The sequence below is a fragment of the Shewanella canadensis genome (assembly GCF_003966225.1).
GTDB classification, from domain to species: domain Bacteria; phylum Pseudomonadota; class Gammaproteobacteria; order Enterobacterales; family Shewanellaceae; genus Shewanella; species Shewanella canadensis.
In genome coordinates, this window is the sequence record NZ_RXNU01000012.1 from 1 (window position 1) to 115,343 (window position 115,343).

General features: G+C 45.7%; 85 protein-coding genes (1 of these 85 running past the window's edge). 52 read left to right on the top strand and 33 right to left on the bottom strand.

All coding sequences use genetic code 11. The features are described from left to right. Positions 1-150: 150 nt before the first annotated feature. Entirely contained in the window at positions 151-2,184 is a 2,034-nt protein-coding gene (locus EKG38_RS18270) for a putative bifunctional diguanylate cyclase/phosphodiesterase (RefSeq protein ID WP_126521748.1), read from the bottom strand. 198 nt (positions 2,185-2,382) lie between these two features. Here EKG38_RS18270 and pnp point away from each other — a divergent pair, with 198 nt between their 5' ends. From pnp to deoD, 11 genes are all read left to right on the top strand, one after another. After that, positions 2,383-4,488, top strand: coding sequence for a polyribonucleotide nucleotidyltransferase (gene pnp / locus EKG38_RS18275; RefSeq protein ID WP_126521750.1), 2,106 nt, complete (start codon positions 2,383-2,385; stop codon positions 4,486-4,488). 431 nt (positions 4,489-4,919) lie between these two features. Continuing rightward, on the top strand, positions 4,920-5,828 hold the full coding sequence (gene nlpI, locus EKG38_RS18285; RefSeq protein WP_126521752.1) for a lipoprotein NlpI: 909 nt from the start codon (positions 4,920-4,922) through the stop codon (positions 5,826-5,828). 286 nt (positions 5,829-6,114) lie between these two features. Next, a complete protein-coding gene (prfC, locus tag EKG38_RS18290) occupies positions 6,115-7,695 on the top strand; it encodes a peptide chain release factor 3 (protein WP_126521754.1) in 1,581 nt (526 codons plus the stop codon). A 196-nt stretch (positions 7,696-7,891) separates the two neighbouring features. Next, positions 7,892-8,068, top strand: coding sequence for a DUF5363 family protein (locus tag EKG38_RS25505; RefSeq protein ID WP_500691054.1), 177 nt, complete (start codon positions 7,892-7,894; stop codon positions 8,066-8,068). A gap of 73 nt (positions 8,069-8,141) precedes the next feature. Next, entirely contained in the window at positions 8,142-8,906 is a 765-nt protein-coding gene (locus EKG38_RS18295; protein WP_126521944.1) for a TatD family hydrolase, read from the top strand. A 177-nt stretch (positions 8,907-9,083) separates the two neighbouring features. Beyond that, the gene (locus EKG38_RS18300; protein ID WP_126521756.1) at positions 9,084-10,343 is read left to right on the top strand and encodes a NupC/NupG family nucleoside CNT transporter; all 1,260 of its coding nucleotides are present in this window, start codon (positions 9,084-9,086) and stop codon (positions 10,341-10,343) included. Positions 10,344-10,724: 381 nt separating this feature from the next. Then, entirely contained in the window at positions 10,725-11,558 is an 834-nt protein-coding gene (locus EKG38_RS18305) for a nucleoside-specific channel-forming Tsx family protein (RefSeq protein WP_126521947.1), read from the top strand. Positions 11,559-12,010: 452 nt separating this feature from the next. Further along, positions 12,011-12,784: a deoxyribose-phosphate aldolase gene (gene deoC, locus EKG38_RS18310; RefSeq protein ID WP_126521758.1), complete on the top strand. Its 774-nt coding sequence runs from the start codon at positions 12,011-12,013 to the stop codon at positions 12,782-12,784. Positions 12,785-12,968: 184 nt separating this feature from the next. Further along, positions 12,969-14,300, top strand: a complete 1,332-nt coding sequence (deoA, locus tag EKG38_RS18315; protein ID WP_126521759.1) for a thymidine phosphorylase — start codon at positions 12,969-12,971, stop codon at positions 14,298-14,300. Between the two features lie 13 nt (positions 14,301-14,313). Beyond that, entirely contained in the window at positions 14,314-15,531 is a 1,218-nt protein-coding gene (locus EKG38_RS18320) for a phosphopentomutase (RefSeq protein ID WP_126521760.1), read from the top strand. Between the two features lie 148 nt (positions 15,532-15,679). Continuing rightward, complete coding sequence (gene deoD, locus EKG38_RS18325) at positions 15,680-16,390, top strand: purine-nucleoside phosphorylase (RefSeq protein ID WP_126521762.1); 711 nt, start codon at positions 15,680-15,682, stop codon at positions 16,388-16,390. A gap of 123 nt (positions 16,391-16,513) precedes the next feature. Here deoD and EKG38_RS18330 read toward each other — a convergent pair whose 3' ends face one another. After that, on the bottom strand, positions 16,514-17,260 hold the full coding sequence (locus tag EKG38_RS18330) for a YtjB family periplasmic protein (RefSeq protein ID WP_126521764.1): 747 nt from the start codon (positions 17,258-17,260) through the stop codon (positions 16,514-16,516). Between the two features lie 77 nt (positions 17,261-17,337). Here EKG38_RS18330 and serB point away from each other — a divergent pair, with 77 nt between their 5' ends. Both serB and EKG38_RS18340 read left to right on the top strand, forming a co-directional pair. After that, positions 17,338-18,342 carry a phosphoserine phosphatase SerB gene (gene serB, locus EKG38_RS18335; RefSeq protein WP_126521766.1) on the top strand — a complete coding sequence of 335 codons (1,005 nt, stop codon included), beginning with the start codon at positions 17,338-17,340 and terminating at the stop codon, positions 18,340-18,342. A 232-nt stretch (positions 18,343-18,574) separates the two neighbouring features. Beyond that, entirely contained in the window at positions 18,575-19,519 is a 945-nt protein-coding gene (locus EKG38_RS18340) for an alpha/beta fold hydrolase (RefSeq protein WP_126521768.1), read from the top strand. A 25-nt stretch (positions 19,520-19,544) separates the two neighbouring features. On the opposite strand, the gene EKG38_RS18345 is transcribed toward EKG38_RS18340, so the two are convergent. Next, positions 19,545-21,959, bottom strand: a complete 2,415-nt coding sequence (locus EKG38_RS18345) for a PilZ domain-containing protein (RefSeq protein ID WP_126521770.1) — start codon at positions 21,957-21,959, stop codon at positions 19,545-19,547. A gap of 280 nt (positions 21,960-22,239) precedes the next feature. Between EKG38_RS18345 and radA the strand changes: the two genes are divergently transcribed. Continuing rightward, the gene (radA, locus tag EKG38_RS18350; RefSeq protein ID WP_126521772.1) at positions 22,240-23,613 is read left to right on the top strand and encodes a DNA repair protein RadA; all 1,374 of its coding nucleotides are present in this window, start codon (positions 22,240-22,242) and stop codon (positions 23,611-23,613) included. An 814-nt stretch (positions 23,614-24,427) separates the two neighbouring features. Beyond that, complete coding sequence (locus tag EKG38_RS18355) at positions 24,428-26,602, top strand: Ig-like domain-containing protein (protein WP_126521774.1); 2,175 nt, start codon at positions 24,428-24,430, stop codon at positions 26,600-26,602. 355 nt (positions 26,603-26,957) lie between these two features. Here EKG38_RS18355 and EKG38_RS18360 read toward each other — a convergent pair whose 3' ends face one another. Continuing rightward, positions 26,958-27,329, bottom strand: coding sequence for a PilZ domain-containing protein (locus EKG38_RS18360; RefSeq protein ID WP_126521776.1), 372 nt, complete (start codon positions 27,327-27,329; stop codon positions 26,958-26,960). Between the two features lie 241 nt (positions 27,330-27,570). On the opposite strand from EKG38_RS18360, the gene torR reads away from it, so the two are divergent. After that, positions 27,571-28,281, top strand: coding sequence for a two-component system response regulator TorR (gene torR, locus EKG38_RS18365; RefSeq protein WP_126521949.1), 711 nt, complete (start codon positions 27,571-27,573; stop codon positions 28,279-28,281). A 260-nt stretch (positions 28,282-28,541) separates the two neighbouring features. On the opposite strand, the gene torT is transcribed toward torR, so the two are convergent. Continuing rightward, the gene (torT, locus tag EKG38_RS18370) at positions 28,542-29,669 is read right to left on the bottom strand and encodes a TMAO reductase system periplasmic protein TorT (protein WP_126521778.1); all 1,128 of its coding nucleotides are present in this window, start codon (positions 29,667-29,669) and stop codon (positions 28,542-28,544) included. Between the two features lie 150 nt (positions 29,670-29,819). Here torT and torS point away from each other — a divergent pair, with 150 nt between their 5' ends. Both torS and EKG38_RS18380 read left to right on the top strand, forming a co-directional pair. Continuing rightward, positions 29,820-32,849: a TMAO reductase system sensor histidine kinase/response regulator TorS gene (gene torS, locus EKG38_RS18375; RefSeq protein WP_126521780.1), complete on the top strand. Its 3,030-nt coding sequence runs from the start codon at positions 29,820-29,822 to the stop codon at positions 32,847-32,849. A gap of 131 nt (positions 32,850-32,980) precedes the next feature. After that, entirely contained in the window at positions 32,981-34,240 is a 1,260-nt protein-coding gene (locus tag EKG38_RS18380) for a DEAD/DEAH box helicase (protein ID WP_126521782.1), read from the top strand. A 205-nt stretch (positions 34,241-34,445) separates the two neighbouring features. Here the strand turns inward: EKG38_RS18380 and EKG38_RS18385 are convergent, their stop codons facing one another. Continuing rightward, on the bottom strand, positions 34,446-36,059 hold the full coding sequence (locus EKG38_RS18385; protein WP_126521784.1) for an ethylbenzene dehydrogenase-related protein: 1,614 nt from the start codon (positions 36,057-36,059) through the stop codon (positions 34,446-34,448). A 360-nt stretch (positions 36,060-36,419) separates the two neighbouring features. Here EKG38_RS18385 and EKG38_RS18390 point away from each other — a divergent pair, with 360 nt between their 5' ends. Beyond that, positions 36,420-36,671, top strand: a complete 252-nt coding sequence (locus EKG38_RS18390) for a DUF3624 domain-containing protein (protein ID WP_126521951.1) — start codon at positions 36,420-36,422, stop codon at positions 36,669-36,671. A 102-nt stretch (positions 36,672-36,773) separates the two neighbouring features. On the opposite strand, the gene torD is transcribed toward EKG38_RS18390, so the two are convergent. The 4 genes from torD to torE form a co-directional block, all read right to left on the bottom strand. Then, entirely contained in the window at positions 36,774-37,421 is a 648-nt protein-coding gene (gene torD, locus EKG38_RS18395) for a molecular chaperone TorD (protein WP_126521786.1), read from the bottom strand. Then, positions 37,418-39,910: a trimethylamine-N-oxide reductase TorA gene (gene torA / locus EKG38_RS18400; protein WP_126521788.1), complete on the bottom strand. Its 2,493-nt coding sequence runs from the start codon at positions 39,908-39,910 to the stop codon at positions 37,418-37,420. The genes torD and torA overlap by 4 nt, the downstream gene beginning before the upstream one ends. A 109-nt stretch (positions 39,911-40,019) precedes the next feature. Then, positions 40,020-41,198: a pentaheme c-type cytochrome TorC gene (torC, locus tag EKG38_RS18405; protein ID WP_126521790.1), complete on the bottom strand. Its 1,179-nt coding sequence runs from the start codon at positions 41,196-41,198 to the stop codon at positions 40,020-40,022. A gap of 55 nt (positions 41,199-41,253) precedes the next feature. Then, complete coding sequence (gene torE, locus EKG38_RS18410) at positions 41,254-41,424, bottom strand: trimethylamine N-oxide reductase system protein TorE (protein WP_126521792.1); 171 nt, start codon at positions 41,422-41,424, stop codon at positions 41,254-41,256. Positions 41,425-42,009: 585 nt separating this feature from the next. On the opposite strand from torE, the gene EKG38_RS18415 reads away from it, so the two are divergent. Next, positions 42,010-43,452 carry an NCS2 family permease gene (locus EKG38_RS18415; RefSeq protein ID WP_246033213.1) on the top strand — a complete coding sequence of 481 codons (1,443 nt, stop codon included), beginning with the start codon at positions 42,010-42,012 and terminating at the stop codon, positions 43,450-43,452. 29 nt (positions 43,453-43,481) lie between these two features. Here the strand turns inward: EKG38_RS18415 and EKG38_RS18420 are convergent, their stop codons facing one another. The 3 genes from EKG38_RS18420 to EKG38_RS18430 form a co-directional block, all read right to left on the bottom strand. After that, entirely contained in the window at positions 43,482-43,886 is a 405-nt protein-coding gene (locus EKG38_RS18420; protein WP_126521794.1) for a CBS domain-containing protein, read from the bottom strand. 97 nt (positions 43,887-43,983) lie between these two features. Continuing rightward, on the bottom strand, positions 43,984-47,670 hold the full coding sequence (locus tag EKG38_RS18425) for a two-component regulator propeller domain-containing protein (RefSeq protein WP_246033214.1): 3,687 nt from the start codon (positions 47,668-47,670) through the stop codon (positions 43,984-43,986). Between the two features lie 202 nt (positions 47,671-47,872). Continuing rightward, on the bottom strand, positions 47,873-49,228 hold the full coding sequence (locus EKG38_RS18430; RefSeq protein WP_126521798.1) for a YjiH family protein: 1,356 nt from the start codon (positions 49,226-49,228) through the stop codon (positions 47,873-47,875). A 598-nt stretch (positions 49,229-49,826) separates the two neighbouring features. Between EKG38_RS18430 and EKG38_RS18435 the strand changes: the two genes are divergently transcribed. Then, complete coding sequence (locus EKG38_RS18435) at positions 49,827-50,534, top strand: hypothetical protein (RefSeq protein WP_126521800.1); 708 nt, start codon at positions 49,827-49,829, stop codon at positions 50,532-50,534. Between the two features lie 50 nt (positions 50,535-50,584). Here EKG38_RS18435 and EKG38_RS18440 read toward each other — a convergent pair whose 3' ends face one another. Together EKG38_RS18440 and ubiU are read right to left on the bottom strand one after the other, a co-directional pair. After that, entirely contained in the window at positions 50,585-51,445 is an 861-nt protein-coding gene (locus EKG38_RS18440; protein WP_126521802.1) for a U32 family peptidase, read from the bottom strand. A 31-nt stretch (positions 51,446-51,476) separates the two neighbouring features. Continuing rightward, on the bottom strand, positions 51,477-52,478 hold the full coding sequence (gene ubiU, locus EKG38_RS18445) for a ubiquinone anaerobic biosynthesis protein UbiU (protein WP_126521804.1): 1,002 nt from the start codon (positions 52,476-52,478) through the stop codon (positions 51,477-51,479). A 174-nt stretch (positions 52,479-52,652) separates the two neighbouring features. Here ubiU and ubiT point away from each other — a divergent pair, with 174 nt between their 5' ends. The 4 genes from ubiT to EKG38_RS18465 all read left to right on the top strand — a co-directional run bounded on the left by ubiT (position 52,653) and on the right by EKG38_RS18465 (position 58,748). Continuing rightward, on the top strand, positions 52,653-53,165 hold the full coding sequence (gene ubiT / locus EKG38_RS18450; RefSeq protein ID WP_126521806.1) for a ubiquinone anaerobic biosynthesis accessory factor UbiT: 513 nt from the start codon (positions 52,653-52,655) through the stop codon (positions 53,163-53,165). Between the two features lie 72 nt (positions 53,166-53,237). After that, positions 53,238-55,016, top strand: a complete 1,779-nt coding sequence (locus tag EKG38_RS18455) for a hydrogenase maturation protein (protein WP_126521808.1) — start codon at positions 53,238-53,240, stop codon at positions 55,014-55,016. A gap of 270 nt (positions 55,017-55,286) precedes the next feature. Beyond that, entirely contained in the window at positions 55,287-57,089 is a 1,803-nt protein-coding gene (locus EKG38_RS18460) for an acyl-CoA dehydrogenase family protein (RefSeq protein ID WP_246033215.1), read from the top strand. A gap of 405 nt (positions 57,090-57,494) precedes the next feature. Next, positions 57,495-58,748, top strand: a complete 1,254-nt coding sequence (locus tag EKG38_RS18465; RefSeq protein ID WP_126521957.1) for a GGDEF domain-containing response regulator — start codon at positions 57,495-57,497, stop codon at positions 58,746-58,748. A gap of 86 nt (positions 58,749-58,834) precedes the next feature. Here the strand turns inward: EKG38_RS18465 and EKG38_RS18470 are convergent, their stop codons facing one another. Beyond that, on the bottom strand, positions 58,835-59,194 hold the full coding sequence (locus EKG38_RS18470) for a hypothetical protein (protein ID WP_126521810.1): 360 nt from the start codon (positions 59,192-59,194) through the stop codon (positions 58,835-58,837). A gap of 773 nt (positions 59,195-59,967) precedes the next feature. Here EKG38_RS18470 and EKG38_RS18475 point away from each other — a divergent pair. Then, a complete protein-coding gene (locus EKG38_RS18475; protein WP_126521811.1) occupies positions 59,968-63,135 on the top strand; it encodes a bifunctional diguanylate cyclase/phosphodiesterase in 3,168 nt (1,055 codons plus the stop codon). A 166-nt stretch (positions 63,136-63,301) separates the two neighbouring features. Here the strand turns inward: EKG38_RS18475 and EKG38_RS18480 are convergent, their stop codons facing one another. Both EKG38_RS18480 and trhP read right to left on the bottom strand, forming a co-directional pair. Next, entirely contained in the window at positions 63,302-63,559 is a 258-nt protein-coding gene (locus tag EKG38_RS18480; protein ID WP_126521813.1) for a YfhL family 4Fe-4S dicluster ferredoxin, read from the bottom strand. A 26-nt stretch (positions 63,560-63,585) separates the two neighbouring features. Next, positions 63,586-64,971, bottom strand: coding sequence for a prephenate-dependent tRNA uridine(34) hydroxylase TrhP (gene trhP / locus EKG38_RS18485; protein ID WP_126521815.1), 1,386 nt, complete (start codon positions 64,969-64,971; stop codon positions 63,586-63,588). Positions 64,972-65,271: 300 nt separating this feature from the next. Here trhP and EKG38_RS18490 point away from each other — a divergent pair, with 300 nt between their 5' ends. Beyond that, complete coding sequence (locus EKG38_RS18490; RefSeq protein ID WP_126521817.1) at positions 65,272-66,114, top strand: HDOD domain-containing protein; 843 nt, start codon at positions 65,272-65,274, stop codon at positions 66,112-66,114. Between the two features lie 65 nt (positions 66,115-66,179). Continuing rightward, a complete protein-coding gene (locus tag EKG38_RS18495; protein ID WP_126521819.1) occupies positions 66,180-67,676 on the top strand; it encodes a putative bifunctional diguanylate cyclase/phosphodiesterase in 1,497 nt (498 codons plus the stop codon). Between the two features lie 288 nt (positions 67,677-67,964). On the opposite strand, the gene EKG38_RS18505 is transcribed toward EKG38_RS18495, so the two are convergent. Beyond that, positions 67,965-68,411 carry a thioesterase family protein gene (locus EKG38_RS18505; protein WP_185826902.1) on the bottom strand — a complete coding sequence of 149 codons (447 nt, stop codon included), beginning with the start codon at positions 68,409-68,411 and terminating at the stop codon, positions 67,965-67,967. A gap of 149 nt (positions 68,412-68,560) precedes the next feature. After that, the gene (locus EKG38_RS18510) at positions 68,561-69,370 is read right to left on the bottom strand and encodes a substrate-binding periplasmic protein (protein WP_246033216.1); all 810 of its coding nucleotides are present in this window, start codon (positions 69,368-69,370) and stop codon (positions 68,561-68,563) included. Between the two features lie 287 nt (positions 69,371-69,657). On the opposite strand from EKG38_RS18510, the gene EKG38_RS18515 reads away from it, so the two are divergent. Both EKG38_RS18515 and EKG38_RS18520 read left to right on the top strand, forming a co-directional pair. Next, the gene (locus EKG38_RS18515; RefSeq protein ID WP_126521821.1) at positions 69,658-72,720 is read left to right on the top strand and encodes an EAL domain-containing protein; all 3,063 of its coding nucleotides are present in this window, start codon (positions 69,658-69,660) and stop codon (positions 72,718-72,720) included. A gap of 52 nt (positions 72,721-72,772) precedes the next feature. Continuing rightward, positions 72,773-74,062, top strand: a complete 1,290-nt coding sequence (locus tag EKG38_RS18520; protein ID WP_126521823.1) for a DEAD/DEAH box helicase — start codon at positions 72,773-72,775, stop codon at positions 74,060-74,062. Positions 74,063-74,143: 81 nt separating this feature from the next. Here the strand turns inward: EKG38_RS18520 and EKG38_RS18525 are convergent, their stop codons facing one another. Further along, positions 74,144-75,535 (bottom strand): endonuclease/exonuclease/phosphatase family protein, encoded by a 1,392-nt coding sequence (locus EKG38_RS18525; RefSeq protein ID WP_126521825.1) that lies wholly within the window; start codon positions 75,533-75,535, stop codon positions 74,144-74,146. A 312-nt stretch (positions 75,536-75,847) separates the two neighbouring features. Between EKG38_RS18525 and EKG38_RS18530 the strand changes: the two genes are divergently transcribed. The 3 genes from EKG38_RS18530 (at position 75,848) to EKG38_RS18540 (ending at position 79,592) form a co-directional block, all read left to right on the top strand. Next, on the top strand, positions 75,848-76,903 hold the full coding sequence (locus EKG38_RS18530; RefSeq protein ID WP_126521827.1) for a CobW family GTP-binding protein: 1,056 nt from the start codon (positions 75,848-75,850) through the stop codon (positions 76,901-76,903). Positions 76,904-76,955: 52 nt separating this feature from the next. Continuing rightward, on the top strand, positions 76,956-78,302 hold the full coding sequence (locus EKG38_RS18535; RefSeq protein WP_126521829.1) for an MATE family efflux transporter: 1,347 nt from the start codon (positions 76,956-76,958) through the stop codon (positions 78,300-78,302). 210 nt (positions 78,303-78,512) lie between these two features. Continuing rightward, a complete protein-coding gene (locus EKG38_RS18540; protein WP_126521831.1) occupies positions 78,513-79,592 on the top strand; it encodes a TonB family protein in 1,080 nt (359 codons plus the stop codon). A gap of 70 nt (positions 79,593-79,662) precedes the next feature. Here EKG38_RS18540 and nadK read toward each other — a convergent pair whose 3' ends face one another. Further along, the gene (gene nadK, locus EKG38_RS18545) at positions 79,663-80,541 is read right to left on the bottom strand and encodes an NAD(+) kinase (protein WP_126521833.1); all 879 of its coding nucleotides are present in this window, start codon (positions 80,539-80,541) and stop codon (positions 79,663-79,665) included. A gap of 93 nt (positions 80,542-80,634) precedes the next feature. Between nadK and grpE the strand changes: the two genes are divergently transcribed. Further along, complete coding sequence (grpE, locus tag EKG38_RS18550) at positions 80,635-81,264, top strand: nucleotide exchange factor GrpE (RefSeq protein ID WP_126521835.1); 630 nt, start codon at positions 80,635-80,637, stop codon at positions 81,262-81,264. Between the two features lie 119 nt (positions 81,265-81,383). On the opposite strand, the gene dxs is transcribed toward grpE, so the two are convergent. The 3 genes from dxs to xseB are packed head-to-tail and all read right to left on the bottom strand — an operon-like array spanning position 81,384 to position 84,391. Continuing rightward, positions 81,384-83,249, bottom strand: a complete 1,866-nt coding sequence (gene dxs / locus EKG38_RS18555; RefSeq protein WP_126521837.1) for a 1-deoxy-D-xylulose-5-phosphate synthase — start codon at positions 83,247-83,249, stop codon at positions 81,384-81,386. 20 nt (positions 83,250-83,269) lie between these two features. Beyond that, on the bottom strand, positions 83,270-84,151 hold the full coding sequence (gene ispA / locus EKG38_RS18560) for a (2E,6E)-farnesyl diphosphate synthase (protein ID WP_126521839.1): 882 nt from the start codon (positions 84,149-84,151) through the stop codon (positions 83,270-83,272). Beyond that, the gene (gene xseB / locus EKG38_RS18565) at positions 84,152-84,391 is read right to left on the bottom strand and encodes an exodeoxyribonuclease VII small subunit (RefSeq protein ID WP_126505709.1); all 240 of its coding nucleotides are present in this window, start codon (positions 84,389-84,391) and stop codon (positions 84,152-84,154) included. 434 nt (positions 84,392-84,825) lie between these two features. On the opposite strand from xseB, the gene pomA reads away from it, so the two are divergent. The 3 genes from pomA (at position 84,826) to thiI (ending at position 88,226) form a co-directional block, all read left to right on the top strand. Then, on the top strand, positions 84,826-85,593 hold the full coding sequence (gene pomA, locus EKG38_RS18570) for a flagellar motor protein PomA (RefSeq protein ID WP_126521841.1): 768 nt from the start codon (positions 84,826-84,828) through the stop codon (positions 85,591-85,593). 4 nt (positions 85,594-85,597) lie between these two features. Further along, entirely contained in the window at positions 85,598-86,575 is a 978-nt protein-coding gene (locus tag EKG38_RS18575) for a flagellar motor protein MotB (RefSeq protein ID WP_126521843.1), read from the top strand. 196 nt (positions 86,576-86,771) lie between these two features. Further along, a complete protein-coding gene (thiI, locus tag EKG38_RS18580; RefSeq protein WP_126521845.1) occupies positions 86,772-88,226 on the top strand; it encodes a tRNA uracil 4-sulfurtransferase ThiI in 1,455 nt (484 codons plus the stop codon). A 269-nt stretch (positions 88,227-88,495) separates the two neighbouring features. Here the strand turns inward: thiI and EKG38_RS18585 are convergent, their stop codons facing one another. Next, a complete protein-coding gene (locus tag EKG38_RS18585) occupies positions 88,496-88,723 on the bottom strand; it encodes a hypothetical protein (RefSeq protein ID WP_126521847.1) in 228 nt (75 codons plus the stop codon). 181 nt (positions 88,724-88,904) lie between these two features. Between EKG38_RS18585 and EKG38_RS18590 the strand changes: the two genes are divergently transcribed. From EKG38_RS18590 to rlmM, 4 genes are all read left to right on the top strand, one after another. Further along, the gene (locus EKG38_RS18590; RefSeq protein WP_126521849.1) at positions 88,905-89,816 is read left to right on the top strand and encodes a transcriptional regulator GcvA; all 912 of its coding nucleotides are present in this window, start codon (positions 88,905-88,907) and stop codon (positions 89,814-89,816) included. Next, positions 89,797-90,471 carry an alpha/beta fold hydrolase gene (locus tag EKG38_RS18595; RefSeq protein WP_126521851.1) on the top strand — a complete coding sequence of 225 codons (675 nt, stop codon included), beginning with the start codon at positions 89,797-89,799 and terminating at the stop codon, positions 90,469-90,471. The genes EKG38_RS18590 and EKG38_RS18595 overlap by 20 nt, the downstream gene beginning before the upstream one ends. After that, the gene (locus EKG38_RS18600; RefSeq protein ID WP_126521853.1) at positions 90,464-90,853 is read left to right on the top strand and encodes a DUF423 domain-containing protein; all 390 of its coding nucleotides are present in this window, start codon (positions 90,464-90,466) and stop codon (positions 90,851-90,853) included. Before EKG38_RS18595 ends, EKG38_RS18600 begins: the two co-directional genes overlap by 8 nt. 118 nt (positions 90,854-90,971) lie before the next feature. Beyond that, a complete protein-coding gene (gene rlmM, locus EKG38_RS18605; RefSeq protein ID WP_126521855.1) occupies positions 90,972-92,054 on the top strand; it encodes a 23S rRNA (cytidine(2498)-2'-O)-methyltransferase RlmM in 1,083 nt (360 codons plus the stop codon). 247 nt (positions 92,055-92,301) lie between these two features. On the opposite strand, the gene EKG38_RS18610 is transcribed toward rlmM, so the two are convergent. Continuing rightward, positions 92,302-93,309 (bottom strand): isocitrate dehydrogenase, encoded by a 1,008-nt coding sequence (locus EKG38_RS18610; RefSeq protein WP_126521857.1) that lies wholly within the window; start codon positions 93,307-93,309, stop codon positions 92,302-92,304. Positions 93,310-93,588: 279 nt separating this feature from the next. Here EKG38_RS18610 and EKG38_RS18615 point away from each other — a divergent pair, with 279 nt between their 5' ends. From EKG38_RS18615 to EKG38_RS25375, 6 genes are all read left to right on the top strand, one after another. Then, the gene (locus tag EKG38_RS18615) at positions 93,589-96,414 is read left to right on the top strand and encodes an alpha/beta hydrolase family protein (protein ID WP_185826903.1); all 2,826 of its coding nucleotides are present in this window, start codon (positions 93,589-93,591) and stop codon (positions 96,412-96,414) included. A 131-nt stretch (positions 96,415-96,545) separates the two neighbouring features. Further along, positions 96,546-97,205, top strand: coding sequence for a MarC family protein (locus EKG38_RS18620; protein WP_126521861.1), 660 nt, complete (start codon positions 96,546-96,548; stop codon positions 97,203-97,205). A gap of 127 nt (positions 97,206-97,332) precedes the next feature. Beyond that, entirely contained in the window at positions 97,333-97,812 is a 480-nt protein-coding gene (locus EKG38_RS18625) for a methyltransferase family protein (RefSeq protein ID WP_126521863.1), read from the top strand. Positions 97,813-97,815: 3 nt separating this feature from the next. Continuing rightward, positions 97,816-98,415 carry a GNAT family N-acetyltransferase gene (locus tag EKG38_RS18630; RefSeq protein ID WP_126521864.1) on the top strand — a complete coding sequence of 200 codons (600 nt, stop codon included), beginning with the start codon at positions 97,816-97,818 and terminating at the stop codon, positions 98,413-98,415. Positions 98,416-98,804: 389 nt separating this feature from the next. Then, positions 98,805-100,739 carry a radical SAM protein gene (locus EKG38_RS18635; protein WP_126521866.1) on the top strand — a complete coding sequence of 645 codons (1,935 nt, stop codon included), beginning with the start codon at positions 98,805-98,807 and terminating at the stop codon, positions 100,737-100,739. A 451-nt stretch (positions 100,740-101,190) separates the two neighbouring features. Then, positions 101,191-101,325 carry a hypothetical protein gene (locus tag EKG38_RS25375; RefSeq protein WP_281277007.1) on the top strand — a complete coding sequence of 45 codons (135 nt, stop codon included), beginning with the start codon at positions 101,191-101,193 and terminating at the stop codon, positions 101,323-101,325. A gap of 29 nt (positions 101,326-101,354) precedes the next feature. Here the strand turns inward: EKG38_RS25375 and EKG38_RS18640 are convergent, their stop codons facing one another. From EKG38_RS18640 to EKG38_RS18660, 5 genes are all read right to left on the bottom strand, one after another. Continuing rightward, positions 101,355-101,768, bottom strand: coding sequence for a DUF3192 domain-containing protein (locus tag EKG38_RS18640; protein ID WP_126521867.1), 414 nt, complete (start codon positions 101,766-101,768; stop codon positions 101,355-101,357). 180 nt (positions 101,769-101,948) lie between these two features. Further along, positions 101,949-102,716 (bottom strand): flap endonuclease Xni, encoded by a 768-nt coding sequence (gene xni / locus EKG38_RS18645; RefSeq protein ID WP_126521868.1) that lies wholly within the window; start codon positions 102,714-102,716, stop codon positions 101,949-101,951. Between the two features lie 111 nt (positions 102,717-102,827). Next, the gene (gene ppnN, locus EKG38_RS18650) at positions 102,828-104,180 is read right to left on the bottom strand and encodes a nucleotide 5'-monophosphate nucleosidase PpnN (protein ID WP_126521870.1); all 1,353 of its coding nucleotides are present in this window, start codon (positions 104,178-104,180) and stop codon (positions 102,828-102,830) included. A 109-nt stretch (positions 104,181-104,289) separates the two neighbouring features. Next, on the bottom strand, positions 104,290-105,846 hold the full coding sequence (locus EKG38_RS18655) for a GGDEF domain-containing protein (protein WP_126521872.1): 1,557 nt from the start codon (positions 105,844-105,846) through the stop codon (positions 104,290-104,292). Between the two features lie 141 nt (positions 105,847-105,987). Then, a complete protein-coding gene (locus EKG38_RS18660; protein WP_126521874.1) occupies positions 105,988-108,144 on the bottom strand; it encodes a tetratricopeptide repeat protein in 2,157 nt (718 codons plus the stop codon). Positions 108,145-108,374: 230 nt separating this feature from the next. Here EKG38_RS18660 and EKG38_RS18665 point away from each other — a divergent pair, with 230 nt between their 5' ends. Next, a complete protein-coding gene (locus EKG38_RS18665; protein ID WP_126521876.1) occupies positions 108,375-110,171 on the top strand; it encodes a M61 family metallopeptidase in 1,797 nt (598 codons plus the stop codon). A gap of 65 nt (positions 110,172-110,236) precedes the next feature. Here EKG38_RS18665 and rdgC read toward each other — a convergent pair whose 3' ends face one another. Beyond that, a complete protein-coding gene (gene rdgC, locus EKG38_RS18670) occupies positions 110,237-111,148 on the bottom strand; it encodes a recombination-associated protein RdgC (RefSeq protein WP_126521878.1) in 912 nt (303 codons plus the stop codon). A 291-nt stretch (positions 111,149-111,439) separates the two neighbouring features. Here rdgC and EKG38_RS18675 point away from each other — a divergent pair, with 291 nt between their 5' ends. The 4 genes from EKG38_RS18675 to EKG38_RS18690 all read left to right on the top strand — a co-directional run. Next, complete coding sequence (locus tag EKG38_RS18675; RefSeq protein WP_126521880.1) at positions 111,440-112,399, top strand: porin; 960 nt, start codon at positions 111,440-111,442, stop codon at positions 112,397-112,399. Between the two features lie 268 nt (positions 112,400-112,667). Further along, positions 112,668-113,357 carry a phosphate regulon transcriptional regulator PhoB gene (phoB, locus tag EKG38_RS18680; protein ID WP_126521882.1) on the top strand — a complete coding sequence of 230 codons (690 nt, stop codon included), beginning with the start codon at positions 112,668-112,670 and terminating at the stop codon, positions 113,355-113,357. A gap of 101 nt (positions 113,358-113,458) precedes the next feature. Continuing rightward, positions 113,459-114,784, top strand: coding sequence for a phosphate regulon sensor histidine kinase PhoR (phoR, locus tag EKG38_RS18685; protein ID WP_126521884.1), 1,326 nt, complete (start codon positions 113,459-113,461; stop codon positions 114,782-114,784). A gap of 349 nt (positions 114,785-115,133) precedes the next feature. Next, positions 115,134-115,343 carry the 5' end (the start) of a PstS family phosphate ABC transporter substrate-binding protein gene (locus tag EKG38_RS18690; protein WP_126521886.1) on the top strand. Its footprint extends 762 nt past the window's final position, so only the first 210 of its 972 coding nucleotides appear in the window; it begins with the start codon at positions 115,134-115,136; the stop codon falls past the right edge of the window.

The following is a 115,343-nucleotide window of genomic DNA, read 5'->3' on the forward strand; positions in this document are numbered from 1 at the left end:
CAATGTCGGTTCTATATCGATGATTATTATAATATAGTGAGAAGACATGGGACTCTAGATGGAGTGAGTCCCACTGTATTTGAATCTAGAATTTAAACCCCGTGTCCACTTTGCCGGGGTCATATCACCCTCGACCCTCGACCCTCGACCCTATATATGGCTGATACTCGCAGTTTGAGGTTTAATATAGCTATCTTCAAACTCTTTTTGTGTCACTGGTTTGCTGAAATAAAACCCTTGGCCTATCTGGCATTTATTACTGTTTAACCAATCTAACTGCTCTCGAGTTTCAATTCCCTCGGCAACGATGTTCAAGTTTAGCTGTTGACCTAACATCAAAATGGTCGACGCGATCGCACTCTCATTCGGAAGGTCGGTGACGAAACAGCGGTCAATTTTCATCGTAGTGATGGGCAGGTGTCTCAGATAGGAGAGTGAAGAGTAACCCGTTCCAAAATCATCCACTGCGATACCAAACCCAGCTGATTTAAGCTGCTGAAGTTTCGATATGGCAAGCTCAATATCATTCATCAGCGAGGTTTCTGTTATCTCAATTTCAAGAAGATCGGGACTAATTTGATACCTGAGTGCTAATTGTTTGATATCGGGCACTAAGCTGACATCGGCAAATTGCTGAGATGCAACGTTGACCGCGATGGGTAAAGCGAAGTTATATTCCTTTTTCCATTTTCTGATCGTTTTACAGGCTTCTTCGATGACCCATCGCCCGATAGGAATAATAATCCCTGTCTCTTCAGCCACGGGAATAAAGGACATAGGACTGATTAAACGGCCATCTTTCTGCCATCTGATGAGGGCTTCACAGGCGACAACCTTGCCGGTTTTAATATCGAACTTAGGCTGATAATGAAGTACAAACTCTCCATTTTTCAGTGCGTCATGCAGCGAGGCTTCGGTACGGAGTCTTACCGCCGCACGTTCAGTCATCTGCTGTTTGAAAAACGCCCATTGATTAGATCCTGCAGCCTTAGCGCTGTACATAGCGATATCGGCATGACGAATAAGATCTTCTGCGCTCATTCCATCGTCAGGATAGATGGATATACCTACTGATGCGGCAGGATGGATAGTATGCTCATTGAGCTGCATGGGAGTATTGAGCTGGAGCAGAAGTTTGTCGACAAAGTCCGCTGCTTGATCCGGAGTGCGGAGCTCGTCGGCTAAGATAACAAATTCATCCCCACCGAGTCTGGCTACGGTCCCGTTATCCCCGACTACGCGTTCGAGTACCCGGGCAATCCGTGCTAAAAACTGGTCACCAATCGCATGTCCGAGTGAGTCATTGATATTTTTGAATCTATCGAGATCGATAAAGAGCATACAGAATTGATGTTTATGAACACGCGCTCTTTGAATCGTGACTGCAATCGTTTCCAGTAATAAAGTTCGATTTGGCAGGCCGGTTAATGGATCTCGGGTCGCCATTTTTCTGAGCTTACTCTGTGTCTGACCAAATTGAATAAGGATCTGATTAAACTTGGATGTTACCAACCCTAATTCATCATCAGTATGTGATTTAGCCATGGGGAGTAAGTTTTCATCGGGAGATTCAGGATCAATTTTGTCGATCGCTTCACTGATCTCAGCAATCGGTTTAGTTAAAAAACGATGAAAGACAATGGAGAGTACTAATGTGATAAGTAGTGCTCGAGCTAAAGTGGCGATCAAGCTGAATTTGAGTTGTGAAAAAAGTGAATCTGTCAGCCCTTGGGTATCGTAAAAAACTGTTAATGTGCCAATAAGCTGCTGTTTCTCGGTGCCTTCAAAATAAAAAGGTCGATAAAGAGAACGAGAGATCTCTTTCAGGTCACCAAAGAGTTTGTTGCTGAGGTCTTCAAAGATATTTGGATATGACCTCTTACTTAAGACCGAAACAAACATTGAGCCATCATCGAGCTCTATTACAGCCGAACCTACGTGTTCAACTTTTAGCACACCCTCTAAAGTTTGTTTGGCAAGATTGTCATCGAGTGCCCATACGGCATTGGCCGCAGGTTGCTCCACCGAATCGAGTAATTCTGTTTGTGAGTCTTTAAGACCATCTCGTGCAGACACTCCTACTAATGCAATTTCGACGATAAAAATCGCAATCGCAAAGAATAATGCGGAAAAAACGACAAGACTCGTCTGTTTCCATGTAAGAGATTTAAAGCCTGCATTCATTTGACCATCCTTATATACCAGTGAACTGATACCAAAAATTCAGGTTTTACGGCTATTCCAAAAGGAATTTTTCCAGATACTACTCACTTTAGAGAAAAGTTTCTGCTTTGTCATCACTATGTGCTCTTTATCTATTGATTAGAGATGAAGTATACTTGCCTGCGAAATTAAGGTAATTAAAATTAAGGAATGGTTCACGTGAATCCAATCGTAAAGAGTTTTGAATATGGTCAGCACACAGTCACGCTAGAGACTGGGGTTATTGCACGTCAAGCCGATGCCGCCGTTTTGGCAAGTATGGGTGATACCACAGTATTGGTTACTGTTGTTGGGAAGAAATTTGAAGAGCCAGGTCGTGACTTTTTCCCACTAACTGTTAATTACCAGGAAAAGACTTACGCTGCGGGTAAGATCCCAGGTGGTTTTTTCAAGCGTGAAGGCCGTCCATCTGAAAGCGAAACATTGATTGCCCGCCTTATTGACCGTCCAATCCGTCCACTATTCCCAAATGGCTTCAAGAATGAAGTTCAGGTAATTATCACAGTAGTTTCTGTCGATCCTGAAATCAATCCTGATGTTATTTCGATGATTGGTACTTCAGCTGCATTGGCTATATCTGGTCTGCCTTTCAATGGTCCACTAGGTGTGGCACGTGTTGGTTATACTGACGGCGAATATGTTCTTAACCCGAATGTCAGTCAACTTGTTGATAGTGATCTTGACCTGATTGTTGCCGGTACTCAAGGTGCTGTCTTGATGGTTGAGTCTGAAGCGGCTGCACTTCCAGAGGAAGTGATGCTAGGTGGTGTGGTTTATGGCCATGACCAACAGCAAGTTGTTATCAGTGCCATTAACGAGCTAAAAGCTGAAGCAAGCAAGCCTGCATGGGATTGGACTGCTCCAGTTCAAGACGCAGACCTTGTTGCTAAAATTAAAGATTTAGCCGAGGCCGAGATGGCCGCTGCTTACCAAATTGAAGTTAAGCAAGATCGTTACACTCAAGTTGGCGTTGTAAAATCTGCTGCTAAAGAAGCATTATTGGCTGAAAACCCAGAAGCTGATTTGCGCGAAATCGACGGCCTTCTTGGTAGCTTAGAGAAGAAAGTCGTTCGTAGCCGCATCATTGCTGGTAACCCACGTATCGATGGTCGTGAACCTGATATGGTTCGTGGCTTGAATGTGATGGCTGGTGTACTGCCACGTACCCACGGTAGTGCTTTGTTTACTCGTGGTGAAACTCAAGCACTAGTGACTTGTACTCTAGGTACAGAGCGTGATGCTCAGAAAGTTGATAGCATCATGGGCGAGTACACTAACCGCTTTATGCTGCACTATAACTTCCCTCCATATTCTGTTGGTGAAACAGGTTTTGTTGGTTCACCTAAGCGTCGCGAAATCGGTCACGGTAAGCTAGCATGGCGCGGTATCAATGCCGTTATGCCTTCTGCAGAAGAGTTCCCATACAGCGTTCGTGTTGTATCTGAAATCACTGAATCTAACGGTTCAAGCTCTATGGCTTCTGTTTGTGGTACTTCACTTGCTCTTATGGATGCGGGTGTACCAATTAAGACATCTGTTGCCGGTATCGCTATGGGTCTGGTTAAAGAAGGTGACGATTTCGTCGTTCTTTCTGACATCTTGGGTGATGAAGATCATCTTGGTGACATGGACTTTAAAGTTGCTGGTACTCGTGATGGTATTACTGCACTGCAGATGGATATCAAGATTGAAGGTATCAATAAAGAGATCATGCAGATCGCACTGCAGCAAGCCTATGGCGCACGTGTTCATATCCTGAATGTTATGGACCAGGCTATCGGTGAGCACCGTGATGATATCTCTGATCATGCTCCACGTATCACAACGCTTAAGATTAACCCTGAGAAGATCCGTGACGTGATTGGTAAAGGTGGTGCAACTATCCGCGCACTTACCGAAGAAACTGGTACAACTATCGAACTTGAAGATGATGGTACTGTTAAGATCGCATCGGCAAACGGTGATGCAACGAAAGAAGCAATCCGTCGTATCGAAGAGATCACAGCAGAAGTTGAAGTCGGTACTATCTACAACGGTAAAGTTGTTCGTATCGTTGATTTCGGTGCGTTCGTTACTATTCTTCCGGGTAAAGATGGTTTGGTTCATATCTCTCAGATCGCTGAAGAGCGTGTTGCTAACGTTTCTGATTACCTACAGACTGGTCAAGAAGTCAAAGTTAAGGTGATGGAAGTCGATCGCCAGGGCCGTGTACGTCTTTCTATGAAAGAAGCTGCGCCTAAAGCTGAAGCTGCACCAGCCGAGTAAACCTATCTTGTAAAGATATGTTGAATATGAAAAGGAGACCTTAGGGTCTCCTTTTTTATGCCTGAATTTCTTGATACCAATCGGTATAAGAAAGTGATCTACTCAGAGTGTTTTTTGGCAAACTAATTCAAGGCGAATGAGTGAGGGAATGGTGCTCCCTTCTGAAGTCATTCAACGCAGAAGTAGGCAGCCAAAAAAACTCCTGAAAGGCGAGTTTTAACGGATCCGATGCAGCGTTAACGAGCTTAAACGTAGAACAACTATGCTTTTCACTCGTTGCCTTGCCTCAGAAGCGCTAAATTCTCGCTGAGCGAGCACATCTTTATACCGATTGGTATAAACTGATTGATGAAATAATTAAATCCTTGATAGCCGTAGTGATAGGGGATTGCTATGATTACAAGCACTGGTGAACTCAAAGGGTTAAATGGATGATTCAAAAGATGCGGACAGTCGCAGTAGTGGTTTTAGCTGGTATGAGTATTTTGCTAACAGGATGTGTCTCAACTCAGTCTGGCGTGAATGAGCAGGGCAAGGTCATGGTTGAACCTGTGATGCCTGATTATAAGCTTGAAATCACCTTAGCTAAATTAAATGAAATTTTGTCATCCGCCGAGTTAACCGATGAGCAAAGAGCCAGGTTTCACTATGACCGCGGCGTTATCTATGACAGCGTCGGGCTGCGTATCTTGAGTCGAATAGATTTTCATCAGGCGCTGAAATTACAACCTAACCTTGCCGATGCTTACAACTTTATTGGAATTTATTATACCCAGGAAGGAGAATTTGAAAGCGCTTATGAAGCATTCGATGCGGTTTTAGAGCTCTCTCCCGATTACGATTACGCCTTTCTTAACCGTGGTATCGCTCTGTATTATGGTGAACGTAACGCGCTTGCCGTATCAGATATGGAGTCTTTCTACTCTCAGGACCAAAAAGATGGTTATCGTGCACTCTGGCTCTACCTGACCGAAAGTGAGATAAGCGTTGAACAGGCTAAAATAAGACTCGAATATAACCGAACTCAACTGACACCAAATGCCTGGTCTAATGAATTGGTTGATTTCTATCTAGGGAACAAGAGTCGGGAACAGGTTTTTGCGGCTGCTAAAGAGGGGCTTTCTCACCCCAATGAGTACGCCGAACGACTTTGTGAAGCCTATTTCTATATCGCCAAAATTTCCCAGCAGCAGGGAAACTACAATGATGCGGCAAATTATTTCAGGCTCGCTTTAGCGACCAATATCTACGATTTTGTAGAACATAGATACGCCAGGATAGAGCTTGCTAAAATTAATGCCAAACTCTATGCCGAAGAGTCAGCCAAGAACCCTCATTAAGACCTATCTATAGTGCAATGAAACCATGCAATCTTTTATTCAGGTTGCATGGTCATTCAGATCTTTCCCTTATTGGGAGCATAACTTTCTTTAAACCCAGACTCTACAATTTCGCTATGATTTGAGAGCCCCTATGCTAGCTTTCACGCACAGTGAGGCATTCAGAATGAAATATTTTTTGTATTCGCCCACTCAGCAGGTTTAATCTAGCTGTCACTGTCTAGCCAAGTCTTAGTCTAACCGCTATAATTGCCGCCTTTTAGAACACCAGAATCTGCAGGTTATCATGTCAGGCAATAAAGTTGAGGTCGACAAGCGTCGTACTTTCGCCATTATCTCTCACCCCGATGCGGGTAAGACCACCATTACCGAGAAGGTACTTTTATTTGGCAACGCGCTGCAGAAGGCTGGTACTGTAAAAGGTAAGAAGTCCGGGCAACATGCCAAATCTGACTGGATGGAGATGGAGAAAGATCGTGGTATTTCGATCACAACCTCTGTGATGCAGTTCCCCTATAGCGGTGCGCTCGTTAACCTTCTCGATACTCCGGGTCACGAAGATTTCTCTGAGGATACTTATCGTACTCTTACTGCTGTTGACTCATGTTTAATGGTGATTGACTCGGCGAAAGGTGTTGAGCAGCGTACGATTAAACTGATGGAAGTAACACGACTTCGTGATACGCCTATCATCACCTTCATGAACAAACTCGATCGTGATATACGTGATCCATTAGAGTTGATGGATGAGGTTGAGAAGGTATTGAATATTGCTTGTGCCCCTATTACCTGGCCAATTGGTTGTGGTAAAGAGTTCAAGGGGGTTTACCATCTTCTACGTGATGAAGTGATCCTCTATCAGAGTGGTCAGGGACACACGATTCAGGATTCGACAATCATCAAGGGGTTAGATAACCCTGAGCTGGATGCCGCTATCGGCACTTACGCCGAAGAGGTGCGAGAGGAGCTGGAGTTAGTTCTTGGCGCATCGAACGAGTTCGACCTTGAGCTGTTTCTTGCTGGTGAGTTGACTCCCGTTTACTTCGGCACCGCCTTAGGTAACTTTGGTGTGGATCATATTCTCGATGGTATCGTTGAGTGGGCACCTAAACCACAGGCACGCGAAACCGAAGTCAGAGAAGTGCAGCCGGAAGATGAAAAATTCAGTGGTTTTGTATTTAAGATCCAAGCCAACATGGATCCTAAACACAGAGACAGAGTGGCATTTATGCGCATCTGTTCTGGACGTTACGAACAAGGCATGAAGATGCATCACGTTCGTCTGGGTAAAGATGTGAACGTCAGCGATGCTTTGACCTTTATGGCAGGCGATCGACACCGTGCCGAAGTTGCCTACCCGGGTGACATCATAGGTCTACACAATCACGGTACTATGCGTATCGGTGATACCTTTACTCAGGGTGAAAAGCTGCGTTTTACCGGTATACCAAACTTCGCACCTGAAATGTTCCGTCGTATACGTTTGAAAGACCCTTTGAAACAGAAGCAGTTGCTGAAAGGACTGGTTCAGCTTTCCGAAGAGGGAGCGGTTCAGGTCTTCAGGCCTATAGATACTAACGACTTGATCGTTGGTGCCGTCGGTATACTCCAGTTTGAGGTCGTTGTTGGCCGCTTAAAATCTGAGTATAAGGTTGAAGCAATCTACGAAGCTATCAGCGTTTCGACTGCCCGTTGGGTGTATTGTGATGATGAAAGGAAACTTGAAGAGTTCAGACGTAAGTGCAGCACCAACTTAGCACTCGATGGTGGTGATAACTTGACTTACATTGCGCCTACTATGGTTAACCTGAATCTCTCCATGGAACGCTATCCGGATATTAAGTTCGCGAAGACGCGTGAAAACTAAAATTAATTGCCAGACTCAATTTTACAGATAGTTTCTAAAATCAGTTTTTAGAATTAGCTTTTAAAATTTGTCCCTCTGTTTAGCGTGTTAAAGCCCCATTCGAAAGATTGGGGCTTTTTTATATAATTTTTTAATTACTTTAGGTACGAAGTCGTGAGCAAAGGCTATTATCATTAATAATTTCGGGAGGGGAATAATGAACTGGATTGTTAGATTGTGGAGCGGTTATATCAACTGGTGTGACCGTATGGGGCTCACACCTGAAAATCGACGTAGCTGCGCTCCCAGGCTCTCAGACCCAGAGTTGAGTGACGATAGTGCTAGCGGGTGCCGAGGTTCGAACACTGCTAATAAGACCAAAGGGGAGTCATAGCGTGCCAACTCCTACTTCACATCTAAAGAATAGTTCACCTCAAGTTAATGGCTTATCACCAACAAAGCTGAGAATGATTGACAGCCACGCCCACCTGGACTTTCCTGAGTTCGATATCGACCGTGAACAGGTGTTCGATGCAATGAGAAGCGCTGGAATAGAGTCCGCCATCATTCCCGGCGTATCGCCTGAGCGTTGGGATAATCAAATCGCAGTAGCAAGGCAATTTAACTGCCCTTATGCGCTGGGCATCCACCCCTGGTGTTGTCAATCTGATTCGATAACGTTATTCAATGATCTAAAAGATACCATCTCAAGGTACAATCATGATGAAAAACTGGTTGCCATCGGTGAGTGTGGCTTAGATAAGTTACGAAAAAGTAATTGGCAGGCACAGTTAATACAGTTCGAACGTCAACTGGAACTGGCAAAAGAGCTGGAATTGCCTATTATTTTACATGTTGTTAAAGCTCACAACGAGATGCTGGCGCTGTTGAAACGGTATGCTCTGCCTAAGGCTGGCGTCATACATGGCTTTTATGGTGGCGCTGAGCTTGCTAACGAGTATATTCGACTGGGCTACAAGTTGGGTATAGGTGGGTTGATTTTGAACGATAGGGCCTTAAAACTTAAAAGTTGCATTGCAAGCATTTCTTTAGATTCTATCCTTATCGAGACAGATTCTCCCTCTATGGCGCCTGATAATTGGCCTGAAACACGCAATACACCGCTTGTTTTGCACTCAATCGTGAAAGAAATAGCAAATTTACAGAAAAAAACTAGTGTTCTAATTTCAGAACATGCTTTTCTCAATGCGGTGCAACTCTTTGACCTTTAATTTATTTTTAAATAAACAGGTGCTAATCGCATCGGAAGTTGTGAGTAAATCGCTGAAATTAAAGTTCAAAAATTTGATCGGAACGACCCTTTTCGCTACTTGGTCGGGTATAATCGGTCTCGAAAAAGGTTGGTTAACAACATAATTAAAAAGTATTAACAAATAGGGTGATGGTTAATGGATATTTTAATGAGTTTGGTAGGGGTGGTCACCCTACTTGCGATAGCGTTCGCGTTATCGAATAATAGAAAAGCAATTAACAAGCGTACCGTTTTTGGTGCATTAGCAATTCAGGCCGCTTTCGGTGGTTTCGTTTTGTATGTCCCAGTCGGTAAAGATATTCTAAAGGGTATTTCAGATGGCGTGTCTAGCGTTATTGGTTATGCTCAAAACGGTATCGGTTTCTTGTTCGGTGATTTGGCTAACTTTAAAGTTGGTTTCATTTTCGCCATCAACGTTTTACCAGTCATTGTTTTCTTCTCTTCTCTTATTGCTGTTCTTTATTATCTTGGCGTTATGCAGTGGATTATCCGTATTATCGGTGGTGCACTACAGAAAGCTCTTGGTACAAGCCGTACAGAGTCTATGTCAGCAACGGCAAACATCTTCGTTGGTCAAACTGAAGCGCCACTAGTTGTACGTCCGTTTATCGCGACTATGACTAACTCTGAGCTATTTGCCATCATGGTAGGTGGTTTAGCGTCTATTGCTGGTTCAGTAATGGCCGGTTATGCGCAGATGGGTGTACCAATCGAATATCTAGTTGCCGCTTCATTCATGGCAGCACCAGGTGGTCTATTAATGGCTAAACTGATGCACCCTGAAACTGAAGAAGCCAAGAACGATATGGAAGATCTTCCAGAAGACCCTGATAAGCCAGCTAACGTTATCGACGCTGCTGCTGCAGGTGCTTCATCTGGTATGCATCTAGCCCTTAACGTTGGTGCAATGCTTCTAGCGTTCGTTGGTTTGATTGCTATGATGAATGGCATCATCGGTGGTGTTGGCGGATGGTTCGGTATGGAAGGTCTAACTCTTGAATTAATTCTTGGTTATATCTTTATGCCTCTTGCATTCCTTATCGGTGTACCTTGGAGCGAAGCACTCGTTGCAGGTTCTTTCATTGGTCAGAAGATTGTGGTTAACGAATTCGTTGCCTACCTGAACTTCGCTCCATACATGAAAGACATCGCTGATGGCGGTATGGTTGTTGCTGAAACAGGTCTAGCTATGACAGATAGAACAAAAGCGATTATCTCTTTTGCTCTTTGTGGCTTCGCTAACTTGTCTTCAATCGCGATTCTTCTCGGTGGTCTAGGTGCTATGGCACCAACTCGTCGCCACGACTTAGCTAAGCTAGGTATGCGTGCAGTAGCTGCAGGTTCACTTGCTAACTTGATGAGTGCGACACTAGCGGGTCTCTTCCTGGCTCTATAACACAAATGTTATAAACGTTAGGTAATCCAGGGGGGTGCCCCTGAACTATGACTCTGCTCAACAGAGCAGAGTCTAAGTTAACACAGCCATTTTTCAGATTTAAATTTGTAAAACATATAGCTAATCTTTAACAGATTAATGATTAGCTGTGTGAGGACAAACACAATTTCAATTTTAGTTTATGTTTAAAATTCGATACGAAATTGTGTGATAGAAATTTTGTGATAATTGTTATTTGATTCGATGTTAAAACTTAGTGTTCTCAATTTTACATCAATACAGTTGTGCTTTGGCACAAAGTAAGTAAAATGCGGCACGATAAAAAGAAACGCTGACTCTTTCTCAAAAGAGCGGCACACCATAAAATAAATGGGGTTGATGATGAAAAACGTTAAAACTTTAGCACTAGCAGCAGCAGCTGTAGCAGTCATGTCTGCACCAACGTTCGCTGCTGACCGTGGTGACGATATCCGCGCTGGCGATTACAGCTGGATGCAGTTCAACGCAATGTACGCGTTTGACGAGCTTCCTTCTTCTGGTGAGAGCGGACACGATTACCTAGAAATGGAATTTGGCGGCCGCGCTGGTGTTGTTGACCTATACGGTTATGTCGATGTATTCAACTTAGCAAGTGGTGATTCAGGCGATAAGGCTGAAGGTACAGCTAACAAGATGTTCATGAAGTTTGCTCCACGCTTCTCTATCGATGCAATCACTGGTTGGGACCTTTCAGCTGGTCCAATCCAGGAAGTTTACATCTCTACTCTATTCAACTGGGGTGGCGGTGTGATCGGTGAAGATGTAAACAATGTTTCCGTAGGTATCGGTGCTGATGTTATGGTTCCATGGTTAGGTAAAACTGGCATGAACCTTTACGGTTACTACGACATTAATGCTAAAGATTGGAACGGTTACCAATTCTCTATGAACTGGTTCAAGCCTTTCTACTTCCTAGAGAACGGCAGCTTCGTTTCTTTCCAGGGTTATGTTGATTACCAGTTCGGTGCTGATGAAGTTATAGCTGATAGTGGCACCACAACATTTACTTCTAGCGGTGGCGCTGCATACTTCGGTGTTCACTGGCATTCAGACAACTACGCACTGGGTTATGGTCTGAAGGGATACAATGACGTCTACCTTCTTAAAGATGGCGGTACATTTGGTCTAGAAACTACTGGTTTCGCACATTACCTGACTGCTACTTACAAGTTCTAAGAGTTACTTTTAGAAGTTAGTAAGCATCTGTTAGAGCCGTGCAATGCACGGCTCTAAATTTAATTTTTACTTAAGCATGAGCTATATTTACATAGTCTGTTTAATTAAAAGTTAATCTGTAAAATATAAAGCTAAAAGATAAAGTTTTACGCGCTAAAATGGATTTTTCGCGGAAAGGCAGAAACCATGCATTTCAGTTTCCCCTTCCCGGTCTTCAAGGATTCAAGTCGTGACCTAGTGTCAGGATTGCAGTTATCGAACTTTGAACTATGAACATTCAAATTCAATAACTACACTGAATACCTGAATAAACAGATATCACCAATGGTGATATCTAAGGCGACGCCCGAAGGCCCGGCCATAAAAATAATCAAAAAATGCCACTTCCAGGCGCTGCCTTACGTAGATTTCTATTTCATCTTATTATTTGAATTACGTTTCGGAGAGCTATTATGAGCGATTTAAAAAAAGCAGCACAAAAAGCCATTGAATTGATGGATCTGACCACCTTGAACGATGATGATACCGATCAGAAGGTGATTGAACTTTGTCATAAGGCTAAGACGCCTGCCGGCAACACTGCTGCAATCTGTATCTATCCTCGCTTCATTCCAATCGCACGCAAGACACTGAACGAGATGGGCTGCGAAAGCATCCGCATCGCGACTGTGACTAACTTCCCTCACGGTAACGATGATATCGCTATCGCGGTACTAGAGACTCGTGCTGCCGTTGCTTACGGTGCAGATGAAGTCGATGTGGTTTTCCCATACCGTGCACTGATGGCTGGTAACGAGACTGTTGGTTTCGAGCTGGTTAAAGCCTGTAAAGAAGCGTGTGGCGAAGGTGTACTGCTTAAGGTGATCATCGAGTCTGGCGTACTGCAAGACCCTGCACTTATTCGTAAGGCTTCTGAGTTATGTATCGATGCAGGTGCTGACTTCATTAAGACTTCTACCGGTAAAGTTCCGGTTAATGCAACCATCGAAGCTGCTGAAATCATGATGACAGTGATCAGCGAAAAGAACACCAAAGTCGGCTTCAAGCCTGCTGGCGGCGTTCGTGATGCCGCTGCTGCCGGTGAGTTCTTAGGACTTGCTGCACGTCTCTTAGGTGATGAGTGGGCGACGCCACGTACCTTCCGTTTTGGCGCGTCTAGCTTGCTAATAAACCTTCTGCATACCTTGGAACTAGGTGATGCTGCTAAGGGCCCTCAAGGTTACTAAATAGTGTTGCCCTATTTTACTATTGGAAAATAGGGCCATCTTTTTTAGTTAAGTGTGATCTAAATCTATTTGGAAACACCAAAACTTGGTTAATATGTTTTGTAATTAAATTACGTTTTTTGGTGTTTCATTAAAGAGATTGTAACTATTTACTGAAAACTAGTTACACTCTGGAGGCAGTACCATGTTTCTAGCTCAAGAGATTATTCGTAAGAAGCGCAATGCTGAGGCGTTGTCAAAAGAAGAGATTCAATTTTTCGTTAAAGGTATTACCGATAACACGGTTTCAGAAGGTCAGATAGCAGCGCTGGGTATGGCGGTCTATTTTAATGACATGAACATGGATGAGCGTATTGCGTTAACGACATCTATGCGTGACTCGGGTACCGTTCTAAACTGGAAATCACTGGACCTTGATGGTCCTATCATCGATAAGCACAGCACTGGTGGTGTTGGTGATGTTATCAGCTTGATGCTTGGCCCTATGGCTGCAGCATGTGGCGGATATGTTCCGATGATCTCAGGCCGTGGCCTTGGTCATACCGGTGGAACGTTAGATAAGTTTGATGCAATTCCCGGTTACCAAACCGAGCCAGATAGTGCATTGTTCAGAAAGGTAGTTAAAGAAGCCGGTGTCGCCATTATTGGTCAGACGGGTGACTTGGTTCCTGCCGATAAGCGCTTCTACTCGATTCGTGACAATACCGCGACCGTTGAGTCAATCTCACTCATTACTGCTTCAATTCTCTCAAAGAAACTGGCTGCTGGCCTCGATGCTCTTGCTATGGACGTTAAAGTCGGTAGTGGCGCGTTTATGCCTACCTATGAGGCATCAGAAGAGTTAGCACGTAGTATCACCGCCGTTGCAAACGGTGCGGGTACTAAGACTACCGCTCTGCTTACCGATATGAACCAGGTTCTGGCTTCATGTGCGGGTAATGCTGTTGAAGTTAAAGAAGCGGTCGATTTCTTAACGGGTGCATACCGTAACCCTCGTCTCTATGAAGTGACCATGGGTTTATGTGCAGAGATGCTGCAGTTAGGTGGTATCGCTTCGAGCGAAGCTGAAGCGAGAGAGAAGCTAAATCGCGTTCTCGATAACGGTAAAGCGGCTGAGATATTTGGTCGTATGATCTCTGGTCTTGGCGGACCTGCAGATTTCATCGAGAACACGGGTCTGTATTTGCCAGAATCTAAGATTATCCGTCCAGTCTATGCTGATCAAACAGGTTTCGCTTCGTCGATGGATACTCGTGAGCTCGGTCTTGCGGTTGTTACCTTAGGTGGTGGCCGTCGTAAGCCAGGTGACGCACTCGATTACAGTGTTGGTCTGACTAAAGTTTGTGCTCTAGGTGATGAAATTTCTGCTGATAAGCCAATCGCCTTCATTCATGCGCAAACAGAGAATGCGTTTGCTGAAGCTGAAGCTGCGGTTAAGAAAGCCATACACGTAGGCGAGACGAAACCAGAAAAGACTCCTGAAATATATCGCTATATTCGTGAGTCAGATCTGTAACGGAGCATTAAGTATGAAACGTACATATATTATGATGTTGGACTCATTTGGTATCGGAGCTGCGGCAGATGCTGAAGCGTTCGGTGATACCGGGTCTGATACCTTTGGTCATATCGCACAAGCGTGCGCCGAAGGAAAAGCAAACGAAGGTCGTGAAGGCCCGTTAAAACTACCTAATCTCGCACGTCTGGGCCTTGCCTTGGCATCGAAAGAGAGCACGGGCCAACTTCCAGCTGGTTTCAGTGACGATGTTGAGATCATTGGTGCCTATGGCCATGCCGATGAACTCAGTACCGGTAAAGATACGCCGAGTGGACACTGGGAGTTAGCGGGTGTACCTGTTCTGTATGAATGGGGATACTTTAGCGACCATACCAACTCTTTCCCGAAAGAGCTGACGGATAAAATTTTAGCGAGAGCCGGCTTGTCAGATTACTTAGGTAACTGCCATGCATCGGGTACTGCGATTCTGGAAGAACTCGGTAACGAGCACATGACCAGTGGCTTGCCAATTTTCTACACTTCGGCAGACTCTGTATTCCAGGTGGCATGTCACGAAGAGACTTTCGGACTAGAGAACCTCTATACTTTGTGTCAGATCGTTCGTGAAGAGCTTGAGCCATATAATATTGGACGTGTTATTGCCCGTCCTTTCGTTGGCACAGGCCCTAGCGACTTTGCCCGCACGGGTAACAGACGTGACTACGCGGTTGAGCCGCCAGCGAAGACGGTACTCGATAAACTCAAAGATTCCGGTGGTGAAGTGGTGAGTGTCGGTAAGATTGCCGATATCTATGCACATTGCGGTATTACTAAGAAAGTGAAAGGCACAGGCCTAGAAGCCTTGTTTGATGCGACACTCGAAGAGATCAAACTTGCTGGTGATAACACGATAGTGTTTACTAACTTCGTTGATTTCGATTCTCACTTTGGTCATAGACGTGATGTTGCCGGTTATGCGAGAAGCCTTGAGTATTTCGATTCTCGCCTGCCTGAACTGATGGCGCTGATGGGCGAAGACGATCTCTTACTGCTAACAGCTGACCATGGTTGTGATCCGACTTGGCCTGGTACTGACCATACTCGTGAACGTGTGCCTGTATTGGCATACGGAGCAGGACTAGAAGCTGGCTCATTAGGCCGCCGTAAGAGTTTTGCCGACATGGGTCAATCCATAGCAAGTTACTTTAAACTTGAGCCTATGGAATATGGCGAGTCGTTTATTAAGTAAATATTAATAGCGATAAGATACAATCTTATCGCTGGTTTTAGTTTGCAAGTAAAAATTTTGGCGGTTAGATGATGGCCGCCACATACAAAGGCTTAGGTCTGCTTACTTTTAGTAACGCTTAAGTTTCATTATATAAGGGGTTATATAGATGGCTACACCGCATATCAACGCACCAGAAGGCGCATTCGCTGATACAGTTCTATTTCCAGGCGATCCACTACGTGCTAAGTACATTGCTGAGACTTTCCTGGAGAACGTTGAGCTAGTTACTGATGTACGTAACATGTTCGGCTATACCGGTACTTATAAAGGGACTCGTATCTCTGTTATGGGTTCAGGCATGGGTATTCCTTCATGCTCTATCTACGCGACTGAGTTGATTAAAGACTACGGTGTTAAGAACCTGATCCGTGTCGGTACTTGTGGTGCGGTTAGCACTGACGTTAAAGTTCGTGACGTTCTAATCGGAATGGGTGCTTGTACCGATTCTCAAGTGAACCGTCTACGTTTTAAAGGTCAAGACTTTGCTGCTATCGCTGATTACGGCCTACTTAGCGCCGTTGTTAAAGCTGCTGAAGCTAAAGGTACTAAATTCCGTGTTGGTAACATGTTCTCTGCCGATCTTTTCTACACTCCAGATCCAGAAATGTTCGACGTTATGGAAAAGATGGACATCTTAGGTGTCGAAATGGAAGCTGCCGGTCTTTACGGTGTTGCAGCTGAGTTCGGTGCTAAAGCATTGTGTGTTTGTACTGTATCTGATCATATCCGTACCGGTGAAAAGACCTCTTCTGATGAGCGTCAAACTACCTTCAACGAAATGATCGAAATGACACTGGAAGCTGCAATTACACTTTAATGATTAACTCACTATTCTTTTAGTGATTTAAATCGGGTGTAACAGCTAAGTGTTAATCTAAAAGGGCTCTTGCGAGCCCTTTTTTGTTGCTTGTTATTTTGATACTGGTCGAAAAATACCGACCTATTCTGTTTTTTCAATGTCTTCGCTTGTTTCGGTGTTCTCGCCAATCACCTTATCTTTATCCGCTTGCTTCTTTTGACTCTTAGCCAGTGCCTTCCTGAGCTTTTCCTGCTCTTTCTTCCTTAACTTTCCAGGCTTCTGTCTCAACTTTGCCCGTGTTTTACGGCGGTCGAAATCTGCTCTCTTGAAGGAGAGTGAGCGGGATAACAGCATGCCGATTAAGCCTGCGATGATCAACATCATCTGTTGCTGTTCCATATTGATCTGGTGAGCCTCTTTAATCTCGTTAAAGAATAATCTGGGCTCTAGCCTGACCTCGATAAAACCTAAGTTAATGTCGTCTTGCGTTACCGCCTCAACATAGGGGGGGTAACGTTCCAGCAGTTTATTGAGCTCATCAGAGTCAGGCTCAAGTTCCTCATCGGTGACACTCTGTGCAAATGATAGCCTCTGCCCATCCTCACTGAAAATACTGGCCGACATCACTTTAGGGTCTTCCACTAAGGCGCTGGCGAGCCATTGCAACTGTTCATCATTTTGCAATTGGAGAGCCGGTGCCGCCCCGTAGGCCGTCTGCTGAACGAGTAATCTTGCCATCTTTTGCGTTTGGGACTTTAGAAGCTGCTGCCCTTGTAGTAGGCTAGTTTCCCATAACTGAATCAGACCCACAGCGAGTGTCAGCGCTATGGCCATCTGCAGTAGTCTGCTAATTCTATGGCTCTTTTTCAGTCCTTTAAGAAAAAACACTTTATACCTGAATTTATTTGGGTTTACCTAATCATAATTGATTATGGCCTTACCCGGTAGTTGGAGATGCGTTACTAATGGAAAGTCTGAGCCACACTTCACTGTTTTCATGGTTAATTAATGAAGAGACAGCCAGTTATCAATTTCATAGCCAGACCCAGATCCAAACCCTGTCACGCCATGTCGAGTGCCAGGCTCCGCAAGGAGGAGCCAGGCTCAGACTCATCTATGCAACGCGAGATGTTGAGGCTGAGATAGCCAGGGCGATTTCTCAGTCGACCTTACCGTTCAGTTTAGCGGTAATCGACAGGAGCAGCGGGCTTAACTGCATCGAACTGTGCAGTGATGAGCCACTTACCCAGACACATCTGCAGTTGTTCTCCTCCCTCGAGAAGGTTGAAGCTTTTTCAATGGCTGCAGAGCCGCCGACCCTCAATAGCCCGGGTTTATTGGTGATGGATATGGACTCGACCGCTATCGAGATCGAATGTATCGATGAGCTGGCAGCCATGGCTGGGGTAGGTGAAGCCGTTGCCGAAGTTACAGAGCGGGCGATGCTAGGGGAGCTCGACTTTGAGGAGAGTCTGAGGGGCAGGGTATCTCAGCTAACCGGGGCCGATGAATCCATTATTCAAACCTTGTGCGATAAACTGCCTTTAATGCCCGGGTTAACCGAGATGGTGAGTGAGTTGCAGTCTCATGATTGGCGTGTGGTTGTCGCATCGGGTGGTTTTACCCCTTTTGTCGGGCACCTTAAGGAGTTATTAAACCTCGATGCCGCCTATGCTAATAAGCTGGATATCGAGGGGGGGAAGCTGGCCGGCACCGTTTCCGGGCAAGTAGTCGATGCGCAATTTAAAGCCGATACCGTGCAACGATGTGCCAAGCTGTGGGATATCCCTCAAGGACAGAGATTAGCCATAGGTGACGGTGCTAACGATATCCCCATGATAGAGGCGGCCGATTATGGTATCGCCTATCATGCTAAGCCTAAACTTAAGCTGTCTGCCGATGTGTCTATCAGTCAGCTGGATTTAAGAGTGCTGCCGTATCTGTTACTGCTAAACTCAATCTCTTCCTAGAATAGCAATCCCTATTATATCGATTGGTATAAGGTCATATGGCTGCTTGGCGCAGCTTTATGGTCCACCGTTTAGGCGTTATTTTTTATGTTTAAAACGGCACTTATCTTTCTGAACTTAATCCTGTTATTTCATGTCTCGTGTTTAACCTTTTGTCAGTTGAGTAATTACTCTTGTTTTTCCTATACTGACTCAGTAAGTTAATCTCTAAATTAGAAAAAGTGATTCACTCGTGGCCATAAAACAAGACTCGCATTTTATCCCATACCTCGGCGGTAGACTCCATTTGAGGCAAATTCGCTCGAGTGATACAGACATCAAAGATATGTCAAAACCACCAATCCTGATGCTTCATGGTGCCATGTCCAATGGACGTGTCTTCTACAGTGAAACCGGAAGGGGACTGGCGTGCTTTTTAGCCGAAGCTGGATTTGTTGTCTATGCGCTCGATACACAGGGACGCGGACTGAGTACGCCAAAATTGCAACGCGGCTTTACAGGCGGCCAGGGGGAGGTTATTCGTGACCAGCTGCCTTTGATCCATCACTATATTCTCGGGTTACACCCTAAAGTATCTAAGGTTCATTGGTGCGGCCATTCGTGGGGCGGCGTGCTTATGGCCAGCGCGATTAGCCGATTCCCCTTGTTTCAGGACAGTGTGGCCTCACTGCTTACTTTTGGCAGCAAGCGTAGGATTAAAATCAGATCGCTTAAGAAGTGGATGATGGTCGATCTGGGGTGGAACAAGTTGGCCCAAGCTATAGCATGGAGTCATGGCTATCTGGCTGCCGACAAATGGCGAATGGGAATGGACAATGAGAGTCGTCAGTCACTCGCTCAAAGCATCGATTGGGTGAGGGGAGATTGGATAGATCACGATGACGGTTTCGATTACGCAAGGGCCGCCAGAGGTGTCGCCGAGCAGGGAAAGTGGCCCAAGTCCTGGTTTATTGCGGGCTCAGGGGATCATGTCTTAGGAAACCCCGCCGATGTGCAACGCATGGTTAAGGAGTGTCAGCTTAAGGATGTGAACTATACCCTGTTATCAAAGGCTAAGGGTTATAAACATGATTATGGCCATGCCGATATGTTGACCCATAAAGATGCCGTGGACGACCATTTTGTTCAGGTGCGGCAGTGGTACCTGAACAGCCACACCTCTACCAGACACCGTTGATTCGTTAGCTGGATCCTGAAAGAGTTTAGGCCGAAACCTCAAGTTGCTGCTCAGGGTATTCATAAAGGTCGGGGTATCTCAGCTGAACCTCTTCGGTAATATCCAGCAGCTCGCCAACTCCGATGATCCGCCATAACAGCTCCTCTAATTTCTTAGATTTATGGGGGGCGTGTGCGTTGATATATTCGAGCTCCCGACGAATATAGTTAAGATCTGGTTTTCCCGATGCTCCACGATAGACTCTTAGTGCCATAAAACGTCCCAGATTATTACTCTGGTTGATGAAGTGCTGTCTGGCATTGTTATCACCAATCTCCGTTGGTGGAAGACACTTTACCCTGACCTGACCCTGAGATTGTCTCGATACCTGAAGATAGACTTCAAAGTACTCTAAACCGTTTTGGGGCTTCATGGCTCTGATAGGATCGATGAATTCTCTCTTCAAGCGACCATCTTTAAGCAGAGACTCTAAGTTGTACTCTAAGTGTTCGGAAGCTGACGCGGCGAAGAGATCCATGATGACATTCTTATGGGTGCCGATCCCCAGAGTCGAAAGCTGTGCCGACTTGGCTGTTTTTTCGATAAAGAAAGGCACCGAATCTAAATGGCGCATAAACAGGTTTTTTAAACCGTCAGCCAACTCTTTGGTTTCACTGTGGGCCTCGGTGACCTTTTCCAGTTTCTCCTCGTTATGGATGATGAGTTTATTTAAAAACTCAACTCCGGCATGGGGGGTATGCCCCATTGCCGCTGCCAGGTGAATGGTGACGTTATTCTTTCTGGTTCTTATCAATCGATAAGCGAGATGATTGAGTTTAGTTTTCCCAGCAAGCGGCTGTAATTTCGGGAAGCTCAACAGTAGTGGTGCTGTTTTATTAAATTGAACCGGACTTTCTAGGGTCAGCTGCAGTCCTTTACTCGATATGTCATGGGTGAAGCCTGTCGCCGTAAGTTTGCCCTGGTTTATGGTTACCTGAGTTTTGAATGCGAAGCGCGCCTCATTTCTTCTCTCGCTAAATTGAAGTGAAAGCAGTTTTATCGGGTTGACGGTGACTTTCTGTTGGCCAAATATCTTCAGTTCGTTGACTTTTTTATCACTCTTACAATCCCAGGCCTGATAATCGATCTGGGCGTGTTCGGCTGTGAGGTTTATCAGTTGTAATACATGAGTGAATCGCTTGAGTTGTGCCTCGGTTAGTGCCGAATAGCCACTATCATCACCGGGAAGTATGCTGGCTTTGTAGCATTGGCTATGGTCTACCTTGTGATGCGCTAACTTAAAGACTTTCCATGAAGCTTTGGTGGCGCCAAAGCTGAGAAACAGCGGCAATAGTTTTTTGCTTTTAAGTTCGGCTAATGTTGCCGAGTAAAAAAAGACGCAACCTTGAGTCTGAAAGGTGAAGCAGAAGAACAGGCTGTGATCTTTATTATCAGGCTCACTGAGTAGTGCGTCTAATCTCCGGCTCGACAACATGCCCGAGAGTTGACTGATATCCTTCTCATCGCGGAAGAAATATTGCAGCAGCTGGTTGTCACGACTGAGGAGCTTATGAGTGATCTTATACTGACCATCATCGGATTCGACAAACAGGGGAAGGTGCGGGAGATGAGGGAGATAGTGTCGCTCAAAACCCAGACCGGTCGCAGCCACTAAAACGTCATTGATATCGACCTTATAGCGGTACTTGTAGCCTTTAATCAGATTAGACAGCATTTTTGCCAGCTCTTCGGTTCCGCTGACACGTTTGAGACGCATCCAGCAATACTCTGAGCTGGACTGTGTATCGACTATCTCGTAATCGACCCCTTTTTGTAGGTCTTCATAATAATACTCTTCGCTCAGCTCCAGCAGTTTGACTCTTATCGGTTTATCGAGATCGAAATTATGTGCCAGCGGTAGTCTTATCCGAGCACCGCCAACCGATAGGTCGACAGTGATCCCCGGTATTTCAACTCTTCCCGATTGTAGTGTCGAGATCCGAATACTGTAATTCATCCTCTCTTCACTGCGATTAAAGTAATTACCTAAGACGACGCCCTTTGCGATAAATGGGGTGAGTTGGCCGTTTTCTTGACTGTTTTCACTGCTACGCTGTTTTAGCTTACGCTGTTTATGTGCTTCGATGACCTGCTCATAAACCCCTAAGGTATATTGGTCTCGATAAAGCGCCATAGATTGCATAAAGCTCTCTTTAGCGGGGCCATCGAGATAATGATGCTGATTGTTGTGGATCACCTCTTCACAAGGGAGTTCAGACTTGTCTCTGAGATCTATGATACGGCTGCAAGGCGAAGAGATTCGATTGAGTTCCATCTTCAGCAAGAAGCGGGTGGAATTTGATTCATCTGCTGTCAGCTGCTGAAATAGCTCCTGAAAATCGGGCTCCATTATCAGGGGCTTGAGCTGCTCAATTAAGGCGCTATGTTCGTCTAAACTCATCTACTCGCTTCTTTTTATGGGATCTATTCTATCTTGGGCTGCAGTTACCTAGCTGATAGTATTATGTCGGCAGGTAAGGGCACTACTTGATAGCTAACTTCCATAACCATCATATTATAAGTCATTATTATTAGACACTATCATTTAGCTTTCGGGTTAGTGATTTCAACTTATCTAGGGAGGAATTTAGCTGCAAAGGAAAAGTAGCTTTCTCAAGCTCATATCTTACGTCATAATCGACCTTTCGGTAATCGATATCTATCTTTCTAATAAAAGAGCTATGGCTAAAAATAAAACAGCATATGTGTGTAATGAATGTGGTCAGGACTTTCCCAGGTGGCAAGGCCAATGCAGTGCATGTCATGAATGGAATACCATCACCGAAGTTCGCTTAGGTTCGAATAAGTCAGCCGGTGCTTCGGTGTCGGGTTATGCCGGTGCGGTTGGCGGTGGTTCAAAGAAGCTCAATGAAATTAAGGAAGTTGACGCCGAAAAGATGCTAACTGGCATAGGTGAGCTCGACCGCGTTCTGTGCGGCGGCTTAACTACCGGCTCGGTGAATATTATCTCCGGCGACCCGGGGGCGGGTAAGACCACCATATTATCCGATCTCGTCTCTCGCATGTCACAACTGATGCCATCACTCTACTGTACTGCCGAAGAGTCGCTGTCACAGTTTAAAAATCGTGTGAACCGTCTCAAGCTGAACTGCAATGAAGATAATCTATACCTGATGGCGGAAACGAGTGTCGAAGCCATCATTGCCGAACTCGAAGCGAAGCAGGTTAAGTTTGCGGTTATCGACTCGATTCAGGCGGTGGTTACCGACTTAGCCAATGGCAGCCCGGGTTCTCCCTCGCAAGTAAAAAGCAGCGCCCAGGCACTGACACAATACTGCAAGCAGAATAACGTCACCATGTTCCTTGTGGCGCATGTAAACAAGAATAATGAAACCGCCGGCCCACAGACCTTGATTCATATTGTCGACTGTCTCACCCACCTGGAGTGTAACGACGGTCAGGTGCGTACACTCAGAGCCAATAAGAACCGCTTCGGTGATGTCGACACCGTTGGTATCTTCAGGATGACTGAGCGTGGCATGCTCAGCGTCGATAACCCCAGCGAAATTTTTCTTTCCGGCTCGACCACCGAGTCTGCCGGCGCGGCGATCACCTGTATTCGCAAAGGCAACCGTAACCTGCTGCTGGAAATTCAGTGCTTAACTACCGAAACCGAGGGGGAGTTTCCCCAGCGAGTCTGTGTCGGGCTTAATATGAACCGTATTAAGATGCTGACGGGGATACTGCGTAAACACACCAAGACTAAGATTTTTCACGATACCTATTTCAACTTAGTCGGTGGATTGAAAATAGATGAGTCAGAAACCTGTATCGATCTGGCGTTGGTCACGGCGCTGTTAAGCAGCTTAAATGATTTCATTGTTCCCAGAACCACCTGCATCATGGGCGAGTTGAGCCTGAACGGCGATGTCCGCCCGATAGATAGCGGCGTGACGCGAGTGAAAGAAGCCGTTCAACATGGCTTTACCGAAGTATTTATCCCTTTCCGCAACTATCACAAATCGATGGAAGGGCTAGGGGCTAAGATCAATCCGGTAAAGACTATCCATGAGTTGCTTGAGTTAATAAATTAACTCTATTAATTTTTCAGGTGTGGGTGGGACTTGTCGGATAACAAGTTCCAAATATCCTATTAGTTAATCAGGCTTCGCTTGAATCTTTATCGTTAGACTGCGTCTAACAACTAACGTCGTGGAATTCCATTCCCTTCTTAATTGTAAAGAGTAGGGCAAAAGAGGACGTACTTATCAACAACGTCCGTGTTTAACAACCAGTTCGGTATTCATACCTCTCGCTCAGAGAGGTCATTGTTATGATCTTTGCCCTTGCATCCACCATGACGCCCCGGCGAAGTTACATGCATTAAGTACAGACCTCCGGTCTATCTTGAAAATAACTAACGTTTTCGATGGGGCATCCAAGCCCCCCTAAAACTAACTCCACATCCATGTGAAGTTCACGATATTTTCTACGATACCCTACGGCAACTTCCAACGGGGAACTGTCGAATCGGGTAGCGATGAGTTGGAAGGCTGCTCTAATTTCTTGGGCAACTCACAGACGGTCACTGCTGCGTTTACACCTGCTATGGTTTCGAGACCGTTATCTCTTCGATTAAAGTGAGTGAGATAGGTTTAAGCATTGTGCTTTACCTGTAGGAGCGGCTTTAGCCGCGAAGCTTTTAATGTTGTATTGCTTGAATTCCAGCTTACTCCCATTTCACATTACAGAAAGCAAGAGTATCGCGATTTAAAGCTGCTAAAAATAGTTGGCGAAAATGGAAGGACGCTTACCAAGCTCGAAACCATAGTACTATTATCGATACTATGATGTGAAAACAAGTTAGTGATATATTAAGTAAAATCTAGTCCAACGGAAGGATTAAATATGAATTTATTAAAACTATCTCTTATTGGATTCATGCTTTTATGGAATCAAGCCCATGCACAAAATTCAGTAATCAGTGGTGGAAATTTTACCGAAAACATTAACATCTTTGACGGAAGATTTGAGCATCAATTTGTTATTCCACAATCAGCATCTTTAGTCGTTAATGTAATGCTTCCTGAATCGACTGAAGTGCAGAATATCAGCGTTACATTGGCTGATGGGACGGTTGTGACCACTGAAAATGCGGACGAGCACAATGTATCAATTAAAAGCTTCATACCAGTAGGTGCCGAAAGTATTTGGGTCTTTCCAGTTAGAACGGTATTTATTAAATTAGCAGGTGTCCCTGTTGGTGTCACTACTATTGCCGGGGATGTGACAGTAAACAACTCCAAAAACATGATACCAATAGCATTTTCGTACAAGGGAGGGGGGCTTTCTTTCGAAAATGATGTGAGCCCTATCATTGCAGTAAATACTGCTACAACCGTTTCATTGACACAAACGATATTAGAAGATGGTTTACCCACGCTTAACCCCGTAAATGCTACTTTAACCATACATCACAAAGACCAACCATCAGTAACTAAGCAGATGTTCGACGACGGGTCTTTGGGGGATTTGCAGGCTAATGATGGCATTTATTATGCCGAGTATGTATTTCCTCAAACGGGAAGATATAGTTTAATTTTCGAATCAACTGTCGTCGATATTAATGGCGTTACTCACAAAGACAGTTCATATTCGTCTATAACAGTAAATTCTGTATCGCCATTTCAATTAACAGGTAACTTTACCGACCAAGGAGTTGATATAGATGGTGATGGATTCTTTGACCAGTTGAAAATCACTTTAGAATTTGAAGGTGTAATCCCATTAGACAAGAAGTTTTCACTCGGTGTACATATTGGTACAGCGGAGCAAAGCCATAGCTCAAGATACATAAAAATCGACCCTTTGAGTGCAGAACACAGTGCGTATTTTGATGGGCTGGATATAAGAAAGTGGCACACTTCTGGCCCTATCCATTTGAGATTAGTGAGAACTTTTAACGATACTGAGGCTAACCGTGAACTTTTGAGTTATAAAGAAAATTTTGGTTCGACAAAACATTATGATAAAAATGATTTTGCCCGAAAGAAAGAAATTATCGACCAAAAATCCGCTACATTTTCATTTATTGACGAAGACGGAAATAATATTTATGAAGGGATAAAAGCTTCATTTATTGTTGATGTGCTTGAAGATGGCGTATACGAGGCTAGAGCGCGACTCAAGGAAGCTGCCATTCACAACGTATGGGATTCAAAGCACTTTCAAAGTAAAGCGAGGCAGACACTTACGGCAGGAATCCATACTTTTGATATTATCTATCCTGCCAAAGATATAATCGAAACGAATCTCACTGGCCCAGGAGAACTCGCTTTATTCACATTCTATAGATATGACGATAAGGTTTTTAGAAGTGTAGATAAAAATCTCTTTGGTATAACTCCCCCATTCGTATGTTGGGATTTTGGGGACTGCTCAGCATCAGGACATAATACGAGCCCAATAGCTTCAGATGATATTTATTTTTATATCGAAGGTTTCTTGGATAACTCTGGAGAACCTAGAGTTATATTAGACTTGTTATCCAACGACGCTGACCCTGACGGGGATGATATTAAGTTGGTCAATTCCAATTTAATTGAACCCACTAATGGTACAGTCAGTTATTGTAACTCAGGTGGTAAGCATTGCTATATCCCTGAACCGGGCTTTTCAGGAGTCGATACTTTTACTTATAATATGATTGATTTTTATAGCAAAAATGGTATTGCAAAAAGCGGTTCTGATACCGGAACCGTTACAATTAATGTCAGAGCAAACAACATGGCTACTCCAGCCAACGATTACGCAGATGGAACATCTGGTCAACCCATAACAATTGATGTTTTAGCGAACGATACTGACCCTGATGGAGATAACCTATTTATTGTTTCTGTAGACCAACCCTTAAATGGCTCTGCCAATGTAGTTAATAATAAGGTTGTATATACTCCCGCTGCCGAGTTTGTTGGTACTGAGCTATTTAACTATGATTTTAAGGAACAAGATCTCGCTTCAGGAATGACTGGTGGCTATACCTATTCAGGAACTATCGAAGTAACGGCTAAGCCCCAAAATTAAAAGCCGATAACAACGCCAGAAATTAAAATGTACAACTGGCTACTATCTAGTTGATTCCGACTTGCTTTGTGGCATTTTCTCGTTAGCAATCTCAACCAATAACCCCAAATCGAAGAGATACCTTTCTTTTGAATCACCAAGTGTAGATGCGGCTGAGGGTATCGAAAACAGGGAAGTTTTCGCTAAGCGGCCACGGACGGCTTTACAGCGTCCCGAAGAAGTATCTGCACATCCCCTCGCCGGAGGCGATAGATAACAATGAAGATACCAGCTTCAACAATCCTACCCAATGCAAAATGAGCCAAGAATAAAAGTGTAAACCACCTTCATTCGAAGGTGGCGGATTATGTGGGGTTTAGTCTTTCCTGTCGTGTACATCGATAAAGTGTTCCAGCTCCCTGTTGAGCAGGGCCGAGTCACCCAGGTTTAGCTCCAGCATCCGGCGGAGGTGGCTGATGCTGTCGACGTCGATATGGATGCAGCTTAATCCGAGCTGTCCCTTTTCTTTATAGGCGAGTTCGGCTTCCATGGTTAACTCGATATCAGAATCGGGCAGAGAAAAGCTGAGAAACAGGGCCCCATCACCAATCGTGAACTCGGCGGGCTCTTCGACTAAGGCACCGTTTAGGCTTAAGTCATGAATTTTCGTGGTCCATATATTTCTGCCCTGTGTGAGGCTGGCTTTAGTATCAAACAATATACGGGAAAACTGACGTCTCTCATCCATACGTTATCCTTAATCTGGTTGTCAGAAAAGATCTTGAAAAAATTTATACGCTTAGGCCTAAGCATAAGCCAGTTTATAGTCAGAGTAAAAAATCTACGACTATAAATCTGCTTTCATTGATCTCAGCGCTAAAAATTGAACAATAAATGGCGCTAAGCGTGAATATTTTACGCATTGCTTATATGCAAATATGAGAAAATGTGAATAATGTAGGAAGTGTTCTGAGGTGGGGTTAGATACCGTGGCGTATAACGTACTGGTTGTTGATGATGAAGCGGTAATTCGCGCAAGATTGAAAGGCTATTTTGAGAAAGAGGGCTATCGGGTTCATGAAGCTCAAGATGGCGAACAGATGTGGAATGAGTTCAATCGTCAGCACATCGATCTGGTGATGTTAGATATCAACCTTCCCGGTGTCGATGGCCTGAGTTTAGCCAGAGAGTTACGTAGCCGCTCCGATGTCGGCATCATCCTGGTGACCGGACGCGATGAAGCTATCGATAAGATCATCGGTCTCGAGATGGGTGCCGACGATTATGTGACTAAGCCCTTCGAGTTACGTGAGCTGCTCGTCAGAGTTAAAAATTTGCTCTGGCGGATGTCGTTAGTGAAAAAAGCGGAGAAGGCCGTGGTCGAGCAACTCGACCAGAAGGATGATGAAATCGCCTTCGATAATTATGTGCTAGAGCTCAACAGCCGCAAGCTGAGACACGGCGATGAGCTGATAAAGCTGACTAAGGCCGAGTTTGAGTTATTAGCAGCATTTGCCCTCCATCCACAGCAGGTTCTGTCTCGGGAGCGGTTGATGCAGCAGACGAGTCATCGAAATCAGGATGTGAATGACAGAACCATAGATGTGATCATCAGGCGTCTGAGAAACAAACTCGATGCGGATCTGTTTGTCACCGTACACGGGGAAGGTTACCTCTTCTCTGCGACAGTGAGTGGATAAGCCGACGCTTCCGGCTGTATGCCCCGCTTGCATGCTTAAGATATAGGAGCGGCTTTAGCCGCGAATGCTCCTGCTCTTGAGGGCTAGATCTTGAATGCTCGTCATCCTGAATTCATTTCAGGATCCAGCTTCAACGCCTTCGAGTCCGGGATACTCATTATTCGGGCATTGCTTTTGTCATGAGCTCATGACTTACAACTTAAAGCTTACAACTCAGAACTTAAAACTTTCTTAGCTTCTGAAATCAATGAACTCTACTGTCAGTTAACTCTGTATATGGGATAAAACTCTGCAGGAGCCAGGCTGTCGCTCAATATGTTATCGCTCAGGACATCTTTATCCAGCATCTGAATGGCGGGGCCGATATCACCAAACTCCCCCGCGCCTTCCAGTACTCTCACCATAATATCTATGGCCAGCTTTCCCTGCAGAACCACCAAGTCATCGCTACTGAAGGCGACTTTATTCCTGAATAAACCGCGCAGAACGGCGGGAGAGAGGTAGCTGCTGACCAGTTTGACCCGCTCCTCAACCTTCTTATGTTGGATCTCCCCAATGGCGGCTTCGATGGCTACGGCGCTGCCTAAGATATAGTCTGGGGTTTGGTCGTTGAGTAGGTGATGCAGTTGATCCCGGTAGAGATTACGGTTGTTATCGGCGTGACGAATGGATGAGATTGTCACTTTACTGTTTTCGAGAGCGGCCATTATCCCCTGTTCGACCCAATCACTGCCCCCCTGTTTCTCCGGCCCGGTCAACAGGGCAAGGGTGGTATTGGCTTGCTCCTTACTAATACTTTTGTGATGGGGCTTGTCATGATTCTCAAGACGGCTCTTTTCTACCTGATCTTTAATGAAGTGACCGGCATGCCAGCCCATCTGATACCAGCTGACGCCGACTCGGGTCTTAATTTTCGGGCTGTCGATTCGGTTAACCAGCGCGATGACAGGCTTAGTGATAGGGTCGTAGTAATAGGATAAAAGCTTAGGGTCGACACTGCCGAGTAAAATAGCGTCGTAGTCATGGTTCATGCAGTGAGAGAGTTGGCTTAACTGCTTCTTTTTTCCATAATAACTCCCAGCCTCAAATAGCTCGAGTTTGATATTGAGGGCTTTAGCATGTTGAACTAAGCCGTAATCGATGCCAATCCAATAGGCATCTTTAAGATGAGGCACTAAGGCGCATATTTTCCATGGTTTTATGGTATTTTTAAGAGGATGATAATCCAGAGCTGAAGCGTGTTGGATTTTGGCATTATAGGGAGTGCGTTGCTCTAATGACCAGTTTAATGAGGACGGCGTGCTATGTACGTTCATCGTAAAAAAAAGCGGCAATAAACAGATTATAAATAAGTTTATTTTGCTCTGTAGGCACTGTTTCACAATCATGGACCTGCGTCATTTTGAGTTTTATATCTAAATCGCATTGTATCATTAAAACATTCAAGAAATATGAGTGAGTCATTTATCACCATCTGTATTATTTCAAGTTTGATATTTAAAGCATATTTGTATTATTAAATCATAGAAGGAATATGAGTGAGTAATTTATCACTATCCAGAAAAAGCCTGGTCGGCCGCCTAATGTTGGCTTTTTGCCTGCTGGGTTTCCTGTTATTGCTCTTAGTATCTCTGGGCAGCCTGAGCCTCTACTGGGTTAAGTTAGCCGATAAATACCTCTATGATGAAGCGCTTCCGGCCTCTCAAGCCGCACGTTCACTGGTTCAATCTTCAAATGCATTGGCCGAAAATGCCACCGCTTTGGGTAGGGTAGAGGAAGAGCCGCAACGACAGTTTATCGGGCGAACCTTGTCGATAAACAGTGCCAACATGCTGGGGGCGATAGCGAGTCTTAAGGTGCTGGAGGTGCAGAGTGCCCGTCGTTTAGAGTTATCTGCCGGCGAGATTATTCATGATATGTCCCAGTTAGGTCTGCAAGTGGGTAAACGACTGGCCGTTGCCGGGCAGCTCTCTACCCAAGGGGAAGCATTGGCCAGGGCGGCAAGTCATAGTACGACATTACTGGAAGCCGAGTTGGCCGTGGTCGATTCTGCCATCCTGGCTAAATTGAGTCTGGCGTATCCCGAGGTTGCCGGGAATTCTAAGAGTGCTTATCTGCTCGATACCGTTATCGAACAAGACTTAGATATTCAAGAGCGACTCAATCGAGCCCTGAAACTGATCCATAATATTGCCTTGGTAGGTCAGCTACTTCAGTCTCCTGAGCAGGAGACCGGACTGTTAAAAGTACTCAGCGGTATGTCTCAAATGCCGGCAATGAGCAGCTCATACCAGATCCAGCCTTTAGCTCCGTCATCGACTTCTCCAACGTCATCTCCAATGTTCAATATCGGTCCCAAAGTTGACTTGATGGCTCTGGAACTGCTCAAGGGCTTAATCAGGGATCCCGCCCGGGCACTGGAGCTCGATAAGGAGCTTGTTATATTGCGTCAGGTGTCTCAGGGGCTGGCGGCACAAAAACAATACTCTCAGTTGCTAAAAGAGCAGGACAAACAGCTCCGGGCACTGTCCGATAAGTTGTATGGGTTAAATGAGGCTGTCGACAATGCGATGGCGACCCAACAGCAACAAGCTGAACTTGCCCGAATCGATTATCTGCAGCAGCTGTCCTGGGCTAAGGCGGGTCTGTGGAGCACCGGAGTTCTTATGTTCCTGGTGATATTATTAGTCATCTACAAGGTGATATACAAAGGGATTGCACTGAGGTTAAACGAAGCCACCGAAGCCTTGTCCCGACTGAGTCTGGGGGATACCCAGGTGACGATTAATTCACATGGTGATGATGAGCTCACGGCGATGGCTAATGCGTTGAAGGCATTTAAACAGAAGACGGCCCATAACCAGAAGTTACAGGCTGAGTTGAGGGACAGTGCCGCCGAACTGACCGAACATAAAGCGGCGCTGGAAATTACCGTCGAGGCTCGAACTCAGGAGCTGGCGATAGCAAACAGACAGCTGGATGCGGAGGCCAAGGGCCATGCTCAGGCCCGAACAATGGCAGAGCAGGCCAACCAAGCTAAGTCGCTGTTTCTTGCCACCATGAGTCATGAAATTCGAACGCCGCTCAATGGATTATTGGGCACCCTGACTTTGCTCAGTCATTCAGATCTACCCATAGCTCAAAAGCAGATGTTAGCCCTGTCGCAATATAGCGGCACACTATTGCAAACGGTGCTAAACGATATTTTAGACTTCTCCCGCCTCGAACAAGGCAAGCTGACTAATGAATGCCGCCCGGTTGCCATCAATGATCTGCTCGATGAGGTCGTGGCGATCATGTTGGCCGGCGCCGGGTTAGCAGGGTTAAAGCTGGTACTGGATAGCCCTCAACTGCCACAGTGTATCAGTATCGATGGTCCTAAGCTGAGACAGGTTCTTTTTAACTTGCTGGGTAACGCCATCAAGTTTACCCCTGAGGGAGAGGTGCGTCTGAAAGTTTATATCGAGGGAGAACGGCTCTATTTTGAGGTGATAGATACAGGGGTAGGGATCAGTCTTGATGCCAAAACCCAACTGTTTAAGGCCTATAGTTCGCAACCTAATCTTGGGCGCTCAAGAGGAACCGGGCTAGGGCTGGCCATCAGTAAAGAGCTGGTGGAATTGATGTGTGAGACTTGTGAAGGAGACACGGATAGCGACTGTGGTGAAACAACTGAAGTCGTTGACCGGCTTTGGGTGGAAAGTGAGGTTAATAAGGGCAGCCGCTTTGGCTTTAGTTTACCTTTGCATGTTTGTAAGCAAGCCATCAGTACCTGCGACCAGGCTTTGAATGAAGTGAGTAAGAAGCAGGTATTAGTGATTGAAGATAATAAAGTGAATGCCATGGTGGCGCAGGGGTTTCTGGCGCACTTAGGTCATGAGTCCACCCTTGCCAATAGCTGCGCTGAAGCGCGCGAGTTATACCGCCCGGATACGGCTAAGGGGTTTGATGCCATCATGCTGGATATTCAGCTGGGGGACGGGTCCGGGGTCGAGTTATTGGAAGAGCTGCAGAACATCAATAACCTGGCACCTCACCGATTAGAGATTGCCGCATTCACCGCCCAGATCCAGGCCGATGATATAGCCAGTTATCAGAAAGCTGGTTTCGACATAGTACTGAGTAAGCCTCTGAATATGCAGTCATTAGCCGCTTGGATTGGTGTCGCTCAAATCCAATCACCGAAGGAGACATCTGTACCGCCTCTGGGCAGTACCGTAGAAGAGCTGAGTAATGGAAGCACTGATGTCGATAAGGCTGAGTCACTGATTGATTTGAACCAGATACAACAAGATATCGATTATCTCGGACTCGATGCCGTCACTGAGATGCTCGAGCTTTACAGAGAGTCCAGTCAAGTTCAAGTACGCGCCTTAGGTGAATATCCCAAGCATACGGGAACACTCCTGCACGCGCTTAAGGGGAGCAGTGCGAGTATGGGCCTTATTGCCATGGCTGAGCAGTGTAAGGCGCTAGAGGGCGGGGCATATCAAGCAGGTGAACATCAAGAGTTATTGCAGCTCTACCGAGAGTCGATCGATAAGTTGGAGAGGATACTTACGCCATAATTCAGCCGAGGGGCGGACTCGCTCCTCCACCTCTCGGTCGTCAGCGGCTCCTGATAAGCCATTCTCACCTTATAGGGAATTCTGTTAAACTCCCCGGCAACTATTTATATCGTTTTCTGTGGTGCCGTGTCATGTCTTTTTCATCTATGGCTTTGAGTCAAAAACTTATAACCCTGCTGTCTGAGTTAGGTTATTCATCACCTACGCCGATACAGGTTCAAGCCATTCCGGTTATTTTGGCCGGAGAGGATATTATGGCCGGTGCACAAACCGGAACCGGAAAAACCGCGGCATTTGCCTTGCCCATTTTGCAAAAGCTCAGTGACAGCCCTGTGGCCAGCGCCGGGATAGATGAAGCCGTGAATATGAAACCTGTTCGGGCATTGGTGCTGACACCAACCAGAGAGCTCGCGCTGCAGGTCCATCAAAGTTTCGCTAAGTACGGCAAAGGCTCAGGCTTAAACACCGCCATTGTCTACGGCGGAGTGAGTATCGATGCTCAAGCCGATGCCTTAAAAGCGGGTGTCGATATTCTGGTTGCGACGCCGGGTCGCCTTTTGGATCATCTCAGGCGCGGCTCGCTGACATTGAAACAGCTGGCATTTTTGGTATTCGATGAAGCCGATCGCATGTTGGATATGGGCTTTAAGGATGAGATTAACGCTATTTTAAAGCAGGTACCTTCTAAGAGGCAGACCCTGCTGTTTTCCGCCACATTCGATCCCAGTGTATTTGCCCTGAGTAAACGTCTGCAGCAAGACCCTAAGCTGATTGAGGTGGATAAACGTAATACGCTAGCCGCTAAAGTGGAGCAGGTCGTTTATGCCGTCGATGCCGACAGGAAGAGTGAGCTTATCTGTCACCTGGTCAAGTCAAAGCAGTGGCAGCAAGTGCTGATATTCAGCCGTAAAAAACTCGGTGCCGATAATATCGCCGCTAAGATGGTTAAGGCCGGCATTAAGGCGCAGGCGTTTCATGGTGACCTGTCACAGGCGGCAAGGGAAAAAGCATTGCAGCAGTTTAAGCAAGGCGAGATTCAGGTCTTGGTCGCGACCGATGTTGCGGCGCGGGGACTCGATGTCGAGGAGCTGAAGGTGGTGGTGAATTATGAACTGCCCTTTATTGCCGAAGATTATATTCACCGGATTGGCCGCACCGGCCGTGCGGGAAATGCCGGGCTTGCTATCACTCTGTACAGTGAAGAAGATGCACTCCTTCTCGAAGAGATCGAGGCGTTACTGGACTCGAGGCTGCCGCAGCAGTGGCTGCCTGGGTTCGAACCTGATTTAACCAAAGCCGAGCCTGTTATCCGAAAAAATAGTAAAGCGGCGCAGAAGCAGAGAGCCAAGCGAAGAGCATCCGGTAGTAAAATGTCGGGTTCAAGGCGTTAAACGAAACAGGTTATGTTTATACCAATCGGTATTATACCGATTGGCATTCGCACATTCGATAATCTGTGAGGGGTAAAAAAATCCCCCCGCGAAGCAGGAGGATTTTATCGTTAGACGGGCATTTTTTCTATCTACACAGGACCAATGTTATCCCTGTCTTATTATCCCTCCTTTTTACTTAAGCATGGCTAATACTTAAGCATGATTAATCGACAGGTGTATCGGTCCAGATCCCGCCTCGTTGTTTGGTCAAGGCTTCCATGGAGCCAGCATCAAATAGTGGTGGCGGTGTCGGATCATTCGCCAGCACGTTATGACAATCGCTACATGCGGCGCCAGCTGTAACGCTTCCCGCTCCACCATGAACCTGATCGACAGGGCTTCCCGTTACAGGATCGGTATAGACCAGACCAGCTGTAGCATTTGCGCCATTCAAGAAGTCTATACTATTGATTCCTGGTTGGAACAACCAGATACGTGTCGCAGGGATAGCATTCCAATTTGGCAATGTATCGCTGCCCGTTCCAGCAAGAGACTGAGCAACGATAGCGCCGGGAACACCAAGGTCACCTAAGGTGATCTTCTGAGGGAAGGATACATAGTGATCTCGGGTGGTGTACTCCCAAAGATGCACTTCGAAACCTGCATCGTAAGTCCCACCCGCTGCCATGGCGATATCATCGGTAGCATTACCGGTATCAAGCGCTCGCTGCATCTGAACATTCCAAACGCCCAGTGAGCCATCACCCGACTCGGGGGTAAAGCTTGTTCCATATGCGGTGATATCCGCTCGGCTATCTGCACCAGGTCTAAGAATACGTCTAGGTACAGTGTCGCCATCTACAGGAACGAAATCGCCGGAAACATCGGCATAGGGAACAGCAAGCGGATTAGGCGTGCTATGCCCCAGTTGCGCAGCATCAGGCGTCGTCATGTAATAGAACGGCGTGGTCCAAAAATCGCTCCAGGCGAAAGTACGATCTCCGAATGTGGTCGTAGGATCCAGCAGGTATTGTGGGTTGCCATCGCCATCGAGACCCTGGTTGAAGAATACACTTTGACCTCCATCGCCTTTACGTCCACCGTTATCCGAGCCATCTCCGGGAGCATTACCGCCACCTCCGCCGGGGAAGTCAGTCGTCTTGATCCACTGGTCGTCGGCCATGGCAATAGGGTTGCTTCTGGCGCCGCGCCAATGCCATAGGTCAGCGGCGATGTCACCTTCGGCTCCAGCATCGCCAGGCAGAATATATTTACCGTCGTGGCCGTTCGCCGATGTCCACTGAGGCATATGGCGGCTATCGTCATGACAACTTAGGAAACAACCTTGTGCACCGAAGGCTCCCGCAGCTTCTGTACGCGTTGGATCGCTAAGCATGATTGAGGTACGTTGCTCATAAATAGTTGATAGCTGCCCCATGTCACCCTGATCGACATCACCGTCTAAGGTCGCCTGAGCATCACGCCTGTCACCGCCTTCTTTCTGCCAAGCGGTGCCGTCATAGCGTAAATATTGATGGCGTTTGCCTTCATTGCCTCGATAAGATAAGCGCCAGAAGAAGGTGTCACCGTTATAGGCCGCTTGTACGTCATAGGCCATTATGGTGCCATGATCGCCATTATGCCCCTCTAAAGTCGGTAGAGGCAGAGTACTTCCACCGACACCATCCGCACCGTCGACGCCGTCCGTTCCATTCGTACCATCGGCTCCAGCAGGACCCGCTAGGCCATCGGCACCATCGGCACCATCATCTCCACCACATCCCCCAAGTAGAAATAATGAGGCGAATAGCCCGGAAATTAAAAATTTCTTATCCATTTTGTCTCTCCTTAACAATCTGTTTTAATATGATTTATTTGCCACTGCGCAAGCTTACTTATTGTTTTATTTCTTTTTTCTCCGATTTTAGTTATAAAGTGGTAAATTTAACAATGTGGTAACAGTAGACGATGGATTAGATGTTGGTGCCTGAAGATGCCTTTAACTTGCATCTTAGTTGATAGGGATCAATTTTTTACCGCTAAAGAGGTGATTTTTGTGATGTAGATTTAATCGGTTGGCAGTTCAATTTATGGCTAGCTAAAGTGAGTGACTTTTGAATCACTAGGAGAGAAAGCGCTTTGTCCTTGTCATATTACTGAGTATCATTGAGATGGTTTGATAAATGTTGAGGTTGAGATGGGGTGCCGTTTTTGCAACACATCTGTGTTTAAAGAGAAGATTGGTCGTTGTAAAACCTGTATGTGGCAGCTCACCATATTGTCTGTGATTAGCTGGCCGCTATGGTTCAGCTTCTATTATGAGCAGCCTTTAGTCGTCGAATCTATCGCCTTGCTATTTTTTTGCGTGAGCTTCTCAGGTTTGCTGCTGTTACATCTGCTGGTGTGGGCGTATCGATATTTCATCCTGGGTGAGCGGGAGCTTAAATAACCCGGCATTCATTTAACCTAAGCTCGGGTTAAATAAAAAAAGCGCCGGGAGACCCAGGCGCTTTCTCTATTCTTTTCTTACAACTTACAACTTACAACTGCTTTACTGCTCTGCCCGCAGACCTGTCACTTCGGCCTGTATCCAGCTCTGTGTTAAGCGGGTAAGCGCACTGTAAAACTGGCCGCTATCACATTGAGTGACCTTGGCGGCGAAGTTTCCTATCCAATTATTGAGATATGACTCGATGAATTCGAGTTGTGCAGTCTCATCACTGCTATTACATAGGTGCGCGGCATAAGCCAATATTACGGCTAAGTGATCGGCTGGCTCCGGGAAGCTACTCTGCACCTGAAGCTGGCTCTGTTTCAAAAACTGCAGCATCAGCTGATGCTGCTCTCCAAACAGAGTCGGCTCATCATCGGTTCCAGTCTGAGCATCCTCCAGATAGAGGCTCGCGTAGGGAGAGGCGCTGTGCTTGGTGCCGACCAGAAACAAGCCACAATAATCGGCGGCAAGTTCGAGCAGGGCTTTATCCGATTTAAGCGTATTGAGTACCGACATCAGAGTATCGACATCACTTTTAAATGCCTGCTCGCTGGCCAGTTGCGCCCAGAAATTCTGAGCGTTATCACTGGTTAGCTCATGCAGAAGTTGATGATCGACCTCTTTGGCAAACAGGGAGGAGAGCAGTTGATAGACTATTCCCCTTGCTTGATTGATAGCATTATCACTTACCGGTTCTTTATTCATATCTGTGTCTCAACAGGTCCATTGAAAGAACTTACTTCGGGTACTTTACCCTGATATTTATCAAATTCAACCAGACAGGTATAGGCAGAGCAGGCTTGGGCCAGCTTTGAGGTACCGATATCCTGAGTCAGAGTATTGGGATCGCCATAGCTGCATAGGGCTCCAATTTCTGCGCCCCCCTCTTTGCTGCCATCTTCACCGACAGGACCATACCAGGCACCCTCGTGAATACGTATGACACCCTGTGGGAAGCTGTCACTGACAACGGCGCCGGCGAGTAGTTGACCACGGTCGTTAAACACACGAACCAGATCGCCATCTTTAATGCCGCGTTTTTTCGCATCGACGGGACTCAAGTACACTGGCTCACGACCCTGTACGGTATAGGTCTCACGATACTCCTTAGACTCACACATCTGAGAGTGCAGACGCTTATCGGGGTGGCAAGACTGCATCCAGACAGGGAACTTATCTGATCCCGGGCCACCGTGGCTACGCTCTGTTTTTTCCATCCATGTTGGGTGCCCAGGACAGTCATCGTAATTAAACTGGGCGATTTTACGGCTGAAGACTTCAATCAGACCCGAAGGGGTGCCCAGAGGATTGATCTCTGGATCGTCCCTGAAGTCTGCATGACGTGTCCATGGCTTACCCTCACCGAAGTGAACGTAACCCTCTTTCCAGAAAGATTCGAAGTCCGGCATATCAAACTTACCGGCATTGGCTGCCTTACAATCATCGTATAGCTTAATGAGCCAATCTTTCTCCGTCATGCCACGGGTGTACGCTTTCTCTTTGCCCATGACGGCGGCGAAGCGGGTAAATATTTCAAAGTCGGAGAGACTTTCGAACAATGGCTCGACCATCTTCTGCATGGCGAGAATTCCGCGGTTCGCGTAGCTGCCATAGACATCGATATCGTTACGCTCGAACGTCGTACAGGCCGGCAACACGATATCGGAGAAACGACAGGTCGCGGTCCAGTTCATGTCTATGGTGACGACGCATTCAAGCTTCTGGAAAGCTTGCTTCATCTTGTTTCTGTCTTGATGATGGTTCCATGGGTTGTTGCCCGAGAACACCATCATCTTGATATCCGGGTAGGTGACTTTCGAGCCATTGGCATCGATAGTCTTACCCGGTTCCATGATGGCGTCGATCCAGCGGGCGACAGGAATGGTACTGCTTGCACCTTTAAAGTCATTGCTATCGAACAGTGGCTTCTGATCTTCATCTAAGTTACGCGGGAAGGCACCCGGTGCAGCGGCGCCTGAAGAGGGTACGCCGATGCTTGAGTAGTGGTGACCATAACTGATACCGCCGCCAGGCAGGCCAATCTGACCTATCATGGTAGCCAGTACGGCCGCCATCCAATAGGGCTGCTCGCCATGTTGCTGGCGCTGAATACACCAGCCCATCATCATCTGAGTGCGGCCTTTGGTCATCACCTTAGCTAAATCACGGATGATCTCTGGCGAAACACCGGTGATTTCGCTTGCCCATTCTGGCGTCTTAGCGACACCGTCGCTCTCACCCAATAGGTAAGGCAGGAATCGGTCGAAGCCCAGACTATAACCTTCGATAAATTTCTCATCGTGCAGCTTCTTAGTTACCATTTCATGGGCAATACCCAGCATTAAGGCAACATCGGTTTGCGGGTTGACGTAGAGCTGTTCACAGCCAAGATACTTCTGTGTCTTGGTGACGACGGGATCTATGCTGATCACGCGGATCTTGCCTTGCTTCACTTTCTCTTTCAGCTGAGCAAGGTAGGCAAATGACTCGTGAGTCTCGGCGTTCCAGCCTACCTGAAGGTTCTTGTAAGGATCATTTGACCATAAAATAATGGTGTTCGACTCTTCGAGGATCAGCGGCCAGGAGGTGCCTTGAGCATAGACCTCGGTTGAACCTAAGATATAGGGCAGGATAGTTTGTCCCGCACCCGTTGAGTAGTCACCCACTTTTTTCACGAAATTACCGTGCATGCCTATGGCGCGTTGCATATGGCTGGTGCTGGAGTGCAACTGACCCGTGGCGCGCCAGCCGGTTTGACCTGCATGCAGCCCCGATGGGCCATACTTAGTCTGCACTTCATCGAGTGAGTCTTTAAGTAGGTGGAGGGCCTTGTCCCACGTTACACGAACGAAGCGAAAATCACCGCGCTGTGTGGTGTCACTCTTATGACCCTTAAGCAGGAAGTCTAAGCGCACCATAGGGTAGCGAACGCGAGATGGATTATAGACCAAGCCTTTAATACCATTGATCATATCCGTTGGATATTTATCCAGGTCGAAGGGTTTTACCTGATCAATCACGCCATTCTTACGCTTCATCTTGAACGCACCGAAGTGCGAACCTGTCGTTAACCAGCCATCTTTTGACTTGGCGCCAGACGCGGCTAAGGCATTGAGTGGAGCGAGTACCGAGGCTCCGCTTAGGACAACATAAGATGTTGATACTAAGCCTTTTAGAAAGTCTCTTCTGTTCATTATTCGTGTCCTTAACTTATTAGTGCGCTGACTTGTCGATGTTTATGTAAGAATGCGCTGCATTCAGACTGTTAATCAGTAATTTGTTATTCATGATTCCAGCCCTTTATTAGTGCGATGTTTTGTCAAACGTCGATGAATGCTCTTGCAGGTATTTCTGTACCAGCGCCTGGGTATCTTGGTCCATATTGACGAACGCTATCATGCCCTGGAACATACCCGGCCAAGTGTTGGCATCGAAGTGCGCTTCATCCGGCTGCGTATGACATACACTGCAGCTCGTCGTGTACGTGTCACGGGCATAGTCCCAAAGTGGTTGCAGATCGCTCACCAGATAGTCTTTATCTGTCCAGATCTGTGCTTCGACTCGTTGCCATTTAAGGCCTGTCATCGGATCTTCTTTCTCTTCGAAGGTTTCAATGACACCCTCTTCCAGCGCCGCATCTTTGGTCAGTTGTGCAGAGAGAATGTTGAGCCCGAAGTCATAATAGATCACGCGGCCCGCACCAATCTTCTTGCGCCAGCCATCGATGCCGACTTTAACGCGGTTACCCTTGGTCTCTAATACTTTGACCTTGGTTGCAATATTCAGGGTGCCGGCTTCTACATCCGTTTTATCGTTATAGAAAAGTGGCTTGGTTAGTGCTGTAAAGTAGGTTTGTTCACTCTGTGGTGTATTTTCGCCTGACCCTACCTGTGCGATTAATTCAGGTGCACGAGAGGTGCCCATGTCTGGCAGTTTATGGGCGATACCCTTATGACAATCGATACAGCTTTGATCCAGCTTTGCCGCTCGTTTCATCTGTTTCTGAGCGAGCTTGGACATGCTGTCCCATTTCATTGAGTCGTAGTTGTGGCAGTTCTTACAGGCAAGAGAGTTATCACGGTCGAAACGTTTCCATTCGCGGCTCGCCATCTCCAGACGTTTAGCTTCGAACTTTTCACTGGTATTGACGGTTTGCAGTAACCAACCCCACATATCGTGTGAAGCTTCGATTTTACGACCAATCTTGCGGCTCCAGTTGTGTGGTACGTGACAATCCGGACATGTCGCGCGAACGCCGGAATGATTTGACCAGTGAACGGTCTCCTGTAGCTCTTGGTATGGCTTGCTCTCCATACTGTGGCAGCTAATACAAAACTCTTCGGTATTGGTCATCTCTAGTGCGGTATTGAAACCACCCCAAAAGATGATGCCCATCAGGAAGGCAGATAGACTGACCGTACCTAAGGTTAGAAATTTGGCAGGCTTGTTGAGTGTGCGCCAAATATTGATAAACCACTTCATAACAGCATCCTTTATAAATCTTAAATTTGTTTTTGACTGACCTTGTTAGGGAAAGTTAATGAGCGACGACGCCACCAAATGCCTGGATCATCCAGATAATAAATCCGTAAGCACTAATACCTGTGATGGTGAGGATTGGGAAAAGCAGGAATATGATGAAACCCAGGGCTTTAAGCTCTTTCGATTTCACTTGTTTTGCTGATTCTGAGGCTTCTTGATGTGCCATAACTGACTCTCTTTGATGATCTTATCTCTGATATAGCTAATATAGAGCATGGTTGTGAATAGCTGTCATGCCTGCAATGAATGGTTTTAGTTAAATTATGAAAAAATATGAATAAGATGAGGAGGTGGTTAACGTCGCGACGATTCGGATGGGATTAGGGGCAAGCATGGTTATCACCGGATTGAACGAGAAGCAGATCTCACATCTGCTGTTATCATTTGCCGATTGAAAACTAGCCTTAAATTAATTGTTTAAATCACAGTTTGTTCTCAATCCTCTTTGTGCTATTGGGCTATTGCTGTAGAATCCGCCGCCAACAAAGGCTGTGTTGCCAGTGGATAATCTGTTCTTGATGGAATGAAATACTAATCCAGATGGAATGTAACTATTGGCATAGTTTCATACCGTTAGCGCTCTATGTATCAAAGCAAGGGTGCTAATTCGTTTCGTGTTAAAACGAAAGTGTTAAAACTTGCAGGTCACTATAAATACAGAAAAGTATTAGTGGATCTCTCACCCGCTTTTTGCGGGGCTCTCACCTGCCATAGCCTTCCAAAATTTAAGAGATCAATAAGGTATAATATTATGCAGTCTGAACAGACAAGCCCTACCCCAGTACTATCTACAGAACAAGAATCTACAGCTCAAGAATCTACAGCTCAAACATCTACAGCTCAATCGGCTTCAGGCCCAGCTTCGGCTCAAGTAAAGGATACATTACTGGATCGATACTTCAGAATTTCCGAGCGTGGTAGCACCATAAAGTGTGAAGTGATAGCCGGTTTAACCACGTTCCTTGCCATGGTTTATTCGGTCATTGTCGTTCCTAATATGTTAGGCGCCGCAGGCTTTGACCCCGGAGCCGTGTTTATTTCGACCTGTTTAATTGCTGCTTTCGGCTCCCTGTTAATGGGGCTGTGGGCCAATTTGCCGATGGCGATTGGCTGCGCTATCTCACTCACGGCATTTACTGCATTTAGCATGGTATTAGGGCAGGGGATCTCCATTCCTGTCACCCTTGGTGCCATCTTCTTAATGGGAATTGTATTTACCTTAGTCAGTGTTACCGGCATTCGTCAGTGGGTACTAACAAACTTGCCAAAAGGTATCGCTCACGGTACGGGTATCGGTATCGGTCTGTTTTTGCTATTGATTGCCACAAATAGCGTGCAGTTGATAGTGGGCAATGACGCGGGACTACCGGTAAAACTGGGTGATATTAATAGCCTTCCGGTCATCGCGACGATTGTCGGCTTGGCTGCGACTATCGGCTTAGAGCGACGCGGTGTGCCTGGTGGCATTTTGCTCGTTATCATAGCGCTGTCAGTGTTTGGTTTGATATTTGATCCTTCGGTTCAATATCAAGGTCTTTTTGCCTGGCCAAATCTAATGTCCGAGCAATCACTTATCGGTCAACTGGATATTATGGGGGCGTTAAACCCTGTCGTGCTTCCTATAGTGCTCGCCTTAGTCATGACCGCGATATTCGATGCTACCGGAACGATTCGTGCGGTCGCAGGGCAAGCTGAGCTACTCGACGAGAAAGATAATATTGTCGGTGGAGGCAAAGCACTCACCTCTGATTCTGTCAGTAGTATCGTCGCCGGCGCTGTCGGTGGTGCTCCTGCCGCTGTATATATCGAGTCCGCAGCGGGAACTGCGGCCGGTGGTAAAACGGGCCTGACTGCGACAATCGTTGGCATCCTGTTTTTACTGATGATGTTTCTGGCACCCTTAAGTTATTTAGTGCCGGCCTATGCCACCGCACCAGCCTTGATGTATGTGGGATTATTGATGCTTAGCAATGTGACTAAGCTGGATTTCGATGACAAAATTGATGCCATGGCGGGGCTTACCTGTGCGGTATTTATCATCTTAAGCTGTAATATTGTCACCGGTATAATGTTGGGCTTCGTGACGTTAGTCATCGGACGTCTCGCCAGTGGAGAGTGGCGCGCATTAAAGCCGGGTGTGGTCGCGATAACCTTAGGACTCGTCGTTTTCTATATGGGCGGTTGGGCAATCTAACGCTTGAGACTAAGAGGGCCTGACACTATTTAATGTGAATAGGCCCTTAATAGATCCTTCCAGGTGATGATCCCCACTATCTCTCCCCGCTTCAGGACCGGCAGCGAACCTATATTGTGCTCAAGCATCAGCCGACTGGCCTCTTTCAGTGTTTTATGTGGCGCAATCGTGACCGGGTTTCTCGACATCACCTGATGGGCCCTTCTCTGCAGGGTTTCACTATCTCGCTCCGTTTCATTGATATTACCAACATGGGGGCTCAAGGCCCGTAAATAGTCACGTTCGGACAGGACGCCCTGCAGTTCATCGTCTTCGATAACCAGTAGATGGTGAAAGGGTGCATTTTCAAATATCTCTTTGGCAACAGATAGCCTGTCATCCATCTCTATGGTGACGACTCTGGTGCTCATAATTTCCGATATTTTTTTCTTCATACCAGGCTCCTTCCTTTCATAAACGATTCATAGCAAAAGAATAATAATCCTTGCTGTACATATTTATACCAGTAATCGAGAGTGGTTGAAAAGAGAATTATTTTGAATTAACTAAAATGCTTTTAGGAAGGGAGATAGTGAATTGACTGCCTTTATCCTTCTCTGAGTGCAAGGTTATTTCACCACCTAACATCTGCGTCACTAAGTTATAGACTATGTTCATGCCTAACCCGCTGCCGCCTTTACCCCGTTTGGTTGTGAAGAAGGGATCGAATATTTTATCTTGAACCTGTATGGGTATTCCGCAACCATCATCACGGTAGGTTAAGTCGACACCATGTTCTGTCTTGGTTATATGGAGGGATAAGTGACCCGAGTGTCCATCGGGGAATGCGTGAATGACGGAGTTATTGAATAGATTGCTCACTATTTGATAGAAGGCCCCCGGATTACTATTAATGAAAAGGTCATCCGGACAGGTGTATTCATACTCATGCACAGTACGTGAAAGCATAGGGTTGAGGGAGAGAAATATCTCATCTAAATAGGTCTTGAGGTTAAATTCCCGGATCTCTTCATGGGATTGATCGACCGATACCTGTTTAAAGCTCTTGATGAGTTTGGATGCTCGCTCCAGGTTGGTGAGTATTAACTTGGAGCAATCATGAACTTCAGTTTGATACTCTTCAAAATCTTCATGGGATACCTCGCCATCGGCATAGTGTTTATTGAATAGCCTTACGCTCTCTTGAAGATGGGATGAGGCGGTGACGCTGATACCGATCGGCGTGTTAACTTCATGTGTGATGCTGGCGACCAGTCCGCCGAGGGTGGCCATCTTCTCTTTATCGAGCAGTTCACTTTGAGTCAGCTTTAGCTCTTCGAGTGTCTCTTTGAGTTCATCGTTTCTATGTTGAAGCTCACTCGTTCTTTCGAGCACTCTGGTTTCTAAGTCACGATTGAGCGCTGTTAATGTGGCTTCATTATCTTTTTGAGCCTGAATGTTTTTGATCGTTCCGGCTATTCGTGTAGGTTGCCCAAGCGGATCTCTGGTGATCACCTGGCCTCTATTCAGGACCCATAGCCAGGTTCCATCCCCCAGTATTGAACGGTACATCAACTTAAATTTATCTTGGCCTTGATTCATGCAGAGCTCAATTTCTGTTGCAATTTCACGGTAATCGTCCGGATGAATGCATTGTTTCATGGTGTCATTCAGATTGGTCTCCCTATTGGGGTACTTCAGGAAAGTATTACTCCGTATCACCTCCTGAGTATCGATATCCCAATCCCAGAATTCATCACCGCTTCCCCATAGAGCCAGCTGAAGCCTCTGTTCACTCTTCTCAATTTCTGTGAGTAATCGACTCTGTTGACGGTATTTTTTCGACTTAGAGTAGAGCAACAAAAAAAACAGAGCTATGAATCCCGTGATGTATAGACAATAGGCCCACCAGGATAACCAAGGCGTAGGAAGTATTTGAATATCCAGTCGTCTGACCGGGCTGTATTGCCCGTTGATATCTTTGGCTCTTAAGAGAAAAGTGTAGTCTCCCGATGCTATACCCGTGAAGCGGGCTACTTGGTCCGGATGGCCCGCGATCCATTTGTCATGCAAACCTATCATTTTGTATTCATAGGTTAATCGATTGGCTCTATGTAACTCAGGACTAAGATAATAGAGAGAAAAAATATCATCGTGATGGGATAATGAAAGTTGGTTCTCTTCAGATATTGAGCTGTTTTTATGCCGCATATCACTCGATTGGTCTTTATTTAGAATCGATAGGGTATCAATTCTTGGCTCCCTGGGAGGGGGGAGAGTGGGAAGTTGATTTGCCCTGAATTGGTTAAAACCATTAATTCCACCGAGGTAGATGCGATTATCGTCATCGATAAAACCTGCTCCGAAATTAAATTCATTATCCTGAAGTCCATCGATGTTCGTGTAGTTTTTAACGCTAAAATCATGGGTATCAAACATACTAAGGCCCGATGCCGTACCTACCCAGAGGTTTTGTTTGTTATCCATCAGAGTCAGGTAAGCGAGATTTCCGATGAGCCCCTTGTCAGTATTAAAGAGCTGGGTGTCATGGGTGCGGGGATTGAAAGAGAAGATGCCATTACTGGAGCCTATCCATAAGATGTCATTTTCACCCATGAAGACGGACATCAACTGATCATCGGGAAAACCTGCCAGGGTGTCGGTGTTGAAGTGAGTAAAGGCTCCGTCGACGGATAATCGGGTCAGCCCTGCGTCGTAGGAGGTGAACCAATAGTTTCCCTCTTTGTCTTGGGTTAAGTTAGTTACTTCGTTACTTGCCAATGAGTTCGCGTCATTTTTGTCATGTCGAAAATGGGTAAAACCTCTGGCCTCGCTGATATATTTTGCGACGCCGGCATCCATAGTCGTTATCCAGGCACTATTATCGCTGTCGAAGTAGAGGCTAAAAAGAAGATCGCTGGGTAAGCCATTACTGTTGGCCCGATTGTGTTTGTAGTGAATGTAGCTCTGTTTATCCGGGGTGAAGATAAACAAGCCTTCTCCTCGAGTGCCAACCCAAAACCGAGCGAATTTGTCCTCCTTCATGAAACTGATAAAACTCTGAGATAGTTTAGAACCCGGTACCAAGAAAGGTTTAAAGCCGATAATTTGTCTGTTCTCATCCTCCTGGGCCTGATATAGCCCCTTGGCCGTGCCTACCCAAAGCTGTTGTCGATGATCCCTGAATATGCTTCTGACATTGCCGTTACTAAGGCGGTTATCGGTAAAACTCTGTGGGTGCATATGACCAAAACTTTCGGCGTTTAGAAAGGTTTTATTGAGCCCGCCCCCCTTAGTGCCAATCCAAAGTTGATGAGTACTGTCTATGTCCAGAGAGGTGACCAGAGGGCTATTGAGTTGATGGCGGTTTTTAGCTGCACCGGAGAAGAACTCGATAGTTTTGTGCAGGGGGGAGTATCTTGCTACCCCTTTTTTCTCTAGTCCTATCCAGAGCTTACCTAGTCTGTCTTTTTTTAAACTGGTTATTCGGTTGCCTTCGAGTCCAATAGCCGTGTCGATATACTTGAAGCTATTTGTGTGAATGTCTAATAAATATAATCCCTTACTCTTGGTTCCTATCCAGAGAGTGTTACTCTGCCCGCTCTCTACACTGGTGATTTCCCCCTCAATTAAGGTGTTGTCGTTAGGAAAGTGAGTGAGGTTTAATTCTGGGGTCAGTAAGGAGAGGCCTCTGTCCGATGTTATCCACAGACGCTCGAATTTATCGATAAAGAGCCGGGTGATCCGGTTACTGATAAGCTTGTTTGGTTGACTGTTTTCTTGACTGTTTTTTTGAGAATCATCTGTGAATCGATGAATAATCTTATTCTCTGTGGGTGAGTAATGAATAAGACCATCGGCTTTTGTTGCCAGCCATATATTGCCATCGCTGTCCTGACTGAGATCGGTAAACTCAGTATCGGGTAGTGGACTGTTTAAATGGTGGTAGAAGCTAAAGGTGTCGTGACTTGGATGATATTGGTTTATTCCATCATTTTTTGTTAGTAACCAGAGTTGTTTTTTTCGTCCATAAAACAGCCTAGTAATGTGCTTTCCACTTGGTCCATGTAAGTCATTGGTGACGTCGTAAACCTTGAAGTTTTTACCGTCAAAACGGTTGAGGCCTGCCTGAGTTGCGGCCCAGAGAAATCCATCACTATCAGTAACGATATCATTGACTGTATTCATAGACAGACCATCTTCGGCTTCATAGAAGTCGAAGTCTGGCTGTTTGGCCATGGTGAGAGGTAAACACCCTAATAGCCATGTCAAAATGAAGATGTGAATTCTCATTCCGCTGAGTTTTTCTTTAATTATTTGTGTCTGTTAAGTCTTTAAGTTTAGAAGTAAATCGTAAAAGTGCGAGGCGAAGTGATGGGATAAAAAAAAGAGTGGCAAAGCCACTCTTTTTTTTATTAATACCGATTGGTATAAAACTTATCTAGAAGATCAGGTGAGCAACACCGGCAATGATAGGTAAGGTGACCAGAGTACGTAAAATGAATACGACAAATAGCTCGAAGATATTGACTGGTATTTTACTGCCAAGAAGTAAGGCACCCACTTCACTCATGTAGATAAGCTGAGTGACTGACATAGCCGCAATGACAAAACGTGTCATATCTGACTCGATTGAGCTTGCCAGAATTGAAGGAATAAACATATCGGCAAAGCCAACCACGATGGTTTTTGATGCCTCTGTCGCCTCCGGAACTTGCAATAGCTCGAGTAATGGGATGAAAGGCATACCCAGATAATCAAATATCGGCGTATATTCGGCGATAATCAAGGCAACTGTGCCTATGGCCATAACGACTGGTATGACACCAAATACCATATCGATGACATTTTTAAGGCCATCTGTGAGTGTATGTTTGATCCCGCCGGCTTTCGATGCCTTATTGAGCGCCTGATCGAGTCCCCAAGAGAAAACACCGTGTCCGGCAGGGATCACTTCGTCATCGGGATGTCTTGGCGTGTCGTCAATATACTTGTCTTTTTTCCAACATAAGGGGGGGAGTTTTGGCACGATAATAGCGGCCATAATACCAGCCAAACAAACCGTCAAGTAGAAGGGCACGAACATGTGTTCTAACCTGACCTGCGAGATAACCACTAAAGAAAAGGTAATCGACACGGCCGAGAAGGTGGTACCAATTACCGCCGCTTCCCTTTGAGTATAGAAACGAGATTCGTACTGCTTGCTCGTCATCAAGATCCCTACACTCCCGTCACCAAGCCATGAAGCCATACAGTCGATGGCACTGCGTCCCGGCAGATTGAATATGGGTCTCATTATTTTGGTTAACATGGTGCCGAACAGCTCCAACAAACCAAAATTAAGCAGGAGTGGCAGTAACATTCCAGCGAATATAAACACACAGAACAGCACCGGAAGTAGGTCGTTCAAGACGAGCGCGCCGGTATCTCCTGAGCGAATCGCTTCCGGACCCACACCTGAAAATGTCAGTAAGATAAACACAGCACCTAATATTCTGGTGAACAGCCACATAGGTGAAATGTTGAGCAGAGAGTTTAAAAAGGCATTGTTAATGATAAATGCAGGTTTCAGTAACTTGGTTATCGCTGATGCCAGCGCCGTGAATACAACCACGCCAGTCACTATGGCAGTTAATGCATCACCAAGGAGAGCCTGCAGGCCTTTTGAAACGATAGCGATAGGAATGGTAATCGCGTCCTGATAGCTGATAGGCGTCATAAATAGTAATAGCCCTATTAATGACGGAATAATAAATGTCAGTATCGTTTTTATGTTATGGGTTTGTTTTTCAGCCACTTTTTTCACTCTAAATTGTCGGTTTGGCACAATTGCAATAAGTTTCTACTTCATCCAATTTGAAATATGGTGTGAATATCCATTCAAATTAAGGGTGGCAAGATTACCCCCTTAATTACAGTATGTAAATCGTTTCTCTGGGCGAATTAGAACAACCACGAAAAGAGAATAGTTATTACATCTTTTTGATTATTTATATTGTAACTCACTGGCGGGATAATGCATCATGTACTTTTTGGTGAATAGCTTGTTAAAACATGTGGATAAACTTGTTTCTTTGAGTGTGAAATGTAGCGGGGGAGGCTTGGGTGCTTACTTCTTCGTTGAATAGCTTCACAAGGGATCACCATTGCATCATCTATTCGCCTTGAATTAGTTTGCCAAAAATAACTCTGAGTAGATCACTTTCTGATACTGATTGGTATTATCATCCGAAAGTGTCTTGTTTTTTATTCCGATATTAAAGTAGGTTAGTAGTGAGGAAGCGGAGTTATCTATGTTCTCGAAAGAGAATTGTAAGAAATCTGAGCTAGACCTCGTTAATAAAACCTGATTCCATATATGTTATTCGGCTAATGCATTGGTGAACTAAGGAAATATGATAGAGAAGAGTAAAAAGCTAACCAGTCTTGCGTTTAAGTTCGGGACGCTTGGAATTGTCGGTCTTTTGATGGGTGTTATTCTATCCGCCTTAGGTTTTCAAGACTTTGAAGGCCATAACTTCAACTTCTTTAACCATACTCTCAGCGAGTTGGGTCATTATGGGCATTCAACCTTTGCCGTGGTGATTAATGGTGGGCTCTTCTTTGGCAGCCTGAGTTTGATTTTATTTTGTCTTTTCTCTATCCAACTGTTCGATAGCAAACTGCTCTATTCATTATTCCTCTCTCTGGTATTCACTTTTATGTCCCTCGCGGCAGCCGGACTGTTTCCGGTCAATGTTTACCATCTGCATACCTTGGCGATTAAATATTTTTTCTATTTTGGTAGTTTTAGCTCTCTTCTCTATCTCGTATACCTATCGATGAAGGGGAGGCTGTTTTATTCAAGCTGGAATGCAATCACGGGAGTGTTAACCTTTATCAGCTTCTTATGTTTCTTAGCGCTTTCCCATATAGACTTGGGGACGATAGCGGGAGACAAGCACTTTTACCAAGAGATGGTGATGGAGTTACCCAGACCCGATATTTGGTGGCCGGCAACCCTTGAGTGGTTAAGTCTGACTCTGTTTATGCTTTGGGGAATGGGCATGGTGCGAAGTTTAAAATACCAAGATGAGATGAAGCAGGTGAAGAGTAAAAATTAAGGCGACAGGGATCTCCCATCGCCCAGTTAGTTTGTGTTAGTCCGTTGTCGTTAGCCTACCCTGTTAAAGCCAGCTTCTTGATACCAGTAACCGTTACAGTGATCTTCTGTAGTCGCAATATGCCCAGTTCTATCGGCTTCAAATAGCTGATCCGCAATCTCAATGCACTGCATGCCAGAAGGCGAAACCCTGAAGTAATCGACCCCCATTTTAGCCATCTCACCAATCTCAGGTGAAAGATCGATACAGGCCGCCGATTGTGTCTGTATGCCGTTCAATCTCAGTAGCGGTTGAGATTCCTGGGTTTGGGCCAACAGTCCCTTGGGGTTTGAGATACAGATGGTTTGACATTTGTCCTTTGCCAGCCCTTGATGCCGTGCTGTAAAACAACGCGCCGAGAGTGCAAGAGGCAGGTACCCATGACCTAATACCTCAACCTCGAATCCAGGTTTCTCAACCGAGATCACCGTATTAAGCCAGTTTTTTGATAACTCAACGGGCATAACGAACCGCTGCATGCCCCAGCTGTGAAGCTTTTTCAAACTGGCCAGATTATAGTTGTTGACCGTAGGCCCACAGACAAATGGCAGGCCTTTTTCCTTGGCAGCCTGAACGGCCCCCATATCATTGGCTTCGATGATAAACTCACCATTATCGACCTGTTTCTTCAATTCGGTATATTCAGAGGGGGCCTCGAGTAGGGCCAATGTCGAAATGACGACCTCTTTACCCGACTCTCTCAACATATTCGCTAATTCCATATAGTCAGAAAATTTGAGTTCTCGTCGCCGACTGCATATGGTTTCGCCCAAATAAACTAATGGGATCGAACTATCGGCAACGGATTTGTAAAACTCCATTACCTTCTCTTTTGGCCAGCAATAAAGCAGAGGGCCGAGTGATGCTTTCATTTTATCTTCCTGTGTTCGAACACAAATTTTATCACTGCCAGGTACGCTCATAGGCACCCAATGTTGTGGTCTGCCCTTCGGATACTTTAGAGAGCGCTCTGTCCCACTCGGCTTGAGTTTGATAATTTTGTGGATCTCTGAGATAGGTATCAATGGCGTTGCGCCATACTTTCGTGACCTGCTCTACATAGGCCGGGCTACGTTGTCTGCCTTCGATTTTTAACGACACGACATTTGCCTTGGCCAATTCTGGCAGCAAACTCAGGGTATTGAGGCTGGTTGGTGACTCGAGCAGGTGTGATGGGGCAGTGTCACCTTCTGTGATGTAGCGCCCCTTACAGACGACGGGATAACCCATCTGTTCATCTATGCCTGACTTATCGATTAATACCTCGTTAAGACGAGTTAATCTATCGGCTCCCTCTTCCTGCCAACGTACATGTTTTGCCGGGGAGCAAGACCCGCCGGTATTCGGGGACTGACCCGTGACGTAAGATGAAAGATGACAGCGTCCTTCGGCCATAATGCACAGGCTACCAAAGGCGAACACCTCAAGATCAACCGGTGTGACTTTAGCAAGGTCTCTCACCTGTTTCATCGAAAGCACTCGTGGTAAAACGGCGCGCTCGATATTGAACTCCTCTTTATAGAGCTGCAATGCGCCCAGATTCGTGGCACTGGCCTGGACCGATAGATGGAGAGACAGGTGTGGGTATCGGGAATGAGCGTAATCGAGCAGTGACAAGTCTGCCACAATCAGGGCATCGATCCCCGTATTGGCTGCAATATCTACCGCTTCATACCAACGTTTCTCCTCACCTGGCTTTGGAAAGGTGTTGATGGTGAGGAAGATCTTTTTTCCCTGCTTCTTGGTAAATTGTACCGCTTCTTGTAGCTTTTTCGGGGTAAAGTTCAGTCCCGCGAATGATCTGGCGTTGGTATCATCCTTTAAGCCCAAGTAGACGGCATCGGCACCGGCATTCAATGCCGTTTTTAGTGATGCCAAGTTACCTGCTGGACACAGCAGTTCCATATTCGTGCTCCGAAGTACTCCCAAAATAAGAAAATGAAGTTTAAAAGGGAATGGATATCGAATTATTGATATAAAACATGTTTGCGATCATAAATTTTGGGTAAAATTATTTTCTTTTTTACTCTCCTGTTGTAGGTAGAGAAATCACTTCCTATATTGAGGAGCGCGATCGATATGCAAACACCACTTCTGGGCAATGTAGCCAATCAGCTGTTAGAGCTGGGCCCCAAGCTTGTTCGCAGACCATTAGCCTTAGTGCCTTTTCGATTAAAGGCGGATCTGCTGGAACGCATACTGGGCTTACTGCTCGCTCAGCAAGCTGAAGATGAAGAACTTGATTTTCTTCAGGATAATTGGGTCGCCATACATGTCGAAGATATGGGACTCGAGTTTGAGGTCAGCTTCGATGGCCGTTGGCTGGTTCGTCAACCCACAAAAGCCGAAGTGAAATTTACCGGTCAATCTAAAGAGTTGTTATTGATCGCTGCAGGTAAAGAAGATCCCGATACCCTGTTTTTCCAGCGAAAATTATCTATCGAGGGTGACACTGAGCTGGGGCTTGAGATCAAAAACCTGCTGCTCAGTATCGAATTCGATACCATGCCCTCTCCGATAAGACACAGTATCGAGAAGTTGGCACAGCTTATTCAGCAGTTACAGCTCAAGGCCAACCCTGAAGTGGCTTAAGGCTTGTTAGCAAAAATAACGGAACCCTTTGGTTCCGTTTTTATTATCTTCATTCTTTAAGTTAGGAACCTTATGCGCGTCTTGTTATTGGTAACGGCATTTAATGGATTAACTCAGCGTGTATTCGAGCAACTCAGGCTTCAGAGTCATGAAGTGAGAGTAATATTTGCCGGCTGTGATGACGAAGTTCGTGACACTGTTAACCTATTTCGTCCGGATCTCATTCTCTGCCCGTTTCTAAAACAGCGGATCGCAGAGGATATCTGGAATAAACACCTTTGTATCATCATTCATCCGGGGATCACCGGCGATCGTGGCCCATCATCGCTGGACTGGGCTATCTTAAATCGTGAAAGTGAATGGGGGGTGACCGCATTACAGGCCGATAGCGAAATGGACGCAGGAGATATCTGGTCAACGGGGAACTTTCCTATGCGCGAGGCTTCCAAAGCGAGCCTCTACCGTCAGGAAGTGACTAAGATGGCCGCTCATTTAGTCGATGAGGCAATCGAGCTGTTTAAACTGCGAACGGATGCTCTCCAGGTAAACCCGCTAAGTTTGAGGTTTAAGCCGCAAGCCTTGGATTATTCCCGAGCCGATGTAAAAGGCGAGCTGCGACCACTGCTCAAGCAGCCTCAGCGAGCGATCGATTGGTCCAGAGACAGCACTCAAACCGTTCTGGATAAAATTCGCGCTGCAGATAGCTTTCCTGGCGTATTGGATGAATTTTGTGGCATGCCGGTTTATCTTTATGGTGCTCATCGTGAAGGAGATAGTGAAGGAGCTCTGAAAGGAGATAGACCTAAACAGATCTTAGGCCAGCGCCATGGTGCTATCTGCGTTGCGACAATCGACGGCGCTGTGTGGATCAGCCATTTGAAACGACAAAAGATAGAGTCTCAAGCTTTTATTAAATTACCCGCAACTTGGGTGTTGGGTAAGGCCGTCGACACTGTTCCTGAGTTAAGTCTGAAGGTTTTACCCGATAACAAGACAGATACCTTCTCTGAGATAACTTATAGTGAGTCGGGAAGCGTCGGCTATCTGTATTTTAACTTTCACAATGGTGCCATGGGAACCGAGCAATGTTATCGCTTACTCAAGGCCTATAAGGCGGCGCTGGTAAGAGATACCCGGGTCTTAGTGCTTATGGGAGGGGATGACTTCTTCTCGAATGGTATTCACCTCAACCATATTGAGGCGTCAGAAGATAAAGCCGAATCATCATGGTTAAATATCAATGCCATCGATGATCTCATTAAAGCCATATTGGAAACACGCAACAAGATCACCGTCGCAGCACTCAAAAATAATGCCGGTGCCGGTGGCGCGATGATGGCCTTAGCCTGCGATTATATTTTTGCCCGCGACGGTGTGGTGCTTAATCCACATTACAAAGCGATGGGGTTATATGGCTCCGAGTATTGGACCTATACACTTCCCAATAGAGTTGGTGTGGAGAAGGCGGCAGAGTTGACCGAATCCTGTTTGCCTTTAGGAGCTCAAGCCGCTGCCAATATCGGTTTTCTCGATGCAATTTTCCCAGGTGATGTAACCGCCTACCAGTTTGAGCTGAACAAGCATGTCACCGATATTGCTGCCGACTATCAATTTGAGCAACTGCTGGCAAATAAGCTCCAAAGGCGGGACAGGGATGAGGCAGAGAAGCCGCTGGCGGCATACCGTCAAGAGGAGCTGTTGCAGATGGAGTTGTGCTTCTGGGGAGAAGGCTCACAATACCATGCTAAGCGCTATAATTTTGTCTATAAAGTCAGTTGTACAAGGACACCCGCTTACCTTAAATATGACAGCAACAAACCGGAAATAAAGACAAGTTCAGTATCCGTTTAACATCGATAGGGTCAATAGTCGGCCTTAAACGGATTTAAGGCAATATGCTTCACAGTTCCGGCCCCTCTCTCTTGGTCGAAAGAGGCTAGGTGGTACGATGTATTGTTAAGGCCATGTTGGGTTGTTGTTTTTCTTGTTGCGCTTTCTGGTGTGAATGATGAGCCTCCCCCCCTCCTGAGGGGAGTTAACACTATCCTTTGGTCATTGGTGACATGAGTGATTTTCTGTCAAAGGTTATCAAGCAGATAAAAGCAACTGAGAGCACGCTATATGAAACAGGCTGAATCCATCAACAACAGTCAAGCCAGCAAGGCCGAACCTGATTCCTCTTCCACACATCCGCTTTCAGCTTCGAATGGAAATGTGGATAGACGCCCCCTTATCTTGAATCCAAAGCTTGAAAGTTATGACCATCTGGATCCTCGTTCAAAAGCCTTGATTAAAAAGACGATTGCGTTTTTTGAGAATAGGGGAAAGGCTAAACTCAAAAGTGATGACCATGAGCGAACCTGGTATGCCGATTTTCTTGAGTTCGAGAAGAAAGAGCAGCTATTTGCCACATTCCTGACCCCCGAAGGTTATGGAGCCGAAGGGGGCCGTTGGGACACCTTTCGTAACTGTGCACTCAACGAAGTATTAGGCTTCTACGGCTTGGCTCATTGGTATACCTGGCAGGTCTCGATACTCGGTTTAGGGCCTATCTGGATAAGTAACAATGAAGAGGTAAAACAACGTGCGTCGCAACTGTTAAGTGAGGGGGGGATCTTTGCTTTTGGCCTGTCTGAAAAAGAACACGGCGCCGATATCTACTCCACAGATATGTGTCTCACCCGACAAGATGATGGCTCCTATCTGGCCAGTGGCAGTAAATATTATATCGGTAACGGCAACAAGGCGGCATTGGTGTCAACCTTTGGCAAGCTCACGGACACTGATGAGTATGTTTTCTTCGTCGCCGACTCTCAACATCCAAACTACGAGTTAGTGCAAAACGTCGTTAACTCTCAAAACTATGTCGCCGAATATCGTCTCAATAATTACCCTGTTGCTAAAGAGGATGTCTTAGCAACAGGGCGTGATGCATGGGATATGGCGCTCAATACCGTCAATGTCGGCAAGTTTAATCTGGGCTGGGCTTCAATTGGTATCTGTTCACATGCTTATTTCGAAGCGATAAATCACGCATCCCACAGACGACTATTTGATCATTACGTTACCGATTTTGTCCATATTAAGCAGTTGTTTATCGACTCTTACGCCCGCCTGAGTGCCATGAAACTGTTTGCTCTGCGGGGTGTTGATTACATGCGATGTGCCAACCCGGATGATCGCCGTTACCTCTTATTCACCCCTATGGTTAAGATGAAAGTAACCACACAAGGAGAGGAGGTGATTAACGAACTTTGGGATGTCATGGCCGCCAAAGGGTTTGAGAAGAACATGTATTTCGAGATGGCGGTGAGAGATATTCGGGCATTGCCAAAGCTTGAGGGGACTGTTCACGTCAATATGGCTCTTATCTTGAAATTTATGGCTAATTATTTCTTTAAGCCAGCCGTGTATCCTGAGACCCCGACGATGGATGAGCCGGTCAATGATACATTTCTGTTTAATCAGGGCGCGACTAAAGGGCTGGGTAAGACTCGATTCCATGATTACCGTAAAGTCTATAATGGCGTTAACCTGCCCAATGTAAATATCTTTAAAAAGCAGATCCGATTATTAAAAATACTGCTTATGGCTGCCAAGCCGAGTAAGGAGCAGAGCAAAGATTTCGATTTTCTGCTGATCTTGGGTGAACTATTCACTCTTGTGGTTTATGGCCAGCTTATTTTAGAGAACGCGAAGATAAAATGGATAGAGGATGATCTTATAGAGCAGATCTTCGATTTTATGGTGCGTGACTTTTCAAAATTTGCGCTGCAACTGAGTCAAAAAGGCAGCGCTACCCGTGTTCAACAGATGATATGTAATAGAATGATTAAGCGCCCGGCCGTCGATGAAGCACGTAATACCCGAATGTGGGAAAACTACGTCGATACCATGAAAGATCAATATGAGATGAACCCGTAACCTTATCCAAGCTCGTTTCTGCAGACTAAAGTTATTTTTTCGTAAAAGCCTAAAACCAAGTCATCGTTTGGTTTTAGGCTATATTTATTGTTAGCTTATACCAATTGCATTAAGTATGTAATCAATTCAGAGCCCCTCAGGGTTTTCAATTCAAGGCGCATTGACGAATAAATGGTTCCCCCCTTTTTAGGCAATGCAAAGCAGAAGTGGAAATCCTGAGTGGCTCACGTAGTGCGGGTTTCAAAGCCCTTTATACTGCGTTGGGGGCTTTAGATATAGAATAACTATTAGCTTCAATCCCCCGCCTTGCCTACAGGGCTTTGAACTCCCGCTGAATGGTCAGATATAATTGGTATTAAATGAATACGAAGGTAAAGGTTTTCAGGGAGCGAGACAGTGAAAGGAATGCTGGTCATTGAGGATAATAAAGCGATTGCATCAGTTATCGAGCATATAGGTAAATCGTTAGGATTTCAGGTCACAACTGCACACTCTTTTACTGAAGTAAGAAAGCTTCTGGTTAGTCATCAGGAGTTTTTTGTGGCGACAGTCGATTATGGTCTTCCTGATGCCCCTGAGGGGGAGGTGATTCCCTATGTGCTGGATCATGGCATTCCCAGCGTGGTCATGACGGGCAGGATGAATGACCAAATTCACCAGAAACTACTGAGTTTGCCTATCATAGATTATATCACCAAGGAAAACTCTCAAGCCTATCATTACCTGTTAAGGGTGCTACATGGTCAATTAGTTAACCACAAAATCAGCGTGTTAGTGGCCGATGATTCACTTTCGGTGAGAAGTTATGTTTGCAGCCTTTTAAAGAGAAGAAACTTTACCGTTTATGAGGCTCCTGATGGCACGAAAGCGCTGCAGGTCTTAAAAGAAAATAGTGAGATAAAGCTATTAATTACCGACCAGGAGATGCCTGAAATGACAGGGATTGAGCTGGTTCAGGCAATTCGTAAACGGTTTACAGACAGAGATTTAATTATTATCGGTTACTCGGGGATAGACAGAGTTTACCAATCTGCTCGCTTCATAAAAAGCGGCGCCGATGATTACTTGAAGAAGCCTTTCTGTCCTGAGGAGTTTTTTTGCCGCATTTTTAAAAACATCGAGCAATTACATTATATTGAAGAGATAAAGATGGCCGCCAATGTCGACTATCTGACCTCTTTATCGAATCGACGTTATTTCATCGACCTGTTCGATGAGCAGTTTGCTGATATTTTAGAGAGTGAACATAATCATCTACTGGTGTTGTTCCATGTCGATGATTTTATCTCGATTAATGATGACTTTGGCCATAGCGCGGGGGATCATGTGTTGACCGAGTTTTCCAAATTATTAAGTTGTCATTTTAATGGGCAATTACTTGCAAGGTTTGGTGGAGCAGAATTTGGCTGTTTACTCTCAGGGGAAGATTTTTCTCAAAACGAACAGTGTTTATTAGCATTTAAAGAGAGTGTGAGTAAGCACTCCATTAATTTCGAAGAGAAAAATATTAATTTTTCAATTTGTATCGGTGGCACTATTATTTGCGAGCAAGCATCAGTCAATCAATGTCTTGAACAATCAGATGAAGCCTTGCAGCAAGCGCAGGCGGAAGGAGATAACCAGATGGTATTAAATGGCTTTGTAGAGTTGTCGGAGTAGATCTGTTCAGACAGAAATCAACTGCTTGTGACAATGTCGGTCATATCTGGCACAGGTTAACCACACATTTTCACTTTTGTAGATAGCTACATATAGCGCGCCGCCTTTTTAGCTTTTTCCCGTCGATTTTTTTGCTGAAAAAGTGCTAACTGTTGAGGCGAGAGCAGCTGTTTAAGTTCTCTGTTTCTCTCCTGTTGCAGCGCTTTCTTGTGCTGAAGCTTCTTCAGTATTCGCATACTCTGTATACCGGAACTTTCGAGTCGTTCATCATATCTCTTATTGATTGTCGAGATACTCTGTATCTGCTGCTCGGTAAGGTTCAGGTATTGGATCATCTGTTCAGTATCGTTATAGCTCACAGGTTCTAACTCTTTCATACTCGAGCAACCGCTCATAAAAGAGAAGATGATAATAAACTGAGTCAGGCGCGATTTAACTGATGTCATGATACGATTTTAACTCCTGTTCACCTTGCATTATAAGCATGCACAATAGTCATACTACTCTGAAATATCGGTGAAGTGAGACGATTTTGAGCAGGGTATCAAGATAAGAAAAATAGGTCTACATTTTGTCATTACCTTACGTTTTGTCTGCTGTAAATCTCAGCATTATTTACCATTCACCGGGCAAGCTGCCACCATAAAATCTCTGCGAGTGCCTTCTATGGCTATTGTGAGGTAAATATAAACCTCGATGTGATGCTTTAATACCAATCGGTATAAAGATGTGACCGCTCAGCGAAAATTTAGCGCTTTCTAGGCAAGGTCATTAATTGCTCCTCGGTAACTGCTCCATGCGTTACTCTACCTCCTATATCCATATAGTCGTGCATAAATGACATTTGCAACATCTGACCTCAAGGGATGGAGGGAATGTCTTTAGTATGTCGGGGACATACAAGACCATGTTGCTCGCAACGAGTGAAGAACATAGTGACACTAGGTTTTAGCTCGTTAACGCAGCATCGGATGCGCTAAAACTCGCCTTTCAGGAGTGTTTTTGGCTGCCAACTTCTGCGTTGAATGACTTCACAAGGGAGCACCATTCCTTCATCCATTCGCCTTGAATTAGTTTGCCAAAAAAACTCTGAGTAGATCACTTTCTTATATCGATTGGTATCAATGCAGGCGCTTATATCACTGCTATTCTTAATTAAGGAGTATCGAAAGCAGTGATAACTCTTTATGTATAGCAGATATGGACATGGGTAGAAGATATGGATATCGAAAAACTAAAACATCACCTCAGATACTTGGCACTGTGCGGTACCTTGTCCTTCGTCTATTACCTCTCCGGTCGACTGGGTTTATTGCTGGCATTTGAGCAAGCTGGTGTCAGCCCTGTCTGGCCCCCTACCGGTATCGCGATTTCGGCTATCCTTATCTTCAATTTCCGGGTCTGGCCGGGGATCATGCTCGGGGCTCTACTGGTCAACCTGTCGATAGAACTTCCTTTTAGTGCCGCTATTTTTATAGCTTTGGGTAATACACTCGAAGCCATAGTCGCCGGATATCTGCTGATCCGCTACGCCGAGCGTTACCCTTTCACTCAGGTGAATCATACCGGCTGGTTTATTGCCATTGCGGTGATGGCCCCCATGTTTAGCGCGACGATAGGGCTTGTTAGCCTGTCTATGCACAATCTCATCGAGGCGAGTGAACTTGGTATAGTCTGGAGTACATGGTGGCTCGGGGATATCGTCGGCGCTCTGGTTATCGTACCTCTGCTTTTAACGTGGTTTAGACCTCATGAATCAATGAATGATGGGGTTCCGGTCATGGCATTATGGGGGACTTGCTTGGTTAGCCTGGGACTGGTTTTATTGATCTTCTCGCCTTGGCATACCGAGTATGATCCGCATCAGCTGCTTATTTTTATGATGTTGCCACTTTTAATATGGACGGCGCTACGTTTTCAACACCGGGGTTCGACCCTGTTGGTGGCAGTATTTTCAGGTATTGCCATATCGGGAACGCTGGCCGGTTATGGTCCATTCGTGATGGAAACACCTAATCAGTCTCTATTGACCCTGCAAGCCTCTGTGGGGGCAATTATGGTGACCTTACTGATACTCATCGCCAGTCAGGAGGAGCGCAAGCGAGTCAATCGACGATTACTTCAGGTGCAGCAAGATTTGGAGGCTAAGGTTTGCCAGCGGACCCATGAACTCTATACGTCCAATAAACAGCTGGCGCAGGAAGTCACCAGGCAACACCAGCTGGGTGAAACTTTGAAGGCTTTACTCAATGCCACAAACTCCACCTCTAATGAGCTGTTTCTGCAATCTTGTGTCAAAGATCTGGCCAATGCCTATGGTGCATATTTTGCCTTTATAGGCATATTTTCCGATAAAACCTGCCAGAGCATCAAAACGTTAGCGGTATGGGCCGGAGATAAAGTTGAGGATAATTTTAGCTATCGTCTCCGTGGTACCCCTTGTGAAGATGCACTGAATCATAACGTTGAGCTTGTTTCCAGTCGTGCGGCTCAGCATTATCCGGAAGATAAATTGTTGAACGAACTCGAGGTCGACAGTTATTTTGGTGCTCCACTCGTCGCACCGTCTGGGGAAACCATCGGCATTATCGCCGTCATGGATAAGAAGGCCATGGATATCGAGGAGTGGGTGAAGCCTGTATTGGGACTGTTTGCTAATCGTGTGGCGCTGGAGTTACAGCGTCAGTCTACCCACAAAGAGATGGAGATGGCGGCCAGTGTTTTCAAGGAGAGTGCCGAGGCGATAGTCATCTGCGATAGTGAAGACAAGATACTCAGGGTTAACCCTGCATTTTACAAGATCACAGGTTATAGCCAAATCGAGGTGGTCGGCCAGTCCCCCCAGCTTTTACAATCAGACGGACCCATTCAATCAATGATCCACAATCGTGAAGTTGCACTGAAGAAGAATGATCTCTGGCAATGTGAGGTTTCCGGGTATAGAAAGAATGGGGAGCATTTTCTGAGCTGGCAAACGGTTATTCCGGTGAAGGATGAAAATGGCGACACTCAACAGATAATTTATATATTCAGTGATATTACCGAGAGAAAGTTATTTGAAGAGCACATCTATAATCTGGCACATCATGACAGCCTCACTCAGTTGCCCAATCGAGTCGCATTTCAATTACAGATGAATACGGCGCTTGAGCGTGCGAAGCGGTCGAAGACTCAGATGGCGATTATGTTTATCGATTTAGATCATTTCAAGATGATCAATGATACTTCTGGTCACCCTGTGGGTGATCTCTTGTTGCAACAGGTTGCCGAGAGGTTCAAGCGGGCGCTTCGTAAAGAGGATGTGATCTCACGATTCGGCGGCGATGAATTTACAGTATTACTCTCCAATATCCGAACCGATAATGCCACAACAGTGGTCGCCAGGAAGCTATTGGCCTGTTTCTATGAGCCATTTAAGCTGCCTAGTAGTGAGGTGGTGATATCGGCCAGTATAGGTATTGGCGTGTTTCCCGATAATGGTGATAGTGTCGATAGTTTAATGATGAATGCTGACAGTGCCATGTACAGGGCGAAGGAGAAGGGGCGTAACTGTTTTCAATTCTATACCAAAGAGATGAATCAATATGCCCAGGAGAGGCTGGAGTTAGAACTGGAACTGAGAAAAGCGTTGGAGCGCGATGAGTTTGTACTCCACTATCAGCCTCAATTTGACCCGAATGGACGGATCATCGGTTGTGAGGCTCTCATTCGTTGGCAGCATCCGGTTAAAGGCTTACTCTCCCCCGGAGAGTTTATCAATATGGCTGAAATCACAGGCTTAATCGTCCCTATAGGTAAGTGGGTAATCGATACTGCTTGTATGCAGCACAAGATGTGGCTTTCGCAAGGCTATCCGGCGCTTAATATTTCAGTCAATCTGTCGGGGAGGCAGTTTTTACATCATGATCTTCTCGAAACCGTAAGTAATGCGATTACAACTTCGGGTATTTCCCCTTCTTGTCTGGAGTTGGAGCTCACCGAAAGTATTATGATGGTGAATGTCGAAGAAACTATACGGACTCTCAATGACATCAGTCGTTTGGGGATCGATATGTCGATCGATGATTTCGGTACCGGTTACTCCTCTATGTCATGTCTGAAACGCTTTCCTGTGAATAAGCTGAAGATTGACCAGTCATTCGTGCGTGGCTTGCCCCAAGACAAAGAGGATGTCGCCATCGTTAAGTCAATTATTGTTATGGCTCATGCACTGAACTTGACCGTTATCGCAGAGGGCGTAGAAACTCTGGAGCAACTCGAATTTCTCAAATCATCTCGATGTGAAGAGTTTCAAGGATATTATTTCAGTCGTCCGATACTCGCCGCCGATATTGAGCAATACCTACAAGCGCTCGCCGATGAAGATGTACCTAAAGTGGTGAACTAAGTTGGTATGTAACTCACTCACGTCTATGTTATCGATGTTGAAGCTGTCAAGGTTAAAGGGCGGGTTTGAGTGAGTCTGAATTGTTGGGGTAGGGTCTTTTTTAATAAAGCACTTGTGTGGAAATGAGACGAAACCTGTGAGGGGAGCTCACAGGTTTCAATTATTTTTACACGACAGGTTTACCGGTAATGAGGTGATACTTCACCAGAAGCTCATCCTCTGACTCTTGATGAGCAGGATCCGGGTCGATGCAGTCGATAGGACACACCGAGATACAGGTTGGTTTATCGTAGTGTCCAACACATTCGGTGCAGAGTTCGGGATCAATTTCGTAGATCTCTTCACCCATAGTGATTGCCTGATTGGGACATTCAGGCTCACACATGTCGCAGTTGATGCAGCTATCGTCGATCAATAATGCCATCTATTTAATACCTTAAAAGCACTCAGTTATGCCGGTGAGTGCGGGTTACGGGTATCTTGACCTTGTGGCAAGTTACGCAATAATACAGCTTTATCTAACTCTACGTTAGCTGGCATCGACAAGAACACAAAGTGTCCTGAACCTAACCCGGCTTCCACACTTTCGCCCTTACGGTTTAGCAATGATTCTATGGTTAGTGTCAAGTTACCCTGAGGGGTCATCACCTCGACGCTATCGCCAACGCTAAATTTATTCTTAACATCGATTTCAGCCATGCCGGCACCATTAAGCTTACCCGTGAACTCACCAACAAACTGTTGGGTATCGCTGATAGAGTAGCCATAATCATAGTTCTGGTATTCATCATGGACATGACGACGCAGGAAGCCTTCGGTATAGCCTCTATGCGCCAGGCCTTCCAGGTTATGCATCAATGTGCGGTCGAAATCCTTGCCAGATGCCGCATCTTCGATAGCCTGACGATACAGCTGAGCGGTACGTGCGACATAGTAAAATGATTTAGTACGACCTTCGATCTTTAATGAATCTATGCCCATCTTACTCAAGCGCTCGACATGCTGAATGGCGCGAAGATCTTTAGAGTTCATGATGTAAGTACCATGCTCATCTTCGAAGGCGGGCATATACTCGCCTGGTCGACCCGCTTCTTGCAACAATACGATTTGATCGCTTGGTTGACCTTCACCTAATGTCGGCTTCTCAAATTGCACACCATTTTGATCAACAAGTCCTTGAGGGTTCACTGCAACGATGTCGCCTTCCATAGTCTCTTTGGCTTCGTGGGCATCATATTTCCAGCGGCATGAATTAGTACAAGTACCTTGGTTTGGATCGCGTTTGTTGATATAGCCGGAAAGCAGGCAACGACCCGAGTAAGCCATACAAAGTGCACCATGAACGAATACTTCCAACTCGATATCGGGGCAACGTTGGCGGATCTCTTCAATCTCATCGAGTGAGAGTTCACGAGAGAGGATCACACGCTTGATACCTTGTTGCTGCCAGAACTTCACCGATGCCCAGTTGATAGCATTGGCTTGTACTGAAAGGTGGACCACTTGATCGGGAAAGGCTTCTCTTACCATCATGATCAAGCCCGGATCAGACATGATTATGGCGTCAGGTTGCATGGCAACGACAGGTTCCATGTCCTTGATATAGGTCTTAAGCTTAGTATTATGAGGCGCAATGTTGCTGACCACGTAAAGCTTTTTACCTAAGCTATGAGCTTCTTGAATACCCGTTGCCAGATTTTCCATCTTAAAGTCATTATTTCGCACCCTAAGGCTGTATCTAGGCTGGCCTGCGTAGACAGCGTCAGCGCCATAGGCGAAAGCGTAACGCATATTTTTCAGTGTCCCAGCAGGAGACAATAGCTCAGGTTTAAACATAATAACTCTCAATTGGTGATTAAAGTCGCAATAAGCGGGCGGGCATTTTACTCAATGCCACGCCTGTTATCAAATTTAGCGCAAAAAATGTCAAATAGAGATGTGGGGAAAATATTATTCGCTCAGTGAGGGCGTGATATTTGGATTTTTATTCCCTAACAATCCTAAAGTTAGCTAGAATCTAAACAAGATGTTAACTATCTGAATACTTTTTACACCTACACTTAACTCATCAGCTGATATACTCATCGAGCTCGTTGAGTCGGTTTTATTTTGAAGAAAGAGAGAGTGGGAGTCCTAATGTCTACTGAACATCAACTATTGGTCGGGCTTTTAAAGAAATTAAAGGCTGATTCCTTAGTGCTGCCTACGTTACCTGAGGTCGCGATGAGAGTTCAGGAGGTCGTTTCCAGACCCGATTCGAGCCCTAAACAGGTGGCTGAGATCATAGGTCAGGATGCCGCGATTTCGGCAAGAATGATCAAAGTGGCTAATAGTGCTCTGTATAGCCGTGGCGTGAAAGCCGAAAACGTCAACAGTGCGGTCACCCGCATCGGATTAACTCAAATTAAAGCGATTGCGACCTCTGTTGCTATGGAGCAGTTGTTTATCTCTACCAATGAGATGGTGTGGGAGGTGATGGATGAGGTTTGGACCTGCTCTATCGAAGTGACTTCGGCGGCCTGTGCCATGTTGCTTATCTATAATAAGAGGCATAAAGGCTGCGGGATCAACTTCGACACCCTCACGTTAGCGGGCCTGGTTCATAATATCGGTGCCTTACCAGTGCTCTCCGAGGCCGAATCTAAGCCTGAGTTATTTACCAGTATCGTTCAACTTAGGGCATTAGTGCGCAAGATGCAGGGGCCGATAGGCCGCGCCGTCTTAAAGAGTTGGGATTTTGCCCCGGAAGTGATGGAGGTTGTCGAACGTTGGTCTGATCTTCATTATCTTCCCGATAATGTAGGTTATCTCGATTTTGTTCGCGCAGCCGCATTTTATACCGGTGAGCTTAGAGCTGGAGCCGATCTCGAAGAGCGGTTGGATGTATTTGCTAAACGTGGGTTGCCTGTATCGGCCGAAGAGTTGGCCGGTGATGAATTTTTGGATAAATACCACTCAATTAAGCTCAGTTATGAGTAGGTGAACAGAGGACTTATCGTCTCTTTTAATCGATAAATAAACTAACTTGGGGTTGACGGACTCGCGTGGAAAGCGATTGGTATATCTGGTTTTTACTCGTTTTATCTGTCGCTGGTATCATCTATTGGTACCGGCATAAAAAAGATGGCACTGAGTTTATTCAAGTTTTAGTACAATATCTGAAAAGACCTCACGGTTATCATCAGTTACATGTTTCAGAAGTACCCACAAAGTACATTCAGCTTTATCAAGCATTCCAATACTTTATTGCTACCCTTCCTATTCCGAGTGATAAAGATAAGTTAACCGGTTTTTCTAACCGTTTAGGACTGAAATCAAAGTTTATGAGTCTGATGCCATTAACACAGGGAACCTTAGTGTTAATCGATGTCTATCGCTTTCGATTCGTCAACGATCTGTTTGGCTTCTCTGTCGGCGATAAATTGCTTTTGTCACTATCAAAGCGTCTCACCGCACTCGAGGAGGACGTGACCTTTCTGGCTCGCATGAATGAAGATGAGTTTTTGCTTTATTTTGACTGTGCCCAAACGGAAGAGACTCTGTTTTCTATCCGTCACCAGTTACAAGCTCCTTTTGAGATAGATGATACCCCGATAACGGTTCAAATTCAGATGGGCTATCTGGATTTGAAGCAACATCATACCGATGTCAGCCAGCTCTTGAGACGGCTGGACCTTGCCCTTATTAAAGCCAAACAAGATAAATATTTCTTCGCCAGCTATGTGAAAGATGACGATGTCAGCCAACACCGCCAACTCAGTATCATTAACCGACTTCCTAAGGCATTAGCGTCGGGGGAGTTGTATATGGTTTACCAACCCAAATTCACCATATCTGATGGACGATGTGTACAGGTGGAGGCGTTAATGCGCTGGGAACACCCTCAATTAGGTGTGTTGTCGCCGGCTGAGTTTATTCCGCTTGTAGAGTGCGCCGGGATGATACAGGTCGTGAGCCAGTGGGCGCTGGATCAGGTGATATCTCAACAGGCCAAATGGCAGCTGTCGGGCTTACATCTGCAAGTCGCGGTTAACCTTTCAACTCAAGATCTTATCAGCGGCACACTGTGTGATGATATTCAGGCTAAGTTGCACCGACATAAGGTCGATGCCAGCGCGCTTTCCATTGAGATAACCGAGAGCACACTGATGGGCGACATGGATATTGCGGTTCAAACAATAAATAAATTGAAGCAGGTTGGTGTTGACGTTGCTATCGATGATTTCGGTACGGGTCACTCCTCCCTGGCTTATTTGAAAAACTTTCCCGTGGATGAGGTGAAAATTGATAAGGCGTTTATCGATGACCTGTTAGTCGACTCTCGTGCATTACACATCATGAAATGCAGCATTGAGTTGGCAAAGGGGCTTGCCTTTAAGGTGACGGTTGAGGGGGTTGAAACCGAGGAGATATATCTGGCATTGATGAATATGGGGGTCGATAAAATCCAAGGCGATCTCTTCGCGAAGCCGATGAGCGCTCAAAAACTCGAAGACTGTTGGGGACTGCTTCAGCAGAGCAGACTGCCCCGGATAAGCTAATACCAATCGGTATAAAGGTGTGGTCACTCAGCGAGAGTTTAGCGCTTGTGAGGCAAGGCAACGAGTGAGGAACATAGTTATTCTACGTTTAAGCCCGTTAACGCAGTATCGGAAGTGCTAAAACTCGCCTTTCAGGAGTGTTTTTGGCAGCCTACTTCTGTGTTGAATGAGTTCAAAAGGGCTCACCATTCCCTCACTCTTTCGCCTTGAATTATGCAGCCAAAAATAACTCTGAGTTGACCACTTTCTTATATCGATTGGTATAGCTTATCCGAGTATCTTTAGGTTCTATGAAAGTGTCGGTGAGCTGAAAGACTGACTGAGCCGTTCAATCAAATCCGCCGACATGGGGGCAAGCTGGCGGGCTTTATTCATACAGACCATCTCTATTTGAGCGGTAACCGCAGGTTTCTTAGCGTTGGGGCGCCAAATTTCCTGTTTCCAGACCGTTCTGTATTTGCTTTCGAAGTAGAAGCGGGTTCGAACATCGATAATATCGGCAAATTCGACGCCGTCATGACATAACATATCGCTTCGATATACCGCAAACCCCAGGCCATCCTCTTGCCACAACGCCGAAAGAATCTCGGCTCCGATGACATGTTCTCTTGCCCGTTCAAAATACTTCAGAAAATTGGGGTGGTAAACCACACCGGAAAAATCAGTATCTTCGTAATAGATCTGTACCGGAAAGTGGAATGTTGAGCTGTAATTCATCTCTTTAGTGTTTTGCATATTAGGGGGGGATAGCATTGGAAAAATTAGCGCTAGTCTAGCACAGGGAACAGTTCAAGAGGTGCTACCTCTTGAACTTCATTTACAGCTAACTCTAGACCTAAGCTATCTCAAGTGGCTTGATCTGAGGCTGCCAGAGCCGATGCCTGTTAAGGCTTTAAATTCATATCTAAATGGCGAGCGGTTTCGAAACTCGAAGACATAATTTGCTGGTAACTGCCATCATTTTTCAAGGCTGTTAATCCTGTGTCCAGCATCTCGGCTAAGTGTTCTGCTTCTGGATTTTTCTTGGAGAAGGCGAGATAAACTTGTCCGGTATGGTTAATGAATGTCGAACCTATCTCTGATGAAACCCGCATCTGTTCTATATACTGCTCGGCAACCAGATCATACATGATCGCTGTATCTATTCTATTTAATAGCAGCAAGTTAATCAGTTGGTTGTGATTCGATAGCTTAATGATCTGTATGTTTGGCAATTCTGATAATTCATCTCCGTACTCATAGCCATCAATGATACCGACTCTGGTATTTGGGGGGAGCTGCCATTTACTTTCCACGTTAAGTGGAGACTGCTTGCTTTGATAAAATGATGCGGTGGCGGAAAAAAGAGCTTGTTTGCCGAAGATAAACTGATCTTGAGTGCTTTTCTCTTTTACTAAGTTAAAAACACCGTCGACGATCCCCTTTTTGGCCATCACAACGGCGCGAGCGTAGGGAACAACAATACTGTCGACTTCGATGCCAACACGAGAGAAGGCGGAATTGATCAGAGAGTGTGAAAGTCCGCTACCGGAGGATTCGGCATAAGGGGCCCAATTGTCTTCGGCGGCTAACTTGACAGTCCTAGCCATATCATCGGCGGCAAGACTGTAGCTGATGAGACACAATAGCAGTGAAAGTGCTCGCGGGAGTAGATTGAGGTTTGGCATAAAATCCTTTAAACCATGAGTATCCATATGACTCTTAAAAACATGATAATCCAATTTTATAAAAGCGTGACAATTATTTATCGGTTTTAACCTGTTTTTTGTGATCTGGATGTGAATATATCCAGGTTCTCACCATTCGTTTCGTTCAAGCTGAGTCAGCTCCCACCTGCAGAGCCGATGATTAGCAACCTCTTGCCGATAGGCTGAACTTCAGACTTTCATTTGTATTAATAGTTACTTGTCTCATTTTTATAACGATTCTGCTACAATCAAAGTTTGCAATTCCCTATTTTTTAAGAGATTCGTTCCGTCATATGGATTCTGATGTCATTTTTTCATTAGTACAGAATGCGGCGCTGCTTCTGGCTATGGTATTTGTGTACGATGCCGTTCCCAGAAAGCAGAGACATGAGTACTATTTTCTTTGGCGGATCTCCGTCGGAACCGTCATCGGTGGGATCACTGTGACGACCATGATGACTCACTGGGAATATCAGCCAGGGGTCTTTTTCGATGCGCGTTCCATTATCCTGGGGATTTCCGGACTCTTCTTCGGCGGTTTGCCCACCTTGGTTGCCATGGTTATCGCATCTGTTTATCGGTTTTTAGAGGGGGGAAGTGGTTGGTGGGCCGGAATCGGCATCATTTTTTCCTCCGGGCTTCTGGGCAGCTATTGGCGATATTATCGAAAGAGTTTCATTGCGGATCTATCCTTTAAAGAGCTCTATATTTTTGGTTTTATCCTACAAGTCATTACCCTTCTTTGGATGTTTGTACTTCCCTTTGAGATGGCGATAAGCATCTTATCTCGAATTAGTTTTCCGGCATTAATTGTTTACCCCATCGCATTCGTCTTGCTTGGCCTGTTGCTCTCCAGGCGATTGGAGATTGAACGAGACGCCAAGATCCAGCTTCAGGATGACTTCATTTTTCGCTCACAATTTAATGTTGGCAATATTGGTATTGCGATCTCTTCGGTGGATCAGCATTGGATAAAGGTGAATCCTCGTATGTGTCAGATGTTGCAATATACCGAGGAGGAGTTGCTGTTAAAAACATGGGCCGAAATGACCTATTTTGATGACTTGCAAACGGATCTTAACCTATTTAACCGCATGTTAGATGGCGAGTTTGATGAGTATGAGATGGATAAACGTTATGTGGCTAAAGATGGCTCGATTGTCTATACCCACTTAACGGTAGCTTGTCAGAGAGTGAATAACCAAGTTCAGTTGGTGATAGCGGGCCTGTTGGATATCACCTCTCAGAAACAAGCAGAATCAGCCATGTCTAAAAGTCAGGAGCAGTTAGCACTGGTGTTAGACAGTAGTGAACTTGGGCTGTGGGATTGGGATCTTAAATCGGATAAAGTCGAACGCAATGACTATTGTGCCAAGCTTTTAGGCTGTGGTGTCGAAGAACTTAATGATGATGCACGGTTATGGATTAATGCGATTCACCCCCAGGACAGGCTGGAGGTATTACATGCGATGGATAAACACCTCAAGGGAGAGAATCCTCAATACATTATCGAATATAGATTAAATACTTTTCACGGTGAAACGCGTTGGATACTCGATCGTGGCAAGGTGGCGAGTAAAGATGTTAATGGTGCACCCCTTCGCGTGTGCGGCACTAATACGGATATCACCGACAGGAAGCGGGGAGAGGAGTCATTGCAACTCGCAGCCTCTGTGTATAACAACTCCAGTGAGGCAATGAGCGTTCAGGACAGCTTGGGGAATATCATCACCATCAACTCTGCCTTTACCGATATCACCGGCTACCCGGAGGGCGAGATCCTCAGTAAACATATTCGAATACTAGAGTGCGATAGAACCAGTAAAAACCAATATGATCAGATGAATCTCCAGATAACCGAAACCGGTCGGTGGCAGGGAGAAGTTTGGTTGAAGCATAAGAGTGGAACCGAATTTATTGTCTGGCTGACCATCAATACCATTCTTGATAACAAGGGAGAGGTCTATCGTCGAGTCGCACTGTTTTCCGATATTACCGAGAAGAAACAGGCCGAACATATTATCTGGAAGCAAGCGAACTATGATCCTCTAACCGGTTTACCCAATCGTAGGATGCTGTTGGAATATCTGGGCACAGAACTGCTGAAGTCAGACAGAACTAAAAAACATTTTGCATTGATGTTTCTCGATTTAGATTATTTCAAAGAGGTCAATGATAGCTTAGGTCATGATATTGGCGATCTGCTTCTTGTGGAAACGGCTAAGCGCCTCAAGGGGTGCATTCGTGAATCAGATGTGGTGGCAAGGTTAGGGGGTGATGAATTTACCGTCGTACTATCGTCAATACAAGATCACAAAGGGGTTGAAAGAGTAGCCGAAAACATTCTCTCTCGACTGGCAGAGCCATTTAATCTTGATAATGAAAGTGCTTATATCAGTGCGAGTATCGGGATCACCCTCTATCCTGACGATGCCTCAAGTATTGATGGTCTGCTCAAGCATGCGGATCAAGCCATGTACGCCGCAAAAGAGCAGGGAAGAAATCGATACCATTATTTTACCCCTTCCATGCAGGAGTATGCCAAATATCGGATGCTGCTTATCCGGGACTTGCGAAAGGCAATAATACGCAAAGAGTTTGAAATTTATTATCAACCGATCATTGAGTTAACCGATTCCAAAGTGTTTAAAGCCGAAGCGCTGATCCGTTGGCATCATCCCGTCAGAGGGGTGGTATCACCCGGTGAGTTTATTCCCGTAGCCGAAGAGACGGGCTTAATCATCGAAATCGGTAACTGGGTATTCGAGCAAGCAGCGAAACAGAGTGCAATGTGGCGTGAACGTTTTGGCGTCGCGATACAGATCAGCATTAATAAATCGCCGATTCAATTCAGGGATGAGGGAGAAAGTTTCGTCGATTGGATCGAGCAGTTAAAAAAGCTCAACCTCGAGAGCAACGGGATCTGCGTGGAGATAACCGAAGGCTTGTTACTGGATGCGAGCATGGGCGTCTCAGAAAAACTGTTGGCTTACCGAGATGCAGGGATTCAGGTTTCACTCGATGATTTTGGCACGGGTTACTCATCACTGGCTTATCTCAAAAAATTCGATATCGATTATCTTAAAATTGATCAATCCTTCACCCGTAACTTAGAGACTGACGCTAATGACGTGACCCTTTGTGAAGCGATTATCGTGATGGCTCACAAGCTTGGAATGAAAGTGATCGCCGAAGGCGTCGAAACCGAGTTCCAGAAAAAGATCTTGTTCGAAGCGGGTTGTGATTATGGCCAAGGCTACCTTTTTTCAAAACCTATTCCAGTTGCTCAGTTTGAGGCGAAATATCTTATAGGTTTAACACAATTACCTAATGAAAAGGGTTCGCCTAGCCAGTGATGACTGATTTTGGTAGACTCCGCGCTCATTTATTATCCCCTGTGAGTTTTTCATGAAATTTGACGCACTTGATTTGAACCCCTCAATTCTTGAAGCCATTAATGTCTGTGGTTATCAACAACTGACTCAGGTGCAATGTGAGGTTATTCCTGTTGCATTAACGGGGGGCGATCTTATGGCTTGTGCTGAAACCGGCACAGGAAAAACGGCGGCGTTTGCACTGCCTCTACTACAAAGGCTGCTCTTCGATGAGGTGAACTTAGGCTCTCTCAGAGGTCTGATAATGACACCGACTCGGGAGCTGGCGATACAGGTGGCTGAGAATATCTCTCGCTATAGCCAGTTTACCCCGCTGAAAACCTTAGCCGTTTATGGGGGGGCAAATATGAACCCTCAACGAAAAGCACTCAATGCCGGGGTTGATATTCTTGTAGCCACACCAGGTCGGCTATTCGATTTTATCGGCCAGCATGGGTTAGATCTTTCGGATGTGACGACCTTAGTTATCGATGAAGCCGATAGAATGCTGGACATGGGGTTTGTCCGTGATATAGAACGAGTGAAAGCCCTCGTCGCAGCAGAGCACCTTACGCACTTTTTCTCTGCTACCTATAGTGACGATGTAAAGGTGCTGGCGCAGAAGATGTTGCACTCTCCCCAGTGGATAAATGTCGCTCAAAGCCGATCTGCATCCAGTGTCGAACAGGAGATATATCTTGTCGATAAGCGCCGCAAGGCGGAGCTGTTATCTGAGTTAGTCGGTCGTAATAATTGGCAACAAGTATTGGTTTTTGCCAGTAGTAAAGAGAGCGCCGAGCACCTGCAAAAGGAGTTAAAGCTCGACGGTGTTAAGAGTGCGGTGTTCCATGGCGACAAGACTCAGGGCGCTCGAAATCGTGCCCTCGAAGAATTTAAAAATGGTGTGTTGAGAGTGCTGGTGGCCACCGACGTCGCCGCAAGGGGGCTGGATATTCAGGCCCTGCCTCTGGTTATAAATCTGGAGCTGCCTTTCGATGCCGAAGACTATATCCATCGTATCGGTCGAACAGGAAGAGCGGGTCTTGAGGGGCGCGCTATTTCGTTTGTATGTCCATCCGATGAGAAGATGCTCGAAGAGATTGAAACCTTAATTGAGCTTAAGTTACCCCGTACAGTACTTCCCGGTTATGAACTCGGAACGCCACTGCCTGCTCGCTATAGAGAGACTCAAGAGTCGACCATGAAGCGTGTAGATAGACGTAAAGGGAAGCCTAAGCATGGCAACAGAGGGGCTGGCGGCGGTAAAAACGCTGATAAAGGTAAGTCGAGTTACGCAAGTCGAAGAGCCGATAATAAACGCTAATCTTGTCATTATGAATAATAAAAAAACCGCCTATAGAGGCGGTTTTTTGTTATTTATCATCTGCTTATCTATTGAGCAAGATTAAAGCTCAGCTTCGATCCATACTAAGCGGTGATCGGAAGAGATGTCTTTACCGTTACCCCATTTCCCTACACGCTCATCGTTCATCAATAAACGACCCTCTTCGAAGGTTGCCGGCCAGAATACGCCTGAGTCGATGATGTTCAGATCGTTTGACGGGATAGCATGGTCGACACGAAGTCCAAATGTGCTGGTGATACGATCGGGGTAGATGCTATCACCACAATCACCAAGTGCAACACACTCAGTAGAGCCCAGGCTGTTTGGCGCGTAAACACCATCTGTAGCAAGCACGTTTACACGCTCATGATTCATTAGATCCTGAATTGACTCCAGGAAGCCATCACCATTTTCAGGATCGGCGTTCAGATCGCCCATAACCACGAAAGATGCATCCAAACCTAAACCACCTTTTACGCCAGCATCATCGTAGATGTAGTCGGCATTTGATACATATTCACTCCAGAATTTGATCTCAGCACTGTTTAACAACTTGTTGTTTTCAGTGATGTAATCGAATACTGGTGGTGTTGGGTGAGATAGTAGTAGGTGAACAACTTTCTCACCATCGGCGGTTGGGATAAGAATTGGTGCATCGACATGGTTTTTAGAAGAAAGTGGCTTCTGTGCCCATGCTTCAGCCGTATACCACTCATCTCCACACGCTAATCCATCAGGAATAGGCTTGTCTGGATTATCACAAACAGTGATCACAGGGTTAGTTTCACCCGGCATATCTTTCCACTTAAAGTCTTGGAAAGTACGGATGTTATCTGTATCAATTGGGTACTGTGATAGTAGGCCAAAAGCATACTGTCCGTGGTAGTTACCATAGCCCCAAGCATCGCCCGGCAGTGCGACAGTACCATTACGGTCTAGATCGAATTCGCTTAACAGGCCTGTATTTGTTGAGAAGTTCTCTGTATAAGCAAACTGAATTGGCTCTAACATCTTCTTCTCATCTGAAGTTGTGCCTAGACCATTTTGTGGCACTGCAAGATAGTTTAAGCGGAAGCCATTAATTGCATCCTGGTTTTCGCCCAGGCCATCGTTGTTAAACTCACCCATCATCAATACCGCTGGACGCTCAGTTTGAATTACGGCTGCAACGTTACGGATCTGGATAATTTTTTCGACAATTTTTAATTCATCTTCAGTTAGCTCATCTTCAAACCATTTGGTCATCAAGGCTTCTTGTTCTGGTGCAGAGAACTGCATTTCAGTGACAAGGTCTTCAAAGGTATAACGATCGAAAGAGAGGTTGTATGTCGCGAAACGAACGTTCGTTGGTTCAGTTGGCTCTGGTGGATAGATGTTGTTAGTTTCGTCATTACATCCAGCTAATAACGCCATCGATATTGCAGCGGCAGCCGCCGTTTTTAGTAGTTTCATATTGTGACCCATCATTATTAATTGTTATCTTTAGCTCATTTAGTTGAGCTTTCGATGGCATCATATACAGGTGTACATTAACTGGCTATGAAATCGCTCGGTTTACCTGTTTAATTCATGCGATATTTACTTTGTTTAACGGCATGTTGTGGTTATGTTGTACTATCGTACATGTTTTTTCTGGGGGGCTCATTTCAGCATTTTTTATGGCACATATTGTTCCGTGTTCAGATCCGCAGTCGACTTGTTATTGAGACCCTCATGATTAATGCTTACACTGTGCAGCTTTCTTTGTGCTATTGAGATCAACCTATGATAATCAAACCTATCGCCACCAATGTGATCACAGGCTTTCTGGGTGTTGGAAAGACCACCTTTATTAAGCAGCTTTTCCTGAGTAAACCAGCCGATGAAAAGTGGGCCGTATTGATCAACGAGTTTGGTGAGGTAGGCATAGATGCGGCATTGCTTGGAGGTGGCGAGCAGACTATCGAGATCCGTGAGGTGGCGGGGGGATGTATGTGCTGCGCAGCTGGTGTTCCCATGCAGGTGGCGATAAATCAGTTGATAGCGAAAGCCAAACCCGATCGATTGTTGATCGAACCTACGGGACTTGGGCACCCCAGAGAGGTGCTTAAGGTACTCAGTGAGCCCCACTACCACAATGTCATCAATCTAAAGTCGACAGTGTGTCTGGTCGATGCAAGAAAAATTGAGGATGCCCGATATCGGGAGCATGAGATCTTCAATCAGCAACTGGAAGTTGCGGATATTGTGCTGGCGACTAAGTCGGATCTCTATTCGGAGCAAAACGTTGAAGCGCTGAACTCTTTTCTCAATGAGAAACGGGCGTGCAACGAGTCCGGCGACAAACCCGTCATACCTGTCAGTCTGACACACTCCTTATCGGTCGGGATCTCTGACAAATTATTCAGCTTGTTAGATAGACAAGCTCAGCTTCCGGTGCCCGCTAAAAGAGCACAATCCAGCATGCTCAGACCTCAAGCCCATGACCTGTTTTCCCTCGAACCCTCGGTTGTCGAGAGTGAGTTTGATGAAGCTGGCCTGATAAAAAAACTTAATAGGGGGGAAGGTTTTTATAGTTGTGGTTGGATATTTGATCTCAGTTATGAGTTTTTATTCGATGAGGTCATTAACCTGGTTAAGTCGTTGGACGTGACTCGGCTTAAGGCGGTACTGATCACCGATGAGGGCATCGCCGGACTCAATTTAATTGATGGTGAACTCAATGTCATCGAACTCGATGATGTGATGGACTCCAGAATAGAGATTATTACGTTAACTTCAGTAGAAAGTGAAGCGCTCGAGAGGAGGCTTCTTGCTATATCTAAGCGGATAAGTTTTTGATATCTTGCTGCTCTATAAAAATAAAATAACAATAAATAAACGGTATATCTGAATGAGTGCTGATGTGTCTTCCCAAGACCAGGCTTTAGTTAACGATCCAATTCATAAGCTGTTTTGGCGATATACCATTCCCACTATAGCTTCGATGTTGGTGACGGGGATTTATGTCGCTATCGACGGCATGTTCATTGGTCATTACCTGGGAGAAACAGGTCTGGCCGGGATGATATTGGCTTATCCCATCGGTGCTATTCTCTATGCCATAGGTGCCTGGTTAGGCATGGGCGGCGCGGCGCTGGTTTCAATTAATTTAGGCCAAGGAGAAGTCGCTAAGGCTCGAAAAATACTCGGGAACACCTTCAGTCTATGCCTTATTTCTGGCGCTATTATTGCTCTGTTGGGAACCCGTTACTCTCGTGATATTTTACAATTTCTGGGGGCTGAGGGAGAGGTATTAAACAGCGCCTATGATTATCTCTTTTGGTATTTTGCTCTCGGTTATTTTCCCATCATCTCGATGGCCTTCAGCTCTCTGATACGAAATGATGGCAGGCCCGGATTTGTCACTTATGTACTCATCTTTGGCGGCTGTTTAAATGCGGTATTAGATTGGTTGTTTATTGTCGTTTTCCCTTTCGGGTTAGTGGGTGCGGCCATTGCGACCATGATTTCACAAGCGGTCACCGGTTTACTCTGCTTACGGCATTTCTTTACCGCTAATACTCGCTTACGCATTAACTGGCAGCAGATGTCGCTTAAACTCGATCATTGCCTGAATATTCTCAGAGTCGGTCTGCCTAGTTTTCTGTTGAGCCTCTACCTGTCGATAGTCTTAACGCTGCATAACATGGCCTTCCTGTGGGTCGGTGCGCCGATCCACGTCGCGGCTTATGGTGTCGTCAGTTATACCGAGGCCTTTTTCTACCTTATTTTTGAAGGTATCGCCTTCGGTACTCAACCTATCTTCAGCTTTAATGCGGGAGCCGGGCGCTATGACAGAGTCTTTAAAACCTTGAAGATTGCGTTTGGGATCTCCTTGGTTACGGCTTTTATCGGTTTATTGTTTATCTACATCAAGCCCCTATGGATGGTCTATATCTTTGCCGGTGATAATCCTCAATTAACTCCCTATGCCATCGAGGGGATGCGGCTCTACTTTTGGGGATTACCGATGGAAGGCTTGCTACTCGTTGGGGCGAGTTTTTTTCAGGCGATTAACTGTTCCAAAGAAGCCTCCATGTTGACCGGGATGAAGCTTATCTTAATCGCTTTAGTTATCTATCTGTTTGCCTGGGCGTTCGGTGTTAAGGGGGTCTGGGTCTCTCTGGCGTGCTGCAGCACAGTTTTAGTATGCTGGATGATGTTTGCCCTAAAGCGGGTATCGCAGCGGCTGAGCTAGCGTTTACCTGCGGCTGAGCTAGCGTTTACTTAGGTTAGTCAATCCGTTAGATTAAAGAGGGAGAGGTTGGTGCGACTAACAGGGAAGGCATGACCTTATCTCTAAACTCTATCAACATGTTATATCGTCATATTTTATCAATCAGTACTAATAGAACCAATGCCAATAGGTTTAGTACCAATAGATAAGTACTAATAAATAAGGATATTTATGAAGTCATCAGTTCGCTTTCGCCATGTTCTTGCTGCCATTACTCTGAGTTGCTTAAGTCTGAGTAGCCTCGGGGTATCCGCCTCTGAATTTTCACAAAGCTACACTGCCTATAAACAAGCCGTAGCAGAGAAAAACAATGAACTGGCGCTCAAGTATGCCGGAGAGGCTTATGAGCTGGGCTCAGTGCAGTTTGGGCCCCAAAGCCTTGATACTGCAACGTTAGCATTAAACTATGCCACGGCACTCGAAGAGCAAGATCAAAAAGAGCAGGCTAATTCGCTCTACCTGCTGGCACTCAGTCGTTATCAATCGAGCTATGGTGAAGATGCCCTTGAGGTGTTAGATCCGCTTCTTGGCGCGGCGCACACGAGTTCAGACCCTAAAACGGCTAAGTCTCAGTTTGAAGATGCCATCGACATTGCCTCAGACGCAGAAAACAGGATATTACACGCCGACACCCTGAGCGCAGCATTTGCTACTCTTTCTAAAACCCGCCTTTATAACAGAAAAATTCGTGACTATGCGCTTGATGCCTACGAGATCTATAAAGAGGAGCTCCCACAGGACTCGCTCACCAGAGTGAAAGCGGCTTACATAGCTGGCTCAATTCATTTCGTAGAGAAGAAAAACAGCAGAGCGATTCCCCTGCTTAATGAAGTCGTTAAACAATTCTCAGCGCTCAATTATACCCACCCTTATGAGCTAAAGGCCCACGCGTTTCTGGTCGAGTTGTATGAGCGTGAGGGAGAGAGCGATAAGTCCACCGAGCATTGCATCGCTATAGGTAGTATGCGTCCCTGGCTCGATGATCAGGAGCAGATGCCGCTGTATCGTGAGCAGCCTAAATATCCTTTCTCTTATGTTAAGCGAAGAAAGAGTGGCTGGGCCGAGGTGTCATTTATTGTCGATGAATTTGGTTTTGTGAAGGAGCCTAAATTACTCGATTCAAAAGGAGGAAGTAAATTCAGCGATGAATCGATCAAAGCCTTAAAACAATGGCGTTATGCGCCAAAGTTTGTCGATGGCTCGCCCATTGCTGAACAGACAAGAGTAAGAATCGACTTTACCATCGAGTAGCATTAACAATATTCAGCACCATATGAACGAAAAAAGCCGCTAACTTAGCGGCTTTTCTGTGTGGAAGCGATTAAAACAGTTTGCTGCCCCAACCAAGCTTGCTTCTCAGCACATGGAAATAGTTATGCCCTTTGGGGTGGATAAGCCTGAGGCGTTCTTGACTCCTTCGAACGATAATCTCATCGCCGGGCAGTACGGACAATGTGACGTGTCCGTCACAACTCACCTCCAGGTTATCACCGTTATCCGGTGAGACCACCAGTTTTATGGTGCTACTGGCATCGACCACGATTGGACGACAGGAGAGGGTATGAGGAAACATAGGGACTAGGATGAGGGCTTCAAGGTTCGGGGTCAGAATCGCTCCCCCAGCCGATAATGAATAGGCCGTAGAGCCTGTCGGCGTTGATACAATCATGCCGTCGGCGCGTTGGCTATACATGAAGTCGTCATCGATATAGACCTCAAATTCGATCATGTGGGCCACTTTTCCCGGGTGAAGCACGGCTTCATTCACGGCTGTATTGCTCGATTTCATATGGCCGTGGCGATGTACTTCAGTTTCGAGCAGGAATCTGTGTTCAGTCTTGAATTGTCCATCGAGCACTTCACCCAGCGCGGCCTCGAACGAATCGGGGGGAAGGTCGGTCAAAAATCCAAGATTACCACGGTTGACACCAATGACACCGATATCAAACCTGGCTAAGACTCGCGCCGCACCCAGCATATTACCATCACCGCCCACGACGATAGCGAGATCGCATTTTTCACCGATCTCGAGTAGATCGACTGACACAGCCTGAGGTCCTATATCGGCAGCGACTCTCTCTTCTACCAGGATGTCGAAGCCCTGCATCGTTAACCAGTGATGTAAACGTTTTAGGGTCAGGTTTGTGCCGTGGTGATTAGGCTTGCCAATCAGGCCAATAGATTGAAACGTTTTAGGCATATTTATCTTAGTGCTAGGGCTTGAAACCTTGAATGTGATCCCCATATTATCCTCAGAGCACGCAGAAACAAAGTATTTTTAGCTGGAGTTAGAATGAGCAACGATTCGAGTAAAGCGAAACAGAACCAAGTAGATGAAGCTGTTGAAGGTGAAATCATCACAGATAATGAAAATGAAACTGTTACAGGTGAAGCCAGTTTGATGGATGAACTTACTCAGGCAAACTTTCGTGTTGAAGAGCTGGAGCAGGCATTAGCAGCCGCGACAGCCAAAGTTGATGAGCAAAAAGATTCTGTTATCAGAGCCGCTGCCGAGGTTGATAATATTCGTCGTCGTGCCGCTATCGATGTTGAGAAAGCCCGCAAATTTGCCCTTGAAAAGTTTGCTAATGAACTTCTGCCGGTGATTGACAATATGGAGCGCGCGCTCCAGGGAACCGATGCTGAAGCTGAGGCGACTAAAGCTGTTTACGAAGGTGTAGAGTTAACACTGAAGAGCTTTATTGGTACGGTTGAAAAGTTTGGATTGAAAGTGGTTAACCCTCAGGGGGAACCCTTTAACCCAGAGCATCATCAGGCTATCGGTATGCAACCAAGCCCGGATTTTCCTGCAAACACAGTCATGATGGTTATGCAGAAAGGCTATACCCTTAACGAGCGTCTATTACGTCCGGCTATGGTCATGGTGTCTCAAGGCGGAGCTGCTGTAGATACACAGGCTTAATTGTTATTGAGGTCGAATCTTTTCCAGGAAACGACTTTGATTGATAATAAAAAGGACTGCATCTGCAGTCCTTTTTTATTGAGCGTTATCTAAGATATGCCCAAAGGTAAGCCTGAAGGCTACTTTAAGTATTCTTCAACCTGCTCCAGGATACCCGCAGCATCGAGTCTGAGTTCTGCAAGGATTTCACCCGATTCCCCATGTTTAATAAACTCATCGGGCAGGCCGATTTGAAGTACCGGCATCGGCTGTTTAAGCTGCTGCAGCAATTCGAGTACACCCGAACCTGCGCCGCCCATGATGGCATTTTCTTCGACGGTAACGAGTACGTCATGAGAATCGGCAAGCTGTTTAACCAACTCAACATCGAGAGGTTTGACAAAGCGCATATCGGCAACCGTCGCATCGAGAGATTCGGCGGCGGTTAATACATCGGCAAGCAGAGTTCCGAAGTTAAGAATCGCGACTTTCTTCCCCTGACGCTTGATTAAGCCTTTACCTATGGGTAAGGCTTGCATCTCTTCAACCTGAGTCTCACCTGTCGCGCTGCCTCTGGGGTAGCGAACTGCCGTAGGGCCTTCTCTGTAGCAATAACCGGTATAGAGCATCTGACGACACTCATTTTCATCCGATGGCGCCATTATGATCATATTCGGCACAGTACGCATAAAGCTAAGATCGAAGGCGCCTTGGTGTGTGGGACCGTCTGCACCGACAATACCGCCTCTGTCGATAGCGAATAATACGGGCAACTTCTGTAGCGCAACATCGTGAATAAGCTGATCATAACCACGCTGCAGGAAGGTCGAATAGATAGCCACTACGGGCTTTAATCCTTCACAAGCAAAACCAGCACCTAAGGTGACGGCGTGTTGCTCTGCAATGGCGGCATCGAAATATTGCTTAGGAAAACGTTGAGAGAACTCAACCATTCCAGAACCTTCACGCATGGCTGGTGTTATACCCAATACCTTGTCATCTTTCTCGGCGACATCGCACAACCATTTACCAAATACCTGTGAAAAGGTTGGGTTACTGGGTTTAGAAGCTGGCTTCTCAAAGGTCGAGGGATCAAATTTAGGCACGGCGTGCCAGCCGATGGGATCTTTCTCTGCCGGCTCATATCCACGACCTTTCTTGGTCATGATATGTAAAATTTGCGGGCCAGATAGATTACGCATATTGCGCATCGTTTCGACCAACGCATCAACATCATGGCCATCGATAGGGCCGATATAGTTAAAGCCCAGCTCTTCAAACATAGTGCCGGGAACCACCATGCCCTTGAGATGCTCTTCGGTACGCTTTGCCATCTCTTTGATGACCGGCAACCCTTCAAGGACCTTCTTACTACTCTCACGAATCGTAGTATAGAAACGTCCCGACATAAGTTGAGCCAGATGATTATTCAGCGCGCCGACATTCTCAGAGATAGACATCTCGTTGTCGTTGAGCACGACTAACATATCATTGTGCAGATCACCTGCGTGGTTCATGGCTTCAAACACCATGCCGCCGGTCATGGCACCATCACCGATGACTGAGACCACTTTGCGTCCGGCTTGCTCTTTGTCAGCGGCTACAGCCATTGCGAGCGCCGCGCTGATAGAGGTACCTGAGTGTCCCACGCTGAAGGTGTCGTACTCACTCTCTTCACGCCAAGGGAAAGGGTGTATTCCCCCTTTTTGACGTATGGTGTGCATCCTGTCACGGCGACCGGTCAGGATTTTATGTGGGTAGGCCTGGTGGCCAACATCCCAAATCAGACGGTCGAAGGGGGTGTTATAAACATAGTGAAGCGCTACGGTGAGCTCGACAGTTCCAAGCCCTGAAGCGAAGTGACCACTAGATTTACCCACAGATTTCAAAAGGAAACCTCTAAGCTCGTCTGCCAATTGAGGCAGTACTGCTTGAGGGAGCTGTCGTAGCTCATCAGGGGTATTAGCCTGTGCTAACACAGGGTAGTTAGATATATCCAAACTCATCGAGATAACTTGTCTCTTTATTATACTCTTCGCTCAATGATAAAACGGGCGAATTCGGCAATTAGCTGACTATTGTATGGTAATTTTGTCAGCGCTGATAGGGCATCATCAATCAAACTTTGGGCCGTGGCTTGTGCTCCTTCTAATCCCAGTAGTCTGGGATAGGTGCTCTTATTGGAGTCACAATCGGAACCCTGAGGTTTCCCCAGTTCTTCGGTGCTGGCGATGATATCGAGTACGTCATCCTGCACTTGAAATGCCAGCCCAATGGCATCGGCAAAATCCATCAACAAATTTTGCTCTTCTATACTGATAGCCGCTGCGATCATCGGCAGTTCAACCGCGCAACGGATCAGGGCGCCGGTTTTTAATTTATGCAGTTGGGTCAGTGTCGCTAAATCAATCTGCTTATTTGTTGCATTGAGATCCATAGCTTGACCGCCACACATCCCGGAATATCCTGAGGCCTTAGCTAAGGCTCTCACCATGGCCAGATTTTGGCTCGGTGTAATACCATCGATGGGCTCACAGATGCTTTCGAAGGCCAGGGCTTGCAGTGCATCACCCGCTAAGATCGCGGTAGCTTCGTCGAAGGCAATATGAACAGTAGGTTGCCCCCGGCGCAGAGCATCATCGTCCATAGCCGGAAGATCATCATGAATTAATGAATAAGCATGAACACATTCTATGGCGGCCGCGCAGGCGTCGAGTTTTTCTGGGGCAACATTCAGCATATCGCCGATGGCATAGACTAAGAATGGCCTGATACGCTTACCACCAATTAAAGCCCCATGCTTCATGGCCGATTGTAATTTTAGATCTGTGGTAGCTTGAGAGTCGATAATAGATTTAATTTGCTCATCGACACGTTGCTGATATTGAGAGATGGCTCTGGCTAACAATTATTCGCCCTCAGTTGCATAGGTCGCTAATGAGGCATTTTCATCCTCTTGCAGTAGGATCGCGACCTTTTGTTGAGCTTGTTCGAGTTTACCTTGGCTATTGCGAACAAGTTTTATACCACGTTCGAACTGTTTAAGTGCATCATCGAGGGAAACGTCGCCTTGTTCAAGATCTGACACAATACGTTCAAGTTCGCAAAGGGATTCTTCAAAAGTGAGGTTTTCAGGTTTTTTAGCCACGGTAACGTTTCCTAGAAAATTGCGTGTGACAAGGTATCTCAGGCGGCGACTAGGGTCAAATCGGGCTGCGGTAAATTTGTGCAATAGCACGCTTTATCGAGGTTTTTTTATAAAAAATTGAATTTGTAGCTAAACTTGCGTGTAAGCTGTCCGATAATTGAAAGTAGGACTTTTATTTTTTGAATAATTATTGAATCGACATTTTCGGTATCGGTTCGGTCCCTTTAATCACTTTACCCAATACCGCACATTCATTAACACTCTCATTTTGATGATTATACAAAAGGTATATACGATGAGATTAGTGTTAAAGTTGGGTATATTAACGTGTAAGAATACTTTGTGATATGGCACTTCTTGGCCGTATCAATAAAAACAACTTCATACTGATCGGATGGACCGCATCCGGAATCAGTTTCATTTAAGGAGCAGTTGTGGATTTAGCAACCCTGATAGGACTCATTGGCGCGTTTGGTTTTGTCATCATGGCGATGGTCAGCAGTGGTGGTATTGCCATTTTTATCGATGTTCCTTCGGTGCTGATTGTAATATGTGGTTCTCTTTTTGTCGTTATGATGAAGTACAACCTTAAACAGTTTCTTGGTTCCATAAAAATTGCCGCTAAAGCCTTCATGTTTAAGATTGATAAGCCCGACGCCTTAATTGAGCAATCGATCACTATGGCCGATGCCGCACGTAAGGGGGGCTTCTTAGCGTTAGAAGAAGCCGAAATCGGCAATAGCTTTATGCAAAAAGCGGTCGATATGCTTGTCGACGGTCATGATGGCGATGTGGTACGCGACGCACTCGAGAAAGATATCGCGCTCACCGAGGAGCGGCATAAATTGGGGGTCAGTATTTTCCAAGCCCTGGGAGACGTCGCCCCGGCGATGGGAATGATTGGTACCCTGATTGGTTTGGTGGCCATGTTGTCGAATATGGATGATCCTAAATCTATCGGGCCAGCGATGGCCGTGGCCTTGTTGACGACACTCTATGGTGCCGTTGTGGCAAATATGGTTGCGATCCCTATCGCAGGTAAACTTGAGCTACGAATGAAAGAGGAGATGCTGAACCGTAACCTCATTATGGATGCGGTGTTGGCGATTCAGGATGGGCAGAACCCTAGGGTTATCGAAGGCTTCCTAAAGAACTATATTTCAGAGAAGCAGCGAGAAATAGACACAACGGACGGGGAATAGCCCCATGGCAAAGAAGGAAAAGTGTGACTGTCCACCACCCGGAGCGCCGCTCTGGTTGGCAACCTTTGCCGATTTGATGTCACTCTTGATGTGTTTCTTCGTTCTGCTGTTGGCTTTCTCCGAAATGGATGTGATGAAGTTTAAGCAGATTGCGGGTTCGATGAAGTATGCATTTGGTGTACAGAATAAAGTCGAAGTAAAAGATATTCCTAAGGGAACCTCAGTCATAGCACTCGAGTTCAGACCCGGCCGCCCGGAGCCGACTCCCATCGAAATTATCAACCAGCAAACGAACGAGATGACAGAGCCTGTACTTGAGTATCAGGCCGGAGATGACGATAGCTCGGGTGGTGTGCAACAACAAAGGGGTGAGCAGCGTGGGGGAGAAGCCTCAGCGACTGCTCAGGAAGAGGCTGAGTCAAAGTCTGAGTCCAAATCTGAAGCTGAGGCGAAAGCAAAAGCCGAAGAAGAGTCAAAGGCTCAAGCCGCGGCACAAGATCAAATTAACGACGAAGTTAAGAAGATGGCTCAGGAGCTCAATAAGGAGATTGTCGATGGCGCTATCGAAATTGAATCTTTGGGTCAGCAGATCATCATCAGGATCCGTGAGAAGGGCGCTTTTTCATCGGGCTCAGGTTTCCTACAACCCAGATTTAAACCCGTTATACGCCGTGTGGGTGAGTTGCTCAAAGATGTGCCTGGGATTGTCACCGTATCGGGTCATACCGATGACATGCGGATCAGTAATGAGCTCTACAGTTCCAACTGGGATCTTTCCAGTAAACGAGCCGTAGCCGTTGCCCATGAACTCATTCGCGTCAAAGGATTTGATCAACGTAGAATGAAGGTCGTTGGCATGGCTAACTCAGATCCTTTGGTTGCCAATGATTCACCGGGAAATCGTGCACGTAATCGCCGGGTTGAGATTGCTATCGAACAGGGTAAACCCAAAGTTTCTGATGAAATTTTGGTAGGTCAGTAGCCTCACCATTCAACGACACTCTTAATGTTACGTCACAGAACTATTAAGGCTGGAAAAGGTAAATTTTCCAGCCTTATCTCCTTCAACTGAAAGAGCTCATCGCTGTTTCTGCCATTTCCCGATAGTCAAACATTCAATGATCTTGGTATAATGCGCGCAATATTGTTTAAACCCCACCCCCGTTCGGAATACCCTGATGAAATTTATCGTAAAACTATTTCCTGAAATCATGATGAAGAGCAAGCCGGTAAGAATGCGTTTTACCAAGATGCTTGAAACCAATATCCGAAATGTGCTTAAAAAAGTGGATGAGTCTGCCAAGGTTAAGCGTGAGTGGGATAAGATCATGGTGTTGGTTCCCAGCGATAGGCCCGACTTGGTTGAGGCTTTTGCCGACCGTTTGTCTTGTATTCCGGGTATTGCACACGTACTTCAGGTCAACGAAAGCACCTTTGAATCTGTTGATGACATCTATCAGCAAACCTTAGCTCTGTATAAAGAGCAACTCGTTGGGAAGACGTTCTGTGTGCGTGTAAAGCGTGTGGGTAACCATGACTTTAAGTCGATTGAAGTTGAACGCTATGTTGGTGGTGGTTTAAATCAATTCACTGAGGCTACCGGTGTTAAACTAAAAAATCCCGATATGACCATCAACTTAGAGATAGACAGAGAAAATCTCTATCTGGTTGTTAATCGTATTCAAGGTCTGGGTGGTTACCCTATGGCGACTCAGGAAGATGTACTGTCTCTTATCTCGGGTGGTTTTGACTCGGGCGTTTCCAGTTACCAGTTTATTAAACGTGGTTCCAGAACTCACTACTGTTTCTTTAACTTAGGTGGCGATCAACATGAGATTGGCGTTAAGCAGGTAGCGTATCATTTATGGCAGAAATACGGTGAGTCTCATAAGGTTAAGTTTATCTCTGTGCCTTTTGACCCGGTCGTTACCGAGATTCTGGAGAAAATTGATAATGGTCAAATGGGAGTTATCCTCAAGCGTATGATGATGCGCACGGCTGCAAGATTGGCTGATAAAATGGGGATCCAGGCGCTGGTAACCGGTGAAGCCATGGGGCAAGTGTCCAGCCAAACATTAACGAATTTGAATGTTATCGATCGTTGTACCGAACAGTTAATATTACGTCCGCTGATTGCGATGGATAAGCAAGATATTATTAACCTGAGTCGTAAGATAGGTACCGAAGATTTCTCTAAATCGATTCCTGAATATTGTGGGGTTATCTCGCAAAAGCCAACGGTTAAAGCGGTACTTTCAAAAATTGAAGCCGAAGAGCAAAAGTTCTCTGAGGATCTTATTGAACGTGTCCTGGAAACTGCCGAAATCATCGATATCAGAGAGATAGCAACCAGCATGGATACAAAGATAACAGAAACTGAAACGGTTGGTGACGTCAACTCTAATGAAGTTATCATTGATGTCAGAGCACCGGAAGAGGAGGAGAAAGATCCTCTGAAGCTTGAAGGTATTGAGATTAAAACGATTCCGTTTTTTAAGCTTGCAACTCAATTTGCGGATCTGGATAAAGCTAAAACTTATCTGCTATATTGCGATCGCGGCGTGATGAGTAAATTACAGGCCCTATACTTGCAAGAGCAGGGTTATGAGAACGTGAAGGTGTATCGTCCTTAAATCGCTCCTTAGAGGCTCACAAGCTCTATAGGCAATACAGGTAACACTATCAATAGCCGCAACTATCGTAATAGCTGCGGCTTTTTTATGTCTGCAGTAACATTCGCGGCTAAAGCCGCTCCTACATAAAGAATATCTTAACTCGTAGCTCGCAACTCTCAGTGCTCTGTCATGACCTTAAAACTTACCGCTTTCCCCTTTATTACAGACACAAAAAAACCGCGATGCTAGTATGAGTAGCGACGCGGCTTTTAACGAAGAGAGTTGATTTACTCTGCGCGAGTAACTACCACAGTCGTTTTATCTGTAGTCTCTTCTGCGATTAAAATAGTATTCATGTCTTCAGTCAGGTTGTTTTGCATCATCTCCATGCCTTCAGCCAGCTGAGCACTAATCGTTGCGTGTAGGTCAGCCGTATCGATAACCACTTCATCGGCGCTAACGGTCGTCGCAGTAGAGAGAAGAGCGAGAACAAAAACAGTTTTAAGGTTTAGCATATGGGTCGCCTCCGGGCGGACATTTCGGGTTGTCAGACACTCCCCGATTTCGTCGTAGAGGCTGCCTAACTTTATTCATTTCGTTGGCGCATAATTTAATCAAAATCACTTCCCTTAACAAACGATAAAATGTAACAATACGGATTAGAAAAACTAATCAAAAGATGGGATCCGGATCACTATGTCTAGACGTTTACCGCCATTAAATGCAGTGAAAGCATTCGAAGCAGCTGCGAGGCATCTAAGCTTTACCCGGGCAGCCGAAGAGCTCTTCGTAACTCAGGCTGCAGTGAGTCATCAAATAAAGGCTTTAGAAGAGTATTTAGGCCTGAAATTATTCCGTCGAAAGAACCGCTCTCTGCTATTAACTGAAGAGGGGCAGGGGTACTTTTTAGATATCAAAGACATCTTTGTTCAGTTGGCCGATGCAACAGACCGACTTCTTGCCAGAAGTGCCATAGGTTCACTGACAGTAAGCACTTCACCCAGTTTTGCAATTCAATGGTTAGTGCCTCGGTTGGCCAAATTCAGTGAGAATAACCCCGATATTGATGTTCGAATTAAGGCCGTCGATAATGAAGATAGCTCTTTGACTGATGATGTCGATGTTGCCATCTATTACGGACAGGGGAGTTGGGCCGGATTAAGAGCCGATAAGTTAAAAAATGAGGTGTTAATTCCCGTTTGTTCGCCCATGTTACTCAATGGTCCCAAGCCACTGGAGAAACCCAGTGACCTTAAAAATCATACGCTTTTACATGATATGAGTCGCCATGATTGGCTGGCATGGTTTAGGCAATGTGGGATTAATGATATTAATGTGAATCAGGGGCCCATATTTAGTCATTCTTCATTAGTTCTGCAAGCGGCGGCTCATGGACAAGGTGTTGCGCTGGGTTATAGCGTACTTGCCAGGCCCGATATTAAAGCGGGCAGACTGGTTTGCCCCTTCCCTGAAGTATTGGTGAGTAAGAACGCTTACTACTTGGTTTGTCAACAAAATCATTCAGATATAGGCAAAGTTGCGGCGTTTAGAGAGTGGATGCTAGACATGTTTGAAGAGGAGTCTCGCAGTGAGCTACTTCCTGGTTAAAGCGTGTCTGGAAGCGCAAGAATTGCTCCAGAGTGAGTGTGTAATCGAGGGTGACGTGAATGGGACTATCGTCATATTTACTCATGGAGCCGGGGCAAATATGCAATCTGACTTTATGGTTGAGATGACAAAGGGGTTATCGAATGCAGGCTTTGGGGTGGTACGTTTTAATTTTCCCTATATGCGTGCCAATGCCATCGATGGTAAACGTCGACCACCCGATCGTGCACCTAAACTGATTAAAGACTTCAATCTGCATATCGAGGCGATTAAAGCTGAGTACTCCCCCAAGCGAATTATTCTGATGGGAAAATCGATGGGCGGACGCATGGCAGCCATTGTTGCCGGGGATACCGATGTCGATGGTGTTATCTGTCTCGGGTACCCCTTTATTCCATTGAAGGGAGGGGAGCCAAGGCTGGATCCCATAGAGAACAGCCAGGCACCTATTTGTGTCATTCAAGGTGAGAGAGATAAATTTGGCGGCAGAGGGTTAGTCGATACCTGGCCTGTGATGAATAAGGTGAGCCTGCATTGGTTAACGGATGGCGATCATAGTTTTGCACCAAGGAAGTCGTCAGGTACGACGCAAGAAGCTAATCTAGCCACTGCGATCACACATTGTACTGATTTTATTCGGGGGTTAGATGCGTAAAGGTTTTCTATTGCTAGCGGCGCTGAGTGGTTTTATGGCGGTTGCTTTAGGTGCATTCGGTGCACATGGGTTAAAAAACGTCACGACCCCGGAGATGATTGCCATCTTTAACTTAGGTGTTGAGTATCAGTTTTATCATACCTTTGCTCTGATAGCCGTGGCCTTCTCCGGTCATTGGCTAAGCTCCAGATTGATCGATTGGGCCGGTTATCTGTTTATTGCCGGGATAGGACTATTTTCGGGGTCTCTTTATCTCTATGCCTTGTTAGGGGTTAAATGGACCGGCCCCATCACCCCTCTGGGAGGAGGCTGTTTCCTACTCGGTTGGTTATTGATCGCCTTGGCTGTGTGGCGAAACCGGGTAGTAGAGTTAAACGATTAAACTTATCTGTGGTTTAAACCATAGAAACAGACTTGTTTAGAAAACTGCATATACAGTGTAGAATGGCGGCCATTATATCGATTGTCGCCATTTTTATTGGCTGGTTCCAGGAATTTCAATGATTAACCTATTTTTGTTTTGCCGTGCAGGCTATGAGAAAGAGTGTGCCGCTGAGATACAGCATCACGCGGCTGAACTTGATATCGGTGGTTTTGTAAAAACCAATAAAAACGATGCTTATGTGATTTTTCAGTGCTTTCAGGCTGGTGATGCGACTGTCTTAGCGCAAAAGATCAAATTGGATTCTCTGATCTTCGCCAGACAGATGTTTGCAGCCAAAGCATTGCTGAAAAACCTGCCGGAAGATGACCGGATCACGCCAATCATGGAAGCGTTATCCGACGTTAGAAATGCCGGCGAGCTACGAGTCGAGACACCGGATACCAATGCAGCAAAAGAGCGAACGACTTTTTGTCGTAAATTTACTGTCCCATTAAGACAGAAGTTGAAGAACTCTGGAAACTTACTTAAAAAAGAGAGTCGCAGTCGCCCAATTATTCATGTCTGTTTTGTGGCTTCGGGAACGGCTTATGTTGGTTTTTCTTTTAGCAATAATAGCTCTCCCTATCCAATGGGGATCCCAAGACTGAAAATGGCCAGCGATGCGCCTAGCCGTTCAACACTTAAACTTGATGAAGCATTTATCCACTTTATTCCAGAAGAGGAAAAAGAGCTGAGATTAAGCAGCGGCATGCATTCGGTCGATCTTGGTGCCTGCCCAGGTGGTTGGACATATCAGCTTGTTCGTCGTGGTATGTTTGTCGCCGCAGTCGATAATGGAGCGATGGATGAAGGCCTAATGGAGACGGGGCAGGTTAAGCATTACCAGGCCGATGGTTTTCGTTTCGAGCCGCCACGTAAGAATATCTATTGGTTGGTCTGCGACATGATCGAGAAGCCTGCTCGGGTTGCCGAGCTGATTGAAGCGTGGGCGATCAATGGTTGGTTTAAAGAGGCGATGTTTAACCTTAAATTACCGATGAAGAGTCGCTATCAAGACGTGACGACTTTATTGGAGACCATGGCGACTGTGCTTAAAGAGAACGAGATAAAGAATTTCTCGATAAAATGTAAGCACCTCTATCATGATCGTGATGAGGTGACGGTTTACCTGAGTTTAAATCCGACTCAGGTTAGCTAATTAAGTTTTTATAGATTCAATAAAAAAGGCCCTATGTGAAAACATAGGGCCTTTTACGTCTGGAACGTTTATGCCTATTTCCCAAGGATGGATAGAAATAGGCTTTGCGTATGGAACGCTTATGCCTATTTCCCAAGGGTCTAAGATGTTCCCGACATCTTCAAGACATTCCCTCCTTCCTTGGAGGTCATGGGCAGAAATAGGCTTTGCGTATAGGCTGTTAGAACCTAGAACCTAGAATCTGCTTTTATAATCGTTCAATCACAGCTTGTGTGAAATCGGTCGTACCATGGGTACCACCCAAGTCGCGTGTAGTACGGTCGCCTTCGGCAATCACGGCGGTAACAGCAGCGCGGATCTTCTCAGCTTTATCTGCCATGCCCAGATACTCAAGCATCTGGATCGAGGCTAGAATCACCGATGTTGGGTTTGCTAGGTTTTTGCCGGCAATATCTGGAGCACTACCGTGAACCGCTTCAAAAATTGCCGCATCTTTACCTATGTTGGCACCAGGAGCCATACCTAAGCCACCGACTAAACCAGCACAGAGATCGGAAAGAATGTCACCGAAAAGGTTTGTCGTTACCATAACGTCAAAATTTTCAGGATTCATAACCAGTTTCATACACGTCGCATCGACGATCATCTCTTCGGTGATGATGTCAGGGTAACGTTGGCTGACTTCACGGGCGACTTTCAGGAAGAGTCCTGATGTCGACTTCATGATGTTAGCTTTATGAACGATAGTGACTTTCTTACGATTCTCTTTACGAGCGAGTTCATAAGCGAAAGTCGTGATCTGTTCGGCACCCTGGCGAGTAATAATACTTGTCGCTTCAGCCGTTGCGCCATCTTCCGAGACAGTCTGGCCCAGGCCTGAATACATACCTTCGGTGTTTTCACGGACAGTAATGATATCGATATTATCGTATCGTGCCTGAGTTCCTTTGAAAGAGAGAACCGGGCGAACATTTGCGTATAGGCTGAACTTCTTACGCAATGATACGTTGATAGAGGTAAAGCCCTCACCAACTGGCGTAGTCAATGGACCTTTCAGAGTGATACGGTTCTTCTCGATCATATCGAGGGTACGCTGGGGTACTAGCTCACCTTGCTTTTCAAGCGCGGCTAAACCTGCATCGGCAAATTCATATTCAAAATCGCAACCAGCTTTATCAAGAATTTTTATGGCTGCATCGATAATGCTTGGTCCAATCCCATCACCTGGGATCACGGTTATAGTTCTTTTTGACATGGAGAGTCCTTCCACGGTTTGTCGTTACTGCTATGTCTGGCCATGTCTAAAGACACGGTAGTATGACTTGGAATTTGTTTTTATTGTTCACAGCTTTATTTTAAACACTTTTAAACAATTTTTACAGAAAATAGTGAGCAATCTCACATTTTTTTATATAGTGGAACTTGCAATAAACAAGGCTTATGACGATGATTGATCGTTAAAGGTTAAAAAAGTCGACTTTAGTCTAATAAGGCTCGGGGCGGCGTTAACAAAATAAGAAAAATGAGGAAGACCTTGAAGTCACTACCCATAGCATCTTTTATTCTTGCATCGGCGAGCCTACTCACCGCTGGAGCCTACGCTTCATCCCCCTCCAGCTCTCATTCAATTGTGCCTGATGACATTATGCATTTTGAATCATTGAAGAAACCTGTGGTTTCAGATTCGGGCACTATGTTGGCCGTCGAGGTGGCACCCGATCGGGGTGATAGTCATGGACTGGTTAAAAGCCTGACATCGTCCAAAAAGTTTACTGTAGATGGCGGCTCTAAGCCTAAAGTGAGCCGAGACGGTCGTTTTGTTGCTTTTGTTGTTAAAAATTCGTTACTCGATTCTGAGATGGCATCAGCCAAAGAGAAGAAAAAGCTCAAATCCGGCATGGTGTTACTCGACACTACATCCGGAAAAGAGACTCGTTTTGAAAGAGTTAAGACTTTTGAGTTTAATGAAACCGGAACACACTTGGCCGTTTGGTTTGAAGCCGAAGAGAATGAGGGTGATAGTAAAAAAACCGATAAAAATGCCGACAGTAAGAAAAAAGAGCAGAAAAGTAAGCAGGAAAAGGTTGATAAGTTCGACAAGGGAACCGAGTTTCAGCTTATTTCGCTCAAGAATGGCTATAAGCAAGGTGTTAAAAATGTTACCCGCTTCTATTTTGATAAAGTAGGCAAGCATCTGGTGCTGGCAAGCAATGATGTGAAATCGAAAAAGCATCAACTGGTATCAATTAAACTTAATAGTAACGAAAAAGAGATTGTACGTCAGTATAATGACCAACAGGTTGGTGAGGTATCGCTGAGTGAAGACGGCCGATACATCGCCTTCACCCATGGCGTGGCAGCAAATGCACCCTATGGGCGTGAATATAAGTTGTCTCTGCTTGAGATAGCAACGGGAGTCGTTAAACCTGCACCCGTTAATGATGAGTGGAAGCTTAATCGTTATACCACATTGAGATTCTCACAAGACAGTAACCGACTCTTTTTTGGACGGGTTCCCCATGTGAGCCAACAGCTTGAGATCAAAAAGATTGAGAATCAAGCCGACCTCTTTAACGAAAAGATAGTCACTGGTCAGCGTGAACTGCGTATCTGGCACGGTGATGACGCACGTATTAAGCCCAATGAGGTAAAACAGTACAAGAAGGAGCAGGAACGGACCTATTTGGCCGTTTTACATCTGCAGGGAAATAACCTTGTGCAGTTAGCCGATGAAGCGGTGCCGGACATTGAGCTGCAGGAGCAGTCACGATTTGTTATCGCCAGTTCAGATATTCCCTATCGTAAGATGATCACCTGGGCCGGTTTTTATCGGGACTATTATTTGGTCGATCTTAATACGGGTCGCAAAATTCCATTTTTGACTCAGCAGCCCACAAATGAAGCGCCAAACCTCTCTCCTAAGGAGCGATTTGTCTCTTACTACCAACAAGGGCAGGTATATCTTTATCAGATCTCCCAAGATCGCAGACATAATCTAACCAAAGATTTGAAGGTCTCTTTTGCCGATGAGGACCATGATTATCCCTCTAATGCCCCGGGATATGGCTTCGGCCCCTGGCTTGAGAACGATGCCGGTCTATTGGTTTATGATAAATATGATATCTGGCAGATGAATACCGAATCTCTGGAGGCGTTCAAGCTAACGGCGGGTAAAGGACGTAAGCAGGGGATCCAATATCGAGTCACCGGACTCGTCGAGGATGAGAATACCCCCGATGTCTTTGCTATCGATCAGCAGGTGCTGCTTCATGGTTATAACGAGAAGACCAAAGGTGACGGTTATTATCAGGCAAAAATTGGTGTCTCCGGTGTGACAACCTTGATGGAGGGGGATTATAAGATAAAACCTCTCGCACGCAGCAAAGATTCCAACACCCTAGTGTTCTCGAAAGAGCGCTATGATCTGTTTCCGGATCTCTATACCGCTGAGTACTCAGCGCCACAGGCTGCGACCCGTCAAACCGACTTGGATGCTCAGAAGCGTAAATTTAATTGGAGTCAGTCTGAGCTGGTTCACTGGACCAATGGCGATGGACAGCCGTTAGATGGTGTGTTGATTAAGCCTACAAACTATGAAGAGGGCAAGCGCTATCCGGTACTGGTCTATTTCTACCGTTTTATGAGTGACCGCTTGCATGCCTTTCCTCAGATGAAACTCAACCATAGACCTAACTTTGCCTGGTACGCCGATAACGGTTATGCCATCTTCCTGCCGGATATTCGTTTCGAGGTGGGTTATCCTGGTGCAACTTCTGTTCAGGCATTGACGTCTGGTGTGCAGAAGTTGATCGAAATGGGTATCGCAGATCCCGATGCTGTCGGGATCCAGGGACACTCCTGGGGCGGTTATCAAACAGCCTTTGCCGTCACTCAGACTCATATCTTTAAGGCTGCGGTAACCGGGGCTCCGGTCTCTAACATGACCAGCGCCTATAGCGGGATCCGTCATGGTAGTGGTTTGGCTCGTCAGTTCCAGTATGAAACCGGACAAAGCCGAATTGGTGAGAGTCTGTTTCGAGCGCCGCAGAAGTATATTGAAAATTCGCCTGTTTTCTATGCTGAGCGTATCAAGACGCCTATGATGATCATGTTTGGCGATAAAGACGATGCGGTGCCTTGGGAGCAGGGAATAGAGCTTTATCTCGCCATGCGCCGTGCGGGTAAAGATGTGGTCTTTTTGCAATATCAAGATGAACCACATCACTTGAAGAAGTATCCGAATAAGCTCGATTACAGCATTCGTATGATGGAGTATTTCGACCACTATCTGAAAGGCAAACCTGCACCTGCCTGGTTAACTCAGGGTGAGGCGTACACCGAATATAAGAAGGCCGACTAATTAGGCTGAGATTTTTTGCCAAGATAATAAAATAAAAACCGAGTTTATTACTCGGTTTTTTTATGGACAAGGATTGTTTTATGGTAAATATTGGGACCTTTGGGATCACTTTTAAACGGAAGAGGTAAAACATGGATGGACTCTGGTTGCATCTTGGGACCGTTTTTATGGGGTTCTTTGCCATAATGAACCCCATTGCCAATGTACCGATATTTCTGGGGTTAACCTCTGAGGAGGATGAACAGACGACGAAAGCGATCGCCTTCAGAGCACTCCTGCTGGCATTTATTATCATCACTGTTTTTGCTCTGCTGGGGCAGTTTATCTTCACCCTGTTTGGTATATCCCTGTCTGCCTTTCGTATCACAGGGGGATTTCTGGTTTTTTTAATTGGCTTTCATATGCTACAGGGCAATAATTCCAGTGTGCATCATCCTGATAGTGCTCAGGTTGAGGAGAGTAAAGCTAAGAGCGGCGATACGCAGAGGGAGGCAGCATTGAGTATTGCGGTTTCCCCGCTGGCGCTGCCCATACTCGCCGGTCCCGGCACCATAGCGACGGCGATGAGTTTCTCTGCTGTAGGGGGCGTAGCCGAGATGCTGATCACCATAGGCACCTTCGGCGCCCTATGCATAGTGACGTATCTGTTCTTTATTTTTGGCGGTAAGCTGGTCAATTACCTGGGGAGTGCGGCGCTTGGCGCCATTACCCGGATGATGGGACTGATCTTGGCCGTCATAGGAACCCAGATGGCCATAGAGGGCATAAAGGGCGCATTTGCTATCGGGTAATACCTACGATGAAGCGTAACCTTTAACTGTCATCGGAACCCTGATGATGATAAAGAGGATCAAAGGCGCGTTTGCTATCGGGCAACGCCGGCTCATCGCCTATCAAACTTAAGTCATGGAGAAGCATATGGAGAGATTTATGGAGAAGGATCTGAAAGGGGCCGGAGTTAAAATTCCCCCGCCGGTTATTTTTATCCTGTTTATGTTATTGGCTCATGCAAATGAACTGTTATTTCCCATCGGGATAACCTTTGCGCCAGTGATAACCTATATTGGACTGGGCTTGGTTATGGCGGGCCTTATTTTACTGCTCTCCTTGCTGCTCCAGTTTAAGCGTGTAAAGACCGCTATAGAGCCTTGGCAGCCAACTTCATCGATTATTAAGACCGGGCTTTATAAATATTCAAGAAACCCCATCTATCTGGCCTTGTGTACCATCCCCGTTGGTCTCGGTCTCTATTTCAGTCATGTTTGGTTGATCACCAGCGTGATCCCATCGTGTATCGGTATCTATTATGTGGCCATCAGGCCGGAAGAGACCTATTTAACCCGTAAATTCGGTGATGAGTATATTCGTTACCAGCAACAGGTTCGCAGGTGGTTTTAATCTATGTTTACGATTCCAAGAATTAAGACAAAGCGAACCATGCTGACTATTTTGCAGTATTATGAATATCAACTATTAATCGATTATTACCAGAAAAACAGCGCCCATTTAGCCCCATGGGAACCAGAAAGGGAGCCTGATTATTTCAATCCCACGAAGGTAAAGCGGAGGCTACTTGAGAGTAATGAGCTGTTTGCGGTTGGCGGAGCGGTGCACTTCGTTGCATTTGCATTAGATGAGCAAGCCTGTTCCGGTAGCGACGAGAACCGCAGTGAGATCATTGGTGTCTGTAATTTTACTAATGTTATCAAAGGATCTTTTCAAGCCTGCAACTTAGGCTACTCCATCGCCGGGGATCATCAAGGCAAAGGCTTAATGAAAGAGATCTTAACGGCTGGGGTTGACTACATCTTCACCGAGCTTAACCTGCATCGCATTATGGCTAACTATATTCCGATTAACACACGAAGCGGCCAGTTACTCTCATCACTGGGGTTTGAAGAGGAGGGAGTGGCGAAATCCTATCTGAAGATTGCCGGGCAGTGGCAGGATCATCGACTGACATCAAAGATAAACCCCGAGTACTGTGACAAAGGGCTCTGACACAGCGCCATCTCTATTGACGGAAAGGTCCCTATAGCTTCGGCCGTGACAAACAACCTCCATGTTTAAATGCCAGTTCGATATCCCTATCTCTCGCTCGGAGAGTTTCACTATGTGAAACCTCGCCATGCCGCCAACGCCCCCCTGCCGCATCTACACCTTAGTGTTTCCCTCTTCGAACTTAGTTTTATTGACAAACATGATTTCAACAATGCGCCTTGAATTGGATTCGCTGAGGAAGCTCTGAAACCTGCACTTTGAAGTAGAATGGGTATCGTTCATTTGTTAGAATCCACTCCTATTTTATGGCAACTGTATTTGCTGCCACACTCTGTTCGTACTGACTGTTTCGCACTGAGCATTCAAGTTTTACTATTTAAAGGCAGGCTATGACCGTTCTTCTAATGACTCCTCCTATGACCCAGCTGAATACGCCTTATCCGGCAACAGCCTATTTAACGGGTTTTTTACGCTCTCGAGGCTATGAGGCGGTTCAGCGAGATCCTGCTATTGAGCTTTTCCTAGAGATGATGACAGCGCCTGCGCTGGAGATCATTCGTCAGCATGTGGAAGAAAACTTCGAGCACCTTGAAGATGATGAGCTACCAGATGTTATCTTTAATTTTCTGGCTGAATTTGACCGTTACCACCAGACAGTTGAGAGTGCTATTCGCTTTTTGCAGGGCAAAGACCCAAGCCTTGCACTGCGTATTAACTCTCGCCGCTTTTTACCCGAAGGCCCAGCGTTTGACGCGATAGCTCAGATGGAAGAGGTATCCGGCGATGTGTTGCAAGCGGCCTTTGGCAATTTAGGTGTACAAGATAAAGCTAAATATCTAGCGACGCTGTTTATTAATGATCTCTCAACCGTCATTACTCAGGGGGTTGATCCCTACTTTGAAGTGAGCCGTTATGGTGAGCAATTAGCGGCGGCCAACCCAAGCTTTGACAACCTCTACGATACCTTGATGGGCGAACCTAGTTTCAGCTCGGAAATTTTGGAACAATTGGTCGAGCAGTATCTGGAAGAAACTCAGCCTAGCGTAGTCGCGTTAACCGTGCCTTTCCCCGGCAATATGCTAGGCGCCCTGCGTATTGCGCAAACCTGTAAAGCCATCAATCCCGGTATTCCCATCGTAATGGGTGGTGGTTTTATCAATACCGAGCTGCGCGCGCTGAAGGACCCTAGAGTATTTGAGTTTGTCGACTTTATCTGTCTGGACGACGGCGAACGTCCTTTTATCACGCTGCTGGAGTACTTTGAAGGACAGCGTGAGATAGACTCACTGATGCGAACCTATCTCCTCGCAGAGGATGAGAATGGGGAGGCCTACGTACACTTCAATGAAAATACAGAGCTCCAGGATATCCCACAAACTGATGTCGGTGCACCGGTATATGATGGCCTGCCACTGGGGGAATACCTCTCTTTGTGTGAAATGCTCAATCCGATGCACCGCATTTGGAGCGATGGACGTTGGAATAAACTGACCATAGCTCATGGCTGTTACTGGCGTAAATGCAGTTTTTGCGATGTCAGTCTGGACTATATCGACCGTTTTGATGCGGCTGGCGCCGACGTTCTGGTGGATAGGATCGAGCAACTAATCGAAGAAACCGGAGAGACAGGTTTCCATTTCGTAGATGAAGCCCTACCGCCAAAGCTTTTGTTTGCGATGGCAAAGCGGCTCATTGAACGCAATGTGGTGATCAGCTGGTGGGGCAATATCCGTTTTGAGAGGACATTTAGCCAAGCGCGTTGCCAGTTGCTGGCAGACTCCGGTTGTATCGCTGTTAGCGGTGGTCTTGAGGTGGCATCAGATCGTCTATTGAAACTGATGAAAAAGGGCGTGAGTGTTGAGCGGGTCGCACAAGTAACCAGATCCTTCAGTGATGCAGGTATATTGGTTCACGCCTATTTGATGTATGGCTTTCCAACACAAACCGAGCAAGAAACCGTTGATTCGCTGGAGATGGTGCGTCAGATGATGAAGCAAGGTTGTTTCCAATCCGCCTACTGGCACCGTTTTGTGGCCACGATTCACAGCCCTATTGGCATAAATCCTGAAAAATTTGGTATCACGCTTGCTGAGCGCCCTGAGATCTTATTCGCTGAAAACGATGTGGACTTCACCGATCCAACCGGTACGGATCATGAAATGCTTGGCGAGGGGCTGCGTAAGGCGATCTACAACTATATGCACGGTATTGGCTTTGATCAGCCGATGAGCTTCTGGTTTAACCAACCTGTTGCACGCACTAAGATGAAAAAAGACCTGGTATCAAAAGCAATTAATAATCTCATCGCCAGCAATGAAGAGTGATCAGTAGTTTGGAGCCATCAGCTGTTAAAAGCCATCAGCTGTTCAATCATTAGAGTCAGGTGAATACCAATAGATTTAATCTATAAAAAAGGTCACTTTCTTTTTCCTGAAGAAAGTGGCCTCATACCAATCGGTATAAACAGGTGATCGCTCAGCGACAGTTAACCGGGTCACAGTTAACCGGGTCAGAGTAAAATTTAGCTGTGTATATAACCCTGTGTCATTTTCGAAAACAGAAATAACATATGATCCAACCTTTGGCTCAAGCTTTTGCATGTCAAAATGCTATGAAACCAGAGTTGACGAAATCACGAGTCAACTCACTTTGGGGCAAAAGTGAGTTTAAAAGCTTTAGCAACATAGCCAAACCGGAGAGAAAACCTTCTTGTGAACAACCCAGTGTAGATGCGTCTGCGAGCTTCCAAAACATGGACGTTTTGGTAGAGCCCACATGGAAGTGTTCACGGCGACTCGCAGAAGTATCTGCACATTCAGCTCACCGCAGGCGTTAGATAACAATGAAGGTACGACCTTCAAACAAACTATCCAATACCAACTTAGCCAGAAGCTAAATCAGAAAATGTAATCAGCCTTCATTCGAAGGCTATCAAGCTATCAGATGTCGTTATTGCTACTGTTAGTGATACTAGTATTATTTGGGGTCAGATACTCTTGGTAGGAAGCATCTCCCCAGGCGATCAGTTTTTGATCTCTGAACAGTAGAGGCGTGCACTCATCTCTGGTTGTTTCACCATCCGACTTGGTATGGTGAGTTCGATAGAAGAGTACCTGTAATGTCGACTCGTTAGCCATTTTTGCTTCGGAGAAATCCGCCTTCCCCATAAGCGATTTTATCTGTGTGATTGATTGGCCTATCGATATTTCTGTCAATTTTGCATTGATGTAAGCCTGTCTGTCTTCCCAGTCCATCTCATCTACAGTGGGCTCATAGACGAGTACCACTACGGCAACAAAGGCGAGGTAAGCAGCAAAAATAGAACCGACTATAACGGGGAGTTTAGATTTCATTGGTACGACTGATCCTTGGTATTAACGCAAACAATTTCGATTTCAGACTAACACTCACTAACTCTTACTAATATAAATCATAGTAAATCATAAATCAGTCAGATGTAATAAGATACCCTCTCAGCTGTAGTTGGTGAACTACAAATAAGTAACTTAATGTTTACATTCGTCGGGGGGAGGCTATGCATTCGGATTAGGTAGCCTGAACTGGCTCAGGTTTATATTCAGCGGAATATCGGTCTGCAGTTGAACTAATTTATAACTCAACCTTGCCATCTGTTTGCCAGCTTCGAGTTTCTTAGCTTGCTTGGCCCCAATTTTATCCAGCGACGCATAGATATTGGCCAGTGAACGAAATGTTCTTAACAGCTCGATGGCTGACTTGGGCCCAATTCCTGGCACCCCGGGTATCTTGTTTCCGCTATCACCGGCTAAGGCAAGATAGTCGATAAACTGTGAGTGCTCTACACCCAACTTCTCCTCCCTCTCTTCAATCGTTATGTAATGCTGATTGAAATGATCCCACCTTTGAATATAGGGATCACTGAGTTGAGTAAATCCCTTATCGGTGGATACTATGATGGCCTTGCCACCATTGGCGACCAATTTACTCGCTAAGGTCGCGATAACATCATCGGCTTCTGATGCCGCATCAATTGAGTTAAAGCCTTGCGCTGCAAGGTATGACTTAAGGGCTGGTAGGGTGTTTGACAAGGCTTCCGGCATAGGCTTGCGGCCTTTCTTATAGTCCTCAAAGAGGTGTTTTCGCCATGACAGTTCATCACCATCCCATACGACTGCAACATGGGTTGGCTGGTGGTATTTAACCAGCTTCTTGCAAGCCGAGCCTACCCGAATATCGAGTCCATTTACGTCGTTTTCATTGGGTTGTGCCGCATGCATTCGGCGAACCAGGTTCATGCCATCAATTATTAAAAATGTGTTCATCGTGCCTATTTTTCAAGTGAGTTAAATCAGATGCTGTGGCTGTTGAGATAGGTTATTGTCATTTTATCAATCAGGCCATCGGCCTGCTCACTGCCGATAGCCTAATATAGGCTAAGTATTGATTTTGTAACAGGGGACGTATTCGGTTCCCGGTAACTTCATTCTTTGCTGTTTAACGAATTCACTCAATAGCTTATCCAATAATGCCATCAGGTTGGGATCGCCTTTTATTTCAAAGGGACCCTCTTTCATCACACTCCTGATGGTTTCCATTTTAACATTACCGGCGACAATACCGGAAAAGGCCCTGCGGAGATTCGCCGCCAGTTCGGCCTTATTGGATTGATAGTGTAAGTTCAGATTCCCCATCATCTCGTGAGTCGGGATAAAGGGGAGTTGAAATTCCGGCTCAATCTTGAGCGACCAGTTGTATTGATAGGAGTCTCCGGAGACTTTACGATGATCTTTTATCACATCCATGCCATGGCTCATGAGCCTTGCTACCCGAACCGGGTCATCGATGACGATCTCATATTTGCTCTGGGCCTCATCACCTAACGTTGCGGCAATAAACTCATCGATTCTCATGAAGTATTCGGCACTCTCTTTAGGCCCTGTTAATACTAACGGGAAAGGCATCTCCTCATTTTCTTTGTTAAGCAGTATGCCTAACAGATACAACAGCTCTTCGGCCGTCCCGGCGCCACCGGGAAAGATCACTATGCCATGTCCGAGCCTGACGAAGGCTTCTAAACGTTTCTCAATATCGGGCAGTATGACAAGCTCATTGACGATCTGATTTGGCGGCTCAGCCGCAATAATGCTTGGCTCCGTGAGTCCGATATAGCGTGCCTGGCTGATGCGTTGCTTCGCATGACCAATGGTCGCGCCTTTCATAGGCCCTTCCATGGCTCCGGGTCCGCAACCCGTGCATATATTCATCTCTCTCAGACCAAGCTCATACCCTACTTCTCGGGTGTATTGAAATTCGTTGGCATTGATGCTGTGTCCACCCCAACAGACCACAACGTTTGGATCTTCGAAGGGGATAACCTGTCCATTACGTAATATGTCGAAGACAACATTAGTGACGTGGCTGGAGTTCGTTAAATTAATGTGTCTGAGGTTTTCATACTTATCACTGAGATAGACAATGTCTCTCAGTACGGCAAAAAGGTGCTCCTGAATGCCTGCTATGATCTTGCCATCGACGAAGGCTTCTTCCGGCGGATTTACCAGTTCGATTTTAATGCCGCGTTCACGGCGTAAGACATTAATATTAAAGCTACTGAACTGTTTGAAGAGGTCTTCGGCATTATCGCCCTGAATACCCGAGGCGAGTACTGCGAGGGAACAGTTGCGAAAAAGTTGGTAGAGCTCGCTTTTGGCACTTTGTTTGACACGATCGACTTCGAGTTGAGAAAGCTGATCCATGCTTCCTCTTGGGCTTACTTTTACTATCATAGCAACTCCTTGGCAGTGACCGGAGTTCAAGGATGTGTTGTAAGGGCACCTTTAACGAGAGGTGACAAGCCTGATTTTCTATATAGAAAGCGTGTTAGATAAAATTGGCTTACACGTCGATGATAACTCTGTCTCTGCTTTCATGTTTAGCTCGGTAGAGTGCTGCATCGGCTCTTTCAAACGTTTCATTGATAAGCTCATTTTCTAAAATTTGTGCAGCACCTATAGATACTGTAACTGTAATTCTCTGATTTTTAAACTTAAAAGGAATACTTTTTACTTTTTCCCTTACTCGGTTTAAAAGGTGATCAATATCTTCGGCATTGACATCCGGGATGATAAGTACGAACTCTTCACCACCGTAACGTGCTACAAACTCTGTATCTCTGAGTGAGTTTTTTAGTGCCATTGCAATGACTTGCAGGGTTTTATCACCGGTACTGTGACCAAAGCTGTCATTGATGGTTTTGAAGTGATCGATGTCGGCGACAGCAACCCACAGAGGGAGTTTTTGGCGCTGAAAATTACGAAACTCTTGATCCATTCTCTCTTCGAGTGCCGCACGGTTAGGTAGCTGAGTTAATGAATCGAGCAGGTTGAGCTTCTGTTGCTCGAACAGACGCTCCTTGTAGGTATTGGCTTCTTTACTTAGGTCATTAAGCTCTTTACGCATCGTCTCCATCGACTTTCGAAGCAGTGTCTGTTCGCGTTCTTCCAGTGCTTCCTTGCGCCCCAAGGCGGTGCGAATAGAGGCTAGCTGCTCCGTGACCTGAGATTTAAGACTATGAATGTCATCGATATCAATAATGGCTTCACCGACATCATCAACTCTTGAGTTTATCTCACGGTTTAGCTGTTTCTTTAACTGAAAACTGCGTTGGGTATTGTTGTATGAGTCGGTGACGACTTCCCTGACCGCAGACAAGGCATCATTGAGGGCGAATAAAAACTCTTGAGAAGCCGATTTTTCACGTGCAATATTATCAAGGAGTAGAGACAGAATGACTTGATAAGAGTCGATTAAGCTATCGACTTCGATCTCATTAGAGAGGGTTTCTTTGATAACGAGTACTTGATCACGCTGATCTTTTCTAAATTCTACCTCGGAGATCATATGTGCCAGCTCATGGGCCAGCTGTCTATGCTTAGGCAGAACAACGAGCTTATCACCTTGAGCTAGCTGCTCTTGTAATATGCTTTCATAAAAGCCAACCAGTTGTTCTACTTTCGGGATATAGTCCCAAAATGTATGAAAAGGCTTGGCGAGATCTTTCTTATAGTAGTTGATCTCTTTCTTTACTTTATCCGGTACCGACTCAACCCTTTGGATCTGTCTGATGACGCGAGACAGGCTAGCACGGCTATCTTCGAGTTGTACCATGACATGGTTGTACTGTTGCTTAAGTAGTTGCTCTACTTCAACAAGCTCAGGGAGGGATTCTTCGATATTGTCAGCATTGCAGAGCTGGTGTCTCAATTTGGCCAGTTTATTATCTAACTCAAGGCTTTGTCCTTTACAGGCAAGGCTCAAGTGACCGATAAATTGCAGAAGTGTGTGCAACTTTTCATTGTTCTCTTCTGTCATGTCATCGAGAGCAACCTTTGCAGAATGGAGCTTTTGCTTTAATAAGCTAAGTTGAGATGTGCTCGCCATCGAATCCTTCATTGATAATCACGTCCTACTTGGTCCAGACAAAAAGTGAGCGATACTTGGATTTTAACTCAAATAAGTAACATTCATGGTATAGCAATCCCTTTGGAGTGCAAATCTCATTTGTGAAATCGAGAGATATACTAACCATTTTAATCAATTTATTTCAGAATGCTGAAATTTCAGATCACTTTCCCATTTTGGCCACAAGATCTGCTTTTTATCGCCATTGGTCTCGACTTTGAGCAGCCCTCTAACAATGCCTTTTTCCAGGTGCAGATATAAAGGGGTTGAGAAGATGGCCGATGGGGCAAAATTAAGAGCCTTTAGAGTAACAAAATAGTCTTTATCTGTCCCTAAGCTGAACGCTGCCGCTAACGTCATCTGTGCGGCGCTAAAGTGAACCTCTGGAGTGAGTTTTATTTGAGGGTCTGTCAACAAAGGCATCGGAAGGTAGCCCATATGAATGCTGGTGCTGCCATAAACGTTGTCGATTGCTACCCTGCATTTTTCAAGTAGTAGTCCCGCTTGAATAGGCTCTCTGACCGATATGACAAACAATCCGGGTCTTACCAGAAAAACCTTACCTGAAAAACAGCTGGATATGGCTTCCATCTGAATCTTATTGATATTTGAATTATCCTCAAGCCCTTGATGTATGTCGTTATTCATCTGGCTTGTCAAGGATATCAATGCGATGGCTTTAGGCTTATCTGTTCGATGAGCATCAAGCTCCTCGATGAAGCCTCTGTAGCCTGGGAGTGCGCTGACAGGCTCCTGTCTATTGGTTTCATTAGCAAGTGCCAGGTCAGTTGATAATATTTCCCTCATTCGCCATTGATTAAAAGAGAACAGGGAGATTAATATCGCAGCAATCATCACAGTGATAAGGATTATTCGTGAGCGTTCCAACTGCTTATTGAGTTCACTTTGTTCTCTCTTGATTTGATTTAGCTTAAGCTTTAATTTCTGCTCGGCAAGGATCGAAGGTGTATAACTTTGCTTGGTTGCCACCTTTTCCTGTTCCATTTGACTCAGGGCTATCAGTTTATCTGTGAGGTTAAATGCCTCGTCATACTGCTTCAGCTCCCTTAAGGCCTTAACGGAATACTCGAGCGCTTCAATCTGTTCCTGTCTGAGAGAGAGGGCTTCGGCTATGGACAGTGCAGATGTCGCGTGCTTACTTGCCAGCTCCCACTTTTTATCTGCCACAGTAACTTGAGCGATTAACAGATCACTATAGACTTGATAGTGTTTACTTTTCCTTTCAACGAAAAGCGCGTTCGATTTAAGTAAGAAATCCAACGCAGTGACGCTATTACCACTGTTAAAGTAGGCTTCACCCAGATTATGAAAGTTTAACGCTTGAGCCGTAACATTTTGGTTTTTTAAGTCGAGTTGCTGAGCATTCAGGTAATAGTCAATGGCTTGATTCCAGTGCCCTTGGTTCGCATGTATCATGGCGATAACCGTCATACAATTAGAGCGGTAGCCGTTTTTTTCTAGCTTCTCAAAAGCCTGTGCGGCTTCATGAGCATATTGAAGGGCATCATCCCAAAATTCTAATTCACGATAAACCCGGGCGAGTTGAAGTTGAAGATCGGCTTTTAAAAAAGGCCTATCTTGCCTATTCGAGAGCCTCAAGGCCTCGCTGTAATGCTGTACTGCTTCGGTAAGCTGGTTAAGTTTATTGTAATAGCTTCCAAGAGATGCTTCGGCTTGGGCAATAAAATAATCGTCCCTGAGTTGATAGGCCATCTCCCGATATTTGGTCAGATAAACCAGTGCTGGTTTATCCTGTCGTATGATTCTGTTTATATTTCCCAGATTGTCATAGGCGAGTAGTTTCAGCAGCTGAGACTCGATCTCTTGTTCGGGTAATATGGTGTTAATTGATTGCTCGTAATGTGGTATTGCTTTTTTGTAATCGCGAGTGCTTCTGGCTATGTAGCGCCCCGTTAACATCTGAAGGTAAGCTTCGTCATAGGTTGTAGTGCCTATGACTTCGAGTAGTTTGATCAGGGATTCTGCTTTTGTGTATTTATGCTTTTCTTTGATGCTGGTGTCCAGATACAGGCGCGCCAGTAACTGCATCTTCTGTTTTAACTCTTCAACGGTATAGCCTTGCTCACTCGAAATTTTGCTAAATTCGGCACTGGTCTTGGCCAGGATAGGTAAAGATACTGATGCGAGCACCTCTTCAAAGAGCTGGGTCGGCGCCTCTCTGAACTTTATTTCAATGGCTTTATGATCTTGAGCGTAGGCTAAAGTACTGAATAAAAAGAGAGTGATTGCAATAAGAATGGTGCGCATAGAATATCGATACCTCGCCCTCTTAATAGGGACTTGGGGTGTTATAGCTACATATACCAAAACGACCTCGAAATGAAGGATTCAACATTTTGAAGTAGCTTGGGTATTTAATGGCTAATATTGTTTTGTTGCAACTTGTGTCGAACTGCCTGATAACAGAAATTCGAATGTTATACTCGCAAGTCGAATATTCTTAAAATAAAAAACAATAATAACAGAAGGAAGCAAGAGTGAAACCTGTTGTCCCATTGATTTTAACTTTTAGCGGATTATTTTCTGTGGCCTCTCAAGCCGAAGTGAGTTACCAAATCGATCTAACCCAGCCCCTGCACCACAGTGCGAGCGTGGAGGTTAATTTCCCCAAAACGAGTTCGAGTCATTTTACCGTCAACTTACCTGTTTGGCGTACAGGCAAGTATCAAGTATTGCCTCTGGCCGATGGGATCAGATCCTTTTCAGCCAAGGATGAAGCGGGTGAGCGACTACCCGTTGTTCGTATGGCGACTGGAGAGTGGCAAGTTGAGTTAACTCAACCAACAGCGGTTTCAGTGTCATATCAGCTACATGCTAATCAGCTGGGAGAAAGAGTTGCACACATCGATGCGACTCACGCATTTTTGGATGCCAGCGGCGTGTTTGTTTACAGCCCCGAGTTTAGAGATGAAGCGGTAACGGTGTCGATGCAGGTGCCTGACCGTTGGCGAAGTTATTCGGGGATGGCCAAGGGTGAGCGAGCACATTCGTTTGTTGGCAGCAGCTACGATGTATTAGTCGACTCTCCAATAGAGACTGGGATAAACCATCATAGGGAGTTCACCGCCGATGGGCGTGATTACGAACTCGTTGTCTGGGGAGAGGGGAACTACGACCTTGATAAGATAGTGGCTGATTTGACCAAGCTTAGTGGTCAAGCTAACGCAATTTGGGAGGGATATCCTTTCGAGCGTTATCTCTATATGGTCCACGCCACCAGCGGTGTCAGTGGGGCTACCGAACACCTAAACTCGACGATTATTCAACGTCCCAGATTCAGCTTTCGAGAACGAAAAGATTATTTAGGCTTTATTAAAACAGCTTCCCATGAGTTTGTTCATACCTGGAACGTAAAGGCATATCGCCCAGATGGATTGGTGCCTTACGATTACCAAAAAGAGAATATGTCTGAGCTCTTATGGTTATCCGAAGGCTCTACCAGCTATTTTCAGAGTCAGCTACTCCTTCGCGCCGGGGTGATCACGGTGAAGGAGTTTTTTGAAGACTTGGCCAAACGTATTGCCAGAAATGAGTTAACGCCGGGTCGAGAGGTCCAGTCTGTTGCCGAGGCGAGCGTCAGTCAGTGGGCCAGTGGCGATGGGGATTATGCCATTAACCACAGTGCTAATATCTACTCCGAAGGTTTTCTCGCCTCATTGGCCCTCGATTTTTCTCTCATAGATGAGTCAGGCCTGAAGCACTCCTACAGAGATCTGCATAAAGCACTCTATCGTGAGCACAGAGTGCCGGCAGGCTTCGATGTATCAGATGTGCTGCAGATATTAATGAAGTTGACCGGCGAAGACTATGATGCCTGGTGGCAAGCACATATCAATTCGCCACTGAGTATCGATTTTCCTCCCTTGCTGAAAAAAGCCGGGTTAAAGATGGATTACTCAAAAGACTCGAAAAGCGTCGCATATACAGGGATGAAACCAGACTCTTCGCTTATTTTGACTCAAGTGTTGAGGGGGAGCCCTGCATGGAATGCCGGGATTGTGGTTGGCGATGAGATTGTTGCCGTCAACGGCCTTAAGGTCACGGCGAAAGGTTTCGATGCGCGCATTAAAGACTTTAAAGTCGGCGGCCAAATTGAAATAACCCTGTTTAGTGATGACCGGCTTAAATCTGTGCTCTTAACCTTAGGCGAGCAGCAAAGTGGGCAGTTAATGCTTACTAGTGTGAAAAAGCCAAGCCGTAGTCAGAAGGCCTTCTTTGAGGCTTGGTTAGGTATAGATTGGCCTTTCGATAGAAAGGGAGTGATAAGGTCTTGAGTTAATTGAGTTAATTGAGTTAATAAAAAAGGCGCCTCAGGCGCCTTTTTTAGAGCGGTAAAGTATTAAATACTGTCTTCTACGCCGCCAAGTACTTCGACTAACGAGTTCATCAAGGCGATAAGCTCACTACCCATTAAGGCAAAGTCTGCATCTAAGCGTGCCATAGGATCTTCTGTGCCGACCTCATCGTTACCCGCTCTGAACTCTTCAGAGAACTTCAAACGTTTAATCCCGGCGTCAGATTGCAGCAGGAATGCGATAGATTGACCGAAATACAGGGCCAATTTATGGACTTGCTTACCCACTTCAAGGTGAGCGAGTACTTCAGCTTCGGTGAGATCTTGCTGCTTAAAGCGAACGATACCGCCTTCATCTGAGTCTGTTTTGAGTTCGGCTTCATCCTGCATGATAAAAGGAGCCGGAGTCGAGTTTTCTTTTAACCATTCGGTCAACTGAGTCTCGATTGGGGTCTTAAAACTCAGTGGGATGATAGGAAGAGAGCCTAGGGCTTTACGTAGCAGAGCCAGTAACTCTTCAGATTTAGCCGCACTGGAGCTGTCGACGAGGATCATCTCAATTTCGGGAATGATCAGTGCACGGATCTGGCTGCGTCGAGTGAATGCACGAGGAAGTAGAGTCATGACGATCTCCTCTTTCATGGCATCTTTCTCTTTCTTAGCCAGTTTGCGATCTTCCTCAGTCTCAATTTGAAAGACTTTTTCTTCGAGTGCTTCTTTTATCACCTGTGAAGGAAGGATCTTCTCTTCCTTAGTCGCACAAATTAGGTGCCTTTCACTGGCACTGTGGACCAGTGTTTGGCCTTGTTTCCCAAGTGCATTGGAGAAACCGAATTTGCTGATGTCTTGGCTTGAGCATGGAGAGAATGTGAAGTCTTCCAATGACTTTTCAAGAGCTTCTGTATCAACAGAGAAAGGTTTATTAAAACGGTAAACAGTCAGATTTTTAAACCACATAATAAGCGCTCAATCAAAAATAAAGGCGCAGTGTAAGCCATTGTCCAGCTCGGGTAAACCGCAAAAATATTATCAATAAGGCTATGCTGAGCATAATTCATGAAACTGTCATATTCGAGATGTTGCTGCTGTATCCCTTGGTAGGCAAGGCTTTTAAAGGTATCGCAGCTTGATTTTCGATATTTATTAACAAAATTGAGTGGAGTTGAAATAAAACTGAAACAGAAACATTGCAAACTTTCGGCCGTCCAAACCAATAACCAAGACGAACTGATACGTCGAAAGGATTTAATGATGAACGTTTTCTGTAAAACTTTACTGGCATCTGCTCTTGCTACTGCAACTCTTGCTACTGCAACTCTGGCTTCTGCACAGGCTGCAGAACCGCTCACTGTATACGGTAAATTGAACGTAACGGCTCAGTCTAATGATGTCGATGGTGATGCTACAACAACGATTCAGAGTAATGCCTCTCGCTTCGGCGCAAAGGGGACATTTGAACTGAGTAATTCTTTGGAAGCTTTCTACACTATCGAGTATGAAGTTGATACCGGTGATGATACGAAAGAGAACTTCAAGGCGCGTAATCAATTCGTGGGTCTTAAAGGTAGCTTTGGTGCCGTGTCTGTAGGTCGCAACGACACTATGCTAAAGCAATCACAGGGTAAGATAGATCAATTCAACGACCTTTCCGGTGATTTGAAAAATCTATTTAAGGGTGAGAACCGCCTGGCTCAGACAGCCACTTATATCACGCCCTCTTTCAGTGGATTTAAGCTTGGTGTCACGTACGCAGCCGAAGGCGATAGCGACCAGCAAGGCCAGGATGGTTTCAGTGTTGCGGCCATGTATGGTGATGCCAAGTTAAAGAAGTCTCCTGTCTATGCATCGATTGCCTATGATTCAGATGTCAAAGGCTACGAAATTGTTCGTGCAAGTGTACAGGGCAAAATTGCGGGTCTGAAAATTGGTGGTATGTACCAGCAGCAGGAGAAGACCTTCGACGACGGTCAAGCCGTATCTAATGACAGTGATACTGGTTACCTCTTGAGTGCGGCGTATAAAATTGAGGCGGTAGTCTTGAAGGCTCAGTATCAGGATATGGAAAACAAAGGCGATTCCTGGTCTGTTGGCGGTGATTACAAGTTAGGTAAGCCGACTAAGCTGTTTGCCTTCTACTCGAACCGTGCCTTTGAGGGCGATGAGAATGATGATAAATTCTTCGGTCTGGGTCTGGAACACAAGTTCTAATTTCAAATCCCAGCGATATAATTTCCATCTGCACTGTTCAATATAAAAGGAGGCCTCGGCCTCCTTTTAGCGTCTTTGTCTGCTAATTAATCGATGCGATTGCCGGAACTGTTTTGCTGCGAAAATTTTAGTTCTTCATGTGCGACAATGTGAGGGTTTTATGACAAGTTACGCCGCTTTATGACAATATAACGCCTGTTGATCATAATTTTGTAATATTACTGACCAATAATAGACGCGTGAACATTCATCGGATAGAAGATCGCATATGACTGCTAGGATATTAATTGTTGAAGATGAGTTAGCCATCAGAGAGATGCTAACCTTTGTACTGGAACAGCACGGTTTTACAACGACTGCTGCGGAAGATTTTGATTCAGCACTAGACATGCTGTCAGAGCCTTATCCCGATCTGATTCTATTAGATTGGATGTTCCCCGGGGGAAGTGGTATTCAGTTGGCTAAGCGCCTGCGTCAGGATGAGTTTACCCGTCAGATCCCGATCATCATGTTAACGGCAAGGGGCGAGGAGGAGGATAAAGTCAGGGGACTCGAAGTGGGTGCCGATGATTATATAACCAAACCATTCTCTCCCAAAGAGCTGGTGGCCAGAATAAAAGCGGTGATGCGTCGCAGTTCTCCAACAAGTTTAGAGGAGGCAATCGATGTTCAGGGGCTTATGCTGGATCCCACCAGTCATCGAGTGATGGTGGAAGATCAGGTATTAGAGATGGGGCCAACCGAGTTTAGGCTGCTGCATTTCTTTATGACTCATCCTGAACGTGTTTATAGCCGAGAGCAGTTACTCGATAATGTCTGGGGAACCAATGTCTATGTAGAGGACAGAACGGTAGATGTACATATCAGGCGGCTTAGAAAGGCTGTCGAACCTTCGGGGCACGACCGACTGATCCAGACTGTTCGTGGTGCCGGTTATCGCTTTTCCACGCGTCTCTAGTTTTATACCGATTGGTATTACTTTAAATTAAGTTAAGTTGGGCACCCGGGATGATTTAAGTTATCTTGTGCCCAGCTTCTATTTATGGCCATGCAATTTATATGTTTGATTCATATTCAGGTTATCGACTGCTTTCCCGGTTAATAACCTATCTGTTTTTATGTTTTATTCTGGGTCTAATTGTCGGGCAGGTTGTTTGGGTTCTCCTCATCGGCGCAGTAGCGCTTCTATTTTGGCATTATCGCCAATTATCCAGACTCAACTTTTGGCTATGGCGTGACAGGCGATTAACCCCGCCCAATGGCAGTGGCAGCTGGGAGGGTGTATTCAATGGTATCTACCGCCTTCAAGGTAAGAATAGGAAAAGAGTCTCTCAGTTAGCCTCTCTGCTTGGTCGATTCAGGCAAGGGGCTGAAGCACTGCCCGATGCGGCGGTGGTTCTGGACTCAGAATACAATATTATCTGGTGTAATAAACTCGCTCAGCTACTGCTTGGTTTTGTCTGGCCGTTAGACAGTGGTCAACGTATCGATAACCTTTTGCGTCACCCGGACTTTGCTAACTATCTGAAGAAAGCCGAATATCAAGAGCCATTGGAACTCGCCTCCCCCCATGCAGAAGGTCGTATCCTAGAGATTAGGGTTATGGGGTATGGTTCGGGTCAGTTTTTGTTGATAGCCAGAGATATCACCAGAGTAAGACAGCTCGAGGGGATGCGAAAAGACTTTGTCGCCAATGTTTCCCATGAGCTCAAGACCCCGCTCACCGTTTTACAAGGTTACCTTGAGATGATGCAGGGAATGGTTGAGCCAGGCTCTCCTAACATTAAAGCCGTGGAGCAGATGCAGCAGCAGACGAATAGAATGCGCTCTATGGTGGAGCAGTTACTGGTTCTATCCAGAATTGAAGATTCGACGGAAATAAACCTGGCACTTACGGTTAATATGTCCCATATGATGGAGATATTAAAGGAGGAGGCGAATGCACTATCCCAAGGTGAATATGAGTTGAGTTTCTATTGTGAACCCGACCTGTACCTCTATGGCAATGAACTCGAATTACGAAGTGCCTGCTCTAACCTTATCTCCAATGCCATCAGGTACACAGAGCCTGGAGGTAAAATCGATATCAGCTGGAAAAAGGTGGCCACAGGGGGCATTTTCAGTGTTAGTGATAGTGGAGATGGTATTGCGCCGCAGCACATAGGTCGTCTGACCGAACGTTTTTACCGTGTCGACAGTGCGCGCACGCGGCAACGGGGTGGGACAGGGCTGGGCCTTGCAATTACTAAGCATGCGCTCAGTAACCATCAGAGTGAGCTTATGATAACGAGTGAGTTGGGGAAGGGAAGTACATTTAGTTTTCTTATTCCCGTTAACCTTATCGAGAGCCATATCAATACCGATAAGGTCGATGATCTGCTGTGAACGGGGTAATGGAAGAGTATTCAGTTTCCCCCCTTAATTTCACAGCTAATCTTATCGAGAGCCATATCAACACCGACAAGGTAGATTTCAGTAAGTGAATTAAACAAGCTTACTTAGCTCAGAAGCAGGCCAATAGGCCTGCTTTTTTGTTTTAACCAGCTCGATGATTGCCCCAATAGATAAATCATTCTCATAAATTGCTCCTTGTCATCTAAGTGTCATATCAAGGTAATAGACTTGTCATCATTGGAACTGATACTGGCTGCAACTTAACTAGCTAGTCAACATCTAGCAAGTCAACACTTAGTAAGTCAACATCTAGCAAGTTCGCTTAATACTGGAGCAAAGAATGAAACTGAAACAGCTTGTCAGCGCGGTTAGTTTTACAGCCGCTAGTGTATTTTCTGCAGCATCTATAGCTGCAATCGATCAGTCGCTACCTGTGTATGAAAAATCGAGTGGCGTATCGGGTAACCTTTCATCGGTCGGTTCTGATACTTTGGCAAACATGATGACACTCTGGGCTGAAGAGTTTAAAGAGATGTATCCTAACGTGAAC

Bases quoted from the DNA above. Each gene is read 5' to 3' on its own strand.
- ubiT (WP_126521806.1), top strand. From the start codon at position 52,653: ATGCAAACACCACTTCTGGGCAATGTAGCCAATCAGCTGTTAGAGCTG.
- phoB (WP_126521882.1), top strand. From the start codon at position 112,668: ATGACTGCTAGGATATTAATTGTTGAAGATGAGTTAGCCATCAGAGAG.
- EKG38_RS18460 (WP_246033215.1), top strand. From the start codon at position 55,287: ATGAAACAGGCTGAATCCATCAACAACAGTCAAGCCAGCAAGGCCGAA.
- EKG38_RS18535 (WP_126521829.1), top strand. From the start codon at position 76,956: ATGAGTGCTGATGTGTCTTCCCAAGACCAGGCTTTAGTTAACGATCCA.
- deoA (WP_126521759.1), top strand. From the start codon at position 12,969: ATGTTTCTAGCTCAAGAGATTATTCGTAAGAAGCGCAATGCTGAGGCG.
- EKG38_RS18660 (WP_126521874.1), bottom strand. From the start codon at position 108,144: ATGCGCACCATTCTTATTGCAATCACTCTCTTTTTATTCAGTACTTTA.
- nlpI (WP_126521752.1), top strand. From the start codon at position 4,920: ATGATTCAAAAGATGCGGACAGTCGCAGTAGTGGTTTTAGCTGGTATG.
- EKG38_RS18630 (WP_126521864.1), top strand. From the start codon at position 97,816: ATGTTTACGATTCCAAGAATTAAGACAAAGCGAACCATGCTGACTATT.
- ubiU (WP_126521804.1), bottom strand. From the start codon at position 52,478: ATGGAACTGCTGTGTCCAGCAGGTAACTTGGCATCACTAAAAACGGCA.
- serB (WP_126521766.1), top strand. From the start codon at position 17,338: ATGGAAAGTCTGAGCCACACTTCACTGTTTTCATGGTTAATTAATGAA.
- EKG38_RS18620 (WP_126521861.1), top strand. From the start codon at position 96,546: ATGGATGGACTCTGGTTGCATCTTGGGACCGTTTTTATGGGGTTCTTT.
- torT (WP_126521778.1), bottom strand. From the start codon at position 29,669: ATGATTGTGAAACAGTGCCTACAGAGCAAAATAAACTTATTTATAATC.
- torA (WP_126521788.1), bottom strand. From the start codon at position 39,910: ATGAACAGAAGAGACTTTCTAAAAGGCTTAGTATCAACATCTTATGTT.
- EKG38_RS18530 (WP_126521827.1), top strand. From the start codon at position 75,848: ATGATAATCAAACCTATCGCCACCAATGTGATCACAGGCTTTCTGGGT.
- EKG38_RS18575 (WP_126521843.1), top strand. From the start codon at position 85,598: ATGGCAAAGAAGGAAAAGTGTGACTGTCCACCACCCGGAGCGCCGCTC.
- EKG38_RS18305 (WP_126521947.1), top strand. From the start codon at position 10,725: ATGAAAAACGTTAAAACTTTAGCACTAGCAGCAGCAGCTGTAGCAGTC.
- EKG38_RS18600 (WP_126521853.1), top strand. From the start codon at position 90,464: ATGCGTAAAGGTTTTCTATTGCTAGCGGCGCTGAGTGGTTTTATGGCG.
- EKG38_RS18490 (WP_126521817.1), top strand. From the start codon at position 65,272: ATGTCTACTGAACATCAACTATTGGTCGGGCTTTTAAAGAAATTAAAG.
- EKG38_RS18540 (WP_126521831.1), top strand. From the start codon at position 78,513: ATGAAGTCATCAGTTCGCTTTCGCCATGTTCTTGCTGCCATTACTCTG.
- EKG38_RS18355 (WP_126521774.1), top strand. From the start codon at position 24,428: ATGAATTTATTAAAACTATCTCTTATTGGATTCATGCTTTTATGGAAT.
- EKG38_RS18345 (WP_126521770.1), bottom strand. From the start codon at position 21,959: ATGAGTTTAGACGAACATAGCGCCTTAATTGAGCAGCTCAAGCCCCTG.
- trhP (WP_126521815.1), bottom strand. From the start codon at position 64,971: ATGTTTAAACCTGAGCTATTGTCTCCTGCTGGGACACTGAAAAATATG.
- EKG38_RS18425 (WP_246033214.1), bottom strand. From the start codon at position 47,670: ATGGCCAAACAGCCAGACTTCGACTTCTATGAAGCCGAAGATGGTCTG.
- torD (WP_126521786.1), bottom strand. From the start codon at position 37,421: ATGAATAAAGAACCGGTAAGTGATAATGCTATCAATCAAGCAAGGGGA.
- EKG38_RS25505 (WP_500691054.1), top strand. From the start codon at position 7,892: ATGAACTGGATTGTTAGATTGTGGAGCGGTTATATCAACTGGTGTGAC.
- EKG38_RS18295 (WP_126521944.1), top strand. From the start codon at position 8,142: ATGATTGACAGCCACGCCCACCTGGACTTTCCTGAGTTCGATATCGAC.
- rlmM (WP_126521855.1), top strand. From the start codon at position 90,972: ATGATTAACCTATTTTTGTTTTGCCGTGCAGGCTATGAGAAAGAGTGT.
- EKG38_RS18455 (WP_126521808.1), top strand. From the start codon at position 53,238: ATGCGCGTCTTGTTATTGGTAACGGCATTTAATGGATTAACTCAGCGT.
- EKG38_RS18640 (WP_126521867.1), bottom strand. From the start codon at position 101,768: ATGAAATCTAAACTCCCCGTTATAGTCGGTTCTATTTTTGCTGCTTAC.
- dxs (WP_126521837.1), bottom strand. From the start codon at position 83,249: ATGAGTTTGGATATATCTAACTACCCTGTGTTAGCACAGGCTAATACC.
- EKG38_RS18610 (WP_126521857.1), bottom strand. From the start codon at position 93,309: ATGTCAAAAAGAACTATAACCGTGATCCCAGGTGATGGGATTGGACCA.
- EKG38_RS18525 (WP_126521825.1), bottom strand. From the start codon at position 75,535: ATGAAACTACTAAAAACGGCGGCTGCCGCTGCAATATCGATGGCGTTA.
- EKG38_RS18320 (WP_126521760.1), top strand. From the start codon at position 14,314: ATGAAACGTACATATATTATGATGTTGGACTCATTTGGTATCGGAGCT.
- EKG38_RS18470 (WP_126521810.1), bottom strand. From the start codon at position 59,194: ATGACATCAGTTAAATCGCGCCTGACTCAGTTTATTATCATCTTCTCT.
- EKG38_RS18655 (WP_126521872.1), bottom strand. From the start codon at position 105,846: ATGAAGGATTCGATGGCGAGCACATCTCAACTTAGCTTATTAAAGCAA.
- EKG38_RS18270 (WP_126521748.1), bottom strand. From the start codon at position 2,184: ATGAATGCAGGCTTTAAATCTCTTACATGGAAACAGACGAGTCTTGTC.
- EKG38_RS18475 (WP_126521811.1), top strand. From the start codon at position 59,968: ATGGATATCGAAAAACTAAAACATCACCTCAGATACTTGGCACTGTGC.
- EKG38_RS18520 (WP_126521823.1), top strand. From the start codon at position 72,773: ATGAAATTTGACGCACTTGATTTGAACCCCTCAATTCTTGAAGCCATT.
- EKG38_RS18440 (WP_126521802.1), bottom strand. From the start codon at position 51,445: ATGAAAGCATCACTCGGCCCTCTGCTTTATTGCTGGCCAAAAGAGAAG.
- EKG38_RS18435 (WP_126521800.1), top strand. From the start codon at position 49,827: ATGATAGAGAAGAGTAAAAAGCTAACCAGTCTTGCGTTTAAGTTCGGG.
- EKG38_RS18625 (WP_126521863.1), top strand. From the start codon at position 97,333: ATGGAGAGATTTATGGAGAAGGATCTGAAAGGGGCCGGAGTTAAAATT.
- EKG38_RS18585 (WP_126521847.1), bottom strand. From the start codon at position 88,723: ATGCTAAACCTTAAAACTGTTTTTGTTCTCGCTCTTCTCTCTACTGCG.
- torC (WP_126521790.1), bottom strand. From the start codon at position 41,198: ATGAAGTGGTTTATCAATATTTGGCGCACACTCAACAAGCCTGCCAAA.
- thiI (WP_126521845.1), top strand. From the start codon at position 86,772: ATGAAATTTATCGTAAAACTATTTCCTGAAATCATGATGAAGAGCAAG.
- EKG38_RS18360 (WP_126521776.1), bottom strand. From the start codon at position 27,329: ATGGATGAGAGACGTCAGTTTTCCCGTATATTGTTTGATACTAAAGCC.
- EKG38_RS18390 (WP_126521951.1), top strand. From the start codon at position 36,420: ATGGGGTGCCGTTTTTGCAACACATCTGTGTTTAAAGAGAAGATTGGT.
- EKG38_RS18515 (WP_126521821.1), top strand. From the start codon at position 69,658: ATGGATTCTGATGTCATTTTTTCATTAGTACAGAATGCGGCGCTGCTT.
- prfC (WP_126521754.1), top strand. From the start codon at position 6,115: ATGTCAGGCAATAAAGTTGAGGTCGACAAGCGTCGTACTTTCGCCATT.
- deoD (WP_126521762.1), top strand. From the start codon at position 15,680: ATGGCTACACCGCATATCAACGCACCAGAAGGCGCATTCGCTGATACA.
- rdgC (WP_126521878.1), bottom strand. From the start codon at position 111,148: ATGTGGTTTAAAAATCTGACTGTTTACCGTTTTAATAAACCTTTCTCT.
- EKG38_RS18385 (WP_126521784.1), bottom strand. From the start codon at position 36,059: ATGGATAAGAAATTTTTAATTTCCGGGCTATTCGCCTCATTATTTCTA.
- EKG38_RS18380 (WP_126521782.1), top strand. From the start codon at position 32,981: ATGTCTTTTTCATCTATGGCTTTGAGTCAAAAACTTATAACCCTGCTG.
- EKG38_RS18675 (WP_126521880.1), top strand. From the start codon at position 111,440: ATGATGAACGTTTTCTGTAAAACTTTACTGGCATCTGCTCTTGCTACT.
- EKG38_RS18300 (WP_126521756.1), top strand. From the start codon at position 9,084: ATGGATATTTTAATGAGTTTGGTAGGGGTGGTCACCCTACTTGCGATA.
- EKG38_RS25375 (WP_281277007.1), top strand. From the start codon at position 101,191: ATGGAAGTGTTCACGGCGACTCGCAGAAGTATCTGCACATTCAGCTCA.
- phoR (WP_126521884.1), top strand. From the start codon at position 113,459: ATGTTTGATTCATATTCAGGTTATCGACTGCTTTCCCGGTTAATAACC.
- EKG38_RS18505 (WP_185826902.1), bottom strand. From the start codon at position 68,411: ATGCAAAACACTAAAGAGATGAATTACAGCTCAACATTCCACTTTCCG.
- EKG38_RS18465 (WP_126521957.1), top strand. From the start codon at position 57,495: ATGCTGGTCATTGAGGATAATAAAGCGATTGCATCAGTTATCGAGCAT.
- deoC (WP_126521758.1), top strand. From the start codon at position 12,011: ATGAGCGATTTAAAAAAAGCAGCACAAAAAGCCATTGAATTGATGGAT.
- radA (WP_126521772.1), top strand. From the start codon at position 22,240: ATGGCTAAAAATAAAACAGCATATGTGTGTAATGAATGTGGTCAGGAC.
- ppnN (WP_126521870.1), bottom strand. From the start codon at position 104,180: ATGATAGTAAAAGTAAGCCCAAGAGGAAGCATGGATCAGCTTTCTCAA.
- EKG38_RS18590 (WP_126521849.1), top strand. From the start codon at position 88,905: ATGTCTAGACGTTTACCGCCATTAAATGCAGTGAAAGCATTCGAAGCA.
- EKG38_RS18510 (WP_246033216.1), bottom strand. From the start codon at position 69,370: ATGGATACTCATGGTTTAAAGGATTTTATGCCAAACCTCAATCTACTC.
- EKG38_RS18635 (WP_126521866.1), top strand. From the start codon at position 98,805: ATGACCGTTCTTCTAATGACTCCTCCTATGACCCAGCTGAATACGCCT.
- EKG38_RS18415 (WP_246033213.1), top strand. From the start codon at position 42,010: ATGCAGTCTGAACAGACAAGCCCTACCCCAGTACTATCTACAGAACAA.
- EKG38_RS18420 (WP_126521794.1), bottom strand. From the start codon at position 43,886: ATGAAGAAAAAAATATCGGAAATTATGAGCACCAGAGTCGTCACCATA.
- nadK (WP_126521833.1), bottom strand. From the start codon at position 80,541: ATGCCTAAAACGTTTCAATCTATTGGCCTGATTGGCAAGCCTAATCAC.
- xni (WP_126521868.1), bottom strand. From the start codon at position 102,716: ATGAACACATTTTTAATAATTGATGGCATGAACCTGGTTCGCCGAATG.
- EKG38_RS18480 (WP_126521813.1), bottom strand. From the start codon at position 63,559: ATGGCATTATTGATCGACGATAGCTGCATCAACTGCGACATGTGTGAG.
- grpE (WP_126521835.1), top strand. From the start codon at position 80,635: ATGAGCAACGATTCGAGTAAAGCGAAACAGAACCAAGTAGATGAAGCT.
- torE (WP_126521792.1), bottom strand. From the start codon at position 41,424: ATGGCACATCAAGAAGCCTCAGAATCAGCAAAACAAGTGAAATCGAAA.